At 59.1% G+C, this 110,543-nt stretch carries 119 protein-coding genes and 1 tRNA gene (1 of these 120 running past the window's edge); 67 read left to right on the forward strand and 53 right to left on the reverse strand.

The features are described from left to right. The coding region (locus BMZ35_RS15155) for an AMP-binding enzyme (RefSeq protein WP_423227762.1) at window positions 1–367 on the forward strand (367 nt) is incomplete at its 5' end. Between the two features lie 154 nt (window positions 368–521). After that, window positions 522–1,430, forward strand: coding sequence for a DMT family transporter (locus tag BMZ35_RS15160; protein ID WP_093094722.1), 909 nt, complete (start codon window positions 522–524; stop codon window positions 1,428–1,430). Here BMZ35_RS15160 and BMZ35_RS15165 read toward each other — a convergent pair. Beyond that, window positions 1,387–2,067, reverse strand: coding sequence for a thiamine diphosphokinase (locus BMZ35_RS15165; protein WP_093095122.1), 681 nt, complete (start codon window positions 2,065–2,067; stop codon window positions 1,387–1,389). The genes BMZ35_RS15160 and BMZ35_RS15165 overlap by 44 nt on opposite strands. A gap of 141 nt (window positions 2,068–2,208) precedes the next feature. On the opposite strand from BMZ35_RS15165, the gene BMZ35_RS15170 reads away from it, so the two are divergent. Beyond that, window positions 2,209–4,401 (forward strand): hypothetical protein, encoded by a 2,193-nt coding sequence (locus BMZ35_RS15170; protein WP_093094723.1) that lies wholly within the window; start codon window positions 2,209–2,211, stop codon window positions 4,399–4,401. A gap of 45 nt (window positions 4,402–4,446) precedes the next feature. Here the strand turns inward: BMZ35_RS15170 and BMZ35_RS15175 are convergent, their stop codons facing one another. Both BMZ35_RS15175 and BMZ35_RS15180 read right to left on the reverse strand, forming a co-directional pair. Next, window positions 4,447–4,674, reverse strand: a complete 228-nt coding sequence (locus BMZ35_RS15175; protein ID WP_093094724.1) for a DUF2842 domain-containing protein — start codon at window positions 4,672–4,674, stop codon at window positions 4,447–4,449. A gap of 33 nt (window positions 4,675–4,707) precedes the next feature. Next, window positions 4,708–6,003: an adenylosuccinate synthase gene (locus tag BMZ35_RS15180; protein ID WP_093094725.1), complete on the reverse strand. Its 1,296-nt coding sequence runs from the start codon at window positions 6,001–6,003 to the stop codon at window positions 4,708–4,710. Window positions 6,004–6,148: 145 nt separating this feature from the next. On the opposite strand from BMZ35_RS15180, the gene BMZ35_RS15185 reads away from it, so the two are divergent. After that, window positions 6,149–6,544, forward strand: coding sequence for a DUF6524 family protein (locus BMZ35_RS15185; RefSeq protein ID WP_093094726.1), 396 nt, complete (start codon window positions 6,149–6,151; stop codon window positions 6,542–6,544). Window positions 6,545–6,669: 125 nt separating this feature from the next. Here BMZ35_RS15185 and BMZ35_RS15190 read toward each other — a convergent pair whose 3' ends face one another. The 3 genes from BMZ35_RS15190 to nthA are packed head-to-tail and all read right to left on the reverse strand — an operon-like array spanning window position 6,670 to window position 8,263. Continuing rightward, on the reverse strand, window positions 6,670–6,987 hold the full coding sequence (locus BMZ35_RS15190) for a nitrile hydratase accessory protein (protein WP_093094727.1): 318 nt from the start codon (window positions 6,985–6,987) through the stop codon (window positions 6,670–6,672). Further along, window positions 6,984–7,652: a nitrile hydratase subunit beta gene (gene nthB / locus BMZ35_RS15195; RefSeq protein ID WP_093094728.1), complete on the reverse strand. Its 669-nt coding sequence runs from the start codon at window positions 7,650–7,652 to the stop codon at window positions 6,984–6,986. Before nthB ends, BMZ35_RS15190 begins: the two co-directional genes overlap by 4 nt. Beyond that, on the reverse strand, window positions 7,649–8,263 hold the full coding sequence (nthA, locus tag BMZ35_RS15200) for a nitrile hydratase subunit alpha (protein WP_093094729.1): 615 nt from the start codon (window positions 8,261–8,263) through the stop codon (window positions 7,649–7,651). Before nthA ends, nthB begins: the two co-directional genes overlap by 4 nt. A gap of 322 nt (window positions 8,264–8,585) precedes the next feature. Between nthA and secG the strand changes: the two genes are divergently transcribed. Beyond that, window positions 8,586–8,948 (forward strand): preprotein translocase subunit SecG, encoded by a 363-nt coding sequence (secG, locus tag BMZ35_RS15205; RefSeq protein WP_093094730.1) that lies wholly within the window; start codon window positions 8,586–8,588, stop codon window positions 8,946–8,948. A 203-nt stretch (window positions 8,949–9,151) separates the two neighbouring features. Then, window positions 9,152–10,795 (forward strand): CTP synthase, encoded by a 1,644-nt coding sequence (locus tag BMZ35_RS15210; RefSeq protein ID WP_093095124.1) that lies wholly within the window; start codon window positions 9,152–9,154, stop codon window positions 10,793–10,795. A 42-nt stretch (window positions 10,796–10,837) separates the two neighbouring features. Here the strand turns inward: BMZ35_RS15210 and BMZ35_RS15215 are convergent, their stop codons facing one another. Then, window positions 10,838–11,596: a cysteine dioxygenase family protein gene (locus BMZ35_RS15215; RefSeq protein WP_242654820.1), complete on the reverse strand. Its 759-nt coding sequence runs from the start codon at window positions 11,594–11,596 to the stop codon at window positions 10,838–10,840. 65 nt (window positions 11,597–11,661) lie between these two features. Between BMZ35_RS15215 and BMZ35_RS15220 the strand changes: the two genes are divergently transcribed. From BMZ35_RS15220 to BMZ35_RS15265, 10 genes are all read left to right on the forward strand, one after another. After that, entirely contained in the window at window positions 11,662–12,333 is a 672-nt protein-coding gene (locus BMZ35_RS15220) for a hypothetical protein (protein ID WP_093094731.1), read from the forward strand. 1 nt (window position 12,334) lies between these two features. After that, window positions 12,335–13,015 carry a hypothetical protein gene (locus BMZ35_RS15225; protein ID WP_093094732.1) on the forward strand — a complete coding sequence of 227 codons (681 nt, stop codon included), beginning with the start codon at window positions 12,335–12,337 and terminating at the stop codon, window positions 13,013–13,015. Between the two features lie 82 nt (window positions 13,016–13,097). Further along, window positions 13,098–13,391, forward strand: coding sequence for a DUF1330 domain-containing protein (locus BMZ35_RS15230; protein WP_093094733.1), 294 nt, complete (start codon window positions 13,098–13,100; stop codon window positions 13,389–13,391). After that, complete coding sequence (locus tag BMZ35_RS15235; protein WP_093094734.1) at window positions 13,391–13,810, forward strand: tellurite resistance TerB family protein; 420 nt, start codon at window positions 13,391–13,393, stop codon at window positions 13,808–13,810. Before BMZ35_RS15230 ends, BMZ35_RS15235 begins: the two co-directional genes overlap by 1 nt. Before the next feature lie 89 nt (window positions 13,811–13,899). Next, entirely contained in the window at window positions 13,900–14,340 is a 441-nt protein-coding gene (locus BMZ35_RS15240) for a tellurite resistance TerB family protein (RefSeq protein ID WP_093094735.1), read from the forward strand. Next, on the forward strand, window positions 14,337–15,071 hold the full coding sequence (locus BMZ35_RS15245; RefSeq protein WP_093094736.1) for a phosphate/phosphite/phosphonate ABC transporter substrate-binding protein: 735 nt from the start codon (window positions 14,337–14,339) through the stop codon (window positions 15,069–15,071). Before BMZ35_RS15240 ends, BMZ35_RS15245 begins: the two co-directional genes overlap by 4 nt. A gap of 129 nt (window positions 15,072–15,200) precedes the next feature. Then, complete coding sequence (locus tag BMZ35_RS15250; protein WP_093095128.1) at window positions 15,201–15,974, forward strand: ABC transporter ATP-binding protein; 774 nt, start codon at window positions 15,201–15,203, stop codon at window positions 15,972–15,974. A 35-nt stretch (window positions 15,975–16,009) separates the two neighbouring features. Continuing rightward, entirely contained in the window at window positions 16,010–16,732 is a 723-nt protein-coding gene (locus BMZ35_RS15255; protein WP_093094737.1) for a transporter substrate-binding domain-containing protein, read from the forward strand. 128 nt (window positions 16,733–16,860) lie between these two features. Continuing rightward, on the forward strand, window positions 16,861–17,745 hold the full coding sequence (locus BMZ35_RS15260; RefSeq protein ID WP_093094738.1) for an ABC transporter permease: 885 nt from the start codon (window positions 16,861–16,863) through the stop codon (window positions 17,743–17,745). Next, a complete protein-coding gene (locus tag BMZ35_RS15265; RefSeq protein WP_093094739.1) occupies window positions 17,742–18,548 on the forward strand; it encodes an ABC transporter permease in 807 nt (268 codons plus the stop codon). Before BMZ35_RS15260 ends, BMZ35_RS15265 begins: the two co-directional genes overlap by 4 nt. A gap of 19 nt (window positions 18,549–18,567) precedes the next feature. Here BMZ35_RS15265 and BMZ35_RS15270 read toward each other — a convergent pair whose 3' ends face one another. Beyond that, a complete protein-coding gene (locus tag BMZ35_RS15270) occupies window positions 18,568–18,969 on the reverse strand; it encodes a hypothetical protein (protein WP_093094740.1) in 402 nt (133 codons plus the stop codon). 230 nt (window positions 18,970–19,199) lie between these two features. On the opposite strand from BMZ35_RS15270, the gene BMZ35_RS15275 reads away from it, so the two are divergent. From BMZ35_RS15275 to BMZ35_RS15295, 5 genes are all read left to right on the forward strand, one after another. Beyond that, window positions 19,200–20,516 (forward strand): glutamine synthetase family protein, encoded by a 1,317-nt coding sequence (locus BMZ35_RS15275; protein ID WP_093094741.1) that lies wholly within the window; start codon window positions 19,200–19,202, stop codon window positions 20,514–20,516. A 44-nt stretch (window positions 20,517–20,560) separates the two neighbouring features. Beyond that, complete coding sequence (locus BMZ35_RS15280) at window positions 20,561–21,244, forward strand: type 1 glutamine amidotransferase (protein ID WP_093094742.1); 684 nt, start codon at window positions 20,561–20,563, stop codon at window positions 21,242–21,244. After that, window positions 21,241–22,599 (forward strand): glutamine synthetase family protein, encoded by a 1,359-nt coding sequence (locus BMZ35_RS15285; RefSeq protein ID WP_093094743.1) that lies wholly within the window; start codon window positions 21,241–21,243, stop codon window positions 22,597–22,599. The genes BMZ35_RS15280 and BMZ35_RS15285 overlap by 4 nt, the downstream gene beginning before the upstream one ends. A gap of 85 nt (window positions 22,600–22,684) precedes the next feature. Then, window positions 22,685–23,989, forward strand: a complete 1,305-nt coding sequence (locus BMZ35_RS15290) for an NAD(P)/FAD-dependent oxidoreductase (protein ID WP_093094744.1) — start codon at window positions 22,685–22,687, stop codon at window positions 23,987–23,989. Window positions 23,990–24,143: 154 nt separating this feature from the next. Next, a complete protein-coding gene (locus BMZ35_RS15295) occupies window positions 24,144–25,361 on the forward strand; it encodes a DegT/DnrJ/EryC1/StrS family aminotransferase (protein WP_093094745.1) in 1,218 nt (405 codons plus the stop codon). A 55-nt stretch (window positions 25,362–25,416) separates the two neighbouring features. Here the strand turns inward: BMZ35_RS15295 and phaR are convergent, their stop codons facing one another. The 3 genes from phaR to BMZ35_RS15310 form a co-directional block, all read right to left on the reverse strand. Continuing rightward, entirely contained in the window at window positions 25,417–25,968 is a 552-nt protein-coding gene (gene phaR, locus BMZ35_RS15300) for a polyhydroxyalkanoate synthesis repressor PhaR (RefSeq protein WP_093094746.1), read from the reverse strand. A 142-nt stretch (window positions 25,969–26,110) separates the two neighbouring features. Continuing rightward, window positions 26,111–26,557: a phasin family protein gene (locus tag BMZ35_RS15305; protein ID WP_093094747.1), complete on the reverse strand. Its 447-nt coding sequence runs from the start codon at window positions 26,555–26,557 to the stop codon at window positions 26,111–26,113. Between the two features lie 132 nt (window positions 26,558–26,689). Further along, window positions 26,690–28,483, reverse strand: a complete 1,794-nt coding sequence (locus tag BMZ35_RS15310) for a PHA/PHB synthase family protein (protein ID WP_093094748.1) — start codon at window positions 28,481–28,483, stop codon at window positions 26,690–26,692. Window positions 28,484–28,598: 115 nt separating this feature from the next. On the opposite strand from BMZ35_RS15310, the gene phaZ reads away from it, so the two are divergent. Next, the gene (gene phaZ / locus BMZ35_RS15315; protein ID WP_093094749.1) at window positions 28,599–29,882 is read left to right on the forward strand and encodes a polyhydroxyalkanoate depolymerase; all 1,284 of its coding nucleotides are present in this window, start codon (window positions 28,599–28,601) and stop codon (window positions 29,880–29,882) included. A gap of 119 nt (window positions 29,883–30,001) precedes the next feature. Beyond that, a complete protein-coding gene (locus tag BMZ35_RS15320; RefSeq protein ID WP_093094750.1) occupies window positions 30,002–30,994 on the forward strand; it encodes an LLM class flavin-dependent oxidoreductase in 993 nt (330 codons plus the stop codon). Window positions 30,995–31,213: 219 nt separating this feature from the next. On the opposite strand, the gene BMZ35_RS15330 is transcribed toward BMZ35_RS15320, so the two are convergent. From BMZ35_RS15330 to BMZ35_RS15345, 4 genes are all read right to left on the reverse strand, one after another. Then, window positions 31,214–31,924 carry an alpha/beta fold hydrolase gene (locus tag BMZ35_RS15330; protein WP_093094752.1) on the reverse strand — a complete coding sequence of 237 codons (711 nt, stop codon included), beginning with the start codon at window positions 31,922–31,924 and terminating at the stop codon, window positions 31,214–31,216. A 65-nt stretch (window positions 31,925–31,989) separates the two neighbouring features. Further along, window positions 31,990–32,430 (reverse strand): VOC family protein, encoded by a 441-nt coding sequence (locus BMZ35_RS15335; RefSeq protein ID WP_093094753.1) that lies wholly within the window; start codon window positions 32,428–32,430, stop codon window positions 31,990–31,992. A gap of 12 nt (window positions 32,431–32,442) precedes the next feature. Beyond that, entirely contained in the window at window positions 32,443–33,426 is a 984-nt protein-coding gene (locus BMZ35_RS15340; protein ID WP_093094754.1) for an alpha/beta hydrolase, read from the reverse strand. After that, window positions 33,426–34,184 (reverse strand): alpha/beta fold hydrolase, encoded by a 759-nt coding sequence (locus BMZ35_RS15345; protein WP_093094755.1) that lies wholly within the window; start codon window positions 34,182–34,184, stop codon window positions 33,426–33,428. The genes BMZ35_RS15340 and BMZ35_RS15345 overlap by 1 nt, the downstream gene beginning before the upstream one ends. Window positions 34,185–34,341: 157 nt before the next feature. Here BMZ35_RS15345 and thrS point away from each other — a divergent pair, with 157 nt between their 5' ends. The 6 genes from thrS (at window position 34,342) to BMZ35_RS15375 (ending at window position 39,477) form a co-directional block, all read left to right on the forward strand. Next, complete coding sequence (thrS, locus tag BMZ35_RS15350) at window positions 34,342–36,324, forward strand: threonine--tRNA ligase (RefSeq protein ID WP_093094756.1); 1,983 nt, start codon at window positions 34,342–34,344, stop codon at window positions 36,322–36,324. Window positions 36,325–36,554: 230 nt separating this feature from the next. Beyond that, window positions 36,555–36,857, forward strand: a complete 303-nt coding sequence (locus BMZ35_RS15355; protein WP_093094757.1) for a BufA1 family periplasmic bufferin-type metallophore — start codon at window positions 36,555–36,557, stop codon at window positions 36,855–36,857. A 128-nt stretch (window positions 36,858–36,985) separates the two neighbouring features. Further along, entirely contained in the window at window positions 36,986–37,291 is a 306-nt protein-coding gene (locus tag BMZ35_RS15360) for a BufA1 family periplasmic bufferin-type metallophore (RefSeq protein ID WP_093094758.1), read from the forward strand. A 20-nt stretch (window positions 37,292–37,311) separates the two neighbouring features. Beyond that, window positions 37,312–38,169, forward strand: a complete 858-nt coding sequence (gene bufB, locus BMZ35_RS15365; protein ID WP_093094759.1) for an MNIO family bufferin maturase — start codon at window positions 37,312–37,314, stop codon at window positions 38,167–38,169. Next, the gene (locus tag BMZ35_RS15370) at window positions 38,166–38,918 is read left to right on the forward strand and encodes an HvfC/BufC N-terminal domain-containing protein (protein WP_093094760.1); all 753 of its coding nucleotides are present in this window, start codon (window positions 38,166–38,168) and stop codon (window positions 38,916–38,918) included. Before bufB ends, BMZ35_RS15370 begins: the two co-directional genes overlap by 4 nt. A gap of 10 nt (window positions 38,919–38,928) precedes the next feature. Further along, the gene (locus tag BMZ35_RS15375; protein WP_093094761.1) at window positions 38,929–39,477 is read left to right on the forward strand and encodes a DoxX family protein; all 549 of its coding nucleotides are present in this window, start codon (window positions 38,929–38,931) and stop codon (window positions 39,475–39,477) included. A gap of 2 nt (window positions 39,478–39,479) precedes the next feature. Here BMZ35_RS15375 and BMZ35_RS15380 read toward each other — a convergent pair whose 3' ends face one another. Together BMZ35_RS15380 and BMZ35_RS15385 are read right to left on the reverse strand one after the other, a co-directional pair. Continuing rightward, on the reverse strand, window positions 39,480–39,848 hold the full coding sequence (locus tag BMZ35_RS15380; protein WP_093094762.1) for a hypothetical protein: 369 nt from the start codon (window positions 39,846–39,848) through the stop codon (window positions 39,480–39,482). Window positions 39,849–39,894: 46 nt separating this feature from the next. Continuing rightward, window positions 39,895–40,206, reverse strand: a complete 312-nt coding sequence (locus BMZ35_RS15385; RefSeq protein WP_093095130.1) for an ArsC/Spx/MgsR family protein — start codon at window positions 40,204–40,206, stop codon at window positions 39,895–39,897. Window positions 40,207–40,419: 213 nt separating this feature from the next. On the opposite strand from BMZ35_RS15385, the gene BMZ35_RS15390 reads away from it, so the two are divergent. Continuing rightward, window positions 40,420–40,626 (forward strand): cold-shock protein, encoded by a 207-nt coding sequence (locus tag BMZ35_RS15390; protein ID WP_093095131.1) that lies wholly within the window; start codon window positions 40,420–40,422, stop codon window positions 40,624–40,626. 49 nt (window positions 40,627–40,675) lie between these two features. Here the strand turns inward: BMZ35_RS15390 and BMZ35_RS15395 are convergent, their stop codons facing one another. Further along, complete coding sequence (locus tag BMZ35_RS15395) at window positions 40,676–40,972, reverse strand: hypothetical protein (protein ID WP_093094763.1); 297 nt, start codon at window positions 40,970–40,972, stop codon at window positions 40,676–40,678. Window positions 40,973–41,086: 114 nt separating this feature from the next. Further along, window positions 41,087–41,995: an FAD-dependent thymidylate synthase gene (gene thyX / locus BMZ35_RS15400; protein ID WP_093094764.1), complete on the reverse strand. Its 909-nt coding sequence runs from the start codon at window positions 41,993–41,995 to the stop codon at window positions 41,087–41,089. Between the two features lie 203 nt (window positions 41,996–42,198). Here thyX and BMZ35_RS15405 point away from each other — a divergent pair, with 203 nt between their 5' ends. The 5 genes from BMZ35_RS15405 (at window position 42,199) to BMZ35_RS15425 (ending at window position 46,494) form a co-directional block, all read left to right on the forward strand. Then, window positions 42,199–43,137 carry a hypothetical protein gene (locus BMZ35_RS15405; protein ID WP_093094765.1) on the forward strand — a complete coding sequence of 313 codons (939 nt, stop codon included), beginning with the start codon at window positions 42,199–42,201 and terminating at the stop codon, window positions 43,135–43,137. After that, window positions 43,124–44,512: a tetratricopeptide repeat protein gene (locus BMZ35_RS15410; RefSeq protein ID WP_093094766.1), complete on the forward strand. Its 1,389-nt coding sequence runs from the start codon at window positions 43,124–43,126 to the stop codon at window positions 44,510–44,512. Before BMZ35_RS15405 ends, BMZ35_RS15410 begins: the two co-directional genes overlap by 14 nt. A 73-nt stretch (window positions 44,513–44,585) precedes the next feature. Continuing rightward, complete coding sequence (locus BMZ35_RS15415; RefSeq protein WP_093094767.1) at window positions 44,586–45,014, forward strand: VOC family protein; 429 nt, start codon at window positions 44,586–44,588, stop codon at window positions 45,012–45,014. Then, complete coding sequence (locus BMZ35_RS15420) at window positions 44,981–45,727, forward strand: DUF1194 domain-containing protein (RefSeq protein ID WP_242654822.1); 747 nt, start codon at window positions 44,981–44,983, stop codon at window positions 45,725–45,727. Before BMZ35_RS15415 ends, BMZ35_RS15420 begins: the two co-directional genes overlap by 34 nt. Next, entirely contained in the window at window positions 45,724–46,494 is a 771-nt protein-coding gene (locus BMZ35_RS15425) for a DUF1194 domain-containing protein (RefSeq protein WP_242654824.1), read from the forward strand. Before BMZ35_RS15420 ends, BMZ35_RS15425 begins: the two co-directional genes overlap by 4 nt. Here the strand turns inward: BMZ35_RS15425 and BMZ35_RS15430 are convergent. The 3 genes from BMZ35_RS15430 to BMZ35_RS15440 all read right to left on the reverse strand — a co-directional run bounded on the left by BMZ35_RS15430 (window position 46,488) and on the right by BMZ35_RS15440 (window position 47,746). Continuing rightward, window positions 46,488–46,985 (reverse strand): MarR family winged helix-turn-helix transcriptional regulator, encoded by a 498-nt coding sequence (locus BMZ35_RS15430; RefSeq protein ID WP_093094769.1) that lies wholly within the window; start codon window positions 46,983–46,985, stop codon window positions 46,488–46,490. The two genes, BMZ35_RS15425 and BMZ35_RS15430, sit on opposite strands and share 7 nt — an antisense overlap. Window positions 46,986–47,073: 88 nt before the next feature. Further along, a complete protein-coding gene (locus BMZ35_RS15435; RefSeq protein ID WP_093094770.1) occupies window positions 47,074–47,337 on the reverse strand; it encodes a succinate dehydrogenase assembly factor 2 in 264 nt (87 codons plus the stop codon). Beyond that, the gene (locus tag BMZ35_RS15440; protein ID WP_093094771.1) at window positions 47,330–47,746 is read right to left on the reverse strand and encodes a helix-turn-helix domain-containing protein; all 417 of its coding nucleotides are present in this window, start codon (window positions 47,744–47,746) and stop codon (window positions 47,330–47,332) included. The genes BMZ35_RS15435 and BMZ35_RS15440 overlap by 8 nt, the downstream gene beginning before the upstream one ends. Before the next feature lie 84 nt (window positions 47,747–47,830). On the opposite strand from BMZ35_RS15440, the gene BMZ35_RS15445 reads away from it, so the two are divergent. Then, complete coding sequence (locus BMZ35_RS15445; RefSeq protein ID WP_093094772.1) at window positions 47,831–49,033, forward strand: pyridoxal phosphate-dependent aminotransferase; 1,203 nt, start codon at window positions 47,831–47,833, stop codon at window positions 49,031–49,033. 23 nt (window positions 49,034–49,056) lie between these two features. Then, complete coding sequence (locus tag BMZ35_RS15450; protein ID WP_093094773.1) at window positions 49,057–49,458, forward strand: hypothetical protein; 402 nt, start codon at window positions 49,057–49,059, stop codon at window positions 49,456–49,458. A 12-nt stretch (window positions 49,459–49,470) separates the two neighbouring features. Here the strand turns inward: BMZ35_RS15450 and prfB are convergent, their stop codons facing one another. Next, window positions 49,471–50,598, reverse strand: coding sequence for a peptide chain release factor 2 (gene prfB, locus BMZ35_RS15455; protein ID WP_093094774.1), 1,128 nt, complete (start codon window positions 50,596–50,598; stop codon window positions 49,471–49,473). Between the two features lie 150 nt (window positions 50,599–50,748). Here prfB and BMZ35_RS15460 point away from each other — a divergent pair, with 150 nt between their 5' ends. Beyond that, the gene (locus tag BMZ35_RS15460; protein WP_093094775.1) at window positions 50,749–52,542 is read left to right on the forward strand and encodes an amidohydrolase; all 1,794 of its coding nucleotides are present in this window, start codon (window positions 50,749–50,751) and stop codon (window positions 52,540–52,542) included. A gap of 54 nt (window positions 52,543–52,596) precedes the next feature. On the opposite strand, the gene BMZ35_RS15465 is transcribed toward BMZ35_RS15460, so the two are convergent. Continuing rightward, window positions 52,597–55,152: a penicillin-binding protein 1A gene (locus BMZ35_RS15465; protein ID WP_093095135.1), complete on the reverse strand. Its 2,556-nt coding sequence runs from the start codon at window positions 55,150–55,152 to the stop codon at window positions 52,597–52,599. Window positions 55,153–55,649: 497 nt separating this feature from the next. Between BMZ35_RS15465 and BMZ35_RS15470 the strand changes: the two genes are divergently transcribed. Next, window positions 55,650–56,567: a LysR substrate-binding domain-containing protein gene (locus BMZ35_RS15470; RefSeq protein ID WP_093094776.1), complete on the forward strand. Its 918-nt coding sequence runs from the start codon at window positions 55,650–55,652 to the stop codon at window positions 56,565–56,567. Here BMZ35_RS15470 and BMZ35_RS15475 read toward each other — a convergent pair. The 3 genes from BMZ35_RS15475 to BMZ35_RS15485 all read right to left on the reverse strand — a co-directional run bounded on the left by BMZ35_RS15475 (window position 56,552) and on the right by BMZ35_RS15485 (window position 59,873). Then, window positions 56,552–57,301, reverse strand: coding sequence for a DUF1353 domain-containing protein (locus BMZ35_RS15475; RefSeq protein WP_093094777.1), 750 nt, complete (start codon window positions 57,299–57,301; stop codon window positions 56,552–56,554). The genes BMZ35_RS15470 and BMZ35_RS15475 overlap by 16 nt on opposite strands. Before the next feature lie 58 nt (window positions 57,302–57,359). Next, on the reverse strand, window positions 57,360–58,580 hold the full coding sequence (locus BMZ35_RS15480) for an N-acetylmuramoyl-L-alanine amidase (RefSeq protein WP_093094778.1): 1,221 nt from the start codon (window positions 58,578–58,580) through the stop codon (window positions 57,360–57,362). A 141-nt stretch (window positions 58,581–58,721) separates the two neighbouring features. Then, window positions 58,722–59,873, reverse strand: coding sequence for a pyridoxal phosphate-dependent aminotransferase (locus BMZ35_RS15485; RefSeq protein ID WP_093094779.1), 1,152 nt, complete (start codon window positions 59,871–59,873; stop codon window positions 58,722–58,724). Between the two features lie 23 nt (window positions 59,874–59,896). Between BMZ35_RS15485 and BMZ35_RS15490 the strand changes: the two genes are divergently transcribed. The 4 genes from BMZ35_RS15490 (at window position 59,897) to ilvN (ending at window position 64,697) form a co-directional block, all read left to right on the forward strand. Further along, window positions 59,897–61,258, forward strand: a complete 1,362-nt coding sequence (locus BMZ35_RS15490; RefSeq protein ID WP_093094780.1) for a M48 family metalloprotease — start codon at window positions 59,897–59,899, stop codon at window positions 61,256–61,258. 11 nt (window positions 61,259–61,269) lie between these two features. Continuing rightward, entirely contained in the window at window positions 61,270–62,019 is a 750-nt protein-coding gene (locus tag BMZ35_RS15495; RefSeq protein ID WP_093094781.1) for a DsbA family protein, read from the forward strand. A 348-nt stretch (window positions 62,020–62,367) separates the two neighbouring features. Then, window positions 62,368–64,122, forward strand: coding sequence for an acetolactate synthase 3 large subunit (locus BMZ35_RS15500; protein ID WP_093094782.1), 1,755 nt, complete (start codon window positions 62,368–62,370; stop codon window positions 64,120–64,122). Between the two features lie 11 nt (window positions 64,123–64,133). Further along, window positions 64,134–64,697, forward strand: coding sequence for an acetolactate synthase small subunit (ilvN, locus tag BMZ35_RS15505; protein WP_093094783.1), 564 nt, complete (start codon window positions 64,134–64,136; stop codon window positions 64,695–64,697). Between the two features lie 73 nt (window positions 64,698–64,770). Here ilvN and BMZ35_RS15510 read toward each other — a convergent pair whose 3' ends face one another. Further along, window positions 64,771–65,145, reverse strand: coding sequence for a hypothetical protein (locus BMZ35_RS15510; protein WP_093094784.1), 375 nt, complete (start codon window positions 65,143–65,145; stop codon window positions 64,771–64,773). Between the two features lie 224 nt (window positions 65,146–65,369). On the opposite strand from BMZ35_RS15510, the gene BMZ35_RS15515 reads away from it, so the two are divergent. The 3 genes from BMZ35_RS15515 (at window position 65,370) to BMZ35_RS15525 (ending at window position 67,664) form a co-directional block, all read left to right on the forward strand. After that, on the forward strand, window positions 65,370–66,185 hold the full coding sequence (locus BMZ35_RS15515; RefSeq protein ID WP_341350640.1) for a helix-turn-helix domain-containing protein: 816 nt from the start codon (window positions 65,370–65,372) through the stop codon (window positions 66,183–66,185). A gap of 115 nt (window positions 66,186–66,300) precedes the next feature. After that, window positions 66,301–67,455, forward strand: a complete 1,155-nt coding sequence (locus tag BMZ35_RS15520; protein ID WP_093094786.1) for an aromatic ring-hydroxylating oxygenase subunit alpha — start codon at window positions 66,301–66,303, stop codon at window positions 67,453–67,455. After that, window positions 67,452–67,664, forward strand: a complete 213-nt coding sequence (locus tag BMZ35_RS15525) for a hypothetical protein (RefSeq protein ID WP_093094787.1) — start codon at window positions 67,452–67,454, stop codon at window positions 67,662–67,664. The genes BMZ35_RS15520 and BMZ35_RS15525 overlap by 4 nt, the downstream gene beginning before the upstream one ends. Before the next feature lie 11 nt (window positions 67,665–67,675). Here BMZ35_RS15525 and BMZ35_RS15530 read toward each other — a convergent pair whose 3' ends face one another. The 3 genes from BMZ35_RS15530 to BMZ35_RS15540 all read right to left on the reverse strand — a co-directional run bounded on the left by BMZ35_RS15530 (window position 67,676) and on the right by BMZ35_RS15540 (window position 71,444). After that, complete coding sequence (locus BMZ35_RS15530; RefSeq protein WP_093094788.1) at window positions 67,676–68,452, reverse strand: DUF2189 domain-containing protein; 777 nt, start codon at window positions 68,450–68,452, stop codon at window positions 67,676–67,678. Window positions 68,453–68,512: 60 nt separating this feature from the next. Further along, window positions 68,513–69,934, reverse strand: coding sequence for an amidase (locus BMZ35_RS15535; protein ID WP_093094789.1), 1,422 nt, complete (start codon window positions 69,932–69,934; stop codon window positions 68,513–68,515). Between the two features lie 142 nt (window positions 69,935–70,076). Continuing rightward, window positions 70,077–71,444: an MATE family efflux transporter gene (locus tag BMZ35_RS15540; protein WP_242654825.1), complete on the reverse strand. Its 1,368-nt coding sequence runs from the start codon at window positions 71,442–71,444 to the stop codon at window positions 70,077–70,079. 109 nt (window positions 71,445–71,553) lie between these two features. On the opposite strand from BMZ35_RS15540, the gene BMZ35_RS15545 reads away from it, so the two are divergent. Further along, window positions 71,554–72,141 carry a 2-hydroxychromene-2-carboxylate isomerase gene (locus tag BMZ35_RS15545; RefSeq protein WP_093094791.1) on the forward strand — a complete coding sequence of 196 codons (588 nt, stop codon included), beginning with the start codon at window positions 71,554–71,556 and terminating at the stop codon, window positions 72,139–72,141. After that, complete coding sequence (locus BMZ35_RS15550) at window positions 72,138–72,782, forward strand: TIGR02453 family protein (protein WP_093094792.1); 645 nt, start codon at window positions 72,138–72,140, stop codon at window positions 72,780–72,782. Before BMZ35_RS15545 ends, BMZ35_RS15550 begins: the two co-directional genes overlap by 4 nt. A 51-nt stretch (window positions 72,783–72,833) precedes the next feature. Here the strand turns inward: BMZ35_RS15550 and ppk2 are convergent, their stop codons facing one another. Next, on the reverse strand, window positions 72,834–73,811 hold the full coding sequence (ppk2, locus tag BMZ35_RS15555; RefSeq protein WP_093094793.1) for a polyphosphate kinase 2: 978 nt from the start codon (window positions 73,809–73,811) through the stop codon (window positions 72,834–72,836). Window positions 73,812–74,044: 233 nt separating this feature from the next. Here ppk2 and BMZ35_RS15560 point away from each other — a divergent pair, with 233 nt between their 5' ends. The 5 genes from BMZ35_RS15560 (at window position 74,045) to BMZ35_RS15580 (ending at window position 78,877) form a co-directional block, all read left to right on the forward strand. Further along, a complete protein-coding gene (locus BMZ35_RS15560) occupies window positions 74,045–74,335 on the forward strand; it encodes a DUF2218 domain-containing protein (protein ID WP_093094794.1) in 291 nt (96 codons plus the stop codon). 85 nt (window positions 74,336–74,420) lie between these two features. Further along, on the forward strand, window positions 74,421–76,379 hold the full coding sequence (parE, locus tag BMZ35_RS15565; RefSeq protein WP_093094795.1) for a DNA topoisomerase IV subunit B: 1,959 nt from the start codon (window positions 74,421–74,423) through the stop codon (window positions 76,377–76,379). Beyond that, on the forward strand, window positions 76,372–77,571 hold the full coding sequence (locus BMZ35_RS15570; RefSeq protein WP_165610103.1) for a DUF4268 domain-containing protein: 1,200 nt from the start codon (window positions 76,372–76,374) through the stop codon (window positions 77,569–77,571). Before parE ends, BMZ35_RS15570 begins: the two co-directional genes overlap by 8 nt. Before the next feature lie 178 nt (window positions 77,572–77,749). Next, window positions 77,750–78,151 (forward strand): hypothetical protein, encoded by a 402-nt coding sequence (locus BMZ35_RS15575; protein WP_093094797.1) that lies wholly within the window; start codon window positions 77,750–77,752, stop codon window positions 78,149–78,151. 48 nt (window positions 78,152–78,199) lie between these two features. Then, on the forward strand, window positions 78,200–78,877 hold the full coding sequence (locus tag BMZ35_RS15580) for a hypothetical protein (protein WP_093094798.1): 678 nt from the start codon (window positions 78,200–78,202) through the stop codon (window positions 78,875–78,877). A 97-nt stretch (window positions 78,878–78,974) separates the two neighbouring features. Here BMZ35_RS15580 and BMZ35_RS15585 read toward each other — a convergent pair whose 3' ends face one another. From BMZ35_RS15585 to BMZ35_RS15595, 3 genes are all read right to left on the reverse strand, one after another. Then, entirely contained in the window at window positions 78,975–79,553 is a 579-nt protein-coding gene (locus BMZ35_RS15585) for a PA14 domain-containing protein (protein WP_093094799.1), read from the reverse strand. A gap of 126 nt (window positions 79,554–79,679) precedes the next feature. Next, window positions 79,680–80,330 (reverse strand): phosphoglycolate phosphatase, encoded by a 651-nt coding sequence (gene gph, locus BMZ35_RS15590; protein WP_093094800.1) that lies wholly within the window; start codon window positions 80,328–80,330, stop codon window positions 79,680–79,682. 78 nt (window positions 80,331–80,408) lie between these two features. Then, window positions 80,409–81,332 carry an MBL fold metallo-hydrolase gene (locus BMZ35_RS15595; protein ID WP_093094801.1) on the reverse strand — a complete coding sequence of 308 codons (924 nt, stop codon included), beginning with the start codon at window positions 81,330–81,332 and terminating at the stop codon, window positions 80,409–80,411. 314 nt (window positions 81,333–81,646) lie between these two features. Here BMZ35_RS15595 and aceE point away from each other — a divergent pair, with 314 nt between their 5' ends. The 3 genes from aceE to lpdA are packed head-to-tail and all read left to right on the forward strand — an operon-like array spanning window position 81,647 to window position 87,325. Then, window positions 81,647–84,301 (forward strand): pyruvate dehydrogenase (acetyl-transferring), homodimeric type, encoded by a 2,655-nt coding sequence (aceE, locus tag BMZ35_RS15600; RefSeq protein WP_093094802.1) that lies wholly within the window; start codon window positions 81,647–81,649, stop codon window positions 84,299–84,301. Between the two features lie 23 nt (window positions 84,302–84,324). Further along, window positions 84,325–85,584, forward strand: a complete 1,260-nt coding sequence (aceF, locus tag BMZ35_RS15605) for a dihydrolipoyllysine-residue acetyltransferase (RefSeq protein ID WP_093094803.1) — start codon at window positions 84,325–84,327, stop codon at window positions 85,582–85,584. 13 nt (window positions 85,585–85,597) lie between these two features. Continuing rightward, window positions 85,598–87,325: a dihydrolipoyl dehydrogenase gene (gene lpdA / locus BMZ35_RS15610; RefSeq protein WP_093094804.1), complete on the forward strand. Its 1,728-nt coding sequence runs from the start codon at window positions 85,598–85,600 to the stop codon at window positions 87,323–87,325. A gap of 214 nt (window positions 87,326–87,539) precedes the next feature. On the opposite strand, the gene BMZ35_RS15615 is transcribed toward lpdA, so the two are convergent. From BMZ35_RS15615 to mgtE, 6 genes are all read right to left on the reverse strand, one after another. Then, a complete protein-coding gene (locus tag BMZ35_RS15615; RefSeq protein WP_093094805.1) occupies window positions 87,540–89,000 on the reverse strand; it encodes an adenylate/guanylate cyclase domain-containing protein in 1,461 nt (486 codons plus the stop codon). Between the two features lie 51 nt (window positions 89,001–89,051). Then, window positions 89,052–90,830: an SLC13 family permease gene (locus tag BMZ35_RS15620; RefSeq protein ID WP_093094806.1), complete on the reverse strand. Its 1,779-nt coding sequence runs from the start codon at window positions 90,828–90,830 to the stop codon at window positions 89,052–89,054. Between the two features lie 44 nt (window positions 90,831–90,874). Then, window positions 90,875–91,765 carry a DMT family transporter gene (locus BMZ35_RS15625; RefSeq protein WP_093094807.1) on the reverse strand — a complete coding sequence of 297 codons (891 nt, stop codon included), beginning with the start codon at window positions 91,763–91,765 and terminating at the stop codon, window positions 90,875–90,877. A 1-nt stretch (window position 91,766) separates the two neighbouring features. Further along, window positions 91,767–92,585: a TIGR00282 family metallophosphoesterase gene (locus BMZ35_RS15630; RefSeq protein ID WP_093094808.1), complete on the reverse strand. Its 819-nt coding sequence runs from the start codon at window positions 92,583–92,585 to the stop codon at window positions 91,767–91,769. Window positions 92,586–92,722: 137 nt separating this feature from the next. Then, on the reverse strand, window positions 92,723–93,280 hold the full coding sequence (locus BMZ35_RS15635; protein WP_093094809.1) for a 5-formyltetrahydrofolate cyclo-ligase: 558 nt from the start codon (window positions 93,278–93,280) through the stop codon (window positions 92,723–92,725). Window positions 93,281–93,289: 9 nt separating this feature from the next. Then, the gene (mgtE, locus tag BMZ35_RS15640) at window positions 93,290–94,684 is read right to left on the reverse strand and encodes a magnesium transporter (RefSeq protein WP_093094810.1); all 1,395 of its coding nucleotides are present in this window, start codon (window positions 94,682–94,684) and stop codon (window positions 93,290–93,292) included. A gap of 138 nt (window positions 94,685–94,822) precedes the next feature. On the opposite strand from mgtE, the gene guaD reads away from it, so the two are divergent. Beyond that, window positions 94,823–96,121, forward strand: a complete 1,299-nt coding sequence (gene guaD / locus BMZ35_RS15645) for a guanine deaminase (protein ID WP_093094811.1) — start codon at window positions 94,823–94,825, stop codon at window positions 96,119–96,121. 107 nt (window positions 96,122–96,228) lie between these two features. Here guaD and BMZ35_RS15650 read toward each other — a convergent pair whose 3' ends face one another. Continuing rightward, complete coding sequence (locus BMZ35_RS15650) at window positions 96,229–96,468, reverse strand: Lrp/AsnC ligand binding domain-containing protein (protein WP_093094812.1); 240 nt, start codon at window positions 96,466–96,468, stop codon at window positions 96,229–96,231. Window positions 96,469–96,598: 130 nt separating this feature from the next. On the opposite strand from BMZ35_RS15650, the gene hisB reads away from it, so the two are divergent. Continuing rightward, window positions 96,599–97,186 carry an imidazoleglycerol-phosphate dehydratase HisB gene (hisB, locus tag BMZ35_RS15655; protein WP_093094813.1) on the forward strand — a complete coding sequence of 196 codons (588 nt, stop codon included), beginning with the start codon at window positions 96,599–96,601 and terminating at the stop codon, window positions 97,184–97,186. A gap of 5 nt (window positions 97,187–97,191) precedes the next feature. Then, entirely contained in the window at window positions 97,192–97,830 is a 639-nt protein-coding gene (gene hisH / locus BMZ35_RS15660; RefSeq protein WP_093094814.1) for an imidazole glycerol phosphate synthase subunit HisH, read from the forward strand. Window positions 97,831–97,912: 82 nt separating this feature from the next. Here the strand turns inward: hisH and BMZ35_RS15665 are convergent, their stop codons facing one another. Next, window positions 97,913–98,638, reverse strand: coding sequence for a helix-turn-helix transcriptional regulator (locus BMZ35_RS15665; RefSeq protein ID WP_093094815.1), 726 nt, complete (start codon window positions 98,636–98,638; stop codon window positions 97,913–97,915). A gap of 93 nt (window positions 98,639–98,731) precedes the next feature. On the opposite strand from BMZ35_RS15665, the gene BMZ35_RS15670 reads away from it, so the two are divergent. Continuing rightward, complete coding sequence (locus BMZ35_RS15670; protein ID WP_093094816.1) at window positions 98,732–99,268, forward strand: peroxiredoxin-like family protein; 537 nt, start codon at window positions 98,732–98,734, stop codon at window positions 99,266–99,268. 62 nt (window positions 99,269–99,330) lie between these two features. Here BMZ35_RS15670 and BMZ35_RS15675 read toward each other — a convergent pair whose 3' ends face one another. Further along, a complete protein-coding gene (locus tag BMZ35_RS15675; protein ID WP_093094817.1) occupies window positions 99,331–99,729 on the reverse strand; it encodes a DUF2147 domain-containing protein in 399 nt (132 codons plus the stop codon). A gap of 133 nt (window positions 99,730–99,862) precedes the next feature. Here BMZ35_RS15675 and hisA point away from each other — a divergent pair, with 133 nt between their 5' ends. Further along, window positions 99,863–100,585 carry a 1-(5-phosphoribosyl)-5-[(5-phosphoribosylamino)methylideneamino]imidazole-4-carboxamide isomerase gene (gene hisA, locus BMZ35_RS15680; RefSeq protein WP_093094818.1) on the forward strand — a complete coding sequence of 241 codons (723 nt, stop codon included), beginning with the start codon at window positions 99,863–99,865 and terminating at the stop codon, window positions 100,583–100,585. A gap of 2 nt (window positions 100,586–100,587) precedes the next feature. Here hisA and BMZ35_RS15685 read toward each other — a convergent pair whose 3' ends face one another. Continuing rightward, a complete protein-coding gene (locus BMZ35_RS15685) occupies window positions 100,588–101,337 on the reverse strand; it encodes a hypothetical protein (protein ID WP_093094819.1) in 750 nt (249 codons plus the stop codon). Window positions 101,338–101,486: 149 nt separating this feature from the next. On the opposite strand from BMZ35_RS15685, the gene hisF reads away from it, so the two are divergent. The 3 genes from hisF to BMZ35_RS15700 all read left to right on the forward strand — a co-directional run bounded on the left by hisF (window position 101,487) and on the right by BMZ35_RS15700 (window position 103,199). Next, window positions 101,487–102,248: an imidazole glycerol phosphate synthase subunit HisF gene (gene hisF / locus BMZ35_RS15690; RefSeq protein ID WP_093094820.1), complete on the forward strand. Its 762-nt coding sequence runs from the start codon at window positions 101,487–101,489 to the stop codon at window positions 102,246–102,248. After that, on the forward strand, window positions 102,245–102,559 hold the full coding sequence (locus BMZ35_RS15695) for a phosphoribosyl-ATP diphosphatase (RefSeq protein WP_093094821.1): 315 nt from the start codon (window positions 102,245–102,247) through the stop codon (window positions 102,557–102,559). The genes hisF and BMZ35_RS15695 overlap by 4 nt, the downstream gene beginning before the upstream one ends. A gap of 67 nt (window positions 102,560–102,626) precedes the next feature. Then, window positions 102,627–103,199, forward strand: coding sequence for a hypothetical protein (locus tag BMZ35_RS15700; RefSeq protein ID WP_093094822.1), 573 nt, complete (start codon window positions 102,627–102,629; stop codon window positions 103,197–103,199). Between the two features lie 5 nt (window positions 103,200–103,204). Here the strand turns inward: BMZ35_RS15700 and BMZ35_RS15705 are convergent, their stop codons facing one another. The 3 genes from BMZ35_RS15705 to rlmB form a co-directional block, all read right to left on the reverse strand. Continuing rightward, window positions 103,205–103,672: a CoA-binding protein gene (locus BMZ35_RS15705; protein WP_093094823.1), complete on the reverse strand. Its 468-nt coding sequence runs from the start codon at window positions 103,670–103,672 to the stop codon at window positions 103,205–103,207. A 199-nt stretch (window positions 103,673–103,871) separates the two neighbouring features. Then, a complete protein-coding gene (locus BMZ35_RS15710; protein ID WP_093094824.1) occupies window positions 103,872–104,162 on the reverse strand; it encodes a hypothetical protein in 291 nt (96 codons plus the stop codon). Window positions 104,163–104,258: 96 nt separating this feature from the next. Continuing rightward, window positions 104,259–105,038: a 23S rRNA (guanosine(2251)-2'-O)-methyltransferase RlmB gene (gene rlmB, locus BMZ35_RS15715; protein ID WP_093094825.1), complete on the reverse strand. Its 780-nt coding sequence runs from the start codon at window positions 105,036–105,038 to the stop codon at window positions 104,259–104,261. A gap of 135 nt (window positions 105,039–105,173) precedes the next feature. Between rlmB and BMZ35_RS20975 the strand changes: the two genes are divergently transcribed. Then, window positions 105,174–105,257, forward strand: a tRNA-Tyr gene (locus BMZ35_RS20975). A gap of 55 nt (window positions 105,258–105,312) precedes the next feature. Here BMZ35_RS20975 and BMZ35_RS15720 read toward each other — a convergent pair. Genes BMZ35_RS15720 through BMZ35_RS15735 form a run of 4 tightly spaced genes read right to left on the reverse strand, consistent with a single transcriptional unit; the run spans window position 105,313 to window position 109,218 of the window. Further along, window positions 105,313–106,071 carry an SDR family NAD(P)-dependent oxidoreductase gene (locus BMZ35_RS15720; protein ID WP_093094826.1) on the reverse strand — a complete coding sequence of 253 codons (759 nt, stop codon included), beginning with the start codon at window positions 106,069–106,071 and terminating at the stop codon, window positions 105,313–105,315. Continuing rightward, window positions 106,068–107,006 (reverse strand): SDR family oxidoreductase, encoded by a 939-nt coding sequence (locus BMZ35_RS15725; RefSeq protein ID WP_093094827.1) that lies wholly within the window; start codon window positions 107,004–107,006, stop codon window positions 106,068–106,070. The genes BMZ35_RS15720 and BMZ35_RS15725 overlap by 4 nt, the downstream gene beginning before the upstream one ends. Then, window positions 107,003–107,905: a bile acid:sodium symporter family protein gene (locus tag BMZ35_RS15730; protein ID WP_093094828.1), complete on the reverse strand. Its 903-nt coding sequence runs from the start codon at window positions 107,903–107,905 to the stop codon at window positions 107,003–107,005. The genes BMZ35_RS15725 and BMZ35_RS15730 overlap by 4 nt, the downstream gene beginning before the upstream one ends. After that, entirely contained in the window at window positions 107,902–109,218 is a 1,317-nt protein-coding gene (locus tag BMZ35_RS15735; protein WP_242654826.1) for a flavin-containing monooxygenase, read from the reverse strand. The genes BMZ35_RS15730 and BMZ35_RS15735 overlap by 4 nt, the downstream gene beginning before the upstream one ends. A gap of 141 nt (window positions 109,219–109,359) precedes the next feature. Between BMZ35_RS15735 and BMZ35_RS15740 the strand changes: the two genes are divergently transcribed. Beyond that, complete coding sequence (locus tag BMZ35_RS15740) at window positions 109,360–109,944, forward strand: TetR/AcrR family transcriptional regulator (RefSeq protein WP_242654827.1); 585 nt, start codon at window positions 109,360–109,362, stop codon at window positions 109,942–109,944. On the opposite strand, the gene BMZ35_RS15745 is transcribed toward BMZ35_RS15740, so the two are convergent. Then, a complete protein-coding gene (locus BMZ35_RS15745; RefSeq protein WP_093094831.1) occupies window positions 109,941–110,387 on the reverse strand; it encodes a hypothetical protein in 447 nt (148 codons plus the stop codon). The two genes, BMZ35_RS15740 and BMZ35_RS15745, sit on opposite strands and share 4 nt — an antisense overlap. 116 nt (window positions 110,388–110,503) lie before the next feature. Between BMZ35_RS15745 and BMZ35_RS15750 the strand changes: the two genes are divergently transcribed. Further along, window positions 110,504–110,543: the start of a hypothetical protein gene (locus tag BMZ35_RS15750; protein ID WP_093094832.1), read on the forward strand. Its footprint extends 965 nt past the window's final position; only the first 40 of its 1,005 coding nucleotides appear in the window; its start codon is at window positions 110,504–110,506; its stop codon lies beyond the right edge, outside the window.

Consider the following 110,543-nt stretch of genomic DNA (forward strand, 5'->3'; position numbering starts at 1 on the left):
GGGCACCGCCGAGGTCGAAAGCGCGCTGGTGGCGCATGCCGCCGTGGCCGAGGCCGCCGTGGTGGGCTATCCGCATGACATCAAGGGCCAGGGCATCTATTGCTATGTCACCCTGATGAACGACGTGGAGCCGTCGGACGAGCTGATGAAGGAACTGCGCACCTGGGTGCGCACCGAGATCGGCCCGATCGCCTCGCCCGACCTGATCCAGTGGGCCCCCGGCCTGCCCAAAACCCGCTCGGGCAAGATCATGCGCCGCATCCTGCGCAAAATCGCCGAAAACGACTACGGCGCCCTCGGCGACACATCCACACTCGCGGACCCCTCCGTCGTCGACGACCTCATCGAAAACCGCATGAACCGCTAACACCTTCCCCTGCCCGCGCCCCGATGGGCGCGAGCAATTCCTCAAGGGGCCGGTCCCGCGATCGGCCCCCTTTTTTTGCGCGAGTCGAATTACCGCTCGTCAACCTGTGATTTAGTAGATTGCCAAATCAGATCGCAAATCCTAGCGTTTGATCATGACCCAGGACCGCCCCCTTCTCGGCATCATGCTGATGCTTTGTTTCTGCGTACTCGCCCCGCTGGGCGATGCCGTTGCCAAGATCCTGTCCAACGCGATTCCCATCGGCATGACCCTCCTTGTGCGGTTCGGCATCCAGGCGCTGGTCCTGATCCCGATCGTCATCTTCACCCGGCGCCCTTGGCGCATGCGTCGGCGCACCCTGTCATTGGTCGTTCTGCGCACCGCACTGCACATCATCGGTATCGGGGCCATGTTCCTTGCCCTGCGCCACCTGCCCCTTGCCGACGCCGTGGCCATTGCCTTTGTCATGCCCTTCCTGATGCTTCTGTTGGGGAAGTTCGTGCTCAATGAAGAGGTCGGCATGCGTCGCCTGATCGCCTGCGCCGTCGGATTCATCGGCACGCTGCTGGTGATCCAGCCCAGCTTTGCCGAGGTCGGCCCTCCAGCCCTGCTCCCCCTTGTCGTGGCGGTGGTCTTCGCGCTGTTCATGCTGGTCACACGCCAGATCGCCAAGGAAACCGACCCGATTTCACTTCAGGCCGTGAGCGGCGTCATGGCCGTGGTTGCGATCCTGCCAATGCTGGCCCTTGGCGCCGCCTTTGACCTGCCCGAACTGCAACTCGTCCGGCCAGACACGCAAACCGCCTGGCTTTTGCTGGTGATCGGCCTCATGGGCACCGCTGCGCACCTCTTGATGACATGGTCGCTGCGCTATGCACCCTCGACGACGCTGGCTCCGATGCAATACCTGGAAATACCCTTTGCCACGCTGATCGGCTGGATCATCTTCCAGGATCTGCCCAACGGACTGGCGGCAATCGGTATCCTGATCACCATTGCCTCGGGTCTCTATATCGTCTTCAGAGAGCGTGCCATGAGCCGCGTTGCGCCGCCAGTGCCCTAGCCACGCATTCCAGCCACTTGCGGGGCAGGATCACCAGCATCTTGGGCGCGGTCATCTCAAGCCGCACCGCCCCCATTGCCTCGTTTGACGTGCCGATACGTCCATCCGGCGTGAACACCAACCCGTTGATCGGCCACCGCAGCCCTTCGGACACGCCTTCTACAAGGCCCATTGGAAACAGCGACACCCGCGTCCCCGCCTCAAGCGGCAATTCCAGAACCGGCGGGGCCAGAAAGGCGATATCCGTGTCGCTGAGCAGGATACAGCGTTTGTCCGGATGGCGCACCAGCCCGTTGTAACAGGCCAGCTGGTGATCCAGCCGCGCCCCCGTGAACCCGGCCCCGAGCAGAACCGGCGCCGCGACAGAACGCAACGCCTTGTCGAAATCCGTGCTTTCCTGTTCCGCGATCCGGTGGATCCTGTCTTCGGGAATCCCGGCTGCCACCAGCGCCGAAAGTGAGTCCATATCGCCAATCACAGCCTCGGGCATCAGCCCCAATGCGCGGCAATGCGCCCCGCCGCCATCCACGGCAACCAGCCGCCCGGCGGCGTCAAGGCATCGTTTCAGATCATTTTTTGCCAGTTCGCCCGCACCGACCAAAGTGATTGGTTCCGAACTATCAACAATAACCGTCATTTTGCCGGATTTCCCCCCGTTCTGATCGACAGGCCACAAATTGGCCATAAAATGATACCCTGCCTACCACAGAATCGGTCACGTTTCGTCGCTCCTGTCGTGGTAAACAGGATGTCGAGCAGTGCAAAGGACCCGCATTCCATGGTGACGAATAACAAAGTACTCACGGTTTCCTATGGGACGTTTTCCTGTACCCTTGAAGGGTTCGAGGACTCTTTCGATACGATGAAAGCCATTGCGGAATATTTCCGCGATCTGGCCGCAGACGACCGATATTTCGGTGCCGAGCCTCCGACACCTGACGCCGAAATGCTCGCCCGCATCGCCGAACGCGAGATCGAACGACGGGTCCAGGCACGCGTCGATCACGGAGCAATCGTGCTGAGCGCCGCGGCTGCCGCATCCCCGGCAGCGGCAGAGACCTCTGTCGCCGACCCGGTTGAAGAAACCAAAGCGCCTGCGCCGAAGCAGGACGTCAGCGAAGAAGTAACCGAAGTCGCGGAAGCTGCCGAAACCATCGAATCCGACGAAACCGATCAGGCTGTCGTTGCCACCCTCACGGACGAGGCCGCTCCTGCGCAGCAGGCCGAGCCGGAGGAAGTTGAATCCGAAGAAACCGGGGTGGCCGCCGAGGCGGCAGAAACGGACCAAGGCGCGGATACGGACGAAGACGCTGTCGAAGATGTCATGTCACAGGCTGCGGAAGAACGTTCCGAAACGGCTTTCCCCGTTGCCGAAGAGCCGGGCACCCCGATCATCGAAGCCACCGACTCTGATGAAATCGAAGACGCGTTGGAAATGGACACGTCTGCCGAGACTGCCGAAGCGCTTCCCGAAGCCGAAGACATCGTCGAAGAAGAACTCGCCGAATTCGTCGACGAAGCAGAAACACTTGAGGACGAAATCTTCGCCGAGGCAGATGAAGGCACCGCCCCGGTTGTCGCCGAAGAGGCGGCAGACGCCGAAGATGCGTTCGCCGACTGGGACGATGAAGAAGACGACGTCGACCCGGAATACGAGGTCAACTCGATCGCCGCCAAGCTCGAGCGCATCCGCGCAGTGGTATCGCGCGTCGAAGAAGAGCCCGAAGATGACTTCTCCGAAGACGAACATGCCGAAGACGTCCCCGCAGAAGACACCTTCCTTGCCGATACTGTGCATCAGGTCGAAGAAGCGCTCGCCGCTGAAGACCAGCCCGAGGACACGCCCCAGCCGCTGCGCGCCCGCGTCGTGCGCATGAAACGTGCCGATTTCGAAGAAGCCGTCGCTTCCGGCCTGCTCGAAGCTGAGCCGGTTGAGGATGACGAGGACGAAGACATGTCCCTTGAGGACGGAACCAGCCTCTCGCCCGAGGACGAAGCCGAACTTCTCGCGGAACTGGCCGAGGTCGAAGCCGAGCTTGATGTGCTCGCCTCTTACGAGGATGACGCCGATGAGACCGTTTCTGAGGAGCGTGCGGAAGCCGAGGCCCCCACGCAAACCGAAGAGGACGACGAACCGTTCGTCCTGACCGATGCGGTCGAAACACCCGATGAAGATCCGGCCCCCAAGGCATCCGAACAGCTTGCCGAAGCCGCTGGCGGCGGGGATGACCTGTCCCGCCTGATGGCCAAGGCCGAAAGCGAAATGCAAGAGCCGGTGGGCAAGGGCCGCCGTCAGGCAATCGCCCATTTGCGGGCCGCCGTAAAGGCGACCAAGGCCGAGAAAGAGGCCGGGAACGATATGTCGCGCCGCGACCACTCCGAGGCGTATCGCGATGATCTGGCCAGCGTTGTGCGCGCGGTCCCCGGCGGTGCGAGCGCGGACAAACCCCGCGAGCGCAGCGAAGCGCCGCTCAAGCTGGTGGCCGCACAGCGAGTCGACGCCCCCGCGCCCGCCCCGGAGCGCGATCCCGCACCCGAAGTGGCCGAGGCCGCCAAAGCCGCAGAACCGGCCCCCGACACCGCACCGCGCGCGCCCGTGCGTCCGCGCCGCGTCTCCGCCGAGCGGATCGACCGCGAGGAGCTCGCCCGCAATGCCGCGCCGGTTGGCACCTCGGCCAAGGTTCAGGGAGATTTTCAAGCCTATGCCACCAGCGTCGGCGCCACGCGCCTTCCCGAAGTTCTCGAAGCGGCAGCGGCCTATCTCACCTTCGTCGAGGGCCACGACCGGTTCTCGCGCCCGATGCTGATGCGCATGGCGCGCGACGCCAACGAAGACGAATTCTCCCGCGAGATCGGCCTGCGCAGCTTCGGCCAACTCCTGCGTGAGAAAAAGATCGAGAAGATCGCCGGCGGCCGCTTCACGGCCAAACCCTCCATCGGCTTCAAGCCCGATGACAGGGCCGTCGGATAAACACCTGTAAGTCAAAGAAAAAAGGCGCCCCAAGGGGCGCCTTTTTCAGTTCTCGGAATCGGCATCCGGGTCCGGTTGCCCGATCCCCTTGAACAGGGATTTGAATGGCAAAATCCACAGGATCCCCAATAGCACATAGACCCCAAGCTCCACCAGGATCGACGGTCGATTGATCAACGCGACAACATTGACGGCCAGGATGATGTAAATCGGCAGCCCCACGACCAGCACAAGCAAAGCCAGCCGCTTGCGGGTCTTGTATTTCAAAGCCATGCGCGCGTCTCCTTTTTCAAGGCCGTTACGGTCCTAGTCGGCAAACGGATCTGTCACGAGGATCGTATCTTCGCGCTCGGGACTGGTCGACAGCATCGCCACCGGGCAATCAATCAGCTCTTCCACGCGACGCACATACTTGATCGCATTTGCCGGAAGATCGGCCCAGCTGCGCGCGCCCTCTGTCGATTCCGACCAGCCCGGAAGCTCTTCGTAAATCGGCGTGCAACGGGCTTGCTGATCCGCCGCCGTCGGCAGGTAATCCAGCCGCTCTCCATCGAGATCATAGCCGACACAGATCTTCAGCGTCTCGAACCCGTCCAGTACGTCCAGCTTGGTCAGCGCAATGCCGCTCACCCCGCTCGTGGCACAGGTCTGGCGCAGCAGCGCCGCATCGAACCAGCCACAACGCCGCTTGCGCCCGGTGGTGGTGCCGAACTCATGGCCCCGCTCGCCCAGCCGCTGTCCGTCATCATCAAACAGCTCGGTCGGGAACGGCCCCTCGCCCACACGGGTGGTGTATGCTTTCACGATGCCCAGCACGAAGTCGATCGAATTCGGCCCGATGCCAACCCCGGTCGCCGACTGTCCGGCAATAACATTCGACGAGGTCACAAAGGGATAGGTGCCAAAATCAATGTCCAGAAGCGCGCCCTGCGCCCCTTCAAACAGGATCCGCTTGCCCGCTTTGCGTTTCTCGTTGAGAACCTTCCACACCGGCGCCGCGAAGGGCAGGATCTGGGGGGCAATCTCTTTCAACTGCGCAATCAGCGCATCGCGGTCCACCGGCTCGATGCCAAGCCCCTTGCGCAGCGGATCATGGTGCTGCAGAGCCCGGTCAACACGCGCCTCAAGCGTCGCCTCATCTGCCAGGTCCATGACCCGAACCGCACGGCGCCCGACCTTGTCCTCGTAACAGGGGCCAATGCCGCGCCCGGTCGTGCCGATCTTGGTGCCCTTGCTGGCCGCTTCCTCGCGCGCCCGGTCCAATTCGCCGTGGATCGGCAGAATCAGCGGCGTGTTTTCCGCGATCATCAGCGTTTCCGGGCTGATCTCGACGCCCTGTGCGCGCACGGTTTCGATCTCGTTGACCAGGTGCCAGGGGTCGAGAACAACCCCGTTGCCGATCACGCTCAGCTTGCCGCCGCGCACGACACCCGAAGGCAACGCGTGCAGCTTGTAGACCTTGCCGTCAATGACCAGCGTATGCCCGGCATTGTGACCGCCCTGAAACCGCGCGATCACATCCGCACGCTCACTCAACCAGTCGACGATCTTGCCTTTTCCCTCGTCGCCCCACTGAGCGCCGACGACAACCACATTGGCCATGTCCGAGTCCTTTATATCCGGTGTCAAACCCGCGCCCTTTTAGCCATGTTGAACGCGACACGAAACCGCAAATGTGCCGCAGCACTGGACAGAGCGCCCCATTTCGCGCAAAGCATAAGAAAAAAAGCCGAACAAGGGGTCCAAAATGGGGCTGTTGCTGCGTTGGGTCTTTGCCTTCCTGCTTCTGGCACTGACCTTCAACCCAACCGAGTGGAGCTACGTCCACTGGAGCATGGAAAACTACATCGAGGAAATGCCGCTGACAGTGCTTCTGGGGCTGCTGCTGCTGATCGGCTATATCATCTACCTGCGCGCCACGCTCCGCTCGATCGGGGGGTTTGGCATGCTTCTGGTCCTGGCGGTGGTCGCTGCGCTCGTCTGGGTTCTCTATGACTGGAACATGCTTGATCTGGACAACCGCGACATGAACACCTGGATCGCCATCCTTGCACTGTCGATCGTGCTGGGTGTCGGTCTTGGGTGGTCCATCGTCCGCCGAATGCTGTCCGGCCAGTACGACATGGACGATGTGGACAGCTGACAGGTCCGCAAGGGGCGCTGCCCCCGCCGCAGCAAGCTGCGTCTCCCCCGGGGTATTTCCGGAAAAAGAAAGATCACCCCCGCGCAGTCTTTTGCCCGAGCCGACCAACATGAGGGCTGGCGTCTTTAACGCGACAGTTTCACCGGCGATCCGTGCGGCGTGTTCAGATAGGCCGTCTCCCAGGCCGCGCGCATGGCCTCTACCGCCTCTGCTTCTGCCAGACCTTTTTCGCGCAGCAGGTTTTCCAGGGTCTCAAGCCAGGCAAGAAAATAGTCATCCCCCCCATCGAGCGCCCGGGAGACCCCATGCCGCTTGAGTGTCTCGCCAAAGGCTTGCGTCCAGCTCGGCCAGTCGAAATGCCCGGCTTCATTGAGAAACACCGTCAAGGCAAAGACCTGCGCGTGCCAGGGCGCTTCGAATACGGGGTCGGGACGCGCGCTCATACCGGCTCCAGATAGCTTTGCCACATGTCCACAACCACCTCGTCACCTTCAGCCGCGTCTTCGCCCCAGACATCCCGCGCCGAAAACGCCACCGCATAGAGAGGCTCGGGACAGTCGCCAAACCCGTGCGCGCTTGCATCAGGCAGCACATGCACGCCATGCAAAAGCACGATCTCGCCCGGCATACCCGCCGCATAGGATGGCAGGCGCGTATGCCCCCCGCTCACCCGGGTGTTGCGCGCGGGGTGGCGCGACCGCACTCGATCCCCTTTTGCAAACCGGGGCGCTGTACCATCGCGCTCATAGGGGCTTCCAGCAGCGAGAACATCTGCCACGGCCTCTGCCTTCAAAACCCGCTCTGCGAGTTCGGAAACCGACGTTGCATGACCGGAGGACAGTTCCTCCTCGCTGACAACCCCGGTCCTGACCAGCAGATCCGCCAGCGCCGCCAGCCATTTTTCATAGTAGGAAAACCGCGCATAGTCTTTTGGGCTCAGGCATTCCCGCGCGTGGCGCGAGGTATCGATATTCCATTTCCCAAGGGCTCCGGCCGCCAGCGTCAATGCCAGCGCACGCGCGTGCCAGTCCTCGGCATAGACGGCATTGTCCGCCGGGTTCACCGCGCCATCCCCGTGGCGCCCGCCCATGTCATGCACCCGGCTCATGTTGCGGGTCCTTCGGCCAAACCTGTGCCAACCATGGAATCACGCGTGATCAGCGCCGCGAGATCCTCTTCGGACCAGCCTTCCGTCCCTTCCGGGCGCTGAGGTACCACCAGATAGCGAATCTCGGCGGTTGAATCCCAGACCCGGACCTTGACGTCATCGGGCAGGTTGACCCCGAACTCGGCAAGCACCTTGCGTGGTTCGCGCACCACGCGCGCCCGATAGGCATCCGACTTGTACCACCCCGGCGGGATGCCCAGCAAAGGCCACGGGTAACAGCTGCATAGCGTACAGACGACGACGTTATGAACCGCGTCGGTGTTCTCGACGAACACCATATGTTCGCCCTGCCGCCCATAAAGCCCCATCTCGCGCAATCCCGGCATCGGGTCGCGCAGCATTTCTTCACGGAAGGCCGGGTCGTTCCACATCTTTGCCACCACCCGCGCGCCGTTCTTCGGCCCGATCCGGTTCTGGTAGGTGTCGATGATCTCATCCAGAGCGGCCGGATCCACCAGCCCCTTCTCGGTTAGGATAGTTTCGAGTGCGCGCACCCGCAACGCGGGGTCCGGGGGCAACAATGAATGCGGGTGGTCGTGATCATGTGGCATGCACAATGCTTGCCATCGTCCGTCCAACCTGTCCAGCATGTCGCGGCGGCACACGGGATTTCCCTCCACGGGTCTGTTCCTGCATGCGCTGGCGGCAAACCGCGGCTTTCCGACGCCCCGTCCCGATGCGCCAGCCACTTTCGGGCACCACGGCGGAGCGATTTCCGCCTCGACCCGGACGATTGCTTTCTCTTTTGAACAAACTGGCGGGACCCGGGTTTGGCCAGCTGACAAACACGCGGTCGGAAACCGTCTTGCCCCCCGGGCCAAACTTGCCTACATAGCGCGCTGAACCAACCGAACGCTCGCTTTACAGGTCTCCATGGAAAACGTTGTCCTCATCATCCACCTTCTTCTCGCGCTGGCCCTGATCGGGGTTGTGCTGATGCAACGGTCCGAGGGCGGTGGCCTGGGTATGGGCGGCGGCGGTGGCGGCGCCATGACGGGCCGCGCGGCAGCGACGGCCCTGGGCAAGATTACCTGGATCCTCGCGGCGGCGTTCATCTGCACCTCGATCGCCCTGACGATCATCGCAGCCAAGAACTCCTCGTCCAGCTCGGTCTTCGACCGTCTCGGCACCGAGGCCCCGGCCGAAGAAACCACCGCACCGGTGGTGCCGTCGGGCGATTCCCTGCTGCCCCCCAGCGAAGGCGACAACAGCCCGCTGGTTCCGCGCGCCGACTAAAACCCGCGCAGCTTACACATAGTTTCTGGTCCGGGTTTCGGGCCACCACCACAGCTTGAGGCACCAAATCGGGGCGCAACAGCATCTTGCGGTCCGGTTGCCAAAAGCTTGCGAATCCTATATGGCTCAAGTCCCGTGATGCTGTGACAGTTTTTGCTGTTTCGGGCGCATAAAATTCGATGATCACGGGGGACGCCAACCAGATGGCACGCTATATCTTCATTACCGGCGGTGTTGTTTCTTCTCTGGGCAAAGGACTGGCCTCGGCCGCTCTTGGTGCTCTCTTGCAGGCCCGTGGCTATACCGTCCGCCTGCGCAAGCTCGATCCCTATCTCAACGTCGATCCCGGCACCATGTCGCCCTTTGAACATGGCGAAGTCTTTGTCACCGATGATGGCGCCGAAACCGATCTCGACCTTGGCCACTACGAACGCTTCACCGGCGTCCCCGCCCGCATGACCGACAGCGTCTCCTCGGGGCGCATCTATTCCAACGTGCTCGAAAAGGAACGCCGCGGCGATTACCTCGGAAAAACCATCCAGGTCGTCCCCCACGTCACCAACGAGATCAAGGATTTCATCAATATCGGCGATGATGAGGTGGATTTCATGCTCTGCGAGATCGGCGGCACCGTCGGCGACATCGAGGGCCTCCCCTTCTTCGAAGCCATCCGCCAGTTCTCGCACGACAAGCCGCGCGGCCAGTGCATCTTCATGCACCTGACACTCCTGCCATGGCTCGCCGCCTCCGGTGAACTCAAGACCAAGCCGACCCAGCACTCGGTCAAGGAGCTGCAATCCATCGGTATCGCGCCTGACATCCTCGTCTGCCGTTCCGAACAGCCGATCCCCGAGAAAGAGCGCCAGAAAATCGCGCTGTTCTGTAACGTGCGCAAAGAGGCCGTCGTGGCCGCCTATGACCTCAAGTCGATCTACGAAGCGCCGCTGGCCTATCACCGCGAAGGACTTGATCAGGCCGTGCTGGACGCTTTCGGCATCGCCCCTGCCCCGCGCCCGGACCTTTCGGTCTGGGAAGACGTGAACGACCGCATCCACAACACCGATGGCAACGTCAATATCGCTATCGTTGGCAAATACACCCAGCTTGAAGACGCCTATAAATCCATCAAAGAGGCGCTGACCCATGGCGGCATGCACAACCGGGTCAAGGTGAACGTATCCTGGGTTGATGCCGAGGTGTTCGACAAGGAAGACGCCGCGCCTTATCTCGAAGGCTATGACGCAATCCTCGTGCCGGGCGGCTTTGGCGAACGCGGCACCGAAGGCAAGATCAAGGCCGCACAGTTCGCCCGCGAACATAAGGTGCCCTATCTCGGCATCTGTCTGGGCATGCAAATGGCCGTGATCGAAGCGGCCCGCAACGTGGCTGGCATCAAAGATGCAGGCTCCGAGGAATTCGATCACGAGGCCGGCGAAAAGCGTTTCGAACCGGTGGTTTACCACCTCAAGGAATGGGTTCAGGGCAACGCCAAGGTCACGCGCAAACATGACGACGACAAGGGCGGCACCATGCGTCTTGGCGCCTATGACGCCGTGCTTTCCGATGGTTCCAAGGTGGCCGGGGTTTATGGTGGCACCGCGATTGAGGAACGCCACCGCCACCGCTACGAAGTCGACACGACCTACCGCGCCAAGCTTGAAGAGTGCGGTTTGAAATTCTCCGGCATGTCGCCCGATGGCCGCCTGCCCGAGATCGTGGAATGGGAAGATCACCCGTGGTTCATCGGCGTCCAGTTCCACCCGGAACTGAAGTCGAAACCGTTTGATCCCCACCCCCTCTTCCGCGAATTCGTGCGCGCGGCCAAGGAAAACTCGCGATTGGTCTAAGAACGGCCCCGGCCCGACCGCCACACGGTCGGGCTTTTGCTTCTATTTGCCGAAACGTGTCCGCATGGCCTCCATGTCATAGGGTTTTTCGACCAACCCTTCCGGCTCCCATTCGCTGCGTTCCGCTTCGAAGAAGTCCCCGCCATAAACGTGGATCGCGGCCGTCAGGCGCGGGATCGGGTTGGTGACCGAGTGGATGATATCCGGCCCCATCGGACACACATCCCCCGTCGACAATGCCCGCGCGCCCGCCGCCTCAATCAACCCGTCGGGATGATCCTTGATGCGGCGCCAAAAGATATTGTCCTCGCGCCCGCCATAAATCCCGATCACCGCCCACATCTCGTGATTATGCGGCGGTACCGTGAAAGAGGGTCGCCAGGCGAGGTTCAGAATGGTCAGATCCGCCGACTGATACAACGGTGTGATACCCGGCTCTGTCGGCTCGCCGAGCGCGGTCATTACCCCCGAAGGATCAGACATCGCGCGCTTGACGACCTCGGCGGCCGCCTTATGGGTTGGGTCACGATCCACCGCATCGCGGCAATCGGAAACGAAACGATCAATATCAAACATGGTGCGCCTCCCTGCACCCAGCATACCATAATACCAGCCCAATTGCTTGCCACGCGGTGGGACGGCAACACGCCCCCCTTGCCCCAGAACCTTGCCAACGCCTTGCGCACGCTCGATTAACACATGCCCAAAAGACGCAAAATCCGGCCCTCCACCGACGTAATACCGATGTAATACCGACGTGATACCGATGCGCAAATCCAGCAAAACAAGGCCGTTAACCATTCGAATCGCAGCCCGTCGCGCAGAATTCATTTTGTCGCCCTCACGCATCGCGCTATCCTTCTCCCATGCGACAGCTTGCGGCGCTCCTTTTCGGAACCAGCCTGCTCGCAACCGCGTCGGCGGCTTGCGAGGCGCCCATCTGCGTGGTTGATGCCGACACGCTCTTTCTCGCCCGCACCATCACCTTTGACGATCAACCCTCCTCTTTCGGGGTCGGGCGGCAGGTTGAAGACGTATTGATTCAGCCCGGTGTGTCCTTTGGCGAACGCTTTGCCGGGCAAAGCCTTACACGCGAAGGCAATTACGACCGGGTTGGCGGCACGGCGCTGGCGCCGCTGACCGTGATCCCTGGCGCGCCGGGTCAAACCCTTGGAATCCTGCGCCTTATGGCCACCTCGGTCCTGCATGGCCATGGCCCCGAAGGCTTCCCGAAACGCGAAGCCACAGGCGAAGGCGCCATTGCCGCCCTGTTTGAAAACGATCAATCCGCCATCGCCTTCGACATCCGCGGTGGCGAACAGGGCGAAGCCACGGTGACTTTCCTGCGCCGTGACGGACACCCAATCCATAGCCTTCGCCTTGGCCCTCTTGCCGAAGCCACTTACGGTTTTAAGCGCCGCGACGACATCAGCGATATTGCCGGGCTGGTGATCGAAAATGCAGACCCGGAAGGCATCGCCCTCGACAACCTGCGCTTTGACCGCAATGCCGTGCTCAGCCTTCTGTTAACCGACTGACATGAAACGCTTGTTCCTTGTGGCCCTGCTTATCGCGGCCCCGGCAAGGGCCGAGATCCATACCGTTCCCTATGGCGACCTGCTCGACCGGCTTGATACGCGCATCGGTTTTGAAACCCTGCCCCGCAAACCCGAACCCGGCATTCGGCTTGATGCCCCGATCCGCCTTCCCGGTATCTGGATCGGAGAGCATTTCGCCGGTCAGATTATCTCCGGCGCCCCCCACGATCACCTCTCGGTTGCGGCCGCCAAACGCCCCTTGCGCCTGCGCCCGGGACCAAAGGGCCAAAACCTCTCGGTCGCCTATCATCGCGGCTTTGGCTCCAATGCGCTTTTCCCCCTTGGCCCGGACGGGTTTGACGCCATCTCCGGGCGCGGCGAAGGCGCGGTGGCCATCCTTTTTGACAACCCCCAGCCCGAGATCGGATTCCGCCTTCACAGCGACTATCCCGCCCCCCTTGGCGCAACCGCCGCCCAAGGCACGGTCACGGTCCACTTCTTCAACATCAAGGGCCAATCCCTTGCATTGCAAGAGTTTTCTCCCGAGCGGGGTCCTGTGGGTCACGGCTTTGCCTGCCCTGGCGGCGCCGCCTGCATCTCGGGTGTGGTGATCACCAACACCGATCCCGGCGGCATCGCGATGGATGACATCCTGTTCCAGCAACGCCGCCCGCTTTTCTGATCCTTACTTCGCGGCGAATCTTGCCAAGTGATCCATTCTGTATAAGCCTTGGGCACAACAGGAAAACCAGCGGGGGAACACCATGGCCAAAGGCTATTGGATCGGACGCGTCGATGTCGACGACATTGACGGCTACATGAAATATGTCGAGGCGAACGCCAAACCCTTTGCCGCTTATGGCGCGCGGTTTCTCGTGCGCGGCGGGCAATTCGAAAACCCCGAAGGCACCGCCCGCCAGCGCAATGTCGTGATCGAGTTCCCATCCTATCAGGCCGCCCTCGACTGCTATGAATCCGCAGATTACCAGGCGGCCAAGGCCCTGCGAGTACCGGTCAGCACCGGTGACATCGTCATTGTCGAAGGTTACGACGCCTGATGTGGGACGCCCTTCTGACCCGCCTACGCGGCAAACCGAAACCCACCGCCCTGCCTGAACCGGATGAAAAGCTCGCCCTTGGCGCACTTCTGGTGCGCGTGGCCAAGTCCGACAACCACTATGATGCTGACGAGATTGGAGAAATCGACCGCATTCTCGCGGGCACCTTCGGCCTCAACCCGATCCAGGCCGCCAAGATGCGCGCCACCTGTGAAAAACTCGAAGCCGCCGCGCCCGGCACCCCGGATTTCGCGCTTCTGATCCGCCAGAATGTCGACTATCCGCACCGTTTGGAAATGGTTCAGGCGCTCTGGCGCGTCATCATGGCGGATGGCGATCACGTCCCGGCAGAAGATGCCAGCCTGCACGAGATCGAGGCCATGCTTGGCATAAAACCGGAAGATTCTCCGGCTGCTTAGCGCGCAGGCGGTCGGTTAATCTCTTTTAAACGTAGTGGTTGTAAGGTCGGGCATTGCAGCTTCAAAATCGGCGGCTTACATCTGGGATCATGTTTGCTGATCTCCTGAAACGCCTGACCGCGCCCGCCCCTGCCCCTCTTGACGACGGCGATGCGCGACTCGCCCTGACCGCCCTTCTGGTGCGGATCGCCCGCACTGACGGCGATTATGCACAGGAAGAGGCGGCCCAGATCGAGGACGTCACCGCGCGCCGCTACGGGCTGTCCGCGATCGAAGCCGCGACCCTGCGCCAACAGGGTGAAACCCTCGAGGCCGAGGCCCCGGACACGGTGCGTTTCACCCGCGCCATCAAAGACGCCGTCCCGCTCGATGATCGTATCGCGGTGATCGAGGCCATGTGGCAGGTGGTTCTGGCAGATGGGCAGCGCGACGCCGAAGAAGACGCCCTCGTCCGCCTCGCCGCAAGCCTTCTGGGCATCAATGACCGCGACAGCGCACTGGCCCGCCAGAGGGTTTCGGCAGGGACATGATCGCAAGCCTGGCCATGTATGACAGGCCGGAGACGGCCGCCGCCAATGACCGGCTCTGGCGCGCCGTGCGGGACCATCTTGGCCATGGCCCCGATACCCTTACCCGCGACGCCGATCTCTGGCAGGTCTGGCAATCCCCCGACCTTCTGCTGGCGCAAACGTGCGGTTTTCCCTTCCGCGCCCGGCTCCATGATCAGGTCACACTTGTTGCCACGCCGGATTACGGCCTGCCCGGCTGCCCGCCGGGCTACTACAACTCCGTGCTGGTCACAAATGTCGACCACCCGGCAACCTCACTGGCCGATTTCGACGGCGCGCGTCTGGCCTATAACGAGGCGCTCTCCCAATCCGGCTGGGCCGCCCCGCACGCCTATTTCGCCGCGCACGACCTGCGAATCGGCCCCCGGGTCGTTACCGGCGCACACCGTGACTCGGCCCGGGCCGTGGCCGAGAACCGCGCTGACATCGCCGCCCTGGACGCTCTGACATGGCATTACATTCAGCAGTTTGACCCTTTCGCCCATCTCCTGCGCGAAATAGACCACACCGCGCCCACCCCGGCCCTGCCCTTTATCACTGCGCGCGCACAAGACCCTGCCCCGCTGCGCAACGCGCTCAAGGCCGCGATCAGCGACCTTGCTCCGGCGGACCGCGCGCTTTTGTCCCTTCGCGATGTGCTTGTCATCCCCGAGGCCGCGTATCTGGCCGTTCCAACACCGCCCGCCCCCTGACCAAACGCCCGTTTGAGGCGCCAATTCGGCAGAATTCCCCCTGCGTCACCCCTTTTGAACATTGCATTTGCGCTTTTTTTCATCCCTATTGAGGCACTGATACAAACAACAAAAAACAATGGGGACGCCTTGGCTGATACCACGCCAGTTCTGGAAATCCGCAACCTGCACAAGGCCTATGGCGATCTGGAGGTTATCAAGGGGGTCGATATCACCGCGCATCGCGGCGATGTGGTGTCGCTGATCGGGTCATCTGGCTCGGGCAAATCCACGATCCTGCGCTGTGCCAACCTTCTGGAAGACAGCCAGCAAGGCGAAATCCTTTTCAAGGGCGAACCGGTGACGTGGAAGGGTCAAGGCCACACACGTCATCCCGGAGATCCCAAGCAGGTGCTGCGCATCCGCACCAACCTGTCGATGGTATTCCAACAGTTCAACCTCTGGGCCCACATGACCATCCTGCAAAACGTGATGGAAGCCCCGGTCACGGTTCTGGGTCGGGAAAAGGCCGAGGCCGAAGCCTCGGCGCGAAAGTACCTCGACAAGGTCGGCATTGGCGACAAATGCGATGTCTACCCGGCGCAGCTTTCAGGCGGCCAGCAACAGCGTGCCGCGATTGCCCGCGCGCTCTGCATGGAACCCGAGGCGTTGTTGTTCGACGAACCCACATCGGCGCTCGATCCCGAGCTGGAACAAGAAGTTGTGCGCGTGATCAAGGCGCTGGCCGAGGAAGGCCGGACCATGCTGATCGTCACGCATGACATGAAAATGGCCCATGACGTGTCGGACCACGTGGTGTTCCTGCATCAGGGCCTGATCGAGGAACAGGGTGCACCAGAAACCCTGTTCGGCGCCCCGAAATCCGAGCGGTTGCAGCAATTCCTGAGCTCAACCGCCGCGTGATCAACCAAAAAACCAACCATAGGGAGCAAAAAACTATGAAAAAACTGATCCTTGGCACAGCAGCCCTTGCCCTGACGGCAGGTCTGGCCATGGCCGGAAGCCACGGCAAGACCGTGCGCATGGGCACCGAAGGCGCCTACGCACCGTGGAACTTCGTGAACGACGCTGGCGAAATCGACGGGTTCGAGCGCGAACTGGGCGACGAGCTTTGCAAGCGCGCCGAATTGAAATGCGAATGGGTCAAGAACGACTGGGATTCGATCATTCCGAACCTCGTGTCGGGCAACTACGACACCATCATCGCGGGCATGTCGATCACCGACGAGCGTGACGAGGTCATCGACTTTACCCAGCCCTACACCCCGCCGGATCCGTCGGCTTATGCCGCGCTGGACGCCGGTCTTGACGTCGAAGGCGCCGTGATCGCGGCCCAGGCCGCCACCATCCAGGCGTCCTTCATTGCCGAAAAGGGCTGGACACTGATCGAATTCGCGACCCCCGAGGAAACCGTTGCCGCCGTACGCAATGGCGAAGCCGACGCGGTCCTGGCCGACCAGAGCTTCCTTGACACCGTCGTGGGTCAGGACGGGCTGGTCCTGCTCGAGCGCACTGAGTCCATCGGTGGTGGCGTCGGCATGGGCCTGCGTGAATCCGATGGCGAACTGCGCGCGATGTTCGACGCTGCGATCCAGTCGATGAAAGACGACGGTTCGTTGAACGCGCTGATCGCCAAGTGGGAAGTCGCTTCCCAGTGGTAAACTGATCCCCACGGATCACAGGAGGCGCGGGGCATACCCTGCGCTTCCCTTCAGCCGCCCCCGCCCGACCGCTTGACGGATTCGGGCCAACGACAAGGCGGCGCTGACGGACAAGGACAAACCGACGGATGTTTTCCTATTGCACGGATCCCGAGACGCTTGAGGGGCTCACGTGGCTCTCATGCTACCTGACCACGGGCAAGCACATGGGGCTATATATCTCGGTCGTCACCGTGCTGGTGCTGCTCGCCGTCACCGCCCCCACCGCCCTCTTGTTCGGCTTTGGCGGCGCCACCGCCGCGCGTTCCCGGTTCCTACCGCTGCGCTGGCTTGGCAAGGGCTATTCCGCGATTGTGCGCGGGGTTCCGGATATCGCCTTCTTCATGTTCTTCGTCATCGCACTCGATCAGGCGTTCGAATGGCTGCGTCACAAAGTCAAATGCCCCGACTGGCCCGATGCGATCCGCCAGGGCAACGATTTCGTGGTCTGCCAGCAGGCCAAGCTGCCTCTTTCGAGCTCGCCGGAATGGGTGCATGAAACCTATGCGTTTTTCCTTGCCGTCCTGACCTTTTCCATCGTCTTTGGCGCCTTTGCCGCCAACGTGCTTTACGGCGCCATGCGCGCCGTGCCCCGCGCCCAGCTGGAAACCGCCGAGGCCTATGGCATGACAAGGCGCCAGACCTTCTGGCGCGTCCTCGTGCCGCAGATGTGGGTCTATGCCCTGCCCGGCCTGTCGAACCTGTGGATGGTGCTAATCAAGGCCACGCCCCTGCTGTTCCTTCTCGGGATCGAAGACATCGTCTATTGGGCCCGCGAACTGGGCGGCACGGTCAATGCCCGCTTTACCGAGTACCCGCACGGCGACTGGCGCATGTGGTATTTCCTTGCGTTGCTGGTCTTCTACCTCGCCTTCACCAAGGTCTCCGAAGTGGTGCTCGACAAGCTGATGAAAAAACTCACCCACGGCCAGGCAACGGCCGGCGGTGAGGCACAGCGGAGGGCCAAGGCATGAGCTGCTGGGACACCATCCAGGCCTACGCGCTGCGTTCGATCGGCATCGGGGAACGTCTTCTGCCACGCGAAGGCTACGACCTTTGCCAGCAATTCACGCTGATCGGGTCGGGGATGTTCTGGAACATCTATTTCGGGATCTTCGCCCTTCTGGCAGGGTTCTTCTTTGCCGTGGCGCTGGCTGTGGGCAAAAGCTCTCATAACCCGCTGCTGCGCAAACCGGCGGAATGGTTCATCTTCGTCTTCCGCGGTTCGCCACTCTTCATCCAGTTCTTCTTTGCCTATTTCGTCTTCCTGACGCTCAAGCAATCGGTACCGTTCCTCGGCGCCTTCACGGCTGCATGGCTTGGCGCGCTGGTGGTTCTATTCCTGAACACCGCCGCCTATTCGGGGGAAATCTTCTATGGCGCGCTGCTGTCGATCCCCAAAGGCGATATCGAGGCAGCAGATGCCTATGGCATGACCGGCTGGACCCGGTTCCGCCGGATCACCTTCCCGACCATGCTGCGACTCGCGTGGCCCGCCTACACGAACGAGGCGATCTTCCTGTTCCATGCAACGACGCTGGTGTTCTTCTCGGGCTTCCCGGTGCTCAAGCAACAGGGCGACGCGCTTTACTACGCGCGCTACTTCGCGGACAAAACCTTCAACCCGTTCATCCCCTACCCGATCCTGGCCTTCTATTTCATCCTTCTGACGCTGGTGATCGTGGGGCTGTTCGGACTGATAAATTCACGTCTCAACAAGCACATGCCGAAAGAGACGCGCACCAAGGTCCGTTTCCGCCCCAACCTGATCCGATAGGGGCGGAAACCAGTCGTCTTTAGTATTTGCTGATGGTTTTCATCGCTCTGTCAGCGCTCACTTCACGGAATTGAAGCTTGCCCGTGTTGGTGGCCGCATCGAGATAGCAATCGATGAATTTGGTTTCACCGGCGGCAATGGAGATCACACCTTCCGTGTTGTTGGCATCCGGCACGCGATAAAGGTGATCGCCTGGCGGCATATGCGAGAACAGGACCGCGCCCTGTTTCATCTCTCCCACCAAGCCATCGGGACCTTCGATGGTATAGCGCACCGCAGCCCCTTGGCCGCCGCCGCGATAAAACACGATCAGCCCCTTGCCCGCCTGCGGTGCTGGAACCTCTGCGGCCAACGCCGGGAGTCCCGCTATTGTCAGTGCAACACCACCCAGCAATACCGCGCGTCTGTTCAATCCTGTCATGACTATCCTCGCTCTAAAACTGTTTCAAAGTATCGGGGAAATCATCGGCGCTCGGCAAATCAAATCGGCGTGCGTCCTTATCTTTTGGCGCTACGTCTTCAAATCAGCTGGAAAACCATACCGATGCGATACCGACAGAATACCGACGTCATACCGACGCCCAAAGAAAGGACTGGACAAGTGACACGAAGGCGTCAATAATTTGATCAAATTATACGATCGGGTGATCCATGGAGCTTGCACAATTCAGAACCTTCCGCGTAGGCGCGGCCGATCTCAACGGGCAAATGCGCGGCAAGCGCCTGCCTGCGGCCTTTGCCACCAAGCTCGATTCGGGTGCGGTGCGCATGCCGCTTTCGGCGCTCAACGTGGATATCTGGGGCGAAGATATCGCGGACAGCCCGCTGGTGTTCGAAACCGGTGACGCGGATGGAATCCTGTTTCCAACAGAGCGTGGCCCGGTGCCGATGCCGTGGTTGACCACGCCGTCTGCGCTTGTTCCCATGACAATGCGCATGGAATCCGGCGCGCCGTTTCTCGGCGATCCGCGCCAGGCCCTGCGCTTCGTGCTCGACCGTTACAAGGCGCGTGGCTGGACCGTCATGGCCGCCACCGAGATGGAATTCAATTTGGCCGACGACAAGGGTGACGCGCTTTTGCCGCCCATTGATCCCCGCTCGGGACGCCGCATCTTTGCCGGAGACGTTCTCTCGATCGACGAATTGGACGCCTTCGATCCGTTCTTCACCGAACTTTATGAGGGTGCCGAAGCGATGGGCATTCCTGTCCAGAGCATGATCGGTGAATGTGGTCTCGGCCAGTTCGAAGTCACCCTGAATCATCAGGAGGCGATGCGTGCCGCCGATGATGCTCTGCTGTTCAAGCTGTTGTTGCGCGGCATGGCCCGCAAACATGGCATGGCAGCGACGTTCATGGCGAAACCCTATCCGGACGATGCCGGAAATGGCATGCATGTGCACTTCTCGGTCGTTGACGAAGACGGCAACAACGTCTTCAACAATGGGGGTCCCGAGGGCACTCGGACCCTGCATCAGGCCATTGCGGGTTGCATGGAGGCGATGCGCGCCAGCTCTTTGATCTTTGCACCGCACGGTTCCAGCTATGACCGCTTTGCGCCTGGGGCCCATGCACCCACATCTGTTTGCTGGGCTTACGAAAATCGCACAGCCTCGATCCGCGTTCCCGGCGGCGCACCCGCTGCACGACGCATCGAACACCGTACGGCCGGGGGCGACATCAACCCTTACCTGATGCTGGCAGCCGTTCTGGGTGCGGCCATCGAAGGTATTGAAGAAGACCTCACCCCGTCCGAACCGATCACCGGCAATGCCTATGATCTCGACCTGCCACAACTGGCAGGAAGCTGGGAAGAGGCGATCGACCTGTTCGAAACAGATGAATTCATCTCGCGGTGTTTGCCCGAGACCCTGATCCGCAATATGGTAATGACCAAGCGGCAGGAACTGCGGCGTTTCACGGGCATCCCGGAATCCGACCGCTGGCAAACCTACCTTGAGCGTGTATGACTCTGCGCGTCGCACGAAACACCCAACCAACCCATTGGTGACTTATGAAAATCGGTATTCTGCAAACCGGAAAGCCTCCCGAGGACCTTCAGGAGGCGTACGGAACATACTTTGACGCCTTCCAGGTTCTTCTGGCCGGTCAAGGCTTCGAGTTCGAAGGCTGGAGCCCGGAGGATGGCGACTTCCCGGCCTCCGTGCATGATGCGGACGGCTGGCTGATCACCGGATCACGCCATGGTGTCTACGAAGATCACGACTGGATCCCCCCGCTTGAAGATTTCATTCGCGAGGCGATCTCGGAAAAGGTTCCGATGGTCGGCGTCTGTTTCGGGCACCAGATCATCGCGCAGGCGCTTGGTGGCAAGGTCGAGAAATTCGACGGGGGCTGGGCCGTGGGCCGTCAGGTCTATGACTTCGCGGGCACGCCCATCGCCCTGAACGCGTGGCACCAGGACCAGGTCACAGAGCTCCCCCCCGGCGCCACCGTGGTCGCCAGCAACGACTTCTGTGCCAATGCCGCCATCGTTTACGGTGACCGCGCCCTGACCGTGCAACCCCACCCGGAGTTCACGGCAGACTTCCTTGAAGATTTGATCAAAACACGGGGAAAAGGCATTGTCCCGGACAAGCTGCTGAACGATGCGTTAACCGATCTGGAAACCCCCACCGCAAGCCAAACCATAGCCGACCAATTCGCCGATTTCTTTCGGCAAGAGAGGACCTCATGAGCGACTGGCTCAAACAAATTCCCGAAGCCGCGCAAACCTATCTCGAGGGGCACCGGCTCGACGAAGTCGAATGTATCATCTCCGATTTGCCCGGCATCGCCCGCGGCAAAGCTGTTCCGGCGACCAAGTTCGCGCGACAAAAGTACTTTCATCTCCCTGACTCTATTTTTTATCAAACGATTACAGGGGACTGGGGCGAGGCGGCCGGAGACGGCGGCTTTATCGAACGCGACATGATCCTGCGTCCGGACTGGTCCACCGCAACTGCGGCGCCATGGACTGGGGACTGGACCCTTCAGGTCATCCACGACGCGTTTGACATCAACGAAGAGCCGATCCCTTTCAGCCCGCGCAACGTGTTGAAACGGGTGGTTCAGCTCTATCGCGACAAGGGGTGGGAGCCGGTCGTGGCCCCCGAGATGGAATTCTATCTCGTGGCAAGAAACATCGATCCTGCCAAGGCCATTGAACCGATGATGGGACGCTCAGGCCGCCCCGCCGCCGCCCGCCAGGCCTACTCGATGACCGCCGTGGACGAATTCGGCCCGGTGATCGACGATATCTATGATTTCGCCGAGGCCCAGGGGTTCGAAATCGACGGTATCACCCAGGAAGGCGGTGCTGGACAGCTTGAAATCAACATGGTCCATGGCGACCCGGTCAAGCTGGCAGACGAGGTGTTCTACTTCAAGCGGATGATCCGCGAAGCTGCCCTGCGCCATGATTGCTACGCCACCTTCATGGCCAAGCCGATCGAGGGCGAACCAGGGTCGGCCATGCATATCCACCATTCGGTGATTGATATAGAAACGGGCGAGAATATCTTTTCAGGCCCCCAAGGCGGTGAAACCGACGCGTTTTTCCACTTTATTGCCGGCTTGCAGAAACACCTACCATCGGCCATCGCGGTTCTTGCCCCGTATGTGAACTCATATCGCCGCTACGTGCGCGATCACGCGGCACCCATCAATCTCGAATGGGGCCGGGATAACCGTACGACCGGAATTCGTATTCCGATCTCTTCGCCGCAGGCACGACGCGTGGAAAACCGCCTCGCTGGCATGGACTGCAACCCCTATCTCGGCATCGCGGCCTCGTTGGCCTGTGGCTATATCGGATTGATCGAGCAGGAACGCCCAGACAAACAATTCAAGGGCGACGCCTATGACGGCGACGAGGCCATTCCACGTATCCTTGGTGGCGCGCTCGACCTGTTCGACGAGGCAGAGAAGCTGCACGAAGTTCTCGGGCCCGAATTTGCCCGCGTCTATTCGATCATCAAGCGCGCCGAATATGAAGAATTTCTCGAGGTGATCAGCCCTTGGGAACGGGAACACCTTCTGCTGAACGTGTGATCCTTGCTTGAACAGGGCCAAGGGCGCGCGGGCGCCCTTGGACACCGACAGCAGTACTTAACCAAATTGAAGCTAGAGGTGCCGGATGGACCTGCTCTATGCCAATGATCGCAAAGGCGAATATCCCGACAGCTGGTATGCGGCCACGGTCGATCCCCTCCCCCTTTCTCCAAGCCTCAAGGGCGAAACTCGCGCGGACGTCTGCGTTGTGGGGGCGGGCTATACCGGTCTTTCGACAGCGTTGCACCTGGCCGAGCGCGGCTTTGACGTTGTTCTGGTCGATGCGCATCGCGTCGGCTTCGGCGCATCGGGACGCAATGGCGGTCAGCTGGGCTCGGGGCAGCGCATGGAACAGGATGGCCTTGAAGCCCTCGTCGGGCGCGACGATGCTCACAAGCTCTGGCATCTGGCCGAGGACTCCAAGAATCTGGTCAAGGATCTCGTCGCCCGGCACAAAATCGACTGCCACCTGAAACCCGGTATCGCCCATGCCTGTTTTTCCAATCGCGAAGTACGGGCAGAACATGAATACACCGAGCATCTAAGTGCGGAATACGGCTACGATCAGATCGAGCCCCTGGATCGCGACCAGATGCAGGCGCTGTGTCCTTCACCCAAATATGTGGGCGGCTCTCTGGATATGGGGGCCGGACATCTCCACCCTCTGGCATTTGCGCTTGGATTGGCGCGTGCGGCCAAATCCGCCGGGGCGCGTATCTACGAAAACACCCACGTTCATGGTATCGAGCGGGGCGAAAAGATCACGGTCAAGACCGATCAGGGCCGCATCGTGGCGGATCAACTGGTCCTGGCCTGCAACGGGTATCTCGGCAACCTGGATCGAAAAGTCGCCTCACGCGTGATGCCCATCAACAACTTCATTGCGGCGACCGAACCGCTCGGTGATGACATTGCCAAGGTACTGACCCGTGATGTCGCCATTGCCGATACCAAGTTCGTGATCAACTACTTCCGTCTGTCCCACGATGGGCGCCTGCTGTTTGGTGGAGGGGAAAGCTACGGCTACCGTTTCCCCAGCGACATCGCGGCCCTTGTGCGCAAACCGATGCTCGAGATCTACCCCCACCTGCGCGACATTCGGATCGACTATGCATGGGGCGGCACGCTCGCGATCACGATGAAACGCATGCCCTACCTGCGCCGCCTATCACCCTCCATCCTGAGCGCTTCGGGATATTCCGGCCACGGTGTCGGCACCGCAACACATGCTGGCCAACTCATTGCGATGGCCATCGCGGGAGAAGCCGAAGGGTTTGACACCATGGCACGGGTTCCGGCCACGCCATTCCCCGGCGGCACCATGTTCCGCAGCCCGTTGCTTGTGCTGGCAATGACTTGGTTTGCCTTGCGTGATCGGCTCGGGGTCTGAATTAGCTTTTTTTTCAGAACCCTGAAGAAAACACAGCATCACTTCGGAGCTTGCCCGTTTCACGGTTTTTCGTGCGAACGGGCTCGAAACCTGTTGGCACGAACTCGTGATTGATTTATATTTTTGAATATCGAGTATAAGAAAGTCCAAAACCATGACTCTACCTCCCAACGTATATGATGCAGAACCAATCCCGGAATCTGCCCGCGCCGAAATCGACCGGCTACTGCAAAGCGGCGATTTGTTTCGCTACACAGCCCCCGAAGATGCGCCTGTGGCGCTTCTCGAAGAAGAATTCGCAGCGATGATGGGGACCAAATATGCTCTGGCCGTGTCGTCTTGCTCTGCTGCGCTCTTCCTGTCGCTCAAGGCGCTTGGCCTGCCCCGCGACGCACAGGTGCTGATCCCCGGATTCACCTTTGCGGCTGTTCCGTCATCTGTTGTTCATGCCGACTGCATTCCGGTCTTGTGCGAAGTTGGCGAAAACTACCGCATCGACGTGGCCGATTTTGAGCGCCGACTTGATAACAGCATCTCGGCTGTGATCATCAGCCATATGCGGGGCCACACCTCCGACATGGATGCAATCATGGAATTGTGCGATGCGCGCAACATTCCGGTGATTGAAGACGCAGCACATTCGTTGGGCACCACTTGGAATGGGCGCAAGATAGGCACGATCGGCCGCGTCGGGTGCTTCTCGTTCCAATCATACAAACTGGTTAACGCGGGCGAAGGCGGAATTCTTGTCACTGATGATGCAGATCTCGTGGCCCGCGCCGTGATCATGTCGGGCGCTTACGAACACAATTGGCAAAAGCACAAGGCACCCGCTGGCGACAATACCGGCGAACTCGAAGCGGCCTTTAGCCGGTGGCAGAACCAGTTGCCACTCTACAATCTGCGCCTTTCCAACCTGTCCGCCGCGATCATTCGTCCGCAGCTTCCCGAAGTACCGCGTCGCGTGCGCGACGGGCGTGCCAACCACGACTATGTGGCTGGCATCCTCAATCAGTCTCCCTGGCTGAATGTCCCCGAAAAACTGGGACCTGAAGAGCGCGCACCGGATTCGATTCAGTTCAATCTTGTTGGACTGGACAATGACCAGATTCTCGCCTTTCAGGCCGCGGCCAATCGCCGGGGCGTCAAGGTGCAGGTCTTTGGTCAATCCACCGATAATGCGCGTGCGTTCTGGAATTGGCAATTCATCCGCGACTTGCCGGAACTGCCGCAAACACGCGAGATGCTGATGAAGGCCTGTGATGTACGCTTGCCCGCGCGCCTGAAAAAGGATGAACTCGACATCATCGCAGGAGCCCTGACTGGCGCCGCCAATGACGTCATGGGCGAACTCCGCGCCTACGGCACCTGAACCTGTTTCGGTAGCTTGGACTTTTCGGGGCAGGACTTCATGTCCTGCCTCTTTATTATTTCAGCTTGCTCAGTTTTTCCTGAAGCTCAGAGAGTTGTTTTTTGATTGCATCAAGATCCTCTCCTGCGTCTTCCTTTGGCGCGTCCCCCGCTTCGGCACCCGTCGTTCCGGCTGGCCAGCCCACGCCGCCGGTCATGGCCTTCAGAAAGGCTTCCTGCTGCTGCTGCATGGCTTCGAGGCCTGGCATTTTCATACCCCCGCCCATGCTTTCCATCATTTTTTCCTGCCCCTCGCGCAGCATGTCAAAGGACGCCTGCAAGAACTGAGGCACCACGCTTGTCGCCTGCGTGGTATAGCTACGCACAAGATCGGTCAGAACGTTGATCGGAAGCACACTTTCTCCGCGGCTTTCATGCTCGGCGATGATCTGCAACAGGTATTGACGCGTGAGATCGTCGCCAGTTTTCAAATCGACAATCTGAACCTCGCGGCCATCGCGAATGAATCCGGCGATGTCCTCAAGCGTGACGTAGTCGCTGGTCTCAGTGTTATAGAGCCGCCGACTGGCATAGCGTTTGATCAACAGTGGTTTTTTTTCGTCCGCCACGTCTGTCTCCCCAAAGATTATTTGCGCGTTGCAGAAAAATCCTATGCGACTGCAGAACAAAAAGAAAGGGCAGGCCGAACGGCCTGCCCATGCAATCTGCACTGATAGGGAGGGATGAGTGCAGACTGGCTGGTAATCCAGCTTACTTGACTGCGGTTGCTTTCTTGGCAGCGGCAGTCACGTCGTCAGTTGCTTTCTTGACGGCGGCGGTTGCCTCTTCGGTGGCATCTTTGCCGGCAGCCATCAGCAGCTCAACGGTTTCGGTCTGCACTTTTTTCGCAACTTCAGCGAAGGCAGCCATGTTCTCGGCGGCAACTTCTGCCTGAGCCGAAGCGAAGTCGGTCATGGCTTTTGCGTAGTCGGCGGGCTCTGCTTTGGCCTTGGACATCTCGGCCAGTTTGGCGAGGGTGTCTTTGGTCCACTTCGAGGAGATTTCCGACGACTTTTCAGCCGCTTCCAGTGCAACCCCGCTCAGCTTTTCGTTCAGCGATGCGGTGCTTTTGAAGGCATCTTCCAGAGCCGAGGTGTCAACCGGGAATGCGCCCATCATGTCTTTCAGGATGGTGTTCATGTCTTGTGCTTTAGCCATAGTACTAGTTCCTTTAACGATGTGCGGGTGGGAGGCCCCGCGTTGCTGTTCTGAAGACAATATGCATTCTGCAGCGCAGCATTTCAAGATATTTTTGCTGCGCTGCAGCACAAATATTTTTCCCCTTTTATATCAACGTATTGCCTTGGCCTTTACATAGTCACCCGGTGCATCTCCTAGAACTGGGTGCTCCGAATCACCGAATTCACGAGCCGGAATCTGTTTCCCGGAGCGAGACGACAGCCATTTGTCCCAGCGCGGCCACCACGAACCTTCGTGGAAAGTCGCGCCCTCCATCCAGTCATCGGGTGCCAACTTGTTGTCGGCATTCGTATAGTGGCCGTACTTCTTCTTGCTGGGGGGGTTCACGATACCCGCAATGTGACCTGACTCTGACACGATGAAGGTCTTCGAGCGGCTCTTGGCCTGCTGGAAGCCGCGATAACAGTCTTTCCAGCGAGCGATATGATCTGTCTCGCAGGTCACGGCGCAAATCGGGATGTCCACGTCACTCAATTCGAGCCGTTCACCACAGAACTCAACGCCACCTTCCGCAAACTCATTGTGCTGACAGAGTTGTCGTAAATACTGGTGGGCCATTTTGCCGGGAAGCCCGGACCCATCGCCATTCCAGTACAACAGATCGAACGCAGGCGGTGTTTCCCCCATCATGTAGCTCTTGATCGCAGGACCATAGACAAGGTCGTTGGAACGCAGGAAACTAAAGGTGCGTTGCATGATGAAAGATCTCAACAGCCCCTTGTCGTCTATCTCCTCGTCAATCCCATCAATGAAATCGTCACTCAGGAATGGTGTGAACTCGCCCTGATCCGAGAAATCAGTCAGCGTGGTAAAGAACGTGGCCGACTTAACCGATTTATCACCGCGCTTCTTCATCAACGACAAGGTGAGATTCAACGTCGTGCCCGCGATGCAATAGCCCACGGCGTTGATCTGCTTCTGCTTGGTGATTTTCTTGACTTCTGAAATCGCGGTCAGGAACCCCTCTTCGATATACTCATCCATACCGACGTCGGCATACGAATAATCCGGGTTGACCCAACTCACGACAAAGACCGTGTAGCCCTGATCCACACACCAGCGGATATAGCTGTTCGATTCCTTGAGGTCGAGAATGTAGTACTTGTTGATCCACGGTGGGAAAACAAGCAGGGGCACCTCGTGAACGGACTCTGTTGTTGGAGAGAACTGCAACAGTTCAAACATGCGATTGCGGAACACGACCTTGCCTGGCGCCGTGGCGATATTCCCGCCGATTTCGAACGCCGACTCATCTGCCAGTCGTACAACCAGTTCACCATTGTTGGCTTCGAGATCCGCAATTAGGTTCTCAAGCCCGTCTATCAAGGATTGCCCGTCGGTTTCCAACGCCTTCTCGAGTACATCCGGGTTCGTACCCAAGAAGTTGGTCGGGGACATCATGTCCACGATCTGCTGGGCAAAATACTCGATGCGCTGTTTTTCCTTCGGCTCAAGACCATCCAACTCCTCAACCGCCTTCTCGATGGCCTGCGCATTCAGCATGTATTGCTGCTTGAGGAAGTTGAAATAAGGGTGAGTCTGCCACATCGGATTCGAGAATCGCTTGTCGCTGGGCGTTTCATCCTGCGGCGCAGCAATCTGTCCCTTCATCAACAAATGCTGTGCGTCAACGAAGTGCTTTACCGACTTGCTCCACAGCTCGAGCTGGTTCTCAAGAACCTTGCCCGGATTGTTGATCATTTCCTGCCAGTACGCGTTGGCAGCATGAACAAACATTTCCGGCTCAGGCGAATTCAGGTCCGGTCTCAATGGCTTACGGCGCGCCATAACCTCTACCAAGCGCCGTGATAGAACCTCGACCTTACCCAGATTCTCGTTCAGACGTTCCAAATTTGGACCTGCGTCATTCTCGTTTGTTGTCATGGTTACAAATTCGCCCTATTCTCGCCGCTACGCAGCATTCAATGTATCGCCCTAAGTGAACATTAGTATAGGGCGCTGTCGGACGGGTGCATACCCTTAGGTAAAGGAGACGCATATGCGGTACATGGCCACGTACGACCTGATGGAGACAATCCGGAACACGAACCAATGGTTGGGTGCGACTGCGTCTGCCATGGCTTCCTATCCAATGTTTTCGATGGTCCCCAACCCGGCTTTCGCCTGGATGGCAGCATGGGGAGAGGTCACGGAGCGCACCTTTCAACGCATGATCGTCAAGCCTGATTGGGGTATCCGCACCTTTACCTGCGAAGACGGCAAGGATCACCTCGTCAACATTGAGCCAGTGGTGGAACGGCCTTTCGGCGATCTGATCCACTTCAACGTCTCCGGTCGCGAAACCCAGCCGCGCAAGGTGCTTCTGGTTGCGCCGATGTCGGGTCACTATGCCACACTTCTGCGCTCGACTGTCAAAAGCCTGATTGTCAACTGCGAGGTCTACATTACCGACTGGCACAATGCCCGCGACATTCCGGTCTCCGAAGGCAAGTTCGACATCGAGGATTACACGCTTTACCTCGTGGACTTCCTCAAGGAACTTGGCCCCGACACCCATGTTATCGCAGTCTGCCAGCCCGCCCCTCTCACCCTTGCGGCCACCGCTTATCTGGCCGAGGAAGACCCAAAGGCGCAGCCGCGTTCGTTGACGCTGATTGGCGGCCCGATCAATCCGAATGCCGCCGCAACCGAAGTGACTGACTTCGGGCATCGCGTGACCATGGGTCAACTCGAAGAGATGATGATCCAGCGCGTCGGCTTCAAATACCCCGGCGTCGGGCGCATGGTCTATCCGGGCCTGCTTCAGCTGGCGTCCTTCATGTCGATGAACGGAGATCGTCACTCCAAGGCTTTTGCCGATCAAATTCAACGTGTTACGCGCGGCGAGGCATCGGATCACGATGCTCACAACCGTTTCTACGACGAGTACCTTGCCGTCATGGACATGCCGGCAGAGTTTTATCTCTCGACCGTGGAACGCATCTTCAAGAATGGCGAAATCGCGAACAACGAGTTCGTGGTCAACGGTCGCAAAGTCGATATTGGCAAAATCACGACAGTCGCCGTCAAGACGGTCGAAGGCGCGAAGGACGACATTACCGCGCCCGGTCAATGCGTGGCCGCGCTAGATCTCTGCACGGGCCTTCCGGACTCGAAAAAGGCGAGCTATGTCGAACCCGAAGCGGGGCACTATGGTATTTTCGCCGGCAAAAGTTGGCGCAATAACATCCGCCCGCTGGTACTCGAATTCATCGATGCAAACGCCGATGCTCCCAAGGAGCCGAGCAAACGTTCCACAAAGCCAAAAATCGCGGCTGTCTGAGCGTAAAACCCAAAAATCAAAAACGGGGCCTACACGGCCCCGTTTTTTGTTCCTGAATATGAATGGGGATGCATCTTCCGTGAAACAAACCAATACTCTATGCGCGGAGTGGAGGCACCATGACGAAATACTCAATTCTTGATCTTTCCCCTGTCCCCGAGGGCGGCACAGCAGCCGATGCTCTGGCCAACAGCACAGACCTCGCGCGCCACGCCGAGACCCTTGGCTTTCATCGTTATTGGCTCGCCGAGCACCACAATTCACCGGGCATCGCATCCGCGGCGACCGCAGTTGTCATTGGCCACATAGCTGCTGCGACCGCAAGCATTCGGGTAGGGGCTGGCGGAATCATGCTTCCAAATCACGCTCCGCTTGTCGTGGCCGAGCAATTTGGCACATTGGCGACGCTTCATCCGGAACGCATTGATCTTGGGTTGGGACGTGCACCGGGAACCGATATGAACACCGCCCGCGCCTTGCGCCGGGGCATGTCGGGTACCGACCATTTCCCTGAAGACGTGGTTGAACTCATTGGCTTTCTACAACCCGCAGCACCCGACCAACCAGTCAGAGCCGTGCCCGGAGAAGGAACCCACGTTCCGGTTTGGATACTCGGATCCAGCCTGTTCGGCGCCCAGCTCGCTGCAAAGTTGGGCCTTCCATATGCTTTTGCCTCTCACTTCGCACCGGACGCGTTGGACGAGGCCGTCACGATCTACCGGCGCTATTTCCAACCCGGCCTGACCGACAAGCCCCGGTTCATGCTTGCCGTGAATGTCTTTGCAGCGGAAACGGAAACCGAGGCACAACACCTGCAGACATCTATGCAACAGGGTTTTCTAAATCTGCGGCGCGGGCATCCAGGCCCCCTGCCCGCGCCTATCAAACATTTATCCGACATTGCCACCCCGGCCGAATTGCGCATGGTCAATCACGCCTTGAGGATCAGCGCAGTAGGAACGCCAGACATCGTGCATGAACGCCTCCGCAGGCTTATGGAGCGGTATCATCCCGACGAGATCATCATGAATGGAATGATTCATGACCACACGGCGCGAAAACGATCAATCGAGATTGCGGCAAGCGTCATGAAAGACCTCAACGGCGCGTGACGTGCGCCTTTATCCATCGCCAAATCGAACGCAGGTCCAGCATGGCAATTGCCGCCCCAAGCGGAATCATCCAAAAGCCAAGCACAGGCAGGACCCCGAACACTCCCATCACGATTAGGCCAACACCAAGCAGTAAACGCGCCCCCGGCGGCACACGTGTTGTCACCCAATTCTGAAACCGCTGCACCTTGTGTCGCCAACGATCCCGGGCCCGTTTTTTCATCTGAGAACAAAAGGTTGCTTCAACCACTCCCGAAGCGCCCGGGTTGTGGCTTCGGGTTGCTCGAGCGTCGGAAGGTGCCCGGCCGCCTCAATGATGCGCAATTCGGCATAAGGCATCAGTTCCGCCATGAAAGTGTGTCGTTTCACAGGCGTCAGACCATCGTGCTCCCCGCACAGGATCAGTGCGGGCACTTTGCATTGCCGCAAGGCTTTCTGTTGATCAGGGCGGCGTTGCAGTGCCCGTGCCTGACGTACAAACACATCCGCCCCCAAAGCGAGCCCCATCTCTCGGACCAACGCAAGAACCTCGTTGCGGTGTGTCCCGGGCCCTAGAAACTCTGGCCGCATGACTTCGCCAAGAATATCTTCGAGACGCCCCGCCTTGGCTCCAACAATCCACGGTTCGTAAGCGGCCGCCGTTGCAGGTGTTTCGGCAAGCGGATTGGTATCAAGCAACGCGATCCGCAAAACGCGCTGCGGAGCACGGCGCAATATCTCCATCGCCACGATCCCGCCCATGCTCAAACCCGCCAAAGCAAATTTCTCGGGAAGAGCCGCAAGGATAGACGAGGCGATTTCTTCAACCCGCTCTCCTTGCGTGATTGGTGCCACCGACACCACCGTATCTGACGACAACGCGTTAATCTGGGGTGAGAATAGACGTGCATCGCACATCATTCCCGGAAGCAGAACCAACGGCTCCTGCATGAAAATCACCTTTCTGAAATTCGCCCGATGGCCCTCAACTCACTTTGACACAGGTCGGAAGCAGGTCAACTCCCTTCGCCATATCCCTGCCACCGGAACGCCCCGTCAGGTGAAAGCGGCGCAAATGGGTTGTGGGCGATTTCCCAGACATGCCCGTCGGGATCTGCGAAATAACCCATGTGTCCACCCCAAAACACATCGCCCGCTGGCCGTAGAATGCGACCGCCAGCCGCCTCGGCCGCCGCGAGCATCGGCGCGACATCCCCGGCGCTGCGCACGTTGTGGGCCAAAGTGATCCCGGAAAATCCGCCAATTTCGTTGACGTCTATTCCCATATCTTCAGCCAGTTTTTCCTTGGGATAGAGCCCCAATGACTGGCCGATCAGGTCAAAAGCGATGACACCACCCGGGCTGGGTACGCGCTTCCACCCAAGCGCTTCATAAAACCTGGCGGATTTCTCCAATTCGGCCACGGCCAGAGTAATGAGGCTAATACGTTTCTGCATGACTTTAATTACTTACTTTAAAAAACTGATAAATTTAGATATTTCAGAAACTGCGAAAGGTGTGCCTGCTGGAGACAGTATGTCCCCTGCGATCACGTGCGCGCTTAAGTCCACACCATCGCGGAGCACTTGCGGCTTTACGACGGCAGGCCCTCCCCATCGGGATATCACCTCACGTGTTGCTGCTGCAGATACCACCTGATCCGCATCCGAATACCAGAACAAGGTTGGCATCTTTACATCCGCATAAGACTTGGCCGCCGCCAGTTCGACCAAAGCGGCCATCTGAAAGACCGCTTCGCTTGGATAACGTGTTGTCCAATATTTGCCATGGGCCTCGTTCTGCGGTTCCCAATTGCGTTCTTTTCCGCCAATCAAGGGCACCCAATTGCGCGCCGCCGGAAGCGTCAGAAGCGGCGCCAGTGGGTTGTTAATCGCGAAATTTGGTGAAACTAGGATTACCCCTTTCACATCCTTCATGGTTTCCGGTTGATCCAACATGGCCGCCGTCAATGTCGCCCCCGTCGACGTGGCCATGATCACCACTTCGTCGGCGATCATACGCGCAACTGCAAGAGCTTCCGCCAGATCATCCGCCCAGTCTTGCACTGTTGCTGTCGCGAGCGCTTCACCATCCCGGCCATGTCCCTTCAAACGGGTAAAAACAAGGTTGGCGCCAACGGCCTCGGCAACCCGATCCGGCACCGGACGAAGCTCTTCTGAAGTCGCGGAAAACCCATGGATATACACAATCGCCAGTTCCGTACGCGCGCCCTTTGTCTCACGCCAGACAACCCGCTTTTCAACGCCCGGAATGATGTTGTCATATCGCGCTTCTCTCTCGACAAAAAAAGAAACGACATCGGGGCCAATAGTCCGCGCATCAAAACGGGGTGTCACGGAAACAACCTCGTACGGCCCCCACGTCCACATCGCGGCCCCAAGCACCAACAGCAGGATGATGCTTCGCCCAAGGAACCTGCCAAGTGTTCGCATTATGATACTTCTGACATCGAAATCACCGTCTCGACGCTCTTTTCGATCAATTTGAGACAATCATCATCAGAGAAGCGGTGATCTTTTCCCTTGACCAACAGCAACCGCATGTCCGTTCCTTCAGCATGATCCAGCAGCCGCAAAGCAACCTGAGATGAAACGGCGGAATCTTCGGTACCCTGCAGGAACCTCACCGGAAAATCCAACACCAGCTCCTCCCTCAACACCAAATGACGACGGCCGTCTTCGATCATGCGTTTGGTGATCACGTAAGGTTCCATGTAATCAGAAGGCAACTCCACGTAGCCGACATCTTCCAGCGCCTGTTTCTGCGCGTCCGTGAAACCGGCCCAGTAACTGTCCTCGGTGAAATCCGGCGCGGCGGCGATCGTCACCAGGCCTTTCACTCGCTCGGGGATCGCCCTTGCAAGCAATAGCGCCTGCCACCCTCCCATGGATGACCCGACAAGAACCAATGGTCCTTCAGTGAGCGCGTTCACTGCCGCCAGGCTGTCTTCGTGCCAATCTCCGATGCAGCCGTCCTCGAACCGCCCCGAGCTTTCCCCGTGACCGGAATAATCAAACCTAAGGAATGCCTGCCCCCGCGCCTTGGCCCAAGCTTCCAGATGCACCGCCTTCGTGCCTTCCATGTCTGATTTCAACCCCCCGAGAAACACGACGGTTGGGCCCTTGCTTCCGCTCTTGTGAAAGGCGATGCGCCGCCCCTGTGGGCTTTCGAAAAACTGTGTGATGCTCATGACGTCCTCATCCTGCTTTGCTTTGACACTAACGCTGCTCGCGGATGCGGGAAAGGGCGCTTGACTTGAAGGGGCGAAAGGCGCAAAACCCGGTCCGAACCATATACCCGCAACCGGGCGTTCCGTGGGCGCCAAACTGACGAGGAGCTAGAGGCTAATGGCCGATATTTCCCTTATTTTCCCTGATGGTAACAAGCGTTCTTATAGCGCGGGCATTACGCCTGCCGAAGTCGCCGCATCGATCTCAAACTCGCTTGGCAAGAAGGCGATCTCAGCCACTGTTGATGGCAAGCACTGGGATCTGCAATGGCCGATCGACGCCGATGCGACGATCGCGATCAACACGCTCAAGGATAACGATGCCGAAGCGCTCGAACTGATCCGGCATGACTGCGCCCATATCATGGCCCGCGCCGTGCAGGAGTTGTGGCCCGACGTCAAGGTCACCATCGGCCCCGTGATCGAGAACGGCTGGTATTATGATTTCGACCGCGAAGACCCCTTCACTCCCGAAGACCTTGGCGCCATCGAGAAAAAGATGAAAGAGATCATCAACCGCCGCGACCCTGTCACCACCGAGGTGTGGGATCGCGACCGTGCGGTGAAGTTCTACGAAGCCAACAACGAGCCCTACAAGGTCGAGCTGATCGACGCCATTCCCGGCGACGAGCCGCTGCGCATGTACTGGCACGGCCACTGGCAGGACCTCTGTCGCGGCCCGCATCTTCAGCACACCGGGCAAGTGCCCGCAGACGCCTTCAAGCTGATGCGCGTTTCGGGCGCCTATTGGCGGGGTGACAGCAAAAACCAGCAGCTGCAGCGCATCTACGGCGTCGCGTTCAAGAATAAGGAAGACCTCAAAAAGCACCTAACCTTCCTTGAAGAAGCGGAAAAGCGGGACCATCGCAAACTGGGCCGCGAGATGGAGCTCTTCCACATGCAGGAAGAGGCGCCCGGCCAGGTGTTTTGGCATCCGAATGGCTGGACGATCTACACTACCCTTCAGGATTACATGCGCCGAAAGCAGCGCGCGGGCGGATACAACGAAATCAACACGCCGCAGGTCGTTGACCGCAAACTGTGGGAGGCGTCGGGCCACTGGGAAAAATACCAGCATCACATGTTCATCGTCGAAGTGGACGAGAGCCGAGACGGTGAAAATGACGATGCAAGCGCCAAGAGCCATGAACATACCCGCGTCAACGCATTGAAGCCGATGAACTGCCCCTGTCACGTACAGGTGTTCAACCAGGGTTTGAAATCTTACCGCGACCTGCCCCTGCGGCTGGCCGAATTCGGCTCCTGCGCGCGTTACGAACCTTCTGGGGCGCTGCACGGCATCATGCGGGTGCGCGGCTTTACTCAGGACGACGCTCATATCTTCTGCACCGAAGATCAGATTCAGGACGAATGCGCCCGATTCATCGACTTCCTCGCCGATATCTATCGCGAACTCGGCTTCCCGGAGTTCGAGATCAAGTTCGCGACGCGTCCCGAAAAACGTGTCGGCACCGAGGAAAGCTGGGATTATGTCGAAGGCGCGCTCGAGAACGCGATCAAGGCCGTAGGCCGAGACTATACGCTCGAACCGGGCGACGGCGCCTTCTACGGCCCCAAGCTCGACTTCTACCTAACCGATGCCATCGGCCGGGTCTGGCAATGCGGCACGTTCCAAGTTGACCCCAACCTGCCCGAACGACTGGATGCCAGCTATATTGCGGCGGACGGCGACAGGCATCGCCCCTACATGCTGCATCGCGCCTGCCTTGGTAGCTTCGAGCGGTTCGTCGGCATCCTGATTGAGAACTGGGAGGGCAAACTGCCTTTCTGGCTGGCCCCGCGTCAGGTGGTTGTGGCATCGATCGTATCCGAGGCGGATGACTATGTGCACGAGGTCGTATCCGCGCTCAAGGCGGCCGGTGTGCGTGCAGAAGCCGATGTCCGCAACGAAAAGATCAACTACAAGGTTCGCGAACACTCTGTTGGCAAGGTTCCGGTGATCCTCGCCATCGGCAAGAAGGAAGTCGAAGACCGCACGGTGTCGACACGTCGCCTTGGCGAGAAACAAAGCAAGGTCCAGCCGTTGGACGAGATCGTGAGCCAATTGTCACAAGAGGCGCTTCCGCCTGACTTGGCCTGATTTCTTTGCAACAATCTGACAGGCGCGCCGCAACAAAAACGGCGCGCCTGTTTCAGTTTTGATGGAAAACCAACCTTCCAGCGCAGGAATCTTCACGAAACCGTCACATCGCCTAACGCGTCTGTGACACACAACCCCGTGATTGGCTTGTGACGCTGCGACACGCCTACTCTCATCCCATGCCACGGCGAACGTGGCCGAGTTTCCAGAAACCTGAAAGGGAAGAGAAAATGTCAAAAACGATCAAGACTCTCGCCGTAGCTGGCGCCGTTGCCGCAGCCGTTAGTGCGCATGCCACGACCGCATCGGCTGCTGGCCAGGAGAAATGCTACGGCGTGTCCATGGCAGGTCAGAACGATTGCGCTGCGGGCCCCGGCACCACTTGCGCCGGCACCTCGACCGTAGATTACCAGGGCAACGCATGGAAACTGGTTGATGCTGGTACCTGTGCTGACATGGAACTGCCCGCCATGGCGGATGGCTCCATGCGCAAGGGTTCGCTCGAGCCGCTGCAGCGCGACCTTCCGAGCTGATCCAATTCGGGCTCCGGCACGTCCGGAGTCCGTATCCCCCTCAATTGTTCCAATCCGTGATACACTGTCGGCGTCCGGCACCCGGACAGCATAGCATTCCCACGAGACATACGACAAAAGGAACAATCATGCCCTTTAACACATCCAAGATTGCATCCCTGACAGGTGCCATGCTGACAGCGCTGGCTGCTCAATCCTCATTCGTCGAGGCCGCATCCAAGGAAAAGTGCTTTGGTGTTGCAATTGCCGGTCAAAATGGCTGTGCAGCAGGCCCCGGTACGACCTGCGCCGGAACTTCGACCGTCGATTACCAGGGAAACGCCTGGTCACTCGTCGACAAGGGCACCTGCCTTGAAATCGATCTGCCCGACATGGCCGACGGAACACCGCGCCAACCTTCGCTCGAGGCGTTGGAACGAGATTTGCCTTCGTAAGCAGAACCCGGAGACACTCGATGTTTGATACCCGCCCCCGCTCAACGCCTTTGCCCGACGCGCCCGGAGTCGGCTACAAGCCACAACATTACACGGCTTTGCTCGAAGAGCCCGGCGTTGTCTCCTGGCTGGAAGTGCATGCCGAAAACTACATGGGTGACGGCGGACGCCCTTTGGCGCAATTGCGGCACCTGTCAGAGCGATTTGCCATTTCAGTGCACGGTGTCGGCCTGTCCATTGGCGGCGAAGCTCCGCTTGATCGCGATCATCTGGCGCGATTGAAGAACCTGAATAACTGGCTTCAACCGACTGTTTTTTCAGAACATCTCGCCTGGTCCACCCACGAAGGCGCGTTTCTCAACGATCTACTTCCGCTGCCCTATACCCAAAGCACACTTGAACGTGTTTGCCGACATATCGACCATTTGCAGGACACGATCGGGCGGCAGATGATGCTGGAGAACCCCTCCAGTTACCTCGCCTTCGCCGAAAGCACATGGTCCGAGCCAGATTTCCTGCGCGAAGTATCAAATCGCACCGGATGCGGCCTTTTGCTGGACGTCAACAATGTGTTCGTTTCCGCAACAAACCTAGACTATGATCCCCGCGCCTACATTGACGCCTTTCCTATTGATAAAGTTGGAGAAATCCACTTGGGCGGCCATGATGAAGATGCGGATGAGCACGGCCATGTGCTGCTTATCGACAGCCATGGCAAACCGGTTGTCGATCCCGTCTGGGCGTTGCTGGACCACGTACTTTCAGCATCCGGCCCGCGCCCGATCCTGATCGAATGGGACAATGACGTGCCCGAATGGCCAGAGCTTCATGCCGAAGCCCACCGCGCATCACAAGCGTTGGCGAAGGTCCCGGCATGACGGTTTCCCAAACAATTTTTCGCGCGGCGCTACTCGATCCGGATAAAGATCGCCCCAACGGTCTAGAAGATGCGAAGGGTCGCCTGGCGCGGAAACGCTTTGACGTCTACCGCAACAATGTGGCGGTTTCCCTCACCGAAGCGCTTGAAACCGGCTTTCCCGCAATTACCAAACTTCTTGGTGAAGAGAACTTCAAAGCCATTTCCGGCGTGTTTCTTCGACAGCACCCGCCGAGCTCTCCACTGATGATGCACTATGGCCAAGAGTTCCCATCCTTCTTGGTTGAATTCGAACCGCTTGCACATCTCGGATACCTCGGCGATGTCGCGGCGTTGGAACTGGCCCTGCGACGCGCCTACCACGCTGCCGACGCAGCGCCAATTGACCCAGCAACGCTTGCTGCAATCACTCCCCTTGAGCTAAGCGACGTCTCTTTTTCCTTTGCGCCTGCGGTCGCAATAGTGACGTCCGATTGGCCGATTTACGGCATCTGGGCTTTCAACATGCGCAATGGCCCCAAACCCACCGCAAAACCTGAAAGCATCTTGGTCCTGCGGCCCGCCTTCGACCCCGAACCGCATCTACTTACCCCAGCGGAAGCCTCTTGCATGAGGTCCTTGCTTGGAGGGGCTACACTTGGCGATGCGGCAGAACAGGCGGCTCTTGTGGATACCGGGTTCAATCTTGGTCCGCTGCTCACTCAGCTCCTGACCGGAAACGCGATCACCAAAATAACAACAAAAAACTGACGGAAGAGACATGAAAACACTTTTTGCCCTATATGACGGCCTTTCCGGCCGATTGGATCGGCTCGACTGGCTTCTTCCAACGGTCGCCCGCTTTCTCTTTGCAGCCGTCCTCGCCGGGTACTTCTGGAAATCGGGACTGACCAAACTGGGCGACGGCTTCTTAGGGGTGTTCACCCCAAGCATGGGCGCCTATGCACAGATCTTCCCGAAGGCGTTCGAGGCCGTTGGATACGATTCGAGCCAGCTGGGCGTGTTTCACTGGGTGGTTGTGGTCAGTGGCACTCTGGCAGAGTTCATTCTCCCTGCCCTTATCATCATCGGCCTCCTTGCCCGCATCGCTGCATTAGGAATGATCGGCTTCGTCACTGTGCAATCCCTGACGGATCTCTATGGCCATCACCTAATCAACGATCCCAAGTCAGTTGGCGCATGGTTTGACCGGTTTCCGGACGGCCTGATCCTCGATCAGCGCGGGCTCTGGATGTTCCTGTTTCTCGTCATCCTGATCAAGGGCGCAGGACCCTTGTCATTGGATCGCATCCTGAAACGCGGGCTTTAACCTCAGAAATGCGCCTGTTCCTCGTCGGGCTTGCCGGCGGCAATCGCCAGGATGCCGCCCAAAGCTGCAAAACTAATCGGGAACATCGTGAAGACGTTGAAACCGAATGCCGCGTACATTCCCGCTGCCGAAGCCAAAAGCAGAATGCCCCCCCAAAGCGCTCGCGCACGGGCCATTGCTCCACCCGCGATCGCAAGCATTGGTGCAATAAGCGCGCTGGCCCGCACGAGTTGAACATTGTCCACCTGTTCCGCAAGATCCGGCAATTCACCGTACCGTTCGATGACCTCGGTATATCCCCAACCGAAAAAGCCAACGATCATCCCGATTACACCCGCAATAATCCCAAGGGTCAGTGCCGCGTTGCGCATAACATTCTCCAGTGCGTCCGCTTGTCAGATAGTCAGCCCCGTTGACTTAACCAAGGGCTGCCTGCACTTCAGCAGTCCACCCCAGAGACAATTTCCCGTCATATTCAATCAAAGGTCGTTTCATGAGGGCCGGATGTTCCTTTAGCAACGTGACAGGTGCTTTCTTGCGCTCATCTTCGGACAGACCACGCCATGTTGTCGACCGAGTATTAATCAAAGCGGCGCCAAATTCGGCAAGCGCTCTTTCAAGAACATCATTCGGAACACCATCTGTCCGAACGTCTACAAAATCAACATTAGGAAGCTTTTTCCGTGCCTTACGGCACGTATCGCAGGTTTTCAGACCGAACAGGCGCATGTCATCCTCCAAGTGATCGATGCCCTGCATAGCGCATCCAATTTCCATTTTCACGCGGGTTTTGCTTGATTTTTGCCAAACACCTGCAATCCTGCCCGCAGTACATTTGGCATTCGACGTCCGCAGGGCAAAAGTTATTTCATTCGGGTGTTGGTCAGGTGTGCGCTCCGCGCAGGCGCACGGAGAGACTTGAAAGAAAAGAAGGAGAACGGTATGCCACGCGGTACCGTAAAGTGGTTTAACTCAACTAAGGGCTACGGATTTATTGAGCCTGAAGACGGCGGCAAGGACGTTTTTGTACATATTTCGGCAGTCGAGCGTTCTGGCCTCAAAGGGCTGACAGACAACCAGAAAGTCGAATTCGAGATGGCGCAAGGGCGCGACGGGCGCGATATGGCCGGCGAAATCAAGCTACTGTAATTTGGTTCGGGGCATGCACTGTTGCGCGGTGCCCCGACCACATTACCAATCAAGAACAGCCCTTCACACCTTCGGGACAACTCGATGAATGGCTGTGGCGCACGCCCCCCGCGCGATTGTAATAGGCCTCACCGGTATTGGGGGTACCGCAGCAGATCACTCCACCCATGGTGATGGGTTGTAACCCGCTTGGGCAGTAGTTCGCCTTGCTGGGATAAGGATGAATGAGCATGCCCTCGGGTTGATTGACGGGCCCGATTTTGGGCGCATTGCTGCTCCAGGTTTGCGCCGTTGCCGGCGCCGCGGCTAGCGCGAGTGCCGCGGCCAGGCTGTAAATTCTTTTCATGAGACAATCGCTCCGGTTGCTGCAACAAACTGGTTAACGAAACCAGCCTAAAGTGGCGCGCGGGAAACTGTCAATTTCCCACACGGAAACAATGTGTTTCAGCAATGGCTCCGATCATGTGCTCAACATATCCTGAAACTCGCGCCATTCACGCGCGCTCAAACCGCTGTTTTCCTGTTCAACCGTTTCCCCTTTCAGCATCCGACGCAGGCAATCCATCATCTGTGCGGACATGGTCACGGCGCCCATTCGATAATCCTCGAAAGCCCGGTAAGCCGCGGGTACCCAGTCTGCTACCACGTTGCAGATCGCGTCGGCATAGACGCGGATTTCATATTGGGCATGGGCATCGGCACGTAGCCTCAAGAAATGTAGCAGGTTGTGCAAGTCCACTTTCCAGTACCACTGGGTATAGATATTGGCAGGCAGGTTCATCCGGGCAAGTTCACGCGCCAATCCGGCTTGTCCGTCATCACTTATCATAGCCTCGTAATTGTCGTAACACCGCGCACTGTCCGCCTTGAGGATTTCCAACACGCGCTTGGCCTCGTCACCCTGCAGCACATCGCCCCGACCCTGATTGTTCACCACCGACTGAGCGTTGATATGCTCGGGCGCGGGAATGTAAAATTCGCGGTCCAAAATCGAATACCGCGCAGAGTACTCGTTCACATTGGCTGTCCGATGCCGAATCCACTGGCGCGCCACAAACACCGGCAGTTTCACGTGCAGCTTGATCTCGCACATTTCAAACGGCGTCGAGTGCCAATGCCGCATGAGATAACGGATCAACCCTTCATCATTCTGGACACTTTTCGTCCCCTTGCCATAGCTCACACGGGCCGCCTGACAGATGGCCGCGTCGTCGCCCATGTAGTCGATCACTCGCACAAAACCGTGATCCAAAACCGGAATGGCCGAATAGAGATGTTTCTCCATTCCATCGCTGACAGTGCGCAACGTCTGGTTCGGATTGGCTCGAAGCGCGTCGATTTCGGCCTTTTGTTCGGATGTCAGCGACATGTGGGCGATTCCCTTGCGTGTTACGTCTTGCGTTGCGCCACTATATATTGAGGCACCACAGCTTGGAAACACAGGATTGAGGCGACATCGCCGCAACAATGATCGGGCCCCTGAAGACGCAACGTTGACTTTTTGCCGTGTCTCGTAGACGATTTCCCTAACGACCCGGATAACCGGGCGATAGCAGTAACTGAGGCAGTGATATGATCCGCTCGTTTTTCCTGATGGCCGCCCTGGCCACCGTCGCGGCGTGCGGCGGCGGCGATCCTTTCAACCCGGTTGATGAAACCACCGAGGACCCGGTCACCGAACCAACTCCGGAACCCACTGAAGACACGCTGACGGTACCAGAGTCTTTGGCGGGCAACCTCAAATCGATCGCCTATGATGCAACAAACAAAACGGTGACAGCCCAGATTTACGCTCTGGACTCGACGCCCGTTGATGTCATCTACACACGAGATGCCACGCGCGACTTGAACGGGTATGAAGCCTATACCGTTCAAGAGGACTCGCTCGACCGCTTCTTCGTGGCCATGGTCGGACAAAGCACCGATGGCTCCGTGCAAGCCGGGCTCGTCGGGGATGGCGGGCAATTCAACCGCGTTCTGCAAGGCGCCTATTACACACGCGAAGGCGATTTTACACCACCGGAGATCGGTACAGGCCCGGGCGCCGGACAGGTTTCCTATGCGGGCAACTATGTTGGGATCACGAATATCGCCCGACCGATTGGCCCAGGTAGCGTCGATCCGTCGCTGCTTCCCGGAGATCCTGTGATGATCACCGGCCAGATCTTCCTCAACGCAAACTTCTCTGACATGGCAGTTAACGGCGGGATTTTTGATCGTCAGGTGCTTTTGTCGACACCCACTGATCTTCCCGATTTGGCGCTGATCATTACCGATATCGGCACGGATGGCAGCTTCTTGGGCGAGGTCGAGTTCACCGGTGAAGTTGGACGAAAAATCGGAGATTATGGCGGCGTTTTCGGTGGCACCAATGCCTCATCCGTTGGCGGCGCGATCAACATGGAAGAATTCATAGACGCTCTGGACGATGAACTGGAACGTGGATTCTTTGTCCTGTCGCAATGCAACACGCCCGGAGAAGCGAGCATCTGTACGAATGTGGCGGACTAAAGCAACCGCGCTTATTGCCCACGCAGTATTTCTCTTCGCGGCTGGCGCTGCACAAAGCCAGGGTGTCCCCCCTGTCCTGACAAAGATTCAGGCGCGCGAACTGATGGCGCATGCGTTACGAACCGATCAGCCAAAGGCAGCTGCGCAAATCGCCCACGCCTTCTTGCGCGAAGATGGCAAGGATCCTTCGGCGCACTATGCCCTCGCCATGGTGCATGCCCGTTCCGGCAACATTGATGCCGCGCGCAAGTCCTCGCGTTTGGCGTTTCGATACTCCCAAAGCGATGTTCAAAGCTACATGTCCGCCAGCCTGAGCGCACGTTTGGCCTATCAGGACAGGTCCCTGACATGGGCACAATACTGGTTGCGCCGTGCACATAGCGATGCACCCAACGACGTTCAGCGCAGGATTGTCGAGCGCGATTTCAAACGTATCCGCAACCAGAACCCCTTTCGTTTCTGGATCGACACATCGGTGGCCCCCTCTTCAAACGTCAACAACGGCTCAGTGTCGAGGTACATGATAATCGATGGCGTCCCGGTGATCGGGGTGAACGTCGGTGATGCCATGGCGCTATCGGGCATCGAGGCGATGTTCAATGCCCGCTTCAGCTATCGTTTTCACGAAACCGAAACCAGCGAGACACGCGCCATCGGTCGCTATTTCACCCGGCAGGTTTCACTTTCTGACGAGGCAAAACAAACGGCTCCCGGTGCCCGCGGGTCGGACTACGCTTATTCTCTTCTCGAGGGTGGAGTACGCCACGCGTTTCGGACCTCCAAGGAGACACCCGTCTGGAGCGTCGGGGCGATTGTCGGCCGTGCGTGGTACGCAGGAGACCCATCATACGACCTTGCGCGCCTCGAAGGGGGGGTTGGCAAACAACTTTCGGGCAACAAGTCGTTGTCTATCCTCGCAAAACGGGAGTGGCGCCGCGACACCGATGCTCCTAACGGCACCGATGTGTTCAGCGGCCTGAGTTTCGGGTTTTCACAAGAACTTCCAAGGGGCGACACGCTCAGCACGCACCTCAGCCTCTATCATACCGAGGATTCGAACCCGGTCTTCACGTCGCGTGGCGGTTCCGCGAACCTTCGCTACTCGTTTGCGAAACCCCTGGGAAATATCCAGATCAGCACCTCCCTCAATGTTGGCTACAGCGACTATCCCGATTATCGTGTCGGGTTCATCCCAGTGCCCGGCGGGCGCCAGGACCTATCGATTGCCGGTGAGGTCGACCTGTCCTTCCTAAACATGCAATATGCCGGTTTTGCGCCAACGATGACCCTGCGTGCACTTCAGACTGACTCCAACGTAAGCCGTTTCGATACCCGTCAACTCTCAGTGAACATTGGCATCCGCTCGTCATTCTGATCAGGGCGCCCCTCGACAATTGCCCGGAGGCCCCGCACAGTATGGCCAGATTGGGAGCCACACTGGAAACAACATGCACCTGAAATACCTGCACACCATGGTCCGCGTTGCTGACCTTGATAAATCCATGGCCTTTTTTGCACTTCTGGGCCTCAAGGAAATCAAGCGCTACGAAAGCGAAGCCGGTCGTTTCACACTCGTCTATCTGGCCGCAGATGGCGACCATGATTGTCCGCTGGAATTGACCTATAACTGGGACGGCGATGAAGGCCTTCCCAGCGACAGCCGCCACTTCGGCCATCTCGCCTACGAGGTCGGCAACATTTACGAGATGTGTCAGCATCTTCAGGACAATGGCGTTGTGATCAATCGTCCTCCGCGCGACGGACGCATGGCCTTTGTGCGCTCACCAGACAACATCTCAATCGAACTCTTGCAACAAGGCGAGGCGCTGCCCCCTGCGGAACCGTGGGCCAGCATGGACAGCACAGGGCACTGGTGATCCGCGTATGCACACTCGTGGGCCTGACGCTGGCAAGCCTTCCGGCCAAAGCCGCCGCGTGCAGGCTGGCGCTTGTGCTTGCCATGGACGTGTCCTCTTCGGTGGATGAGGAAGAAGACCGGTTGCAACGCGCCGGTCTCGCCGCCGCGTTGATCGCCCCCGAGGTGCAGGCCGCATTCCTTCAATCTCCCGAGCCGGTTGCATTGGCGGTGTTCGAATGGAGTGGACGCTATAATCAGGCCATGTTGCTGGACTGGGTGATGATCACGTCCGCGCAGGATCTTCTGGCATCGGCCACAATTATCGGGCGCTCAAAGCGCAGCACATCAGAGTTTCCAACCGCACTTGGGCACGCAGTGGGATACGCGGCCACGCTTCTCCGCCGAGCCCCTGAATGCATGGCGCAAACCATTGATGTCAGCGGCGACGGTCGCAACAATGAAGGTTTCACGCCACACCAAGCCTATGTCCATTTTCCGTTTTCGGGGGTGACGGTCAACGGTCTGGCAATTGAGACCTCCGGGACAACGACCGCTCCTGAAACCGGAAAAAATATCAGCATATCAGATTATTACAGGCAACACCTGCTGCGTGGACCAGGGGCTTTCGTCGAAGTGGCCCAGGGATTCGAAGATTTCGAGCGCGCGCAGCGGCGCAAGCTGGAGCGCGAACTGGGATCCGCCGTTTTCTCTCGATTGGAGGCGCCTCCTTGAAGATCGGCCTGTTCGCGTTATTACTGGCGGCGTTGCCGGGCGTGGCCGCCGCCGAATGCCGCCAGGCATTGGCGCTTGGGCTGGATGTCTCTGGATCAGTTGACAGCAAAGAATACCGACTGCAACTTGACGGCCTCGCCGCAGCGCTGCAGCACCCGGAAGTGGTTGAGGCGTTGCTGTCCCTGCCCGCGCATCCCGTCGACCTGGCCGTCTATGAATGGAGTGGCCCCTACGACCAACGCCTCCTTCTCCCCTGGCGTTCAATTGGCGATCTTGCCACTTTGCAATCCTTTGCCGGACATCTCAACACCGTCGCGCGTTCCAGCATGGATCCTTCCACGGCTCTTGGCACAGCCAAGACCTTTGGCGGCGCGTTGCTCGCGCGGCGACCAGCCTGCTGGAAACACACGCTTGATATTTCTGGCGATGGAAAATCGAACACCGGCCCCCGCCCCCGCGACATCCGCCTGCCCACACATATTACGATCAATGCTCTCGTCATAGGCTCGGATGATACCGCCAGCACAGACAGGCGTCAGGCAGATGTCGGCGAGCTCTCAAGTTATTTCCGGGCCTGGGTCATCCAAGGTCCGGATGCTTTTATCGAAACCGCGCTTGGCTTTTCCGATTTCGAACGTGCCATGGTGCGCAAACTCAAAAGGGAGCTTCAGGGCCTGTCTTTGGCAACAGGCCCTGCCACCCCTGCGTTCCGTACTGGGGATGCTACACCTGCGCAAAACCCACGGATCGCAGTGCGCAGTCAGTAGATATACCTGATCTGATCCGTCCAGTAGCGTTCGACACGACGCAAGGCATGCGTAATGTTCTCAATACCTTCCGGTCCAAGCACACCCTTGGATTGCAACCCGTCGGCATGTCGTTCGAATAGAGTCGCAACGATGTCGCGAATCTTACGCCCCTCTTCCGTCAGGCGGACCCGAACCGATCTTCGATCGATCTCACAGCGCTGGTGATGCATGTATCCCATCTCCACCAGCTTCTTTAAATTGTAACTGACATTGCTGCCTTGGTAATACCCGCGCGATTTCAGTTCGCCTGCTGTCACCTCGTTATCGCCGATATTGAACAGCAACAACGCCTGAACCGCGTTGATTTCCAACACGCCAACCCGCTCAAACTCGTCCTTGATCACATCCAACAGCAGGCGGTGCAACCGTTCCACAAGTGCAAGTGAATCCAGATAGCCCGCCATGAAGCCCTGGTCCGGGCTCCCCCCCATGGATGAATGAAAGCTCATCTTCGTCTCCGACAACTTAACTCCATCGGACCCTGAAGGATAAAGCCGAACAATCAGTTAAATGAGACAAAGACCGCTAAAATACGAACTATTCAGCGCCGCTGATGGCTTGTGAGATATCTTTGATCAGCGATCTGAAGTGTTCTGGGGCAGGCTTCTGGCCCGTCACCCATTGATAAAGATCCTGATCGTTTTCGTGCAACAAGGCATCATAAAGATCGAGCGCATCTTCATCCATCGACGCCAGGTTATCATCTGCATAGCGCTCAAGAATGATGTCCATTTCCTTGATGCCCCGCCGCATGGAACGCATTTTCATCCGCTTGAGACGATTTTCGTGGGTTTCACTCATCTTCGATCAACCTTTTGCGCAGTGCCGCCTCGATCCGCCCCAAGCGGTCGAGATCCTTTTTCATGCGTCCGCGGATATCGCGGATATCCCCCAACAATGCAATCAATCCGGGATCATCATTCCCTTCGACATCCGCAGGGGCATCGACACCATCCCCTTCGCCTGTCAAAAGCCAGCCAACCGACACGTTCAATAGCCCCGCCATCATCTGAAGGCGGTTTGCGCGCGGCTCGGAAATATCTCCTTCCCAATCCGCCACGGTAATCTTCTTCACCCCAAGACGTCTTGCAAACTCTGCCCGCTTCAGCCCGGCGGCCTCTCGTGCGGCGGCCAAACGGTCGCCAAATGTCGCGACATCGTCGCCATACCATTCGTTTGCGGTCTGCTCGTGTTCTTGGTCCTGCGGCATAATCTGATCCTTTCTGCGATCTCGCTTGAACGGGTCCAGTGCGCACCCTAAGACATTGACTTAGTGATTACAAACGAGGCCGCCATGACTTTCTTGTCCAAAACTCTTTCCCGAGTGAAACCGTCTCCCACCATTGCTGTCACGACTCTGGCGGGCGAACTCAAGGCTGCCGGAAAAGACGTGATCGGCCTTGGCGCCGGAGAGCCTGATTTTAACACGCCCGAGAACATCAAGGCCGCGGGTATTGCGGCGATCGAGGCAGGCAAGACCAAATACACCGCCCCAGATGGCATTCCGGAACTCAAGGCCGCGATCTGTGCCAAATTCGAACGGGAGAACGGGCTGCGCTATACACCGCAACAGGTGTCGGTCGGCACCGGTGGCAAGCAGATTCTCTACAACGCGCTGATGGCGACGCTTAATCCCGGCGACGAAGTGGTGATTCCGGCTCCCTATTGGGTGAGCTACCCGGACATGGTCCTGCTTGCGGGCGGGACCCCTGTCATCGCGGCAGCGACTCTGGAAAACAGTTTCAAGCTAACCCCTGAACAGCTTGAAGCGGCAATCACGCCCAAGACCAAATGGCTGATTTTCAACTCGCCCTCCAACCCGACGGGCGCAGGTTACAGCCGCAAGGAACTCAAGGCCCTGACGGACGTATTGATGCGACATCCCCATGTTTGGGTGATGACGGACGATATGTACGAACACCTCGCCTATGACGGTTTTGAGTTCTGTACACCGGCCCAGGTGGAACCTGCTCTCTATGAACGCACCCTCACCTGCAATGGTGTGTCCAAGGCCTATGCCATGACCGGCTGGCGTATCGGATATGCGGCAGGTCCAGTAGAACTCATCGCCGCCATGCGCAAGATCCAGTCTCAATCAACCTCGAACCCCTGTTCGATCAGCCAATGGGCAGCGGTCGAAGCGCTGAACGGGCCCCAGGATTTTCTGTCCAAAAACAATGTGGTGTTCAAACGTCGGCGCGATCTGGTGGTCTCGATGCTCTCCGAGATTGATGGTATCACCTGCCCCGTACCCGAGGGCGCCTTCTACGTTTATCCGTCCATCGCCGGCCTGATCGGTAAGACCACACCGGACGGCACCGTGATCGAAGATGACGAGACCTTTTCGCGCGCCTTGCTCGAAGACACCGGCGTTGCGGTCGTGTTCGGGGCCGCCTTCGGGCTTTCCCCAAACTTCCGGGTCAGCTACGCTACGTCTGACGAAGCGCTGAAAACTGCCTGCGAGCGTATTCAGGATTTCTGCGCCAAATTGACATAAGCCAGAGGCAACAGGGCAACATCATGGGCGGCGATCTGCCAGACTATTATTTTAGGGTCCGTGAAAACGGCGCAGTCGTGTTCCGCGTGGACACGGAGAATCGACAGCGGCGTATCGAGATGGACCAGATCGCCGTGGTGAACATCAAGAATGGCGAAGTCAAACCACATGGCGACCGACCCCTTTCGGATGAAGACGTCGAGACAATCAGGGTATGGATGGACGGACGCCGCGCTCTTCTGGCTGAACGGGACATGGACGACATTCATCGCGCGGTGGACTACCTGAACCTCACCACGCAATGGGCCCAGTCTAGGGCAAGCAATGATCAGTTGGAAGAAATCACGGATGATTTGCTACTGGCCATGCACGACCTGCGCTCCGTTTTGGTGCGCAAGAAAGCAGATCGGCTTTTGAAAGGCTGATGCGCGGCAGGATCAGTCGTCGCTCTGCGCGTCTGCCCGGCTCTTGCCAGCCACGTCCATTGCCAGCGTTGCCGCCATGAATCCGTCCAAGTCCCCGTCCAGCACACCCTTGGTGTCACTGGTCTCATGGTTGGTGCGCAGATCCTTGACCATCTGGTAGGGCTGCAGCACGTAAGAGCGGATTTGGTTGCCCCAGCCAGCATCGCCCTTGGCCTCGTGCGCTTCATTGATCGCAGCGTTGCGCCGGTCCAGTTCTTGCTGATAAAGCCTTGATTTAAGGGCCTTCATGGCAATATCGCGGTTCTGGTGCTGTGATTTTTCCGAGCTTGTCACCACGATCCCGGTCGGGATGTGTGTAATTCGCACGGCAGAGTCGGTGGTGTTCACGTGCTGACCGCCGGCCCCGGACGAACGGTAGGTGTCCACCCGGATATCCGCAGGGTTCACTTCGATCTCGATGTTGTCATCCACGACCGGGTAAACCCAGACCGAGCTGAACGAGGTGTGCCGTTTGGCTGCCGAGTCATATGGCGAGATTCGCACTAGCCGGTGCACCCCGCTCTCGGATTTCAGCCAGCCATAAGCGTTGTGCCCGGAAATCTTGTAGGCCGCCGATTTGATACCGGCCTCTTCACCCGGGGTCTCCGACTGCAGCTCGACCTTGTAGCCTTTCTTCTCCGCCCAACGCACATACATGCGCGCCAGCATGCTGGCCCAGTCGCAGCTTTCCGTCCCTCCAGCGCCCGAGTTGATTTCCAGAAACGTGTCATTGCCATCGGCCTCACCGTCAAGCAGCGCCTCAAGCTCTTTCTCAGCCGCCTTCGTTGCGAGCGCCTTCAGCGCCTGCTCGGCTTCTTTGACAACCTCGTCATCCTCTTCCATTTCACCAAGTTCGATCAGCTCGACATTGTCGTTTAGATCGGTCTCGATCGATTTCACGGTGGCAATCGCATCCACAAGTGTCTGCCGCTCGCGCATCAGCTTTTGCGCCCCTTCTGGATCATTCCAGAGGTCCGGATCTTCGACTCGCGCGTTGAATTCCTCAAGCCGGAACTCCGCCGTTTCCCAATCCAGCCGCTGACGCAGCAGGTTGAGAGACTTTTCAATTTCCGCAACGGTATTCTGAGCTTCGGCGCGCATGTGACTGCCCTATGTTTGTTCAGAAACGGGTGATAGCCGAGCCGTGAACAATGGGCAAGGACTCAGCATCTAGGCGCACGCTCACAAAACGCGTAGGCTAAGGACCACCGCAAAATCACTCTGGTTCATTCACAATCAAAAGGATTTCCCATGCGCTTTCTTTCCCTTTCCGCATTGCTGTTCGCCAGCACGGCACCAGCCGCCGCAGTGGCTCAGGAGATCGCCGACACAATCTACTCCGGCGGCCCGATTCTCACGATTGAAGACGCCCTGCCGACGGCCGAGGCCGTCGCGGTCAAGGATGGGCGCATTCTCGCCGTTGGCACCAATGCCGACATGGTCGCCCATAGCGGCGACTCGACCAAAGTCTTCGATCTGGATGGACGCGCCATGCTGCCCGGCTTCGTCGACAGCCACGGTCATGTTGTTCTCGGCGGTTTGCAGGCGATGTCAGCCAACCTTCTGGCCCCGCCCGACGGCGAGGTCACCGACGTCGCCAGCCTTCAGGATAGCCTGCGCAATTGGCTCGAGGCCAATGCCGACCGGGTTGCCAGGGTCGGCGTCATCATCGGTTTTGGCTATGACAACGCCCAGCTGGCCGAACTGCGCCACCCCACCCGAGACGAGCTGGACGCGGTTTCGACCGAGTATCCGATCATCATCGTGCACCAGTCCGGTCACCTTGGCGTCGCCAACTCCAAGGCGCTCGAATTGGTCGGTTACACAGCCGAAACCGAGAACCCTCCCGGCGGCGTGATACGGCGCGATGCAAATGGCGACCCTGACGGCGTGCTCGAGGAATACGCCTTCTTCGGTGCGCTGGTGCCGATGCTTAGCGGGCTTGGCGAAGCGGGCATGCTCGCGTTTGCGCGGGCCGGCACCGAACTATGGGCCAGTTACGGCTATACCACCGCCCAGGAAGGGCGATCCTCACCAGAAATCGTGGCTGCACTCCATGAACTCGACAAGGCCGGGGAACTTACAATCGACGTGGTGGCTTACCCAGACGTAATCGAGGCGCGGGACTACATCGGTGACGTCCACTCCAAATCCTACGACGGGCACGTGCGCGTGGGCGGCGCCAAGCTCACCATCGACGGCTCGCCCCAAGGCTTCACCGCGCTGCGTGATCGGCCGTATTTCGACCCGGTGGGCGACTATCCTGCCGGCTACCTTGGCTATTCTGCTATCACCATGGAGCAGACCACAAATGCCATAGACTGGGCGTATGCCAACGGGGTCCAGATCCTGACCCACTCCAACGGCGAGGGCGCTTCGGACATGCTAATTGCCGCCATTGCCGCGGCGCAAAAAAAGCATGGCGACCGTGAAATCCGCCCTGTTCTGATCCACGGTCAGTTCCTGCGCGAGGATCAGGTTGACACCATGCAGGCTCTCGGAGTGTTCCCGTCACTGTTCCCGATGCACACCTTCTACTGGGGCGACTGGCATCGCGACCACACGGTTGGTCCAGTGAATGCTGACAATATCTCGCCCACCGGCTGGGTGCGCACGCGCGGCATGATGTTCGGAAGTCACCACGACGCCCCTGTCGCCTTTCCTGACAGCATGCGCATTCTTGATGCGACCGTGACGCGGCGCACTCGGTCGGGCGATATTCTCGGCCCCGACCAACGCGTTGACGTTATGACCGCACTTAAAGCAATGACGATCTGGCCCGCCTGGCAGCATTTCGAGGAAAACGACAAAGGCAGCATCGCCCCCGGTAAGCGCGCCGATTTCGTAATCCTGTCTGACGATCCCACCAAAATAGACCCGGAAACGCTAGATACGCTGAAGGTCATGGTGACGATCAAGGATGACGAGGTCGTGTACGAGGCCACGACCGGCACCAAGAAAGGCCAACTGCGCACGCCCAGCACCCGATTGGGCCATACTGCGCTTCACCTTCTTCAGGCAGGGATCGGCTCAAGCGACGGTTAAGACCGCCGTGTTTTCCGGTTCGACATCAAGACGCACCGCCCAAAAGGCGGTGCGTTAGTACAACCCACCAGAGCTCACGGTTCCGAAATCCGCCTTGGGCCCGACAACCGCCGTACCCCCGGTTGACGTCGTCACCTCGCGCCCGCCGTATTTCTCGACCTCCTCCACAAGCGGCAGGTTCGACCCCATGGCAAAGCCACCGTCATACATAATGCCGAACACCGGCTCTTCGCCGTCACGGAAGTACTCGGCCACCACATGCGCTCCGCTTGCATCGTCGGCAAGACGCGCGCCCGTGTAGCGATCGATCTTGATGAAGTGGCCACCGGGCGGCACACGGAATTTACCACCACCGTATTTCTCGATCGCCTCTTTCATGAACTCTTGGAACACAGGTCCGCAGGTTGTGCCACCATAGGTCCCCGCTCCCAATGGGCGCGGTCGATCATGACCGATGTAACATCCGGCCACGATGGTCGACGTGAACCCGACAAACCAAACGTCCTTGGCTTCATTGGTTGTCCCGGTCTTGCCTGCCACCGGCACCGGCAACTTGATCTGGCTTGAAGCGGTTCCGCGCGTCACCACGCCCTGCATCATCGATGTCAGCTGGTATGCCGTGATCGGGTCCATCACCCGTTCCCGGTTGGTCACGATGCGCGGCCCGCGTGTTTCGGGAATGCCGGGATCGGCGCAATCGGTACAATCTCTCTGGTCATGGCGATAAATCGTCTTGCCATAGCGGTCCTGCACCCGGTCCACCAATGTCGGCTCAACCCGTTCTCCGCCATTTGCGAACATCGCATAGGCCGCGACCATTTGATAAAGCGTGGTCTCGTCAGCACCTAGAGAGTTGGCAAGGAACTGCCCCATCTGTTCATAGACGCCAAAGCGCTCGGCATAATCCGCGACGGTGTTCATTCCGATTTCCTGCGCCAGTCGAATGGTCATCAGGTTCCGGCTCATCTCGATCCCGGTCCGCATCGGGGTCGGTCCATAGAACTTGTTGGTCGAGTTGCGCGGTCGCCAGAGGCCCTGCGGTGTGTTTATCTCGATGGGCGCGTCAATCACGATGGTTGCGGGGCTGTATCCGCTGTCCAGCGCTGCAGCATAAACAAAGGGTTTGAAGCTCGATCCCGGCTGGCGCTTGGCTTGCGTCGCTCGGTTGAACACCGAATCCTGATAGGAAAACCCACCCTGCATGGCGATCACGCGGCCGTTGTTGACGTCCATGGCCATAAAGCCGCCCTGCACCTCGGGCACTTGCCGCAACGACCAGCGCACGAAACTATCGTCATCATCCTTGGTGATGGCACGCACAAGCACCACGTCGCCCACGTCAACCAGATCCCCGGCCACTTTGGCCTTGCCGGCAAGCCGCCCGCCATCAAGCTGCTTGCGCGCCCATTGCACGTCCTTGGCCGGAATCCAGTGCCCGCCGGCATCGTCCTCGACGCCCTCGATTCCAACGCGCGCGTCGTTCTTGCCAACTTCCAGCACCACCGCCGGGTACCATTGTCCATCAAGATCCACATCCCGGGGCACTTCCAGCACCGACAAGGCTTCTCGCCACTTGCTCTCTTCGCCCAACATCTCAGGCTCAAGCTTCATACCCGTGCCCCGCCAGACGCCGCGCGAACGGTCATACTTTTCCAACGCATGGCGCAGCGCCCGCGCCGCCACCTGCTGCATCTCTGGATCCACCGTCGCCCGCACGGTCATCCCTCCGGAAAAGAACTCCTCTTCCCCAAAATCCCGGCTCAGCTGTCGCCGGATTTCATCAGAGAAATAATCGCGTGGCGGCATTGCCACCTTGTAGCTTTCAAAATCGCCATTCTGCACCGAACGCAGCGGTTTTTCCCGCTCCGACTGATACACAGCCTCGGTGATGTATCCGTTCTCATACATCTCGCGCAGCACAAAGTTGCGCCGGTCAAGCACCCGCTCCTTGTTTCGAACAGGGTGGAACTTGCCCGGTGCCTTGGGCATCGACGCCAGCGTCGCCGCCTCATGCGGCTCAAGCTCGGTCAGGTTCTTGTTGAAATAGGTCTGCGCCGCAGCCGCAACACCGTAGGAATTCTGCCCAAGGAAGATCTCGTTGAGATAAAGCTCGAGAATCTGGTCCTTGCTCAACGTCTCCTCGACCCGTGTCGCAAGGATGATTTCCTTGATCTTGCGTTCGATCTTGCGGTCGCCTGACAACAGGAAGTTCTTCATCACCTGCTGGGTGATGGTCGATGCGCCGCGAACGTTCTGACCGCGCGACTGCACCGCCTCGACTGCGGCCGCCGCGATCCCGCGCGCGTCATAGCCCTTGTGGGTATAAAAATTCTTGTCCTCTGCGCTGATGAACGCCTGCTTAACCATGTCGGGGATTTCATCCGCCGGAACGAACAGACGCCGCTCCTTTGCGAACTCATCCATGATCCGGCCCTGGCCAGAATAAATCCGGCTGATCGTCGGGGGTTTGTACTGGGCAAGGCTTTCATGGCTGGGCAGTTCCTGCCCATAGATCCAAAAAACGGCGCCGATCGACAAGGCGATCACTGCCGCGCTCATCGTCAACAGGGTGAAAATACCCCCGAAGAAGGAAAAGAAGAATCTCAGCACGCTTCGCGCCCCCAATACGCCCGTATGTCAGACCCCTCTATATAGACCACCCGTCGAGGGGTCAAAACACGAAGCCCGGTGCGCTAAGCACGAATCTGCCGTTTCCTACCCGCGACTTGCAGCAGCCTGAAGTCGTCGCGACACCACGATCTCGCGATCGTCACGCGACCAGACCTCCTGTTCTTCCGAGCTACGCGCGGGGTCCCGCCTGAATCCCAAGTCGACCAATAAATGCGGCGATGTCTCGGCCACTCGCTGTATCGCCGTTTCTGAACCGCCTTCACGTCTAAAAAACTGACCCAAAGACGGGAGTATCCTAACCCATTTCCACAGAGAAACCTGACCAGCCCAACACTCAAACCGTTTGTAATGCTCAATATTAGCCATCAAAATCTCCCACACGGATTGACCCTTGGTCTTTCTTACCAAGGCTGCACTCTTGCCGACAAACCACTTTATCGCCTAGACTGGATCAGCTTTCCTAATCCAAGTGCATCATGCGCCTTCCACCTCTCAACGCCCTGCGTGCCTTTGAAGCCGCCGCCCGTCACAACGGTTTCATAGCCGCTGCCGACGAACTTCACGTCACCCGCGGCGCCATAAGCCGACATGTGAAACTGCTTGAACAAAATCTCGGCGTATCCCTTTTTCGCCGCCACCATCAGGGCGTCGACCTCACTGAAGCCGGTGCCGCCCTGCAAAAAGTGCTGGCCCAGTCCTTTGGTGCCATCGCCGCCGAGACCCGGCGGATCACGGCACAAGCAAACGAACTGCGTATCATCTGCCCGCCGACGCTTTCGATCCGCTGGCTTTTTCCGCATCTCGATGGGTTTCGCGCCCGGCACCCCGATATCCGCTTGCGCCTGACCACTGACTTTTATGGAGATGGCGGATTTGACGCCGGTGAATACGACCTTGGGGTCTCCATGGAACACTGGCCGGGTCGTTCGCCTGATCTACAGGTGCAACCACTCTTCCCGCTGCGCCTCAGCCCGGCCTGCGCGCCCGAACTAATTGAGGCAAACCCGCGTATTGAAAAACCCGAAACTCTCGCTTCTCAGAGGCTGCTTCATGTCAACGCACACCGCGCCGACTGGCCGCTCTGGGCCGCCCGATTTGCCCCCGGCTCGCTGGACACCGACAAGGGCGAGTTCTTCCCCAATCTCGACATGGCGGTACGAGCGGCGACACTGGGCGCGGGAATTGTCATGGCCGACATCTATCTATGCCAGGAGGAACTGAGCAGCGGCCAGTTATGCCTGCCCTTCCCGGACATGTCCTGTCCGACGGACCATGGTCGATATGCGCTGATCGGGCCGACCGACAGGTGGCACGACCCCAAGGTCAAAGCCTTCCGCGCTTGGGCTGAAGAATTGAGTGGGGCGTTCATAACATCGGTTCAATCGACAGAATAATCCGCCACGACATAGGCCACCAGCCCTTCTGCGATCTTCATCGGCCGGGCTTTCGTGGCCCGGGCAAGCGCCGCCCCCGCGCGCAACCCCTTGTCTTCATTGACCGAGCGAAGAAGTTGATCCTCTTCCGGCGTCAGTTCTCCATCGTGACAGGCTCCCACCTCGGTCCAGAGCCGATGCGACACAGGACCGGCCGTGAAGGAACTTATCACCGGGCCGGACACGGTGTCTCCCCCTGATACATCGTGATCGCTGACTAGTGTCTTGATCGTCTCGGCCATCACCTGCGCACTCTCGCGGAAAGTCATCTTCGCAAGCTTCTCCATCTCGGGCGTCGCAAGGTCCACGCCGAAATGAAACTCGTCACTCATGCATTTGCGCGCGACGAACACCCAGTCATGAATGACAAATGCCGGCCCGAATCCCCAGGCATTGAACCCCGGCATCGCCTGCACAGCGCGGGGAATGGACCCGCCATCAGTGAAAAACGCTTCTGGCACGATCACCGCGCTGCCTTCGGAAGGATTGGCATCCAAACTCCGTTTGAAAGTCAGTGCATCGCCCGCACGCGGCACATAGAGAAACCGCCCATCTCCCAGTAACGCCGTGTCCGCAGGCCCAACCCACAGCAGGTAGACAGACCCCGAAAACTCGCCCCGCTTGACATTGTCATAGTCGACATGGGCACATCCGCCCGCAGCAAGAATACCAAGAAGAAAAGTCCAACGAACCATTACGACCATCCCGAAATACAGGATCAGACTGGCCGGGCAGACGGCTTCGGGTCAATCGTTACTGCCGTACAAGCGCTTTCGCCGCCTTGTCCGCGATTACCCAAGCCTGCAACCCGTCCCGGATTCCCGCCGCCATGGCGGCACGCCAGCCAGGGTCTCGTAGATTGGCAAGGTCTTTCTGCGAAGAAAGAAAGCCCAGTTCGATCAGGATCGACGGAATATCCGCCGCCTTGAGCACCGAAAATGCCGCTTCCCGGTGCGGCTTGCGATTGAGTGCGCCTGTCGACTGCTTCATGGCCTTGACCATTTCCTGCGCCAGACGCTGTGTGCGAGGCTGTGTCTCCATGCGCGCAAGGTCCAGAAGGATGTCTGTCACCTCGTCATCAGCGCCCGAAAGATCCACCCCGGAAAGGATGTCCGCCCGGTCATGCCGTTCGGCCAAGATCGCCGAAGCCGCATCACTTGCCTCCTCGGACAAGGTATAGACCGTAGCACCGTGCGCATTTCCCTGGCTGAGAGAATCCGCGTGCAGCGAGATGAAAACATCTGCCCCCGCCTGATGCGCGATCGCCACCCGCCGCTCAAGCGACACGAATTCATCCGCATCCCGTGTCAAAATCACTTCGAAACCGCCCGCCCGGCGCAAAGTGTCGCGCAATTCACGCGCGAATCCGAGCATCAGCGCCTTTTCCTGATCCCCGTCCCGCTCCGCACCTGGGTCGATCCCGCCATGTCCCGGGTCGATGACCACGACAGTCGGCGCCCATTGCGGGCGCTCGGGCCGCGCGGACTTCACATTGGTTGGTTCGGGTAAATCCCAACGCGGATCATGAGGCGCCCCGGCCGCGGCCGCGTAATCCAGCGGTCCGACAGGCTTCAATGTAACCACCAAATGCGCCCGCCCGCTAGCCTCGTCCACGTCCAGCCCCGCCTCCGACACCATCAACGGCTTTCCGAGATCGAGTACCAACCGACTCCACCCGGGACGATAGAGGCCGAAGCGCACCGCTTCCACGCCTTCAACCGCACCGAAATCCGCCGCCTTGACACCACTCCAGTCGATCTCGCGGAAATCCATGACCAGACGGCGAGGCTCATCCAGTTGAAACACCCGCCAAGGCACCCCCTGGCTCAGGGCCAGATCCAGCGTAACGGCCCCGCGCCACCCTTCACGCAGACCGCTTTTGACCATATCGGGTCGCGCCAGTGCGGAAAACTCCTGTGTCGCCGCCACACTGGCCCAGACCAATGTCACCAGAACTGCCAAAAACCTGCTCATTGCCCTCACCCGGCTGCCATGCCGCACCCTATATCACCGCACGACCCCGGCCCACTCTTCATTTTGCCAAAAATACTCCGGGGGTGACGTTTGAAAGTCCCCGCATTTTCAAACGAGGGGGCTGCGCCCCCTGCCCCGACATCAGACAAAACCGCGCGCCGCCATGAAACGCTGCAACCGCGTCAATCCTTCCGCGATATCCGCGCTTGAGCGCGCATAGGAAAACCTCAAGGTTTGGTGCCCGCGAATGGGGTCGAAATCCAAACCGGGAGTCACCGCAACACCAGCTTCCTGAAGGATTTCGCGCGCGAAGGCCCGGCTGTCTTGTGTGAAGGCGCTGACGTCGACATAGAAATAGAACGCACCATCCGGCGGCGCGAACCGCGTGAACCCTGCCTTCGGCAACCCGTCGATCATCAGCGCGCGGTTTTCACGATAGACGGCCATGTTGGCTTCAAGTTCGTCATCGCAATCCATTGCCGCAAGTGCGGCCACCTGGCTGGCATGGGGCGCACAGATGAACATGTTCTGCGCCAGTCGCTCAACCTGCCGCACGTGATCTTCGGGCACCACCATCCAACCCGCACGCCATCCGGTCATGCTGAAATATTTCGAAAATGAGTTGATGACATAGGCCTCTTCCGTAATTTCCAGCGCCGTCACAGCCTTGGCCTCGTATTCGATGCCGTGGTAGATTTCGTCACTGATAAACGCGGCTTGCTTTTCCGCGCACAGGTCGATCAACGCCTCCATCGCCCGCTTGTCCAGCATCGTGCCCGTCGGATTCGCTGGCGACGCCACCATCAGCCCCTCGAAATCCAGTTCCGAAAGGTCTCCCGGAACCGGCTGCAAACGGTTCTCATTGGCGGTCTGAATATCCAGGGGTGTCAGCGACAGCGCTTTGAGGATCTGCCGGTAGCTCGGATATCCCGGCGCTCCGATCGCCACCCGGTCCCCTGCGTCAAAAAGCGCCGTGAACGCCAGCAGGAACGCCCCAGATGACCCCGGCGTGACAATCACCCGGGCGGGGTTCAGATCGACATTATACCAATCCCCGTAAAGCCGCGCGATTCGCGCCCGCAGTTCGGGGATACCCAAAGCCACGGTATATCCCAGGGCATCCGTTTCCATCGCCTGGGCCAACGCGCGTCGCGCACCTTCGGGTGCAGCCGTGCCCGGTTGGCCCACTTCCATATGGATGATGTGGCGCCCCTCCGCCTCGGCTTGCCGCGCCGCTTCCATGACATCCATCACAATGAAGGGATCAACCGCCCCACGCCTTGAGTTCCGCATCAAATTCGTCCCTATTGTCGCCCATGAGGTTTCACCGCGAAAAGACGGCGTCGTCAATCCATGCTTTCCGACTGCTCGCCGCCTGCTTGGTGGCGTGCCTTGCGTTTGTCTGGACAAGCCTGCCTGCGCGCGCCGCGTCATTGGTGCGGGACGCCGACATTGAACACGCCTTGTCGCGCATGGCCGCCCCTCTCCTGACCGCATCGGGCTTGGGCGGAAACGTACGTATCCTGCTGATCAATGACCGCTCTCTCAACGCCTTCGTGATCGATTCTCAGCACATCTTCATTCACACCGGCATGATTTCCAAGATGGACACGCCGGAAAAACTACAGGCCGTCATTGCCCACGAGGCGGCCCATATCGCGAACGGACATATCGCGCGGCGCATGGCTAACATCGATTCTGCCCGGTCACTTGCGGGACTTGGCATGGCGCTGGCGCTTGTCGCCGCAGCGGCAAGCGGGCGTGGCGACGTCGCAGGCGGCCTCGCCCTTGGGGTGCAGTCGGCAGCCGAACGGCAATTCCTCGCCCATTCGCGCGCGGAGGAGGCCTCGGCGGATCAATCCGGTGTTCGCTACATGGCTGCAGCGGGGATCGACCCCTTGGGCGCCGTGCAGGTACACGAGGTATTTGCCGGGCAAGAGCTGCTCACCGTGTCGCGCCAAGATCCTTATACCCGCTCGCATCCCCTCACCCGTGACAGGATGCGCGCCATGCAGAGATTCGTCTCCGCCTATTCGGGCAAATCGGCGCCTCAGCCGGAAATGGAATACTGGTACGAGCGCGCGCGCGGCAAGGTCACGGCCTTCACCAACCCGCCGAATTGGACCCTGAAACGCGCCGCAGAGAGCAAAGCCGACGACGTTCGGCTGATGCGCGAAGCGGTTGCGTATCATCGCCTGTCCGACCGCACAACAGCTCTGAACCGTATCGACCGGGCCATCGCACAGCGTCCGAACGACGCCTACTACTACGATCTCAAGGGGCAAATCCTGCTTGAAGGCCGCCAGTTCAATGACGCGGTCAAGGCTTACTCTCGCGCCGCCGAACTGGCGCCGGGAAACCCGCTGATCCTTGGCGGGCTGGGCCGCGCCCTTCTGACAGTCAATCGCCCGAAAGAGGCTTTGAAACACCTGGAAAAGGCCCGACAGCGCGACTTTCGCGATCCCCGCATTCTACGCGACCTTGGCTCTGCCTACGCCCAGGTCGGTAACAATGGCATGGCCTCATTGTCCACTGCCGAACGCTATGCCCTGCAAGGGCGACTCAAGGATGCCGCCATCCATGCCAAACGCGCCAGCGGCCTGCTACCGCGCGGGTCTGGCCCATGGCGGCGTGCAGAAGACATCATCGTGGCCGCCAAGCGTGCCGCCCAAAAGTGACGGAGACACTCATGAAACGCTTCCTTTCAACCTCGTTTCTCGCCCTTGGCCTTGCGGCGTCGCCAGCCTTGGCTTTTGACATCGATTCCATGTCCAAGGACGAACGCGCGGCCTTTCGCGCCGAAATCCGGGCTTATCTTCTGGATAATCCCGAAGTGATCATGGAGGCGGTCGAGCTTCTTGAAAAACGAAATGCCGCCGCAGAGGCCGCGCATGATCTGGCGCTGGTTCAGGTCAATGCCGACGCAATTTTCAACGACGGTTTCTCTTGGGTTGGCGGAAATCCTGAAGGCGACGTAACGCTTGTCGAGTTCATCGATTACCGCTGCGGCTACTGCCGAAAGGCTTTCGACGAGGTCGAACAGTTGATCGAGACCGACGGAAATATCCGCATGATCGTCAAGGAGTTTCCGATCCTCGGAGAAGCTTCCGTGCTCAGCTCGCGATATGCGATCGCCGTAAAAAACACTCTTGGGGATGACGAGTACAAACTCGCACACAACGCGCTGATCACCTTCAAGGGAGACATCAACGCCGGCTCGCTCACCCGCATTTCAGAAAGCCTCGGCTTCGAAGCCGCGCCCCTGCTTGCGGCCATGGACAGTGCCGAAGTGACAGAGGAAATCCGCCAGACACGGGCGCTGGCGCAAAAGCTGCAGATTTCGGGCACGCCAACGTTCGTTCTTCAGGACCAACTCCTGCGCGGCTACTTGCCGCTGGACAACATGCTGGCGCTGGTGGACGAAAAACGCGCCAAGTGACTTTGCAAAACGGTGCTGCGCCTGAATTTTTGCGCGCAGCACCTATTTCGCCGCCCCGCTTTTGCGCATATGTCCGCCAAACCGGGTATTTGCGCAATAATCGGAAAGAAAAACATCACCTCAAGACACATTTTCTGCCCCATTCGCGGTTGACGCCGCGACGCGGCGCAAATAAGGTCCGCTTCGAACGCAAAAGGGAAACCAGACGATGCAATCGCTAGTCGTAGTCGTAGGATGTTGGCGCATGGGCCGGTAACGGACACCATATTGGAACCCCATGCGCCCCCGTCAGATGATCGGGGGCTTTTTTGTGTGAATGAAATGATGACGGTGTAAACGGAGAGACAGATGGCACGTCAGATGACCGGAGCGAGAATGGTAGTCCAAGCCCTCAAGGATCAGGGTGTGGACACGGTATTCGGATATCCCGGCGGGGCTGTCCTGCCGATCTATGACGAAATCTTCCAGCAGAACGATATTCGCCACATCCTCGTGCGCCACGAACAGGGCGCCGTTCATGCCGCCGAAGGTTACGCCCGCTCGACCGGCAAGGTCGGCGTTGCACTCGTGACCTCCGGTCCTGGCGCCACCAACGCCGTGACCGGTCTGACCGACGCGCTGCTCGACTCGATCCCGATCATCGTGCTTTCCGGTCAGGTTCCGACGTTCATGATTGGTTCGGATGCGTTCCAGGAAGCCGACACCGTGGGCATCACCCGCCCCTGCACCAAGCATAACTGGCTGGCCAAGGACACCGCGACCCTGTCGGAGACGATCCATCAGGCTTTCCACGTTGCGCGCTCGGGCCGTCCCGGTCCGGTGCTTGTCGACATCCCCAAGGACGTGCAGTTCGCCTCGGCCACATACACGGCACCGCAGGCCACCAACACTTCCAACTACCAGCCTCAGATCCGGGGCGACATCGAGATGATCAACGAACTGGTCGAAGCGCTCGAGACTGCGGAGCGCCCTGTCTTCTACACAGGTGGCGGCGTCATCAACTCCGGCCCCAAGGCCTCCGAACTGTTGCGCGAACTGGTCGAAGCCACGGGCATTCCGATCACCTCGACCCTGATGGGTCTGGGCGCATACCCGGCCTCAGGCAAGCACTGGCTGGGTATGCTCGGCATGCATGGTCTCTACGAGGCCAACATGGCAATGCACGGTTGTGACCTGATGATCAACGTTGGTGCACGTTTCGACGACCGTATCACCGGTCTGATCGACGCGTTCTCGCCAAAGTCCAAAAAGGCGCATATCGACATTGATCCTTCGTCAATCAACAAGGTAATCAAGACCGACATTCCGATCGTGGGCGACGTGGCCAGCGTTCTCGACGATATTCTCAAGGTCTGGAAGGCGCGCGGGCGCAATCTCAACCGCGACGGCATCACCAAGTGGCAGAAACAGATCGACGAATGGCGCAAAGTGGACTGCCTGCACTTTAAGCAGGAAGGCAAGGTGATCAAACCGCAATATGCCCTCCAGCGTCTCGAAGCCCTGACCAAGGACAAAGACCGTTACATCACCACCGAGGTCGGCCAGCACCAGATGTGGGCCGCCCAGTTCCTTGGCTTCGAAGACCCGAACCGCTGGATGACTTCCGGTGGCCTTGGCACCATGGGCTATGGTTTCCCGGCGTCGATTGGCGTGCAGATGGCCCATCCCGAAAGCCTCGTGATCAACGTGGCGGGCGAAGCCAGCTGGCTGATGAACATGCAGGAAATGGGCACCGCAGTTCAGTTCCGCCTGCCAGTGAAACAGTTCATTCTCAACAACGAGCGCCTTGGCATGGTCCGCCAGTGGCAGGAATTGCTGCATGGTGAACGCTACTCGCATTCCTGGTCCGAGGCCCTGCCCGACTTTGTGAAGCTCGCCGAAGCCTTTGGCGCCAAGGGTATCTACTGTGACAACCCCGATGATCTGGATGACGCGATCCTCGAAATGATCAACCACGACGGCCCGGTGATCTTCGATTGCCTCGTCGAAAAGCACGAAAATTGCTTCCCGATGATCCCATCGGGCAAGCCACATAATGAAATGCTTCTGGGCGAAGCTTCGACGCAAGGTGCGATCGAAGCCGGCGGCGCGGTTCTGGTGTAAGGATAAGAAAGATGGCTGCTCTAAAAATCAAAAAAGGCTCGACCAAGCATTCCGCCTACAACCTGCGCCCCAATTTCTCGGACGTGCAGGAAACCCACACGCTCGCCGTCGTGGTGGACAACGAACCGGGCGTGCTCGCCCGCGTCATCGGCCTGTTCTCGGGCCGGGGATACAACATCGAAAGCCTGACCGTGGCCGAGATCGACCACACCGGGCACCAGTCACGTATTACCGTTGTCACCAAAGGCACGCCGCAGGTCATCGAGCAGATCAAAACCCAGCTGGGTCGCATCGTGCCGGTGCATCAGGTCAACGACTTGACCGTTGAGGGCCCTTCGGTTGAACGTGAACTGGGCCTGTTCAAGGTTTCCGGCGCAGGAGACAAGCGGGTCGAGGCACTGCGTTTGGCCGATATCTTCCGTGCAAATGTCGTGGACAGCACGCTGGAAAGCTTTGTCTTCGAAATCACCGGGGCTCCGGAAAAGATCGATGCATTCGCTGACCTGATGCGCCCGCTCGGGCTCATCGAGGTGGCGCGGACCGGCGTCGCGGCCTTGTCGCGCGGCTCGGCCTAAGGCTCGGCCGACAGCACACTGAAATTGGGGGCCTCACGGCCCCCTTTTTTGTCCGGAGATGAACAATCCTGACTCAGACCAGCTCCAGCGTGCGATCTGATTGGCGCGCTCTGGCGGCAGCAAAGGAAATAACGTCACCCGTTTCGAAGCCCGCACGAGTTGCCTGCCTGCCGGCGGGTCGGCGTTCGATCACCTTGTCCGGTGTCTGCGCGCACAACGTATCGGAGAGTCCTGAATACGCGCCATGCATTACGGGGCGCGGATTCTTGGCATAACGCTGATGACGCTCTTCACTGAGCTCGAACTGCACCAGATCACCTGCATCGAGTCCCAATAGAGCGTCAGGTTGCTCGGACCCACCATTGAAAAACGCCAAATCTCCGTGATCCTCGCACCAGATTACGGCTTTGTTGTCATTCGTATCACTCCAGAGCACCACGCCAAGCATTTGAGTTCTAACTCCTTTTCGCCTCTTGTCTGAGTTTCACAAAAGAAGCTGGAGGGTGACATTGAAATTTCCGCGTCTGTGTCCGCAAAATTGTGTCGACTTGAAGCATACCTGATGCCACTATGCGTCAAGTTGATGCTAAATCGCATCACCTTCAAATGTGATAACTAAATACAAGCAGCAAATGGTAGAATGTACCATGAAGAAACCAACCGGAGGGTGAATTGAACGACGGAACTTCTTCCTTACGTCCGCAGAAATCGCCAGCGGAACTGCGCCAGATGCTTGGGCAGAACCTGCGGATTCTCGCGCGCGGCTATCCATCTGTATCCCGATTATGCAGAGAGCTTGGAATCAACCGAACGCAATTCAATCGTTACCTGTCCAGCGAAAGCTTCCCAAGACCCGACGTTCTGCACCGCATATGTACCTTCTTCGACGTCGACGCCCGTATCCTTCTTGAACCGCTCGAAGACCTCAATGTCGAAAAAGGAGTACTCAACCACCCATTGATTGCTGACTATGTCGGCACCGGAATGACCGACATCCCGCAGGACGTCTTTCCGGATGGGTTTTATCGTTTTTCCCGGCGCAGTTTCATTGAACAGGAACTGATCATTGTTGGCCTCGTCTATGTTTTTCGCAAGGACGACCACACGTTCATCCGCGGCTATGAAGCCAAGGAAGCCATGCAGGAGCAAGGCCTGCCCACCGACAGCGCCACGCGTGAATTCCGCGGCGTGATTCTTCCCCAGGAAGACGGCGTCGCCGCTCTGGTAAGCCATGCCCGCACTATGGCGACCTCCTTCAACTATCTCAGCCGTGTTGCCTCGTTCCAGAACCACTACTGGATCGGCTATGCCACCCGCACCGTACGTGAAACCGTAACCGGATGCCGCGCTGCCCGTCTGGTATATGAACATCTTGGCAAGGATACCGCATCGGTGCTTCAGGCCGCACGCTCTGTCGGTTTTTGCAGCCCGGAAGAGTTGATGCCTTACCATCGCAAACTCTTGCAATTGGATCGACAGTTCAGCTGAAAGGGCCCGGACTCGGGTTCATGTCGTACTCCATGGCCTTCCATGTCGCGAACTGGCAATCCCGTGTCCCAAGACGGGGACTACCTTCATCAAGACACCGAAACGGAGATTCGCCATGACGACAACCCCGTCTGACCTTGCCGCCGTCCGCCGCCCCGTGGAAACCGCCAATGGGCTTTCCAACGCGCATTACACCGACCCCGCGATTTTTGATGAAGAAAAGCAAGCGCTTTTCTTCTCGACTTGGTCGGGGCTAGGCGTCGCTCACGAGGTCCCGGAGATCGGCGACGCCGTTCCGGTCAACTTTCTCGGCATGCCGCTCGTCATGATCCGCGACCGTTCTGGCAAAGTGCGCGTCTTCCAGAACGTCTGCCGCCACCGTGGCATGATCTTGATCGAGGAACCACGCAAGATCGAGGGCGCGATCCGCTGCCCCTACCACTCCTGGTGCTACAGTACGGACGGGCGTTTGGTCAGCACCCCCCATGTCGGCGGCCCCGGTTTCAACACGCACGAGTCCATTATTAAGGATGATCTCGGTCTTCTCGAAGTCCGCAGCCACATCTGGAACGACGTCGTATTTGTCAACATCTCTGGCGAGGCGCCTGCTTTCGAAGATATGCACGCGCAGCTTCTAGAACGTTGGTCCGAATTTTCTGGCCCGGTCTACCACGGCGGCAAAGACAGCATTATCCGCTTTGATCTCAAAACCAACTGGAAGCTGGTCGTGGAAAACTACTGCGAGAGCTACCACCTGCCATGGGTGCATCCCGGCCTGAACAGCTATTCCCGACTCGAAGATCACTACCATATCATGGAACCCGGTCTGTTCTCGGGTCAGGGCACACATGTGTATCGCCAGATCGAAGATGAAGACGGAACCCGCTTTCCAGATTTTCCGGGTCTGTCCCAAAAGTGGGATACTGCTGGCGAATACCTAACCTTCCTGCCCAACGTTATGGTCGGAGTGCAGCGAGATCACATGTTCGCCATCGTCTTGCGCCCAGAGTCAGTCGACCGCACCATCGAAACAGCACATATCTACTACGCTCAACCGGATGTTTCCGATAGCCTTCGAAAAAAGAACGCGGAGCAGTGGTATGTCGTGTTCGAGGAGGACATCATGGCTGTGGAAAGCATGCAGAAGGGGCGCCACGCTATCGGCTTTGACGGCGGACGCTTCTCTCCCGCAATGGATGGCCCAACGCATTGCTTCCATGATTGGGTCGCCGGTCGAATTGAAGCCCATCGCGCCGTCGCCACCGAATGAGAGACCTCGATCAGCGCCTGCTCGCGGCGCATGCCGACAATGACCGGTCGGCGCTGGTAACTCTTTATTCTCAGGCCGCTGAGGCTGCCAGTGATGACATCGCGCGCGGGTTCTACCTGACTCACGCCTACGTCTTTGCGTTGGAGAGCGACCACCCCGATGCAGCCGATTTACGTGCACGCCTCAAGGCCATGGGGCGGGAGGATTAGATCAGCCCGCCCTACTCCGCTTCGTGCTGCATCAGGGAATAAAGGTGCCAAGTGGCGTGCCCCAATAGCGGCAACACTACCAGCAATCCCAGAAAGGCGGGGACCATCGCGACAAATGTCAACCCGGAAATGATCATGGCCCAGACGATCATGATCACGAAATTCGCCTGCACCGCCTGAAACGAGGTGATCATGGCCGTGACGAAATCGACCTCACGATCCAGCAACAATGGCAGAGAAATCACCGTGATCATGTACAGCAACAGCGCAAACGCGGCCCCTACCACCGTACCGAACGCCAACATCTGAAGACCGCTTCCAGAAAGATAGACCTCGTAAGAGCTCGACACATTGGTCATGGTCGACAACCCAAGGAACAGGGCAAAGATCATGTGAGCTAGAAAGAACCAGAACAGGAAAACGATAATGATCACCGCACAGATCGACGGCAATTGTCGTTTGCTCTGCCGTCCGATCACACCGAATATCGCGTACCAGTCCATCGCCTCACCCCGTTCCAGACGGCGCGACACCTCATATAGGCCGACGGCGGCAAAGGGGCCGATCAATGGGAACCCGATCGCGGCAAAAACCAACCAATAACTCTGCCCAGTCGCCACGGTAATCCACGCCATGAACCAACCCGCGATGACATAAAACAGCGCAAAAGCAATCCCGTAGCCCGGCTTGACCTTGAAATCCTTCCACCCTCTGAGCAGTGCCTCACGCAGCATTGCGCCTGTCACTGCACCCAGTTCGGGTACACCCTGTTTTGGTGCCTTCGGCATGCATTCCTCCCTCTGCATGTCTGCGCGTAGCGACCAAGAGACAGGGATTCCCGGTACAAATCAACCTTCGTGAATGTTTGGCGGATATTTTTGCGGCCAGAACGTTGCCTCGTGATAGGCCTGTGCCACTTCGAGGAGCGCGGTGTCGCTCCCCTTCGCCCCGATCAGCTGCACGCCCATCGGCAAACCTTGATCGTTGAACCCGACAGGCACGCTGATCGCGGGCAGCCCCAAAAGGCTGACCGGCACCATGACCTGCATCCAGCGATGATAGGTATCCATCGCCACACCATTGATCTCGCTTGGCCATTCCCAATCCACCGGGAAAGGCCAGCACTGCGCCACCGGGAGCGCCAGAACGTCATATTGCTCAAACAGCCCGGCGGCCCGCGCAAACCACGCCGCCCGCACGGCATTCGCCCTGTGCAAGGCGCGTGCGTCCATGACGAGCCCCCGCTCGACTTCCCATTGCGCCTCCGGTTTCAGACGCTGTCGTGCAACAGGATCGTCAAATAACGACGCCAACTCTCCGGCAAGGGCAAAGCTGCGCAAATCCGTCCAGGCCCAAAAGATGTCTTCGGCATCAAACGGGGGCGCCAGCGCCACAACCTCGGCGCCCAAGACCTCGAGACATTGCAGCCCTTCCCGACACAGGTCCACGATCCCCGGCTCCATCGGCATGGCACCGCCCCAATCCCCAAGCCAGCCAATCCGCTTGCCCGCGGTGCTGCACTTTTCGGGCAGGGTCCAGTTCTGCAGCGGCATGTTGAACGGCACACGCGGCTCGAAACGCGCCATCGCCGACAGCAACAGCGCGACGTCGCGCGGGCTGCGCGCCATGGGTCCAATCGTGGACAATTGCTGCCAGAAACTCTCGCTACCCGCTTCACGCGGCACCACTCCCCAACTGGGGCGGAACCCGTAGACGTTGTTCCAGGCCGCCGGATTGCGCAGGCTGCCCATCATGTCGCTGCCATCCGCCAGGGCCACCATCCCCGTCGCCAATGCGGCCCCCGCCCCGCCAGACGACCCGCCCGCCGTACGATCCAATGCATATGGGTTGCGTGTTACGCCATGCACCGGGTTGTAGCTGTGACTGCCCAGACCAAATTCCGGGACATTGGTCTTGCCGATGAAAATCGCGCCCTCCGCACGCATCGCGGCCACGAAAGCACTGTCTTTTTCCGACAGATGCTCCGCAAAAAGTGGTGAGCCTTGCGTGTTACGCGTGCCTTTGACATCCGCCAACGCCTTTACAGCGATCGGCAGCCCGTGCAATGCCCCCTTGACTTCAGCCGCATCCGCGTCGCGCGCTTCCGCCATCAAACTGTTCGGGTCGCGCAGATCAACGATTGCATTCACTGCCCCGTTTCGGATTGAGATCCGTTCCAGCGTTTGGGCCATCAGCGTCTCTGCCGTAACGCCCCCCGACCTCAATGCCGCAAGAATTTCTCCTGCGTCCTGATCCAGTATGGTTCCCATGGCTTCCTCCCTCGCTCGGCAGAACGCTATCGCGTCAGCTTCGGCACACAAACCAACTTTTCTCAATGGTCCCAAATACCACGGGGGTAGCCTTGGAAACCTTGTGCGGTTTCAAGGCTGGGGGCAGCGCCCCCTGACATCCTCAGGCAAAACGCTGACGCAGCCTCCGCAAACAAGGTCCCCAGAAGCGCCACATCAACAGGGCCGACGCAAAGGTCAGTCCGATCACCAACCCGCTCCATACGCCAACACCCCCGAGACTCAGCGCAAAGCCGAGCGCATAGCCACTCGGCACGCCAATCACCCAATAGCTGATTGCAGCGATGATCATAGGTCCCCGTGTGTCCTGCACCCCGCGTAGCAAGCCCAGCGCCATGACCTGCATCCCGTCCATCACCTGGAAAAGCGCCGCCACGTAAAGCAACACAACGCCGGCCGCCAGGATGGCCTCCCTTTGGGGTTCGTTCGGATCAAGGAACAGGCTCAGCAGAAATTCGGGAATCGTCAGGAACAGCGTCACAGTCACCAGCGACGTAATCAAAGACGCTCCGACCGCAACCCGTGCGCCCCGCGCCATGTGTTCCGCATCTTTGCGTCCCATGGCGTTTCCCACCCGCACCGTGGCGGCACTGGACAGACCCAGATGAACCATGAAAGCTAGGCTGGCCAGTTGCAGCGCGATGCCATGCGCGGCGAGTTGCACCGTCCCCAGCCACCCCATCATCAACGACGAAGCCGCAAACAACCCCACCTCCGACAGGTTGGTCAGGCCGATAGGAACACCAAGCCGGAACACGCGTCCAAAGGCCTCCCAATCGGGGCGCCACACACGCCGAAAAAGATCGTGTTGCGACATGGTCAACGCACAATAGACCACAACACCAGCCAGCGACACAGCTTGCGTCACCAGCGAGGCAATGGCCGCCCCCTCGACCCCCAGTTCGGGAAACCCCCAATTGCCGAAGATCAACAGATAGTTCACCAGCGCATTCGCAGGCACCGCCGCCACCGTGACCCAAAACACCACCCGCGTGCGTTCCAGCGCCGCAAGGTAGCTTTTCAGTACCATCACCAGCAATGCCGGCAAGAGACCCAGCCCGGCGATCCTGAGGTACATCTGGGCCAATTGCGCAACTTCCGGGTCCTGCCCCAGCGCTTCAAGAATGCCGCCTGACCAGATGAACAGCGGCAAGAAGGCCATTCCGAACAGAACGGACAGCCATAGCCCCATCCGCGTGACACGGCGCAGCGTCACTTCATCCCCCGAAGCATCCGCCTCGGCCACAAGCGGCATCACCGCGATGGCAAAGCCCGACCCGAAAAGGAAAATGACAAAGAAGAAGGTCCCACCCAGAACCACCGACGCCAATGCCTCGACCGAATACCACCCCAGCATGACCGTGTCGGTCAAACCGATCGAGAACTGCGCCACATGCCCCCCGATCAGGGGAATACCCAGCCTCATCAAGGATCGCCAATGATCCGAATATGCCATCTGCTCGCGTGTCATCCCCAAGGCTTAGGCCCGATGCGGTACCGGGGCAAGCCACATCGGCAAGTTGATCGACAGCCCCGTGTCTGGCACTCTATCCGCAGTTTCCAAAACGAAAGCCATTGTCATGCCCGAGATCACCTTCTGGTACGCCATCGGCAGTACCTATTCCTATCTCACCGTCATGCGTCTTTCGGACGTCGCGCAAACGACCGGGCTGACATTTCACTGGCAGCCCTTCAACGTGCGCGCGATCATGATCGAGCAGGACAACATTCCTTTTGCCCGCAAACCCGCGCGCGCCGCCCACATGTGGCGCGATATCGAACGGCGCGCCCCGCGCTATGGTCTCTCACCAAAGCTCCCCGCCCCCTACCCACTCGAAGCGTTTGACCTCGCCAACCAGGTTGCCATCCTTGGTGTCCGGGAAGGGTGGGCCAGAGACTACACAATTGCGACCTACCAGCGCTGGTTCGAACAGGGCCAACCTGCAGGCAGTGAACCCAACCTTTCAGACACCTTGCGTGCCATTGGTCAGGATCCCGACCGGGTCCTTCCTCTTGCACAAACCGATGACATCCTTGCCGCCTATGACAAGGCCACCGACGATGCCCGCGCACGGGGCATCTTTGGTGCTCCGTCCTTTACCGTCGGTGAGGAGTTGTTCTGGGGAGACGACCGGTTGGAAGACGCCATTGACTGGGCGCTGAAATGAACGCCCCCTTCGACAGCCTCGTGCCTGACGCACGCCTCTTTCTGAGCGAACTAAAACAGAATAATAACCGCGACTGGTTCCTCGCCCACAAGACGGACTATGATGCCCGGCTCAAGGCGCCCGCCCTCGCCCTGCTGGACACCCTGTCGGCCTTTCTGGAAAAGCAAACGGGCACAACCCCGCAAACCAAGCTGTTCAGGCCCAACCGGGACATCCGGTTTTCCAAGGACAAAACACCCTATCACACCCATCTGCATATGCTCTGGAACACGCCTCCGGTTGGTTGGTTCCTTGGCATCGCGCCCGACTATGTCTCCATCGGCGCCGGGGTAATGGGGTTCGACAAAGGGACCCTGTCAAACTGGCGCAATGCAGTCGATGGCCCCAAGGGGATCGAGATTTCCAGCCTGCTGGACACCCTGTCGCGAAAGGGCGCACGCTTCTCGGAACCCGAGCTGAAGCGCGTGCCACCACCCTTTGACAAGGCACATGCCCACGGCGATCTCCTACGACACAAAAGCCTGACCGTCTGGTTCGACCTGTCCGAGGCGGACGTAAAAAAAGGCGGCTTGACCCAACAGATCGAAGCCGCCTTTTCCGAGATGCTCCCGCTTGGGAAGATGCTGCAATCCCTCCTCTGACGCAGCACCGACGGGCCGATGGGATGGCCCGCGCGAGGCACTCGAGTCTGTTTAGCTGCGCCGCGAATCCGGGTGCAGGGACGATCCCAGAATATGATCGGAACGATGGATCACATGGCTCGCCGTGTTCACGATCAGTGGATCGGGCGCGTGGGCGATTTTGGGATCCTTACCCGGATAGTCCAGCGAATTAAGGAAATGCAGCATACAGTTGATACGCGCGCGTTTCTTGTCATTTGACTTGATCACGGTCCAAGGCGCATCGGCCGTATCCGTATAGAAGAACATCGCCTCCTTCGCTTCGGTATAATCGTCCCACTTGCTCAACGACGCCTTGTCGATCGGGCTCAGCTTCCACTGCTTAAGTGGGTCAGTCTCCCGGCTGGCAAAACGGCGCGCCTGCTCGTCCTGCGTGACCGAGAACCAGAACTTGAAAAGACGGATACCCGACCGCACCAGCATCTGTTCCAAATCGGGGGTCTGCCGCATGAACTCAAGATACTCGTGAGGTTCGCAGAACCCCATCACCCGCTCTACGCCAGCACGGTTATACCACGAGCGGTCGTAGAGGACGATTTCACCCGAAGTCGGCAGATGATCAATGTAGCGTTGGAAATACCACTGGCCACGCTCTTCATCTGTCGGCTTGTTCAATGCGACCACACGGGCCGAGCGCGGATTGAGGTGCTCGGTAAACCGCTTGATCGTCCCCCCCTTACCAGCGGCGTCACGACCTTCAAAGATCATCACGAACTTCTGCCCGGTCTCCTGCGCCCAAAGCTGAACTTTCAGAAGCTCTGCCTGCAACTGCGCCTTCTGGCGCTCATAGGTGCGGCGCGACATCTTGGTCTCATACGGGTACTCGCCGCTCTCGAAAGCGCGGCGTACATCGTCCGCCGTCGGGGCCTTCTTGGGCTGGCGAGCAGGTGCCGCCTTGGCGGGCGCTGTCGCCCCATTTGCCTTGGCTTCTGCGGCTTCTGCTGCTGCTTTCTTGACGGCCTCCGGGGTGGTCGCGGGGGTTTCGGGCATGGTATCTCCTTGGCTGAAAATGAAGTTGCGCGAACCTTAACCGAACGATCGGTTTTTCGCTTTGATGCACGTCAACAAAAGCGAAGCATTTGCGACATCTTTTGCCGTTTCGCGCAGGTGCACAGCCATCGTGCGGCCGCGCCCTCTTTCCTTACCCGCCCAAGGGTCGCATACTGACCGTATTAGCCAGCCCACCGGGTCAGCCGCCAACCTATCAGACACACAGGTTCAACATGACCCACAACGCGCGCGCTTCTGCATACACACAAAATGCCAGCAAGTATCTCCAACAACTCTGCAAACACTGGTCTCACAAGGCCACGGCCACGTTCACGCCAGAGAACGGAACGGTCCGCTTTGCCTCGGGCAACACCCTTGAGATGGCGGCACAGGAAGATCGGCTCGTCCTGATAGTCACGGTGCCCGACGATGGCGATCTCGCCCATTTTAAGGACGTCGTCGACAAACACCTCCTGCGTTTTGCATTCCGTGAGGCGCTCGAGATCGACTGGACGCAGGGCTGACCACAAAGGGCAGTATTCGCCACTTCCCCCTGCCCAAATCCCCTGCCATAATACGCGCCAATCAACACTAAAAAGAGCAGCGCGAATGCCCAACGATCTCCTGACCGAGACCCAACCCTCTGACTATGACGCCTCTTCCATTGAGGTGCTTGAGGGGCTTGAACCCGTTCGAAAACGCCCCGGCATGTATATCGGCGGCACGGATGAACGCGCGCTGCATCACATGGTGGCCGAGGTGCTCGACAACTCGATGGACGAGGCCGTCGCGGGCTTTGCCAACCGGATCGAAGTCGAGCTGCATGACGACTATGCGATCACCATCCGCGACAACGGGCGCGGCATCCCGGTTGATCCGCACCCCAAGTTCCCGGACAAGTCCGCGCTCGAGGTGATCCTCTGCACCCTGCACGCGGGCGGCAAATTCTCGGGCAAGGCCTATCAGACCTCGGGCGGTCTGCACGGTGTCGGCGCCTCTGTTGTCAACGCGCTTTCCGACTCCATGGTCGTGCAGGTGGCCCGCAACAAAGAAGTCTATGAACAGCGCTTCTCGCGCGGCCTCCCCCTTGGCCCCGTGGAAAAGGTCGGCGCCGCCCCCAACCGGCGCGGCACCACCGTCACCTTCCACGCTGACCCGGACATTTTCGGCCATCACCGCTTCAAACCCGCCCGACTGTTCAAATCGATCCGCTCCAAGGCCTATCTCTTCTCGGGCGTCGAAATCCGCTGGAAGTCCGCCATCGACGACGGCGAAACCCCGACCGAGGCCAGCTTCCACTTCCCCGGTGGTCTTTCGGACTACCTCAAGGAGTCAATGAACGGCTCCTCCACCTATGCCGACCAGCCCTTTGCCGGCACGGTCGAGTTTCAGGAACGCTTCAACACACCGGGCAAGGTCGAATGGGCGATCAACTGGACCCCCTCGCGCGACGGTTTCATTCAGTCCTACTGTAACACTGTTCCCACCCCCGAAGGCGGCACCCATGTCGGCGGCTTCTGGGCCGCGATCCTCAAGGGGATCAAGACGTATGGCGAACTGGTCAACAACAAGAAAGCCGCCCAGATCACCCGTGACGACCTGATCACCGGGGGCTGCGCGCTGGTCTCCTGCTTCATCCGCGAGCCGGAATTCGTGGGTCAGACCAAAGACCGCCTCGCCACCGTGGAAGCCCAGCGTCTCGTGGAAAACGCCGTGCGCGACCATTTCGACAACTGGCTTGCCGCCGATACCAAATCCGCAGGCGCGATCCTCGACTTCCTCGTCCTGCGCGCCGAAGAGCGTCTGCGCCGCCGTCAGGAAAAGGAAACCGCCCGCAAAACCGCCACCAAGAAACTGCGCCTGCCCGGCAAGCTGGTCGACTGCTCCCAGAACAACCGCGACGGCACCGAGCTTTTCATCGTCGAGGGCGACTCGGCAGGCGGCTCCGCGAAAATGGCCCGCGACCGCAAGACTCAGGCCCTCCTGCCTCTGCGCGGTAAAATCCTCAACGTGCTCGGCGCGGCCAGCTCGAAACTCGGCACCAACCAGGAAATCAGCGACCTGACACAGGCGCTTGGCGTTGGGCTCGGCACCAAGTTCAACGTCGATGATCTGCGCTATGACAAGGTCATCATCATGACCGACGCGGATGTCGACGGCGCCCATATCGCCGCGCTCCTGATGACCTTCTTCTTCACCCAGATGCGCCCCATGATCGACGCAGGCCACCTCTACCTCGCCTGCCCGCCCCTCTTCCGCCTGACGCAAGGTGCGAAACGGGTCTATTGCCTGGACGAGGCCGAGCGCGATGAATGGCTTGAAAAAGGTTTGGGTGGCAAAGGCAAGATCGACGTCTCCCGCTTCAAGGGCCTTGGTGAAATGGACGCCAAGGATCTGAAAGAAACCACCATGGACCCCGCCTCGCGCAAACTGATCCGCGTGACGATTGACGAGGACGAACCCGGCGAAACCGGAGACCTCGTGGAACGCCTGATGGGCAAGAAACCCGAGAAGCGGTTCCAGTATATTCAGGAGAATGCGCGGTTCGTGGAGGAGTTGGATGTCTAGGCAAGTCGCCAAACCAATTCTTGTGTACCCAGACGGACGAACGGTCTCTCCAACAAAACTAGACTTGGGAAAACCTGGAACCTACACAGAATACGACCTGCAGGAAGCCCTCTTTTCTTACCCTGAACTGCTTCCCGTCGCAGAAATAGACCCGGCGTTCAAAACTCTGATTCCGATTTGTACAGAGCTATCTATGAAGGCCGGAAGGTTGGATGTCTTATATGTTACACCAGACGGCCTACCCGTTTGCGTGGAAACCAAGCTTTGGCGCAACGCCGAAGCGCGGCGCGCGGTGGTCGCGCAAATACTAGATTATGCTTCGGAGCTTTCGCGTTGGTCCGTCGAGGACCTTCAACGGGTGGTCCGTCAACGAACAAAGCGGCATCTATTCGACATAGTCGCTAACGCGGTTCCCGGAATTGATGAAGCTGAATTCTTGGACAATATCACATCAGCTTTGCAAAATGGGCGGTTTTTGTTGCTTGTTTGCGGGGACGGAATTCGAGAGTCGACAGAGAACATATCTCGCTTTTTGTCCGGCGCAGGCCACTTGGATTTCATTTTTGCACTTGTCGAAGTTGGCGTTTTCGAAACCGAGGACGGAGTGCGCATTTATCAGCCCCGTACACTCGCGCGGACGCAAAAAATCCAACGTTCCATAGATAGGTCTTTGAATAATAACTCACCCATTCTTGATGAAAGCGAGTTTTCGAATGAGCCTGTCGACCACCAAGAAAACATCGGACAAAACGGCGAAGACAAACGAAAATTCTGGCTGGAATTTTGGGAAGAAACTTCGGCTGAAATCGATTTCGACGACCCAAATCACCTAGAATTCACTCCCGAAAAACGTTTTAGAGCTGCCGGAGTGTTTGGCAACGTCGCTGGTGTTTATCTTCTTACATATTTTTCTACATCCGATAATGAAATCGGCGTTGCTCTGAGCTTCAACAGAGAAGCTCGCCCATTATTTGAAGCACTGAAAGCTCAAAAAGACGGTCTCGAAGAACAAATCGGGTATCCGTTGAAGTGGACAGTCAAGGAAAATGGTCGGCAAATGATCGGAACGAAAACCGAATATCAAGATCCTAAACAACCTGAACAGCGTGAAGCAGCCAAGAAGTGGTTTGCAAAACGAATTGTTGATTTCGATAACGTTTTGCGTCCAGCGCTCGAGAACTTTGACTACTAAGTGGCTTGCTGGGTCGTATCGGTCTTCACGCTATAGTTTGATGCCCAGCGTGCGTGATGCAAGGCATCGCGCATCAGATGGAGTGATCAGTGCGCCATAGCCGCCGCCGTAGGGTGGGTTTTCACCCCACCAAACCAAACCCCATGACACCCAAACCCAAACCTGCCACACTCCCCCCATGCGCGCCCTTCTGATCCTTCTGCTCTGCCACCTGCCCCTCCATGCCGAGGCGCAGGCCCGCGCCGACAGCAAGCGTCACCAGCAACTCCCCCACAACAACCAGCGCCAACCGAACACACAAGCATGGCCCCAGAACCAGGCCCGCACACCCCTCTTTTGTGAACAATACGCCCGCGCCGCCGCAGGCCAGAGCGGCCGGGTACAGGGCAGCATCACCGGCCGAACCATCGGCGAACAGGGCGGGCTCGTCGCCACCGGTAACCACAAACAGGCCGAAGGGCTGGGCATTGTCGGCGCCACCATCGGCTCTGCGACAGGCGCCAGCCGCGACAAACAGTTCTTTGACTATCACTTTGGCGAATGCATGTCCGGCGGACGCCTGATCACAACTGGCCGCTAGGCACGCTAAGCCCTTGATCCGCCTGCGCGCCCTGCTACGCTCAACCCCATGCGCGTCGCTTTCCTTGCCCTTCTCCTGCTGGCTGCCTGCTCCCGTCCCCTGACCGACTCCGAGCGCGCCTTTGCCGCCGATCTGGCGGGCGACACGTTCGATCCCGCCCCGGTGCGCATCACCGCCGATGTGCCGCTTGGCGTGGCCACCTTCAAATACGAAAAACGCCCCCGCCTGTCGTGTCGCGAACGCATCTTCCCCGAACCCTCGGGCGAAGTCATCACCACCTCTCCGGCGGGCGTCGTGCTCTGGAACCGTCTGCTCACCTCCGAGGGCTGGTATCTTGACAACTACATGCCCGGCTACCCCGAACAGATGAACCTGCAGGCGGCGCTGTTCTTTGCGCATGAGATGGTGCATGTCTGGCAATGGCAGAACCGCGACATCACCGGCTATTCCCCCCGCCGCGCCGCGCGCGAACACAGCACCAGCGACGATCCCTATCAGTTCGAGCTTCAGACCGAGACCGCCTTTCTCGACTATGGCTATGAACAGCAGGCGTCGATTGTCGAGGAATATCTCTGCTGCGCGGTTCTTGACCCCAAGGCCCCGCGCACCAGCCGCCTCAAGGCGATGCTGGGCGAGGTGTTCCCGGTCGAAAACCTGCCTCGCCCGACAAACGTCGCCCTGCCGTGGAAAGATGCCGAGCTACGCGGCATCTGCCGGGCATCCTGATCCATACCGACGTAATACCGACACAATACCGACGTGATACCGATCACGAAAAAAGGGGCCGCGCGGCCCCTTTTCACATCACCTGAACGACCCGTGTTTACTTGTATCCAAAGGCCGAATTCGGGATCAAACCCCGCTTTCCACCGGGCGGCGTCCACTCGCTCTCGTAACACGCAGTCCCTTCTTTTTGATAGTAAAATGCCTTGAATTCATACCATCCGGGCGACGGCACCCGCACCTTCGGACGGCCCGCGCTCGAGCATGGATTGATCCCGTCCAGACGCCCGACCTGCTGCCCCGAGATCCAGACCTGCAAGCCGTCATTGGCATACCATTCCAGCTTGTACTCCCCCGCCTGATCAAACTTGATATACCCCGAGAACCGCGCCACGATATGCTCATAGGCATTGGAGCCGAACATCGTTGCCCCCTTGCCTTTATCCGGCCATTGCAGCTTGGAAATCGCCGAAACCTTCGCATCGGAAGCCAGCTTGCCATTCGCCTCGCTCAGGCTGCGCGGACGGATATCCGGGCCCGTTCGAAACTGCATTTTCAACCCCTGCTTCAACCCCGATGGTTGCGGGCTGGCAGGTTTCAATTCAATCACTCCGGCCATCGCCACACTGGAAATCAACGCGAACACACCGGCCAGAATACTGGTTATTAACGATTTCATATTACTCTCCCCTCCACCCAGGTAGAAAAAAAGCTCTGGATCAGGTTACGTAGGAAAGGCCCCAAACAGCAAGCCACGATTGCGTGGAAATACAATCACCGGCATTCAATCGCCCAGGAAACTGCCTCAACTCAGAGCCTTCCGTACGATATCGGGTAGTTTCTGGAAGTAATCAAAACTAACAAGATGCGGGATCTCGGCCACCGGTACCTTCCTGTAACCCTTTGTGAATAAAGCAAACTCTACTGGCACAGCTGCAGCAGCCGCCGCGTCGATCTCGCTGTCCCCAACATAGAGAACCGCCCCTTCCCCCAAAGCCTCAATGGCCGTCGTCAAGGGTAAAGGATGTGGCTTTTTCTCCCTCGTACTATCCCCACCAACAACAACCTCGAACAAGTCGGCCAGCCCCATCTCGGTCAACAAATGCACGGCCGGGCCCTTGGGTTTGTTCGTGCAGACCCCCAACCGCATCCCGTCCGCTTGTAACCACTCCAGGGCTGCTCGCACCCCCGGATAGACCACACTAAACTCGGCTGACCTTGTTTCATAATCGGCCAAAATGCCTGCGTGCAGCCGCTCGAACTCTACAGGTGCAATACGTCGCGCAGCCATGACCCGCTCAACCAGCTTGGGCAGTCCGTTTCCGACAAAGGACTGCACGGTTTCCCGGTCCATCTCATATTGCCCCTCGGTCGCCAACATCCTGTTCACGGCCGCATGAATGTCTGGCAGGCTGTCCACAAGGGTGCCATCGAGGTCGAAAATCACAGAGGCCATGGTCCCGCTTTCATTGTTTCAAAGACCTGATGGCGCAAAGCCACGCGCGGGTCCAGCCCTCCCTTGGAGTGTTTTGTTTCAGGCGCCTTCTGGGACAAAGCGATAGCCATCATCCCGCTTTTCGACGTGCCCGATCCCGCCATGTGGCAGGTGAAAACCGATCAGGCGCATCTTTTCGGTGCTGAGCTGGTCCATCAGCCGAGCCCGAGTATGCGCCGCGCGCTCCTGATCCTGATCCGACCCAGAACTCCATTGCGGACGGGCAAAAGCGACATGATGATTGCCAATCGCATCCCCCACCACAAGAACAGATTCGCTCCCAGAGCGGATCTCGAAAGCCATATGTCCCGGTGTGTGGCCAGGTGTAAGGCGCGCAGCGACTCCCGGAAGGATTTCCTCACCATCGTCAAAAAGAACGAAGCTTTCCTCCATCATCTCCAAACGCCGTCGAGCCCCCACGGCCATTGTCGTGCGCGAAGCATCAATCGTTTCGGCGGTCTCGGGGTTGATCCAGTAGTCCCACTCGGTGCGTCCCATCATATGCTGCGCCTCGTAAAACAAAGGCTCATCAAAATCGTCCAGAATGCCCCAAAGGTGGTCTGGATGACCATGAGTGAAGACAACATGCGTTATGTCCTCTGGCGCAACTTCGATCGCATCCAACGCATCCAAGAGTTGCCCTGCGCTTTGCTGAAATCCAGAACCTGAGCCAACATCAAAAAGGATCGTATTCTCACCGTCGCGCAAAAGCGTGACATTGCAGTCAGGCATTAGATTACCGTCTGCGACGCCCATCTCTGCCAATACGGGGCCAAGTTCATCCTTAGGCATCGGCGAAAAAATGAACTCGCGCGGTAAATTCAGGAACCCGTCGGAGAGGCTATCGATCCTCACGCTCCCAACAGTCAGTTCAGAGGCTGCCCAGACCGCTTGCCCTCCAAATCCGGCCGCCGCCGCGCTGGCCCCCGACGCCTTCAAAAACGATCGACGTGTGAAATGCATTGCATCGCCTCCCTTGCTCCAAACTCCGACAGCACACTTGCATTCGAATGTGTGAATAACAATAGCGATGTGTTGCCGCCACATGATCCGCGCCGCTCCTTAGGGCATATGGTTTGTGCATTCCGCTTTCTCGGCCAAGCCCGCCACAAAGCGATGAGACCACCCCGCACATGAATGCGCCAATTCGACATACCTAACAAAAAAGAGTTTCCCGCTGAGTGCATGACTGCTATGACGCCACGCATCTAGCTAAATAGTTTAATATTAAACTATAAGAACGAAACGCTACGTCAACTAGGAGGAGGACGCTGCGCATGGCGACCCATTTCGAAGACATCGACCCAATTGAAAGCCGCGAATGGCAAGAAGCCGTCGAGGATGTCATTGCACGCGATGGGGCTGATCGAGCCCATTTTTTGCTGGACAAAGCAGTGCAGCAAGCGCGCGCTGCCGGAGCCAATCTTCCGTTCTCGGCAACCACACCCTATCAGAACACAATCCCTGCGGACGATCAGGATGATTTCCCAGGCGATATGGAGATGGAGTGGCGGATCCGTACGATCAATCGTTGGAATGCCATGGCGACGGTCGTGCGCCGGAACAAGGAATCTTCGGAATACGGCGGACACATCGCGTCCTTCGCCTCGTCGGCCGTGATGTATGATATAGGGTTGAACCATTTCTGGCGAAGCAAATCCGCCATTCACGGCGGCGACCTTGTTTTCTTTCAGGGTCACGTGATCCCCGGTATCTACGCGCGCTCCTTCATGGAAGGTCGCCTGACAGAAGAGCAGTTGGAGAACTTCCGGTCGGAAGTGTCGGGCGAAGGGTTGTCTTCTTACCCGCACCCGTGGCTGATGCCCGACTACTGGCAGTTCCCCACCGTTTCTATGGGTCTTGGGCCGCTGATGGCGATCTATCAGGCGCGGTTCATGAAATATATGCACAACCGCGGCCATATCGACATGGCGGACCGCAAGGTCTGGTGTTTCCTTGGTGACGGAGAGATGGACGAGCCGGAGTCGCGTGGCGCAATCGACCTTGCCGTACGCGAAGGGCTCGACAACCTGATCTTTGTCATCAACTGCAACCTGCAACGCCTGGACGGACCGGTGCGTGGCAACGGCAAGATCGTTCAGGAACTCGAAGGTGACTTCCGTGGCGCCGGCTGGAACGTGATCAAGCTCCTCTGGGGCAAGGGTTGGGACCAGCTCCTGGAAAAGGACACCTCGGGTAAACTGCGCCAGTTGATGGATGAAACCGTCGATGGCGACTATCAGACCTTCAAATCCAAGGATGGCGCGTATATCCGCAAGAATTTCTTTGGAAAATACCCGGAAACCGCCGCGCTGGTCGAGGACTGGAGCGACGAACAAATCTTTAGCCTGAACCGTGGCGGCCATGATCCGCAAAAAGTCTATACCGCATTCAAGAAGGCGACCGAAACCAAAGGCACCCCAACCTGTCTTCTGGTGAAAACCATCAAAGGCTATGGCATGGGCACCGCGGGTGAGGGGCAGAACACCACCCACCAGCAAAAGAAAATGGCCGAAGATCAGCTGCGCGCCTTCCGTGACCGTTTCAAGATCCCGGTAAGCGATGAGGACCTGCCCAAGGCCCCCTTCGTCCAGTTGAACAACGCGCAAAAGGCGTACCTGGCCGACCGTCGCAAAGCGCTGGGGGGAGAATTCCCAAAGCGGTTCAGCGACGCGCCGAAGCTGGACATCCCCGCGCTTGAGAAGTTCGCAACCCAGCTCAAGGGCACCGGCGAGCGCGAGATTTCAACCACCATGGCCTTTGTCCGCATCCTGACCACGCTGTTGCGTGACAAACAGATCGGCAAGAACGTGGTACCGATCGTGCCGGATGAAAGCCGCACCTTTGGTATGGAGGGGCTGTTCCGCTCGGTCGGTATCTACAACCCGATGGGGCAGAACTATACCCCCGAAGACGCAGACCAGATGATGTACTATAAGGAATCGGTCAACGGCCAGGTTCTGCAGGAAGGCATCAACGAAGCCGGCGCCATGGCCGACTGGATCGCTGCTGCCACCGCTTACAGCAACCACGGTGTGCCGATGATCCCGTTTTTCATCTACTATTCGATGTTCGGCTTCCAGCGGATCGGCGATCTGGCATGGGCGGCGGGCGACAGCCGCGCACGCGGCTTCATGCTGGGCGGCACCGCCGGGCGGACAACGCTGAACGGGGAAGGCCTACAGCACGAGGACGGCCACAGTCACATCCTCGCCGGGACCATTCCGAACTGCATCACCTACGACCCGACTTTCCAGTACGAGGTTGCCGTTATCGTGCAACACGGGCTCAAGCGAATGTACCAGGATCAGGAAGACGTGTTCTTTTACCTCACGCTTATGAACGAAAACTATGCCCATCCCGACATGCCCATGGGTGTCGAAGAGGAGATCATTAAAGGGCTTTATCGTTTCAAAGAGGTTAAGAAACCGACCAAGAAGCACGTGACCCTGATGGGGTCGGGTACGATCCTTGTGCAGGCGATCAAGGCCGCAGAGATGCTCGAAGAGGATTTCGGCGTGACTTCGGAGATCTGGTCCGCGACCAGCTTCAACGAACTGGCCCGCGATTGTCAGGACGTGGCCCGCTTCAACCGTCTCAACCCGCTGAAGGACCCCAAGACATCTTTCGTGGCCGAGCAATTGAGCAAGGCCAAGGGTCCGGTCATCGCGGCCACCGACTACATGAAGAACTATGCCGAGCAAATCCGCTCCTGCGTACCGGGGCGCTACACGGTACTGGGCACGGACGGGTTTGGCCGCTCGGACAGCCGCGTGAACCTGCGCCGGTTCTTCGAAGTGGATGCCAACCACATCGCTGCTGCCGCCATGGTGGATCTCTACCGCGAAGGCAGCATCACCAAATCCGTGCTCGAAAAAGCACTCAAGAAATATGACATCGACGGCGCCAAGCCGAACCCGCGCCTGGTGTGATCGGGAAGAGAGGAGACATTACGATGACTGTTGAAGTGAAAGTTCCCGATATCGGCGATTTTTCGGACGTCCCGGTTGTGACCGTTCTGGTCAGCGTGGGCGACGTGATTGCCGTGGAAGACCCGATTGTTGAACTGGAAAGCGACAAGGCCACGATGGAAGTGCCCTCGTCTGCAGCCGGTAAGGTGGTCGAGATCAAGGTGAGCGAAGGGGACACCGTGTCCGAAGGCTCTTTGATCCTGATCGTGGAAGGAGAAGGTGCTGGAGAGGCGCCGGCGGAGAAACCTGCCGAAGCCCCCACGGCAGCCCCTGCCCCGGTAGCGCCGGCGGCCGCGCCCGCATCGGCACCTGCCGTGACGGATGCCGGGTTTGGCAAAGCCCACGCCTCGCCTTCGGTCCGCGCTTTTGCGCGCCAACTGGATATTGACCTGGCCAAGGTGAACGGATCGGGCCGAAAGGGTCGCATCCTGCGCGAAGACGTCACCGCCTTCCTGAAGTCTTCGACCGCAGCGGCCCCGGTCGCTGGTGGTGCGGCGCAGGGCGGCATGGGCATCCCGCCGATCCCGGTGGTGGATTTCTCGAAATTCGGCCCCGTCGAAGACGTGGAAATGCCGCGTATCAAGAAAATCAGCGGCCCGGCATTGCACCGCTCGTGGCTGAACGTGCCGCATGTGACGCATAATGACGAAGCCGACATCACCGACCTTGATAAATATCGCAAGGAGATGGACACGGCGGCCAAGGAAGACGGCTATCGTGTGACCCTGCTGTCGTTCGTGATCAAGGCGTCAGTCTCGGCGCTGAAACAGCATTGGGAAGTCAACTCGTCGATCCACCCAGATGGCGATAAACTGATCAAGAAGGACTACTACAACATCGGTTTTGCGGCGGACACGCCCAACGGCCTCGTGGTGCCGGTGATCAAGGACGCCGACCGCAAGGGGCTGGTCGAGATCTCCAAGGACCTCATGGAACTTAGCGCCAAGGCGCGCGCCGGCGAACTGAAAGGCCCCGACATGCAGGGCGCCACTTTCACCATCTCGTCGCTGGGCGGCATTGGCGGCACCAGCTTTACCCCGATCGTGAATGCACCCGAAGTGGCGATCCTCGGTCTGACGCGCTCGAAAATGGCACCGGTCTGGAACGGTGAAGAGTTCGTGCCGCGCCTGATTCAGCCCTTGTCACTGTCTTATGATCACCGCGCCATTGATGGGGCCCTGGCCGCACGCTTCTGCGTGACGCTCAAGACCCTGCTCGGCGACATGCGCAAGCTGATGTGGTAAGGAGGAGATTAACATGGAAATTCAAGTCCCTGATATCGGTGATTTTTCCGATGTACCCGTCATCAGCATCTTGGTTTCTGTCGGCGACACCGTCGCCGCAGAAGATCCGTTGATCGAACTGGAAAGCGACAAGGCCACGATGGAAGTGCCGTCGCCTGCGGCAGGCGTCGTAAAAGAGATCAAGGTGGCCGAAGGTGATACCGTTTCCGAAGGCACCGTCATCATGATCTTCGAAGGCGCTGGCGCAGAGGAAGCCCCCAAGGCCAAAGCGCCCGCGGCTCCGGCAGCCCCGCAATCGGTCGCGGCCACGGGCACGGCGACCGGTCCCGGTGACGTGCATGCCGAGGTGGTTGTGCTGGGCTCTGGCCCCGGTGGCTACACTGCAGCCTTCCGCGCCGCCGACCTCGGCAAAAAAGTTGTGCTGATCGAAAAGGACGCGTCGCTTGGCGGGGTTTGCCTCAATGTCGGCTGTATCCCCTCCAAGGCGCTTCTGCATGCTGCGAAAGTGATGACCGAAGCCGAAGACATGGCGCATCACGGCATCACTTTTGCGAAGCCAGAGGTCGATATCGACGCGCTGCGCGGATGGAAAGAGAGCGTTATCAACCAGTTGACCGGCGGTCTTGCCGGGCTGGCGAAGGCGCGCAAAGTGCAGATCGTGGACGGCTATGGAACCTTCACCGGCCCCAACATGATCGAGGTCGACAATGATGGCGCCAAGAGCACCGTCAGTTTTGATCAGTGCATCATTGCCGCCGGGTCCGAACCTGTCACCCTGCCCTTCATCCCTCATGATGATGAGCGCGTGATCGACTCGACCGGCGCGCTGGAACTCAAGGACGTTCCTGAACGGCTTCTTGTTCTGGGCGGTGGCATCATCGGTCTGGAAATGGCTTGTGTCTATGACGCGCTGGGGTCGAACGTGACCATTGTCGAGTTCATGGACCAGATCATTCCGGGTGCCGACAAGGACATCGTCAAGCCCCTGCACAACCGGATCAAGGGCCGCTACGAAGCGATCCTGACCAAGACCAAGGTCACGGGTGTCGAGGCGACGGACGCAGGTCTCAAGGTCACGATGGAAGGTCCGGACGGCGAAAAAGTCGACACGTTCGACAAACTGCTCGTTGCCGTGGGCCGTCGCCCGAATGGCGCTAAGGTCAACGCAGCGGCGGCGGGTGTTGCCGTGGACGAGCGGGGCTTTATCGCGGTCGACAACCAGCAACGCACTGGCGTGCCTCACATTTTTGCCATCGGGGACGTGGTTGGCCAACCTATGCTGGCCCACAAGGCTGTGCACGAGGGCAAGGTTGCGGCAGAGGTCTGTGCCGGTCACAAGCGCTACTTTGATGCGCGTGTGATCCCGTCCGTTGCCTATACCGACCCCGAGGTCGCGTGGATTGGCGTAACCGAGACCCAGGCCAAGGCCGAGGGCATCAAGCTGGGCAAGGGGTCATTCCCTTGGGCCGCCTCGGGCCGCTCCCTGTCGCTCGGCCGTTCGGAAGGCATCACCAAGGTGCTGTTTGACGAGCATGAGCGCGTCATCGGAGCAGGCATTGTCGGTCCCAACGCGGGCGACCTGATCGCCGAGGTGGCGCTGGCCATCGAAATGGGATCAGACGCGGTGGACTTGGGCCACACGATCCACCCGCACCCCACGCTCAGCGAAACGGTGAACTTCGCCGCAGAGATGTTCGAAGGCACCATCACCGACCTGATGCCGCCGAAGAAGAAAAAGTAAACGCAGCGCGCCGCCCTCACTCAAGGGCGGCGCGAAGCACTTGAATAACGATCATTAAGTCTCTGATACCAAGCCAAAAGTGCCTTCGGTATCACGTCGGTATTACGTCGGTATCGCGTCGGTACTGCAGTGCAGAAATTTCCGGGTCACGCGGCATTTCGGAAGCCCTTGGACTGCGCGCAAAACCTTCGGCTCGAACTTAATCTCCCTCCGCTTACCCTTTCCCGGCGCCTAGATCCTTCAACGCGGATCTCAGGAGCGCGACAATCTCTTGCCGCCTTCCGTCTTTCAGAAGCGCACGGTTGATCGTCAGCGAGATTGCATCATCGCTATGATGGATAATTTGCCCCTTCTCTGCCAGACCATCATAAAGACCCGCCACGCGGTAGGTCCTGACCGGTTTGGCAAACCCCTTGACCGAAATCTCGCCCACAGGTTCGGCCAGCACCGTGTCTCGCACAAGGGACCAGGTTTCGTGCGCCAATAGAATGCCTCCCGTCTCTGCGGCGCTTTCCAGCCGTGCCGCAAGGTTCACCTCGCCGCCGATAATCGTGTAGTCCATCCTGTCCTCGGACCCGAAATTGCCAACCGTGCAATACCCGGTATTTATGCCGATGCGCATTTCAAAGGGGCGCTCGAGCCCCTGATCAAGCCAGCGCTGCCGCAGTTCGTACATGCGGCGCTGCATGGCGATGGCCATGCGTACAGCCTGAAGAGCATCCTGCTTGACTCCCAATGTGTCAGGGTCGCCAAAGTAGAGCACGATGGCATCGCCGATGAACTTGTAAAGATTTGCACCGTGTTCCTGCGCAATGCGGCTCATTTCCGTGAGGTATTCGTTCAATAGGTCGGTGAGTTCCTCGGACTGCATTTGGTCGGTGGTTTCCGTGAAACCCACGATGTCGGAGAAAAACACCGTAAGCTTCTTGCGTTTGCTTTCGACACGCACCTCCTGATCCCCCCTCAAAATCGCCTGATACAGTTGTGGAGAGATGTACTTGGCCAATTGACGGGAGACATTTTCGAGTGATTGGTTTGCCATTTCGACGCGAAACCGAGACTCCATCAGACCTTTCTCGGCGGTCGTTGCAGCCCACTCAAAAAGCCCAATCATTGTCGCCATCAGGAACGGCAAGCAAACTGAATTGAAAGCAAAAAACAGCGTGTCAAAGCGCGGTCCCATCGGTGTGAGTGGTCCATTTTGCAACGTCCAAGCCCCGGATAGAGCCAGAGCAACAACGAAGAGCGCGGCAATGGCCACACGTGCAGGGCGCGGAGCAAAAGGCATTATCACCGCCATTAGGACGGAGTTCACGATGTAGAAAAAGAACGCTGGCTCGACGCCAAAGTAAAGTGTCGCGACCACCCCGTGCAACGGAATCTCAATCAGGACAGCAAGAATGTAAGCCACAACGCTGAAACGGTTCTGCACGCAGACTATCCAAACCGCCCAGCCCCAAATCACCACGCTGGCGAGGTTGAACAGAAACATAGGCATGTGCCCGAGCGCATAAAATATGAAAACAAATCCTAGATGCACCAGAAATGCCGATGGATAGCCAACACGCCCCATGACGTGCATTCGCATTTCTTGATCGCTCAAGCCGTCGGGACGAACCGAGAAGTAGCCCCGGACTTTTTGTGAGATGTCAGCCAAAGCCAATGCTTTTTCCATTTATTTCCTGGAAACAGCATACAGAAGTCAGGCGGATATCCTAAACCCGATTTATAGCGGCCAGAAGAACGGGATCAGCGCCGAAGCCAGCACCCCGACCGACAGGTTCAGCGGAATGCCGACGCGCATGAAGTCGGTAAAACGGTATCCACCGGGGCCGTAGACCATCATGTTGGTCTGATAGCTGATCGGGGTGGCGAAGGTTGCGCTGGCGGCGATCATGACGGCCACAACAAGGGGGCGCGGATCAACCCCGAGCGAGGTCGCAATCCCGATCGCGACCGGGGTCAACACCACCGCGACGGCATGGTTGATGGTTTCTGAGAGCAGCGACGTCAGCAGGTAGATGGACCAGACGATCAGGAACGGAGGCAACCCCTGAATATAAGGAGAGATCGCATGCACGATCATCTCGATGGCGCCCGATGTCTCAAGCGCTGTGGCCACGGCCAGCATGGCGAAGATCAACGCAAGCAGGCGGCCATCGACAAAGCCAAAGGCTTCGTCGCTGTCGATACACCGGGTCAGGAAGACCATTGCCATAGCCAGAACCGCCAAGAGAAGGATCGGCGCCACGCCGAAGGCCGCCAGGATCACGATCCCTGCAAGGGCCGCGATTGCCAGAGGCGCATGGCTGCGCCGATAGGCCCGGTCGGTCGGCTTGGACACGTCAAGCAGGTTCATTTCCTTGGCCAAGCGCTGGATATCTTCGGGCGCCCCTTCCAGAAGCAGGGTGTCGCCCGGTTGAACCACAAGATCGTCAAGCTGGCGCCCGATATTCCTGTCCCGGCGGTGAGCCGCGATAGGATACACCCCGAACCGACGCCGCAGGCGCAGATCGCCGAGCTTGCGCCCGACCATCTTGCAATTCGGCGTGATCAGCGCCTCGACGGTCGTGGTTTCCACCGCCGACACCTGATCGACCCGCTTCAGGCTCTTGTTGCGCTGCAGGCTCAGGAGTTCGGTCATCTTTGTGCGCAGCACCACCCGGTCGCCAACCTGAAGAACCACATCCTTGAGATTGCGCCGCAGCGAGGCATCCCCGCGGATCACATCCACCAACCGCACGCCGTCACGCTTGAAAAGCTGTACGTCCAGAACCTCGCGCCCGATCAGGTTGGACTCGGGCGGGACCACCGCCTCGGTAAAAAACTTCTTGGACGCCTTGTCCGATGAGAGCATGTCCGCCATGCTGTCGCGGGCCGGCAGCAGGCGCGGCGCGACAAACCGCAGGTAGAGCCCGCCCCAAATGGCCAAAACGATCGCCAGCGGGGTCACTTCGAAAATCGTAAACGGCTCCATCCCCCGTGACCGCGCCACACCATCCACCAGAAGGTTGGTCGACGTGCCGATCAGCGTAAGGCACCCCCCAAGGATCGCGGCATAGCTGAGCGGAATCAGGAACTTGCTGGCCGACATGTTCAACTTTCGGGCCAACTGCACGAATACAGGGATCATTACCACGACAACCGGCGTGTTGTTCATGAAGGCAGAAGCCACCATGACAAACACCATGAGGGCACCAATTGCCAGGGCAGGATTGCGTTCGGCCTGGGACTCGGCCAACTGCGTGAACCAATCGAGTGCCCCGGTTCGAACCAACGCCCCCATGACAATGAACATGGCGGCAATGGTCCATGGTGCCGGGTTGGAAAGCACATGGAGCGCTTCCTCGTAGCTCAGGAGCCCCAACACCAGCATGACGGCAGCTCCGGTAATGGCAACCACCTCGGCCGGATATGCTTCGCGCATGAAAAGAGCAAACATGCAAGCGACAACTCCAAGGGCAAGAAATGCTTGTGTCGTTTGTGAAAAATCAAAAAGTTCCATAATGCATCCGGTCGTTTTCTGGCGTTACAATCACTCAGCCGTGATCATGTGGCAACCCTGTCCTGAGTACGCGGCTGAACAAGGAACATTCCCGCGACAATAAGCGCAAGAGCCGCCCAGACCCACATTGAATAGCGCTCGCCCAAGAGCAGCATGGCCCAAAGCACGCCCGTTCCGGTGACGACATAGGACACCTGCGCCGCAAACACCGATCCGGCCCGGTTCACCAGCCACACATAGGCGGTGTAGACCACGATATGGATCAGCGCCGACCCAACCAAAGCAAACTCGGGTGCGTTCCAATCGGTGCGCGGATCAATGAACTGTCCCGAACCAATGGCCAGCGGCAAGGCCACCAGCGCGCCCATCACGGACGCACCAAAAAGCACATGTCCCGGCCCCAGCCCATGCATGCCCCACTTGGAAACAATATTGCCTTCGAGCCCGTAGCAAAGCGGCGCCACCATGGCGACCGGCAGCCACCACACCATGGACGCGTCCGGGAGCGTGTCCGGCCCGGCAAGGATCACCACCCCACCGAGCCCCGCCAGCAGCCCGCAAAGCCGAAGCCAACTGAACCGGTCGATGCCAAGCATCAGCGCAATGGGAAAGGCGAAGATTGGCACCAGCGAAATTACCACCGACATGACACCGGATGGCAGGTAGGCCACTGCCCGATAAAAAAAACTGTTCGGGATCACCGTGCCCAGTAGCGCAATCATCAGGAAAAACGCCCAATGCCGCATCGGCAAGGCAATGGACTTGCCGGTGGCCAGTCGAAAGATCCCCATGCCGAGCGCACCGATCACCAACTGCCAGAAAATCAGCCCCAGCGGCAAATACCCTTCTGAGACCGTGATCTTGCTCAGCGGCTGTGTCAGCCCCCAGCCCGCGCCGGTTGCCAGCAAAACCCCCATCCCACGGATCGGGGACATCTCAGGCGGGTCCGGCCTGGGCCAGGCGTCCACCTTGTCGTACCATCTCGATGCGAGTGGTTTCACCAGTGCGGTCATTGGTCTCGACATAGACCCCTGACAAGGTCGCTTCACCCAATGCGGGCGAGAAACGCGCCTTGGGCATGCCGGTGATGAAACGGCGCATGGGTTCGGATTTTTCCATGCCGATTACCGAGTTGTAATCGCCGCACATACCCGCATCGGCCTGGAAGCCAGTGCCTCCCGTCAGGATCTGGGTGTCCGCTGTCGGAACATGGGTATGGGTACCCACAACAAGCGAAACCCGTCCGTCACAGAAATGGCCCATGCCCATCTTCTCGGACGTCGCCTCGCAATGCATGTCGACAATCGCCGCCTGGACCATGCCGCCACGGGGATGTGCCCGCAACACCTGGTCCACTGCCGAGAACGGGTCGCCATAGGGCTGTTTCATGAACACCTGCCCAAGCGCCTGCGTCACCAGCACCTTGCGCCCACCGCGCGCCTCGAACACCCGGAATCCTCGCCCCGGCACCTCGCCACGGGCAAAGTTCAACGGGCGCAGTATGCGCGGTTCGGACTGAATGAACTGCAGCATGTCCTTCTGGTCAAAGGCATGATCGCCCAGCGTGATGCAATCTGCCCCCGCCTCGAGCAACACTTTGGCATGGGCGCCGGACAGCCCCATCCCATTGCTGGCGTTCTCGCCATTCACCACGACAAAATCGAGTTTCCAGTCTTCGCGCAGCCTTGGCAGGCGCTCTTGCACCGCAGCCCGGCCCGCGCGCCCCATGACATCGCCTAGAAAGAGTATCTTCATGGGCACCCGCCCTATCTTTCTTCTGGCCTTTGGACAAGCCTCCGTATGGTGGATTGAGTATTTTCAGCAAGACGAAGCCCGATCTTCATTTTGCCAGAAATACTCGCGCCGCAGGCAGCCGCCCCAAGGCGGCTTTTTCAGGTGAGATCCAGAATGCGGCTCTCGGTCACGATCATGTCGAGCGGCTGATCCGTCTCCTCAAGCGGCAGTGCATCTGCCTGTTGTGCATCGAAGGCAAAACCGATCGCCAGTGTCGCGCGGCGTGCGCGCAAACGCTCGAGCGTGCGATCGTAGAACCCGCCGCCATAGCCAAGCCGGCCACCGTTTTTGTCAAAGGCCACCAGCGGCACGATGAGAATTTCCGGGTCAAAGTAATCGTCCACCATCGGCACCTTCGCCCCGAACGGACCCTCGCGCAGCGCCATATCCGGTTCCCAGCGGGAAAACTCCAGCGGCAGACCCGCCCCCTGGATCACCGGCACGCCGACCGGCCCGTGGGCCGCGGCCTCGGCCATGGCCGAAACCGGGTTGATCTCGGTCCGAATCGGCAGGAAGCCCGAGAGTGGCACCCCGCGATACCCGGCAAGAACCTCGGAGAGATGCGCCGCCTGCCCCGGTCCGGCCCCGTCAAACGCCGCCTTGCGACGCGCAAAAGCAGCCTTGCGGGCCGCCGATTTGATTTCGCTCAGCTCCATGCGCTGCTCCTACAACAAAACCGAGGCTGCCAGCCCGAGAAAGGCAAAGAACCCAACCACATCCGTGACCGTGGTGACGAATGGCCCCGAGGCGAGCGCCGGATCGATCCCGGCCCGATCCAACAGCATCGGGATCACGATACCACCCAGCGCCGCGGCCACCTGTGTCAGCAGCATGGCCACGGCAATCACCACGGCGAGCATCGGCACCCCAAACCAGAACCCGGCAACCAGCGCCATGATGAAACCGAACAACAGGCCATTGATGGCCCCGACCGAAACCTCGCGTCGCACGACACGCATGGCGTTCTGCGCTGTCAGGTCCTTGGTCGCAAGGGCGCGCACGGCCACGGTCATTGTCTGTGTCCCGGCATTGCCCCCCATGGACGCAACGATCGGCATCAACACGGCCAACGCGACCATCTGGTCAATCGTTTCCGAAAAGAGGTCGATCACCAGAGACGCCAGAATCGCGGTGAGCAGGTTCACGAACAACCACGTCGCGCGCCCCTTGACCGTGTCCATGATCCGGTCCGACAGGCTGGCATCATCGCTGACCCCGGCCAGGCGCAGGATGTCTTCCTCATGCTCTTCATCCAGAACGATCATCGCGTCATCAATGGTGATTACACCGACAAGCCTGTCATCCTCATCCACGACGGGCGCCGAGATAAGGTGATACTGGTTGAAGGCATAGGCCACCTCGGATTCAGGCTGTGTCACCGGGATGACCTGGAACATGTCCTCGGTAATGTCCATCAGCGCCGTATCCCGGCGCGACGACATGATCTTGCCAAGTGTCACATTGCCGATCGGGCGCATTTTCGGATCGACGAGAATCACGTGATAGAACTGTTCCGGCAGCTCGTCCGCGTTTCTCAGGTAATCAATCGCCTCCCCGACAGTCCAATGTTCTGGCGCAAACACGGTTTCGCGCTGCATAAGACGCCCGGCAGAATACTCAGGATAGGACAGCGCCTGTTCAACCGCGACGCGGTCCGCGTCCTCGAGCTGATCCAGGATGGCTTCCTGCTGCGGTTCATCCAGATCCTCGACCAGGTCGACGATATCGTCGGATTCCATCTCGCGCACGGCCTCTGCGAGCACATCCGGCTTTAGAACCGCTATGATCTCTTCGCGGATACTTTCATCAAGTTCCGACAGGATTTCCCCGTCGAATTCACGGTCGTAAAGCAGGACAAGTCGGCGCCGGTCGAACGGATTGATCTGTTCAAGAATGTCCGCGATATCGGCAGCGTGCAGGGGTTCGAGCAGGTCGATCAGGCGCTGGCGATCCCCGACCTCGACGGCATAGAGCGCGGCAGCCACCGTGCGCTGATCCAGCTCGTAATATTCGTCGTCGGCCTCGGTCTCCGGGGCGGTCTGATCGACAGTCTCACTCATGATGCGCCCTCCTGTTGCCTGCTGGTCGGACCATAGGGGAAAGCGTTGCGGGAACTCAATGGGATGCGACAATTTACAGGCCAAAAAAGGCGGGCTAGGCTGAAGCCTCGCGCCCCAGGAAAGGACAGGATCACACCAATGCCGAATACTCTTCTTCTGGGACAAACCCTCAGCTTTGACGACAAACCGTTCGCTGTTCCGCCCGAAGCCGCCGCGCGACACGAGAGCAAGGGCGCCGTGTTGCTCCGGGACGGGAAAATCGCTGCCGTCGACACCGCAGACCGTCTGCGCACGGCCCACCCTTCGGCTGTGATCAAAGATTACGGCGACGGCCTGATCATCGCTGGATTCGTTGATGCCCACGTGCATTACCCCCAGACCGGCATCATCGCGTCCTGGGGCAAGCGGTTGATCGACTGGCTCAACACCTACACCTTTCCCGAAGAAATGCGATTTGGCGATGCCGCCTATGCAAGCGAGATTGCCGAGACCTATCTCGATCTCACCGCACGCCATGGTGTAACCACGATGGCCAGCTATTGCACGATCCACCCTGAATCGGTGGACGCGTTCTTCACGGCGGCCCAGTCGCGCGGACAGCGGGTGATTGCTGGCAAAACCTGCATGGACCGAAACGCACCCGATGGCCTGCGCGACACGCCCCAATCGGCCTATGACGACAGCAAGGCCCTGCTTGAAAAATGGCACGGGGTCGCGCGGCTGTCCTATGCCATCACGCCGCGGTTTTCGCCCACCTCCACCCCGGAACAGCTCGACGCGCTCGGTCAGCTCTGGGCCGAGCATCCCGACTGTCTCATGCAGACCCACCTGAGCGAGCAGACCGATGAAATCGCATGGGTCCGCGACCTGTTTCCCGACGCGCGCGATTACCTTGATACCTATGAGCGTTTCGGTCTCTTGGGGGAAAAGGGCCTTTTCGGGCACGCCATCCATCTCGAGCCGCGTGAACGGGCCCGGCTGAGAGAGGTAGGCGCTGGGCTGATCCACTGCCCCACATCGAACAAGTTCATCGGGTCGGGGCTGTTCGACATGGGCGGGCTGATGGCAGAAGGACAGCGCGTCGGGCTGGCAAGCGACACTGGCGGCGGATCAAGCTTTTCGATTCTGCGCACCATGGCCGCCACCTACGAAGTCGCGCAACTGCGCCACAATCCACTGCATGCGGCCCAACTGATCTGGCTGGCAACCGCCGGATCAGCGCGCGCGCTGCACATGGAAGACCGGATCGGCAATCTCGCCCCGGGAATGGAAGCCGATCTCGTCGTGCTCGACCTTGCCTCGACCCCGGATATCGCCCAACGCAGCAAACGCGCCAATTCGCTCTGGCAAGCGCTGTTTCCAACGATCATGATGGGAGACGACCGCGCCATCACCGCGACCTGGATCAACGGGCAACTATCCTCTTCATTTTGCTGACAATACTCCGGGGAGTCGCGCCCCGCGCGACGGGGCAGCGCCCCACCCCCGAGGCGTCAGCCGAGATCCCCTGCGCGCGCCTTTGGCGCGCTCCGCGAACTCACGCTTTAGAATGCCTTGAAGGTCAATGTGGTCAGCGAGCGTTCGATCTCGGGAATATCCAGCAGGTGATCATTGATGAACTTGCCGACATCCGCATCCTTGGGGATATAGAGCTTCATCAATAGATCGTATTCCCCACTGGTGGAATGCAGCTCGGAGTGGATTTCCTTGAGCGCGATCTCTTCGGCGACCCGGTAGGTCGAGCCGGGTTTGCAGCGGATCTGGATGAAGACACAGGTGGACATGATGAGCCTCGTGAGGTTTTCCGCAAGGCTGGCACAAAAGCCACCCGGACCACAATCCCGAAACAGGCATCTTGGCCCCGCCCCAACCCGCGCCTATAAGGACGGCGCAATCAGGCAGAGGATCAGCCCAATGCGCAAGGCGACCATCACGCGGGGCACCGCGGAAACCGAGATCACCGTCGAAATCAACCTCGACGGCACCGGCATCTATGACAACCAGACCGGGGTCGGCTTTTTCGACCACATGCTGGACCAGTTGTCGCGCCATTCGCTGATCGACATGACGATTCGCGCCAAGGGCGATTATCACATCGACGACCACCACACGGTCGAAGACACCGGCATCACGCTGGGTCAGGCGCTGACGCAGGCGCTGGGCGACAAAAAAGGCATCCGCCGCTACGCGTCCTGCCATCTGCCGATGGACGATGCACAGGTGCGCGCGGCGCTCGATCTGTCTGGACGCCCCTACCTGATCTGGAACGTCGACATGCCGACCCAGAAAATCGGCAGCTTTGACACCGAGCTGGTGCGTGAGTTCTTTCAGGCCTTCAGCACCCATGGCGGTATCACGCTGCACGTGGACCAGCTGCACGGGTTCAACAGTCACCATATTGCCGAAGCGGCCTTCAAGGCCGTGGCGCGTGCCCTGCGCGAAGCGGTCGAGACCGATCCGCGCAAAGCCGACACGATTCCCTCGACGAAAGGCGCGTTGTAACGCCCATGCTGACCGCCATTATCGACTATGAATCCGGCAACCTGCATTCCGCCGAGAAAGCCTTTCAACGCATGGCCAAAGAGGTTAACGGCGGCAAAGTTGTCGTGACTTCGGATGCCGAAACCGTGGCGCGGGCCGACCGGCTGGTTCTGCCCGGCGACGGCGCCTTTCCTGCCTGCGCGGCGGAACTGCGCGGACATAAAGGTATCTACGACGCGATGGTCGAAGCCGTCGAGGACAAGGGGCGCCCCTTCCTCGGGATCTGCGTCGGCATGCAATTGATGGCCACCACCGGGCATGAATATGAAGAGACATCCGGCTTGGGCTGGATTGCCGGCGACGTGGAAAAGATCACGCCCGCCGACAAGACTCTCAAGGTGCCGCATATGGGCTGGAACGATCTGGTGATCGAGCGCGCCCACCCGGTGCTTGAAGGGATTTCGAGCGGGGACCACACCTATTTTGTACACTCCTACCAGTTCCATGTCGCCAATCCCGATGAGCGCATTGCGCATGTGGATTATGGCGGCGATGTCACCGCGATTATCGGGCGCGACACGATGTTGGGGATGCAATTCCATCCCGAGAAAAGCCAGACGGTCGGCCTGCGCATGATTGGCAACTTCCTGCGCTGGTCGCCCTGACCGGCATGAGGGGCCAGCCCCTCGCGCCGAAAACCTGAGGGTTTTCAGCGCACACCCCGGGGTATTTCCGGAAAAAGAAAGATCAGTTTTTACGAAGCGTAGTCGGGGCCTGTCCATAGGCCTGACGAAAGGCGCGGGTGAAACTGTCCGGAGAGGCATAGGCATAGCGGCGGGCGATCGCGTCAATCCGATCGCCTTGCAAAACATCCTGACGCGCCAGGATCAGCCGCCAGCGCCGCAAATACCCCATCGGGGTTTCGCCAACCTTGTCCCGGAACAGTTCCACGAAGCGTGACAGGGAAAGACCCGCCGCCTGTGCGAGGTCGGCATTGGTCCAGACCCGACCGGGATGATCATGCATCGCTACGATGGCGCGGCTGAGGCGGGCATCCGAAAGCCCGGCCAGTAGCCCTGCCCCGGTCGCGCCGCGTTCGATCTGATCGCGCAGCAGGCGCACCATCAGCGCCTCGCCCAGCCGATTGACCACGGATTGCGCACCACAGCGGTTTCCCTGCACCTCGGAATGCATCAGGGTCACAAGCGCGCGGGTGTCGGCATGGTCGACAAGGTCAAAGGTTACGCATTGCGGTAAGGCCGCCAGCAAAGGGTTTTGCGCCCCGGCCCAATCCACGCGAACGGCAAACAACACCGCTCCGGGCATGTCGCCACGATCCCCTTCATGAGCAAAGAACAGCACCTGCCCCGGCGATCCGTTTTCGTCAGAAAGCACGACGAGATTGGCCTCTTGTGTCGTTGTAGGGTGCACGGTCAGGCGGAAGCGCTCTACGAGGGTGGTCAGACGATCCATGTGGGCTTTCGGCTTTAAAGTCGGATATTTTGGATTTTTCCGACGATAATTCCTGCGATACCCTAGATCAAGTCACATCTAAAAGGAGCACTCATGCTGATTCCCCGCCAGAAAACACCGAACCTGACTCTTCCGACGCTGGATGGCTCGACCTTTGATCTTGCCAGCGAAAACAGCGAACGCGGCACCGTCATCTGCTTCTATCGGGGTTTGCATTGCCCGATTTGTGCCAACTACCTCAAGGAACTTGAAAAACGCGTCAGCGACTTTGGCGAACGCGGCGTGACCTGCATTGCGGTTAGCTCGGATGGTGAAGAGCGCACCCGCGCCATGGCCGAAAAGATCGATGCCAAGGCCCTGCGGTTCGGATATGACCTGCCTTTGTCGGTGGCGCGTGACTGGGGACTTTATATCTCGACATCGCGGGGCAAGACCTCGATCGGCATCGAGGAACCGGCGCTGTTTTCGGAGCCGGGCCTGTTCATGGTGAGCCCCGACATGTCGCTGTATTACGGCTCGGTTCAGACCATGCCCTTCGTGCGTCCGCATTTCTCGGAGTTGGTCAGCGCGCTTGATTTCGCGATTGCCAACAATTACCCGGCACGCGGCGAATACACGGGCGATGTGTAATTCAGACAAAAAGGGCCGCGTCCGTTCGGCGCGCCCCTCTTTTTTTTCGGAAAATCACAAGGTCAGTTGATCCGGGTCCAGTCCTGCCCCCGGCAGATCATGCCCCCAGCGACGCAGCCCTTGACGTTCAGTTTGGCGCCCGAGAGCTTCATCTTGGACTTGTAGGTCTTGTCGCTATCTGGCGCCCAAATCTTGCCGCCGCTATAGGCGCCGCCGCCGTCTGCCTTCATGTCCCAGAGCATCTTCTTGCCCTTATGCTCGTACCCGGCAGAGACCTTGCCGTTTTTGTCATAGGCTTCCTTGATGGTTCCGCAGATGGCCGCGCCACAGGGCGAAATGGTCACGTGCAGGTAGCCCCCGGTGTCGCCCGGCGCGGTTTTCCATGTACCCGCAACCGGGTCTGCCATGGCCGCTGATGCGCAGGCCAGTGCCGCGGCGGCGGCCAGAAGTGTCTTTTTCATGAGTGGTCCTCCCTCTTTGGCACGGAGTCTGATCCAGTGCCCGATTCCGTTCAACCCTGACTTGGGGTCACATTGCATTTCCGGCAAACCCATGCCAAACCGCGCGCGAAGCGACAGTCAGCAAGGTGTGCCAATGATCCTCTACCCCGCCATAGATCTCAAAGACGGCAATGCCGTGCGCCTTGTCCACGGGGACATGGAAAAGGAAACCGTGTTCAACGAAAACCCCGCCGCGCAGGCGCTGGAATTCGTGAACGCGGGCTGTGAGTGGTTGCATCTAGTGGATCTCAACGGCGCTTTTGCCGGAGAGCCGGTGAATGCGGCGCCCGTGGAAGAGATTTTGAAACAGACCAAGGTTCCGGCACAGCTGGGAGGTGGTATTCGTGACATGGCGACCATTGAACGCTGGATCGACAAGGGGCTGGCGCGGGTGATCCTTGGCACCGTGGCGGTTGAAAACCCCGATCTGGTGCGCGAGGCGGCAAAGGAATTCCCCGGCAAGGTTGCGGTCGGAATTGACGCGCGCAACGGCAAGGTTGCCACCAAGGGCTGGGCCGAAGAAACCGACGTGATGGTCACGGACCTTGCCAAGTCTTTTGAGGACGCCGGCGTGGCGGCGATCATCTACACCGATATCAACCGTGATGGCGCGATGCAGGGGCCGAATGTCGAGGCAACAGCCGCCTTGGCCAATGCGGTGTCGATCCCCGTGATTGCCTCGGGCGGTGTTTCGTCGCTTGATGACCTGAAGGCACTGAAATCCTGTGGCGCGCCGCTCAACGGCGCGATCTCGGGGCGCGCGCTTTATGATGGGGCGATTGACCTCAAAGAGGCGTTGGCCCTTTTCAAGGGCTGAGATCAGGCGCTGGCGCCCGGCAATCCTCGGGCGTCAAGCCATTCAAGAAACGTGTAATCCGCAGCGTAATACTTGCGCAGATTGGCTTCGGCCTCTGCGCTCAGAAACTTGTCTTCGTTGTCCGGGGCAACATGGGCGCGCGGGCGTTCTTCGAGTTTGTCAGGGGCAACCTCGAACCCGGTGGCACGGAACACGGCGCGCATGTCGGGGATCAGCGCCTCTTGACGGACGCGATAGACACGTCCCGCGGCAATGTCCTCGGCCAGTCGATCCCGATCCGGAAACCAGTGCACATGCGGTTCGTTCACGTGACGGATGTCACGCATGGCCTTCTCGGCGGCCTTGCGGGTGGCCGGGTCCTGGGCGCTCAGCGCTTCAGCAAGGGCGTTGGGGCTTTCGAACCGTGCAAAAGCCACCTGTTCAGCGCGGCTTTGGCGGTTACGTCCCGAGACACCACGGCGGCGGCGGCTTAGGAAGCCGCTGACAAAGCGCGTGGCCGGATCGCGTGTTCCGAGAATAAAACGGCTGCCCTTGGGCAAATGGGAATGCAGCAGGTTGTGACCTAGCGGGATCAACAACATCGGTTCATGCGTGAAACTTCCGGAATCCTTGGTGGTTTTCTTGAAAAACGTGCCGCCGGTTTTGCCGATATGCAGGTAATAGAGCACCTCTGACGGCACCGGCACGCCGGGATGACGGCGGCGGTATTTGCGGGCGTAACTGATCCGGCGAAGGGCAACGATCCAGCGCATGTCTTTGGGGCTTTCGCTTGGGGTTGGCCCGGTCCGGGCCGCAAGATGGGTCGAGGGGTATCAGCGTGCACTATCGGGCGTCAAGACGAGCACCAGTGTGAGGCGCGTTGTCTCTTTTATTGCCGCGCGGTCCGGTCTAAGAGAGAGCCATGTTGAAAACCCGCATCATCCCCTGTCTCGATGTCGCCGATGGCCGTGTGGTCAAGGGCGTGAACTTTGTTGGCCTGCGAGATGCGGGCGATCCGGTCGAAGCGGCCCGTGCCTATGACGCGGCCGGGGCCGACGAGATATGCTTCCTCGACATTCACGCAACCCATGACAATCGCGGCGTGATGATCGATATGGTGCAACGCTGTGCCGAGCAATGTTTCGTGCCGCTCACCGTGGGCGGTGGCGTGCGCACGGTTCAGGACGTGCGGCGGCTGTTGCTGGCCGGGGCGGACAAAGTGTCGTTCAACTCGGCGGCGGTTGCCAACCCGGATGTCGTGGCCGAAGCAGCGGCCCAGTTCGGTAGCCAGTGCATCGTGGTTGCCATCGACGCCAAAACGGTCAGCCCCGGGAAATGGGAGATCTTCACCCATGGCGGGCGCAAACCCACCGGGATCGACGCCGTGGAATTTGCCAAGCTGGTCGTGGCCAAGGGCGCGGGAGAGATTCTTTTGACCTCGATGGATCGCGACGGCACCAAGGCCGGGTTCAACCTGCCCCTAACCAAGGCGATTTCGGACGCGGTGGATGTGCCGGTGATCGCTTCGGGCGGCGTGGGAACACTGGATCACCTTGTCGAAGGCGTCACCAAGGGAGGCGCAAGTGCGGTGCTTGCGGCATCCATTTTTCACTTTGGCGAATTCACGATCCAGGAGGCCAAACAGCACATGGCCGACGCAGGCATTCCGATGAGGTTGGCATGAGCATTCTCGAAGATCTTGCCGCAACAATCGCCGAACGCGCCAAGGCCGACCCCGAGTCGAGCTGGACGGCCAAGCTTTTGGCCAAGGGGCCCGAAAAATGCGCCGAGAAATTTGGCGAAGAAGCCATCGAGGCCGTAATCGAAGCCGTCAAGAATGACCGGGAAAAGCTGACCTATGAGGCGGCGGATGTGCTCTATCACCTGCTGGTGATGCTGGAATCGCGCGATGTGGCGCTGGCGGATGTGCTGGGCGAGCTGGCGCGGCGTCAGGGCATGAGCGGCGTTGCCGAGAAGGCTTCACGCAAAAGCTAGGCTTGCGGGCTTCCAACTATTTCAGAGCGCGTTATTCTGGGGCTGGAAACAGTATAACGATACGCGCATGATCTTTCGCTTGATGGCCGTCCTTATGACGGCCCTGACCCTTAGTGCCTGCGGAGCGCCCGCGCCCTCTGACTGGAAACCGGATGTCGGTGGTCTGAGCGAGGAGGTGCGTGGCTTGAGCCCTGCGATCAATCCCGAAGAAGCGACGCGGCTTGCGCAGATCTCCTTTAGCTATTCTCAGCAGCTTGCGCGTGAATACAACGTGACAGACCCACCGCTGGTGCACAACGCCAAGGTCAATCGGGGCACCCGTCCGCGCGGGTTGTGCTGGCATTGGGCGGATGATCTGGAAAAACGCCTGCGGCAGGAGAACTTCCAGTCAGTACAGTTCCATCGTGCCATTGCCAACACCGACAACGTGCGCGTTGAACATAGCACCGTCATTGTGTCAGCGCCGGGGGCGGCGATGGAAGACGGGATCGTGCTTGATCCGTGGCGCTATGGCGGAAAGCTGTTCTGGGCGCCTGTCGTGGAAGATACGCGCTATCGCTGGATTCCGCGCCAACAGGTGTTTGCCGAAAAGAAGCGGCGCGCGGAACGGGAAGACGCCGTCACGCGCAGCCGAAACTGAGCCGGTCAGAGTTTGGACGAAATCACGCCCGTCGCGAAACCGCCCATGCGCAGTTCGCCGAAGAGCCGCTGGTATTCGATCTTGGGACAGCGGTTCATGATCACGTCAACACCGCGCGCCTCGGCCACTGCGGCTGCCTCGGCATGCTCGACGCCGATCTGCATCCAGATCGTCTTGAGATGCGGCAGGTGTTCGAGCGCAGACTCCACGATCGGAGGAACGGCTTCTGACCGGCGGAAGATGTCGACCATGTCGACCGGCGCGTCGATTTCGGCAAGCCCCCCTACCACGGTTTCCCCAAAAAGCTTTTCGCCCGCATGGAGCGGATTGACCGGGATCACACGATACCCTTTGAGCCCCATGTAGCGCGCCACGTAATAGCTCGGGCGCACAGGGTTCATCGACACACCCACCACGGCCACCACTTTGGTCCGGCGCAGAACGGTTTTCAGGAAGTCATCAGTATAGCTCATGGCGCCACGCTACACGGCTTGTGGCAAAGAAAAAAGCGCCCAAGACGAACTTGGGCGCGAGGTACGGAACGAGGGACAGTGAAGTCAAACACGAACGTTCCGTGTCCGCGTTTGCCTTATAGATCTAGGTACGTTGAGCACGTTTTGTAGGGTCTATAAAAAACATGTGAACAGAAGATGAAAGTCGGCGAAATTCTGCTCAATCGAAGATATCCTCAATCACATCGAAGATGTCTTCGATCCAGTCCGAACGACGGCTTCTGCGTTTCTTGGACTTGTTTTTCTTCGATTTCACCTTGCGACGCAGCGCAGGCGCCGCAGCAGGCCTTGCCGGCTGGGGATCACCTGTCGGGCGCGGCATTTGCTTGAGGTCGTGCAAGGGCGCACCGCAGGAGGCACAGGCCAGTTCATGTCGCGTCTCGCCCCGCAACACCAGTGCGGCGCGGGTGCCGCAATAACAGCAGGAGGCGATTTTCGAGTAGTGGGGCAAAGGTGTCTCCTCGCTGGCATGCCTTTTGCCCTATGTAGTGTTAGCGCGGCGGCTTCGGGAGCCTCCGGCGGGGTATTTTGGGAAAAGAAAGAACAATCAGCGCGGCAGCGAAGCGTAGAGCGCCACGGCCGCAGCATTGGACACGTTGAGAGAGCCGAAATTGCCCGCGAAGTCGATCTTGACCAGCTGGTCCACGGTTTCCTTGGTTTTTTGTCGCAGTCCCGGCCCTTCGGCCCCCAGAACCAGCGCCACTGCATGATCGCGCCGCCCGTCGAGCGCCTGTTCGATGGTCATGTCGGCCTCGCCATCCAGCCCCAGAACGACGTAGCCCATCCCCTGAAGCGCCACGATCGTATCTGCAAGGTTGCGTTCGCGCAGGTAAGGCTGGCGCTCCAACGCGCCGCTCGCTGTCTTGGCAAGCGCGCCAGTTTCCGGGGCCGCGTTGTGGCGTGTGCCGATCACGGCCTGGGCACCAAACACCTCTGCGGAACGCAAGATGGCGCCAACATTGTGCGGATCGGTGACGCGGTCGAGCAGAATCAGGCGGGGCGGATTGGTGCCATCGCCCAGCGCTCGCTCTTCCAGTCGGCCCCAGTTCAGCGGTTTGACCTCAAGTGCTGCGCCCTGATGCACCGATTGGGGATCAAGTGGCACGTTGAATTTACGCGGATCGACGATTTCGGGCGTCATACCCGACGCCGCAATCGCATCGGCCAGCTTGTCGGCGGCGTTTTTCGTGACCACGAGTCGTTTTCTTTCACGTGCGGGGTTCATCAACGCATCCCGCACCGCATGCAGGCCAAAGAGCCAGAGCGTTTCGGCAGCAGCCTTGCGTTTGGCCTGTTCCTTTTCGACCACCCACTTTGGTTTTTTCATGGCCCGATCCCTCTCAAAACAAGCGGATCTACCAATGCTCCGAGGAAGCGGTCAGCGCAAGGGATTTTCTTGTTGACGCCCCCGGCGCATCACTTTAATCAGCCCCTCACACCGAGACCGCAAGGTCTGGAAAGTGGGCGACAGGCCGCAAGGTGTGGCAGGGGACTGTAACTCCCTCGCGGAGACGCACGCTTGGTTCGATTCCAAGGTCGCCCACCACTTTCCCTCTCCTCAGAGACACAGATTCCAGTTGCGGAGACAGGCGCGCCTGCTGTCACGCGTCGCGGATATTGCGTTCCATCAGGCGCTGGAAAAGACGCGGGCTCAGGCGGTTGATCCACCAACTTAGCCGTGCGACACGCCCCACCGGGATCATCGGTGCGCCGCGCTCAACCCCTTTGAGAATCACGGAAGCCGCGTCGTCGGGGGTCATGTAGTCGATCCCGTCGCCGGCCGATCCTGGGCGGGCGATTCCGGTCTCGTCGGCCTGTGCATTGCCGATATTGGTGGCGACAAAACTTGGCGCGGCGATCAGGGTGCGCACCCCATGGGGCGATTCCTCGGACCGCAGCGACGCAAAAAATCCTTCGAGCGCATGTTTGGACGCGGCATAGGCGGTACGATGATAGAGCGGCGAAAACCCGGCCACGGAAGAGATCGCCAGATGTGTGCCGTGCGCCGCGCGTACCGGCTTCAGAAATGCGCGCGCCATGGCGACGGCGGCAAAGACATTGATCTCGAACACCCGGCGCAAGGTCGCGTCCTCTAGCGCCTCAAATGGGCCGATATGGGTAATGCCCGCATTGTAGATCACGAGGTCGATGGCCGGTGTGAGGTCGAGGATTTCCTGCGTCGCCGCCTGCAATTGCGCGGGGTTGGTCAGGTCACAGGCAATCGGGACCTGTGTAGACGATCTTTCAAGATTCGAAACGTCAAGGTCCAGCAACACACAGCGCCACCCGCGCGCCTGCAAACCCGCAGAGAGCGCACGCCCCAGCCCCCCGGCCCCGCCGGAAATCACCGCTGTTTTCATAGCCCTGCCGCCTCTTTCCAAAGCGCGAACACCTCGCGGCTCGATTTCTCAGGCACATAACCGAATTTCTGCTTTAAAGCGTCATTGGCCAGAACCGGGCGGTATTGCAGAAAGCGCACCTGTTCCGGCCCATACCGGGACAAGCCAAGTGGCTTGGCTACCGACAGGGCCCCTTTCAGAAGTGTGGCGGGCAGACGCAAAACAGGTTTGTTGAGCTCCCGGGCCAGATCATCTACCGCCATCGCACCGTCCCCGGCAACGTTGAAGATCCCCGCAGGTCCATCGGTGGCGGCCCGTTCGAGAATGCGCGCGAGATCGCGGGTCCAGATGAAGACAAAGGGGCTGTCGCTGCCTTGCAGGGCCAGAAGCCGGGGCTTGTGAAACAACGCCGTAATCTGGTTTTCCGTTCCGGGGCCCAACACGGTGCCGACGCGCAGGACAACCTGTTCCAGAGCGGGGAACGACTGGCGCGCTTCGGCCAGCATCTCTTCGACCAGCCGCTTATGATGGCTGTAGGGGAATTCTGTATTGCCGCGCACCGGGTCGTCTTCGTGCAAGGGCACCGGGTTGTCCGCGTGGTAGCCATAGGCCGCGCCGGACGAGGTCACGACGATGCGCCGCGTTCCTGCGGCAATCGCCGCCTCGAGCACCTTGCGCGTGCCGTCAACGTCGACGGCGTATTCAAGATCACGCGTCGAGCCCTTGGGCGGTGTCACGATACTTGCCAGGTGTACGATGACCTCGGGGCGTTCGGTTGCGATGACGCGGCCAGGATCGTCGCTTGTCACGTCCATCGGCGAAAAGCGCACGGCGCCGTCCAGCCGATCCGGCGCGCGCAGGTCGGTGGCGATCACCTCATGCCCCTTGCCGCATAGCTCGTCCAGAAGGGCACGCCCAACCATACCCGCCGCGCCGGTGATCAGGATACGCGTCATCGTGCAGCCTCCGTCCGGGCCATGAGCGCAGCGAGCCCGATACCGGACAGGACATGCCAGATGCCCCAGAACGCCGCCACGACGGCCATGCCCCCAAGCCCGTGGAAGAAAGCAAATATCAGGACCAGCCCGAGACCGGAGTTCTGAATGCCCGTCTCGATGGTGATCGAGCGGCGATCAAACTGCGACAGTCCGGCGATGCGCGCCACGACGTTACCCGCGCCCAGAGCAAGCGCGTTGTGCAGGATGACCAGCCCGGCCACCAGCCCCGCATATTGCAGGAAATAGGCCCAGTTCGCCGCGATCGCGATGATGACGAAAGCCACAAAAATCCCCATCGACAGCCATTGCAGCGGTGTGCGCATCTTTTGTGTCAGGTCTGGGCGTTTCACGTTCAACGTAACGCCAAGGATCAGCGGCAGAACAAGCATCAGCCCCACGGTAATCGCAACGGCCACCGGGTCGATATAGGTCTGGCGCAGAATCTCGCGCGTTGGCGCATATAGGCTTCCCCAGAAGGCGATATTGAAAGGTGTCAGCAGGATCGCAGAGACCGTCGCAAAGGCGGTAAGGCTCACCGAAAGTGCCGCGTTACCCCCTGCCCTGTGAGTAATGAAATTCGAGATATTTCCCCCGGGACAGGCCGCGACAAGGATTAGCCCGAGCGCGATTGATGGCTGCGGCCGCAGCGCCAGAACCAACAGGAAGGTAAGTGCCGGCAGCACGACGAACTGGGACACCAGCCCCGTGATCACCGGTTTCGGGGCCTTGAGTAGCCGCTTGAAATCCGACGGGGTCAGGTCGATTGCGATCGAGAACATCACCACGGCCAGAATGGCATTCAACAGGTTCAGCGATCCGGGGCTGAAGTTCAGGACAACGTCATCTACCGGGGTCATGCGTGGGCTCCTTTCGACAGACGGTCGATCCACTTGGTCACGGCCCCGCGATAGGTGGCCTTGTCGACATAGTAGGCCATGCGCGGCAGTTTCAGGTAATCCATTCCGCCTGTGGCCCTTTCGAACTGTTTCGACTTTTCGGATTTGAGGGCGCGCGCCGCTTCCGATCCGGTGCGCAGACCGGCAACATAGCGTGCGACCATCTCGGCCTGTTCATGCCGCCCCTGCCAGCCCAGCCCGGTGGCCTCGATCATGCCCAACACAAAAAGATCGTCCCGCACAGGATGCATGGCGTTCAGATAAAGGTGCGGTGCCTCCCCCTGCCAGTTCAACTCGGCCTGGTCGATGAACGGATAATGCAGCTTGTAGCCCGTCGCCAAGAGAATCATGTCATAAGCGACCCGCGTGCCATCCTTGAAAAGCACGGTGTCGCCTTCGAATCGGTCGATATCGGGACGGATCGTAAGATCGCCATGCCCCGCATGATAAAGCACCAGCGAATTCACGACAGGATGGCTTTCATAAAGCTTGTAATCGGGCCTGGGAAATCCGTATTTCTCGGGCGTGCCGACAAACCACTTCAGGATCAGCCTGTCCACCTTGCGCTTCAGCCACATCGGCAGCTTGATCGCGCCGCCCATCGTATCCGCCGGTTTTCCGAACACGTATTTCGGCACAAAGTAGTATCCCCGCCGCATGGACAGATCGCACCGCGTGCCGTGGTGGATCGCATCCACGGCGATGTCACAGCCCGAATTGCCCGCCCCCACCACAAGCACACGCTTGCCCGCGAACTGTTCGGGCTGGCGGTATTGGCAGGCATGGATCAGCTCGCCCTCGAACGCGCCCTGAAAGCTCGGCACATTGGGTTCGGACAGGGTGCCGTTGGCAATCATGACACCGGCAAACACGGCCTCGTGCGCCCCATCATCATCGCGCCAACGCACGCGCCAGCCTTCGCCATCCCCGCCAAGGGGCGTGGTTTCCAGCACCTCCGTGCCAAAACGATAATGTTTACGCAGATCAAAATGATCGGCAAAGGCACGGAAATAGGCGGCCATTTCACGATGCGACGGGTATTCGGCCACCGTTTCCGCCATCGGGAAATCCGCAAATTCGGTCATTGTCTTGGACGAAATCAGATGCGCGCTTTCATACATGGTCGACCGCGGCGCCTCGATGTCCCACAGCCCCCCAACATCAGAATGCAACTCGAACCCCTGAAAGGCGATGCCTTGCTCGACCATGACCTTGGCCGCTGCCAACCCCATCGGCCCCGCGCCGATCAGGGCGAATTGTTCACGTGTATCCACCAGGTTTTCTCCTCACTCCTTTTTTAAATTGAACAACTGTTAAAAATAAGGCAAGCTGTTTTTATGCCAAGTGGAATTCCAAAGGAAAAACAACGACAAAGAGCGCCCTCCAAACGCTCCTTGGAGACCCGCGCGCGCATCATGGACGCCGCCGAACAGGTCTTTGCCGCCCACGGATTCGACGGCGCATCATTGCGTGACATCGCGTCCGAAGCCGGGGTTCAGGTGGCACTGGTCAATCATCATGGCGGCACCAAAGAAGAGCTTTTCTGGCGCGTCGTGGCACGGCGCGCAGACGAACTGTCGGCTGCCCGACTGAAAGCACTTGCGGCCCGCAAGGCACGAGGCCCGCTCACGTTGAGATCGCTTCTTGAATGCTTCTTCGGCCCCTATCTTGAAAAGGCCGAAGTCGGCGGCACTCATTGGTTTGCCTATGCGCGGCTCGTGGCCATCGTGTCGGCAGATCCGCGTTGGCGCGCATTGACGGCGCATTGCTTCGACCCGACCGCCAATCGCTTTGTCAGCGAAATCTGCGCGCTCTACCCGCAAGCCCCGCGCCAGACGATCTCTGCCGGGTTCGTTTACTCGGTGTCCGCGATGCTGGCGCTGTTGACTTCGCGCTGGCGGATCGGAGCCTTAGGTCAGGGTTCGAGCGAGATCAGCGAGCACTTGGATGAGCTCGTCATATATTGCGCCGCCGGAATAGACGCCGCTGCACGTCGTTAGTTCATCAGCACTGCTGCCCGCTCGAACGTCACGCTTTCGGTACCAAGGTCGTCATAGAGCAGGTCCACGCGCACCGACTGTACCGCGCCCGCGCCAAAAGAAAGATAGATCTCGGCATCCTGGGGTATGGCATTTGGTTGAGCGATGTCAGGCGGGCAATCCGGCAACGGGAATTCCCGCACCGGGCCGCCATTGATCGAATAATGCACGTCGTAAAGCCCACAGCGCCACGAAATCAGATGAGTGAAATACACCAGGTCCTGCCCGCCATATTCACGCACCGCGATCCAGTTCCCCTTGGTCGCCTGAAGAATGGGACGTACTTCCGTGGCCGTCATGAACTTGCCTGTAGGGGTTTGATCCTCGGCCTCGCGCGCATCCTGCGCAATCGCCATACATGCCCCCAAAACACCCGCAAGCAACGCGATACCAATGGTTTTCATTGCAATTCCTCCCGTGAAAAACCGATTGCCCCCCTAAACCGTGGTGTTTCCCGCCTTTTACCGCGCCCGGTGGCAATCTATAATCCTCGCAGCTATCGTGCAGGGCAGCAGAAAAAATGGCAAGAAAAGCATCGAAACCTCCCCGTTTCAACGTGG

Origin of the sequence: Shimia aestuarii (genome assembly GCF_900114635.1) — a bacterium.
Classification (GTDB): Bacteria; Pseudomonadota; Alphaproteobacteria; order Rhodobacterales; family Rhodobacteraceae; genus Shimia; species Shimia aestuarii.

Bases quoted from the DNA above. Each gene is read 5' to 3' on its own strand.
- BMZ35_RS15160 (WP_093094722.1), top strand. From the start codon at position 522: ATGACCCAGGACCGCCCCCTTCTCGGCATCATGCTGATGCTTTGTTTC.
- BMZ35_RS15165 (WP_093095122.1), bottom strand. From the start codon at position 2,067: ATGACGGTTATTGTTGATAGTTCGGAACCAATCACTTTGGTCGGTGCG.
- BMZ35_RS15170 (WP_093094723.1), top strand. From the start codon at position 2,209: ATGGTGACGAATAACAAAGTACTCACGGTTTCCTATGGGACGTTTTCC.
- BMZ35_RS15175 (WP_093094724.1), bottom strand. From the start codon at position 4,674: ATGGCTTTGAAATACAAGACCCGCAAGCGGCTGGCTTTGCTTGTGCTG.
- BMZ35_RS15180 (WP_093094725.1), bottom strand. From the start codon at position 6,003: ATGGCCAATGTGGTTGTCGTCGGCGCTCAGTGGGGCGACGAGGGAAAA.
- BMZ35_RS15185 (WP_093094726.1), top strand. From the start codon at position 6,149: ATGGGGCTGTTGCTGCGTTGGGTCTTTGCCTTCCTGCTTCTGGCACTG.
- BMZ35_RS15190 (WP_093094727.1), bottom strand. From the start codon at position 6,987: ATGAGCGCGCGTCCCGACCCCGTATTCGAAGCGCCCTGGCACGCGCAG.
- nthB (WP_093094728.1), bottom strand. From the start codon at position 7,652: ATGAGCCGGGTGCATGACATGGGCGGGCGCCACGGGGATGGCGCGGTG.
- nthA (WP_093094729.1), bottom strand. From the start codon at position 8,263: ATGCCACATGATCACGACCACCCGCATTCATTGTTGCCCCCGGACCCC.
- secG (WP_093094730.1), top strand. From the start codon at position 8,586: ATGGAAAACGTTGTCCTCATCATCCACCTTCTTCTCGCGCTGGCCCTG.
- BMZ35_RS15210 (WP_093095124.1), top strand. From the start codon at position 9,152: ATGGCACGCTATATCTTCATTACCGGCGGTGTTGTTTCTTCTCTGGGC.
- BMZ35_RS15215 (WP_242654820.1), bottom strand. From the start codon at position 11,596: ATGGTTAACGGCCTTGTTTTGCTGGATTTGCGCATCGGTATCACGTCG.
- BMZ35_RS15220 (WP_093094731.1), top strand. From the start codon at position 11,662: ATGCGACAGCTTGCGGCGCTCCTTTTCGGAACCAGCCTGCTCGCAACC.
- BMZ35_RS15225 (WP_093094732.1), top strand. From the start codon at position 12,335: ATGAAACGCTTGTTCCTTGTGGCCCTGCTTATCGCGGCCCCGGCAAGG.
- BMZ35_RS15230 (WP_093094733.1), top strand. From the start codon at position 13,098: ATGGCCAAAGGCTATTGGATCGGACGCGTCGATGTCGACGACATTGAC.
- BMZ35_RS15235 (WP_093094734.1), top strand. From the start codon at position 13,391: ATGTGGGACGCCCTTCTGACCCGCCTACGCGGCAAACCGAAACCCACC.
- BMZ35_RS15240 (WP_093094735.1), top strand. From the start codon at position 13,900: ATGTTTGCTGATCTCCTGAAACGCCTGACCGCGCCCGCCCCTGCCCCT.
- BMZ35_RS15245 (WP_093094736.1), top strand. From the start codon at position 14,337: ATGATCGCAAGCCTGGCCATGTATGACAGGCCGGAGACGGCCGCCGCC.
- BMZ35_RS15255 (WP_093094737.1), top strand. From the start codon at position 16,010: ATGAAAAAACTGATCCTTGGCACAGCAGCCCTTGCCCTGACGGCAGGT.
- BMZ35_RS15260 (WP_093094738.1), top strand. From the start codon at position 16,861: ATGTTTTCCTATTGCACGGATCCCGAGACGCTTGAGGGGCTCACGTGG.
- BMZ35_RS15265 (WP_093094739.1), top strand. From the start codon at position 17,742: ATGAGCTGCTGGGACACCATCCAGGCCTACGCGCTGCGTTCGATCGGC.
- BMZ35_RS15270 (WP_093094740.1), bottom strand. From the start codon at position 18,969: ATGACAGGATTGAACAGACGCGCGGTATTGCTGGGTGGTGTTGCACTG.
- BMZ35_RS15275 (WP_093094741.1), top strand. From the start codon at position 19,200: ATGGAGCTTGCACAATTCAGAACCTTCCGCGTAGGCGCGGCCGATCTC.
- BMZ35_RS15280 (WP_093094742.1), top strand. From the start codon at position 20,561: ATGAAAATCGGTATTCTGCAAACCGGAAAGCCTCCCGAGGACCTTCAG.
- BMZ35_RS15285 (WP_093094743.1), top strand. From the start codon at position 21,241: ATGAGCGACTGGCTCAAACAAATTCCCGAAGCCGCGCAAACCTATCTC.
- BMZ35_RS15290 (WP_093094744.1), top strand. From the start codon at position 22,685: ATGGACCTGCTCTATGCCAATGATCGCAAAGGCGAATATCCCGACAGC.
- BMZ35_RS15295 (WP_093094745.1), top strand. From the start codon at position 24,144: ATGACTCTACCTCCCAACGTATATGATGCAGAACCAATCCCGGAATCT.
- BMZ35_RS15305 (WP_093094747.1), bottom strand. From the start codon at position 26,557: ATGGCTAAAGCACAAGACATGAACACCATCCTGAAAGACATGATGGGC.
- BMZ35_RS15310 (WP_093094748.1), bottom strand. From the start codon at position 28,483: ATGACAACAAACGAGAATGACGCAGGTCCAAATTTGGAACGTCTGAAC.
- phaZ (WP_093094749.1), top strand. From the start codon at position 28,599: ATGCGGTACATGGCCACGTACGACCTGATGGAGACAATCCGGAACACG.
- BMZ35_RS15320 (WP_093094750.1), top strand. From the start codon at position 30,002: ATGACGAAATACTCAATTCTTGATCTTTCCCCTGTCCCCGAGGGCGGC.
- BMZ35_RS15330 (WP_093094752.1), bottom strand. From the start codon at position 31,924: ATGCAGGAGCCGTTGGTTCTGCTTCCGGGAATGATGTGCGATGCACGT.
- BMZ35_RS15335 (WP_093094753.1), bottom strand. From the start codon at position 32,430: ATGCAGAAACGTATTAGCCTCATTACTCTGGCCGTGGCCGAATTGGAG.
- BMZ35_RS15340 (WP_093094754.1), bottom strand. From the start codon at position 33,426: ATGCGAACACTTGGCAGGTTCCTTGGGCGAAGCATCATCCTGCTGTTG.
- BMZ35_RS15345 (WP_093094755.1), bottom strand. From the start codon at position 34,184: ATGAGCATCACACAGTTTTTCGAAAGCCCACAGGGGCGGCGCATCGCC.
- thrS (WP_093094756.1), top strand. From the start codon at position 34,342: ATGGCCGATATTTCCCTTATTTTCCCTGATGGTAACAAGCGTTCTTAT.
- BMZ35_RS15355 (WP_093094757.1), top strand. From the start codon at position 36,555: ATGTCAAAAACGATCAAGACTCTCGCCGTAGCTGGCGCCGTTGCCGCA.
- BMZ35_RS15360 (WP_093094758.1), top strand. From the start codon at position 36,986: ATGCCCTTTAACACATCCAAGATTGCATCCCTGACAGGTGCCATGCTG.
- bufB (WP_093094759.1), top strand. From the start codon at position 37,312: ATGTTTGATACCCGCCCCCGCTCAACGCCTTTGCCCGACGCGCCCGGA.
- BMZ35_RS15370 (WP_093094760.1), top strand. From the start codon at position 38,166: ATGACGGTTTCCCAAACAATTTTTCGCGCGGCGCTACTCGATCCGGAT.
- BMZ35_RS15375 (WP_093094761.1), top strand. From the start codon at position 38,929: ATGAAAACACTTTTTGCCCTATATGACGGCCTTTCCGGCCGATTGGAT.
- BMZ35_RS15380 (WP_093094762.1), bottom strand. From the start codon at position 39,848: ATGCGCAACGCGGCACTGACCCTTGGGATTATTGCGGGTGTAATCGGG.
- BMZ35_RS15385 (WP_093095130.1), bottom strand. From the start codon at position 40,206: ATGCGCCTGTTCGGTCTGAAAACCTGCGATACGTGCCGTAAGGCACGG.
- BMZ35_RS15390 (WP_093095131.1), top strand. From the start codon at position 40,420: ATGCCACGCGGTACCGTAAAGTGGTTTAACTCAACTAAGGGCTACGGA.
- BMZ35_RS15395 (WP_093094763.1), bottom strand. From the start codon at position 40,972: ATGAAAAGAATTTACAGCCTGGCCGCGGCACTCGCGCTAGCCGCGGCG.
- thyX (WP_093094764.1), bottom strand. From the start codon at position 41,995: ATGTCGCTGACATCCGAACAAAAGGCCGAAATCGACGCGCTTCGAGCC.
- BMZ35_RS15405 (WP_093094765.1), top strand. From the start codon at position 42,199: ATGATCCGCTCGTTTTTCCTGATGGCCGCCCTGGCCACCGTCGCGGCG.
- BMZ35_RS15410 (WP_093094766.1), top strand. From the start codon at position 43,124: ATGTGGCGGACTAAAGCAACCGCGCTTATTGCCCACGCAGTATTTCTC.
- BMZ35_RS15415 (WP_093094767.1), top strand. From the start codon at position 44,586: ATGCACCTGAAATACCTGCACACCATGGTCCGCGTTGCTGACCTTGAT.
- BMZ35_RS15430 (WP_093094769.1), bottom strand. From the start codon at position 46,985: ATGAGCTTTCATTCATCCATGGGGGGGAGCCCGGACCAGGGCTTCATG.
- BMZ35_RS15435 (WP_093094770.1), bottom strand. From the start codon at position 47,337: ATGAGTGAAACCCACGAAAATCGTCTCAAGCGGATGAAAATGCGTTCC.
- BMZ35_RS15440 (WP_093094771.1), bottom strand. From the start codon at position 47,746: ATGCCGCAGGACCAAGAACACGAGCAGACCGCAAACGAATGGTATGGC.
- BMZ35_RS15445 (WP_093094772.1), top strand. From the start codon at position 47,831: ATGACTTTCTTGTCCAAAACTCTTTCCCGAGTGAAACCGTCTCCCACC.
- BMZ35_RS15450 (WP_093094773.1), top strand. From the start codon at position 49,057: ATGGGCGGCGATCTGCCAGACTATTATTTTAGGGTCCGTGAAAACGGC.
- prfB (WP_093094774.1), bottom strand. From the start codon at position 50,598: ATGCGCGCCGAAGCTCAGAATACCGTTGCGGAAATTGAAAAGTCTCTC.
- BMZ35_RS15460 (WP_093094775.1), top strand. From the start codon at position 50,749: ATGCGCTTTCTTTCCCTTTCCGCATTGCTGTTCGCCAGCACGGCACCA.
- BMZ35_RS15470 (WP_093094776.1), top strand. From the start codon at position 55,650: ATGCGCCTTCCACCTCTCAACGCCCTGCGTGCCTTTGAAGCCGCCGCC.
- BMZ35_RS15475 (WP_093094777.1), bottom strand. From the start codon at position 57,301: ATGGTTCGTTGGACTTTTCTTCTTGGTATTCTTGCTGCGGGCGGATGT.
- BMZ35_RS15480 (WP_093094778.1), bottom strand. From the start codon at position 58,580: ATGAGCAGGTTTTTGGCAGTTCTGGTGACATTGGTCTGGGCCAGTGTG.
- BMZ35_RS15485 (WP_093094779.1), bottom strand. From the start codon at position 59,873: ATGCGGAACTCAAGGCGTGGGGCGGTTGATCCCTTCATTGTGATGGAT.
- BMZ35_RS15490 (WP_093094780.1), top strand. From the start codon at position 59,897: ATGAGGTTTCACCGCGAAAAGACGGCGTCGTCAATCCATGCTTTCCGA.
- BMZ35_RS15495 (WP_093094781.1), top strand. From the start codon at position 61,270: ATGAAACGCTTCCTTTCAACCTCGTTTCTCGCCCTTGGCCTTGCGGCG.
- BMZ35_RS15500 (WP_093094782.1), top strand. From the start codon at position 62,368: ATGGCACGTCAGATGACCGGAGCGAGAATGGTAGTCCAAGCCCTCAAG.
- ilvN (WP_093094783.1), top strand. From the start codon at position 64,134: ATGGCTGCTCTAAAAATCAAAAAAGGCTCGACCAAGCATTCCGCCTAC.
- BMZ35_RS15510 (WP_093094784.1), bottom strand. From the start codon at position 65,145: ATGCTTGGCGTGGTGCTCTGGAGTGATACGAATGACAACAAAGCCGTA.
- BMZ35_RS15520 (WP_093094786.1), top strand. From the start codon at position 66,301: ATGACGACAACCCCGTCTGACCTTGCCGCCGTCCGCCGCCCCGTGGAA.
- BMZ35_RS15525 (WP_093094787.1), top strand. From the start codon at position 67,452: ATGAGAGACCTCGATCAGCGCCTGCTCGCGGCGCATGCCGACAATGAC.
- BMZ35_RS15530 (WP_093094788.1), bottom strand. From the start codon at position 68,452: ATGCCGAAGGCACCAAAACAGGGTGTACCCGAACTGGGTGCAGTGACA.
- BMZ35_RS15535 (WP_093094789.1), bottom strand. From the start codon at position 69,934: ATGGGAACCATACTGGATCAGGACGCAGGAGAAATTCTTGCGGCATTG.
- BMZ35_RS15540 (WP_242654825.1), bottom strand. From the start codon at position 71,444: ATGACACGCGAGCAGATGGCATATTCGGATCATTGGCGATCCTTGATG.
- BMZ35_RS15545 (WP_093094791.1), top strand. From the start codon at position 71,554: ATGCCCGAGATCACCTTCTGGTACGCCATCGGCAGTACCTATTCCTAT.
- BMZ35_RS15550 (WP_093094792.1), top strand. From the start codon at position 72,138: ATGAACGCCCCCTTCGACAGCCTCGTGCCTGACGCACGCCTCTTTCTG.
- ppk2 (WP_093094793.1), bottom strand. From the start codon at position 73,811: ATGCCCGAAACCCCCGCGACCACCCCGGAGGCCGTCAAGAAAGCAGCA.
- BMZ35_RS15560 (WP_093094794.1), top strand. From the start codon at position 74,045: ATGACCCACAACGCGCGCGCTTCTGCATACACACAAAATGCCAGCAAG.
- parE (WP_093094795.1), top strand. From the start codon at position 74,421: ATGCCCAACGATCTCCTGACCGAGACCCAACCCTCTGACTATGACGCC.
- BMZ35_RS15570 (WP_165610103.1), top strand. From the start codon at position 76,372: ATGTCTAGGCAAGTCGCCAAACCAATTCTTGTGTACCCAGACGGACGA.
- BMZ35_RS15575 (WP_093094797.1), top strand. From the start codon at position 77,750: ATGCGCGCCCTTCTGATCCTTCTGCTCTGCCACCTGCCCCTCCATGCC.
- BMZ35_RS15580 (WP_093094798.1), top strand. From the start codon at position 78,200: ATGCGCGTCGCTTTCCTTGCCCTTCTCCTGCTGGCTGCCTGCTCCCGT.
- BMZ35_RS15585 (WP_093094799.1), bottom strand. From the start codon at position 79,553: ATGAAATCGTTAATAACCAGTATTCTGGCCGGTGTGTTCGCGTTGATT.
- gph (WP_093094800.1), bottom strand. From the start codon at position 80,330: ATGGCCTCTGTGATTTTCGACCTCGATGGCACCCTTGTGGACAGCCTG.
- BMZ35_RS15595 (WP_093094801.1), bottom strand. From the start codon at position 81,332: ATGCATTTCACACGTCGATCGTTTTTGAAGGCGTCGGGGGCCAGCGCG.
- aceE (WP_093094802.1), top strand. From the start codon at position 81,647: ATGGCGACCCATTTCGAAGACATCGACCCAATTGAAAGCCGCGAATGG.
- aceF (WP_093094803.1), top strand. From the start codon at position 84,325: ATGACTGTTGAAGTGAAAGTTCCCGATATCGGCGATTTTTCGGACGTC.
- lpdA (WP_093094804.1), top strand. From the start codon at position 85,598: ATGGAAATTCAAGTCCCTGATATCGGTGATTTTTCCGATGTACCCGTC.
- BMZ35_RS15615 (WP_093094805.1), bottom strand. From the start codon at position 89,000: ATGGAAAAAGCATTGGCTTTGGCTGACATCTCACAAAAAGTCCGGGGC.
- BMZ35_RS15620 (WP_093094806.1), bottom strand. From the start codon at position 90,830: ATGGAACTTTTTGATTTTTCACAAACGACACAAGCATTTCTTGCCCTT.
- BMZ35_RS15625 (WP_093094807.1), bottom strand. From the start codon at position 91,765: ATGTCCCCGATCCGTGGGATGGGGGTTTTGCTGGCAACCGGCGCGGGC.
- BMZ35_RS15630 (WP_093094808.1), bottom strand. From the start codon at position 92,585: ATGAAGATACTCTTTCTAGGCGATGTCATGGGGCGCGCGGGCCGGGCT.
- BMZ35_RS15635 (WP_093094809.1), bottom strand. From the start codon at position 93,280: ATGGAGCTGAGCGAAATCAAATCGGCGGCCCGCAAGGCTGCTTTTGCG.
- mgtE (WP_093094810.1), bottom strand. From the start codon at position 94,684: ATGAGTGAGACTGTCGATCAGACCGCCCCGGAGACCGAGGCCGACGAC.
- guaD (WP_093094811.1), top strand. From the start codon at position 94,823: ATGCCGAATACTCTTCTTCTGGGACAAACCCTCAGCTTTGACGACAAA.
- BMZ35_RS15650 (WP_093094812.1), bottom strand. From the start codon at position 96,468: ATGTCCACCTGTGTCTTCATCCAGATCCGCTGCAAACCCGGCTCGACC.
- hisB (WP_093094813.1), top strand. From the start codon at position 96,599: ATGCGCAAGGCGACCATCACGCGGGGCACCGCGGAAACCGAGATCACC.
- hisH (WP_093094814.1), top strand. From the start codon at position 97,192: ATGCTGACCGCCATTATCGACTATGAATCCGGCAACCTGCATTCCGCC.
- BMZ35_RS15665 (WP_093094815.1), bottom strand. From the start codon at position 98,638: ATGGATCGTCTGACCACCCTCGTAGAGCGCTTCCGCCTGACCGTGCAC.
- BMZ35_RS15670 (WP_093094816.1), top strand. From the start codon at position 98,732: ATGCTGATTCCCCGCCAGAAAACACCGAACCTGACTCTTCCGACGCTG.
- BMZ35_RS15675 (WP_093094817.1), bottom strand. From the start codon at position 99,729: ATGAAAAAGACACTTCTGGCCGCCGCCGCGGCACTGGCCTGCGCATCA.
- hisA (WP_093094818.1), top strand. From the start codon at position 99,863: ATGATCCTCTACCCCGCCATAGATCTCAAAGACGGCAATGCCGTGCGC.
- BMZ35_RS15685 (WP_093094819.1), bottom strand. From the start codon at position 101,337: ATGCGCTGGATCGTTGCCCTTCGCCGGATCAGTTACGCCCGCAAATAC.
- hisF (WP_093094820.1), top strand. From the start codon at position 101,487: ATGTTGAAAACCCGCATCATCCCCTGTCTCGATGTCGCCGATGGCCGT.
- BMZ35_RS15695 (WP_093094821.1), top strand. From the start codon at position 102,245: ATGAGCATTCTCGAAGATCTTGCCGCAACAATCGCCGAACGCGCCAAG.
- BMZ35_RS15700 (WP_093094822.1), top strand. From the start codon at position 102,627: ATGATCTTTCGCTTGATGGCCGTCCTTATGACGGCCCTGACCCTTAGT.
- BMZ35_RS15705 (WP_093094823.1), bottom strand. From the start codon at position 103,672: ATGAGCTATACTGATGACTTCCTGAAAACCGTTCTGCGCCGGACCAAA.
- rlmB (WP_093094825.1), bottom strand. From the start codon at position 105,038: ATGAAAAAACCAAAGTGGGTGGTCGAAAAGGAACAGGCCAAACGCAAG.
- BMZ35_RS15720 (WP_093094826.1), bottom strand. From the start codon at position 106,071: ATGAAAACAGCGGTGATTTCCGGCGGGGCCGGGGGGCTGGGGCGTGCG.
- BMZ35_RS15725 (WP_093094827.1), bottom strand. From the start codon at position 107,006: ATGACGCGTATCCTGATCACCGGCGCGGCGGGTATGGTTGGGCGTGCC.
- BMZ35_RS15730 (WP_093094828.1), bottom strand. From the start codon at position 107,905: ATGACCCCGGTAGATGACGTTGTCCTGAACTTCAGCCCCGGATCGCTG.
- BMZ35_RS15740 (WP_242654827.1), top strand. From the start codon at position 109,360: ATGGACGCCGCCGAACAGGTCTTTGCCGCCCACGGATTCGACGGCGCA.
- BMZ35_RS15745 (WP_093094831.1), bottom strand. From the start codon at position 110,387: ATGAAAACCATTGGTATCGCGTTGCTTGCGGGTGTTTTGGGGGCATGT.